Origin of the sequence: Acutalibacter muris (assembly GCF_002201475.1) — a bacterium.
Taxonomy (GTDB): Bacteria; Bacillota; Clostridia; order Oscillospirales; family Acutalibacteraceae; genus Acutalibacter; species Acutalibacter muris.
This window is the reverse complement of record NZ_CP021422.1, coordinates 2,207,416-2,319,999: the sequence shown is the minus strand read 5'-3', so window position 1 is coordinate 2,319,999 and position 112,584 is coordinate 2,207,416. Positions and strand designations below refer to the sequence as shown.

At 54.9% G+C, this 112,584-nt stretch carries 116 protein-coding genes, 2 tRNA genes, 4 pseudogenes and 1 riboswitch (2 of these 123 cut by a window edge); of the genes and pseudogenes, 92 read left to right on the top strand and 30 right to left on the bottom strand.

Translation table 11 applies throughout. The features are described 5' to 3' along the window. From ADH66_RS11915 to ADH66_RS11890, 6 genes and pseudogenes are all read left to right on the top strand, one after another. Window positions 1-507, top strand: partial view of a sugar phosphate isomerase/epimerase family protein gene (locus tag ADH66_RS11915; RefSeq protein ID WP_066540457.1) — the 3' portion only. It extends 360 nt beyond the left edge of the window; the window shows 507 of its 867 coding nt (coding positions 361-867); its start codon lies beyond the left edge, outside the window; its stop codon occupies window positions 505-507. Then, window positions 507-1,721: an MFS transporter gene (locus tag ADH66_RS11910; protein ID WP_066540460.1), complete on the top strand. Its 1,215-nt coding sequence runs from the start codon at window positions 507-509 to the stop codon at window positions 1,719-1,721. Before ADH66_RS11915 ends, ADH66_RS11910 begins: the two co-directional genes overlap by 1 nt. 262 nt (window positions 1,722-1,983) lie before the next feature. Then, the gene (locus tag ADH66_RS11905) at window positions 1,984-2,181 is read left to right on the top strand and encodes a hypothetical protein (RefSeq protein WP_066540463.1); all 198 of its coding nucleotides are present in this window, start codon (window positions 1,984-1,986) and stop codon (window positions 2,179-2,181) included. Next, a complete protein-coding gene (locus tag ADH66_RS11900; protein WP_066540464.1) occupies window positions 2,163-2,573 on the top strand; it encodes an HNH endonuclease in 411 nt (136 codons plus the stop codon). Before ADH66_RS11905 ends, ADH66_RS11900 begins: the two co-directional genes overlap by 19 nt. Window positions 2,574-2,690: 117 nt before the next feature. Then, window positions 2,691-4,034: pseudogene (locus ADH66_RS11895) on the top strand (type IV secretory system conjugative DNA transfer family protein); the annotation flags it as partial. Further along, a complete protein-coding gene (locus tag ADH66_RS11890) occupies window positions 4,015-4,299 on the top strand; it encodes a helix-turn-helix domain-containing protein (RefSeq protein WP_236757030.1) in 285 nt (94 codons plus the stop codon). The pseudogene ADH66_RS11895 and the gene ADH66_RS11890, both read left to right, overlap by 20 nt. 334 nt (window positions 4,300-4,633) lie before the next feature. Here ADH66_RS11890 and ADH66_RS11885 read toward each other — a convergent pair whose 3' ends face one another. From ADH66_RS11885 to ADH66_RS11875, 3 genes are read right to left on the bottom strand one after another with little or no spacing between them, the layout of a single operon-like run. Further along, window positions 4,634-6,514 carry a beta-L-arabinofuranosidase domain-containing protein gene (locus ADH66_RS11885; RefSeq protein WP_066540469.1) on the bottom strand — a complete coding sequence of 627 codons (1,881 nt, stop codon included), beginning with the start codon at window positions 6,512-6,514 and terminating at the stop codon, window positions 4,634-4,636. 30 nt (window positions 6,515-6,544) lie between these two features. Further along, entirely contained in the window at window positions 6,545-8,185 is a 1,641-nt protein-coding gene (locus tag ADH66_RS11880; RefSeq protein ID WP_066540476.1) for a response regulator, read from the bottom strand. 25 nt (window positions 8,186-8,210) lie between these two features. Beyond that, on the bottom strand, window positions 8,211-9,620 hold the full coding sequence (locus ADH66_RS11875; RefSeq protein ID WP_207652987.1) for a sensor histidine kinase: 1,410 nt from the start codon (window positions 9,618-9,620) through the stop codon (window positions 8,211-8,213). Window positions 9,621-10,252: 632 nt separating this feature from the next. On the opposite strand from ADH66_RS11875, the gene ADH66_RS11870 reads away from it, so the two are divergent. The 17 genes and pseudogenes from ADH66_RS11870 to ADH66_RS21505 form a co-directional block, all read left to right on the top strand. Then, window positions 10,253-12,115: an extracellular solute-binding protein gene (locus tag ADH66_RS11870; RefSeq protein WP_066540480.1), complete on the top strand. Its 1,863-nt coding sequence runs from the start codon at window positions 10,253-10,255 to the stop codon at window positions 12,113-12,115. A 106-nt stretch (window positions 12,116-12,221) separates the two neighbouring features. After that, window positions 12,222-13,148 carry an ABC transporter permease gene (locus ADH66_RS11865; protein WP_066540482.1) on the top strand — a complete coding sequence of 309 codons (927 nt, stop codon included), beginning with the start codon at window positions 12,222-12,224 and terminating at the stop codon, window positions 13,146-13,148. Window positions 13,149-13,159: 11 nt separating this feature from the next. After that, a complete protein-coding gene (locus ADH66_RS11860; RefSeq protein WP_066540485.1) occupies window positions 13,160-14,050 on the top strand; it encodes a carbohydrate ABC transporter permease in 891 nt (296 codons plus the stop codon). A 626-nt stretch (window positions 14,051-14,676) separates the two neighbouring features. Then, on the top strand, window positions 14,677-16,686 hold the full coding sequence (locus ADH66_RS11855) for a glycosylhydrolase-like jelly roll fold domain-containing protein (protein WP_207652986.1): 2,010 nt from the start codon (window positions 14,677-14,679) through the stop codon (window positions 16,684-16,686). Then, entirely contained in the window at window positions 16,679-18,718 is a 2,040-nt protein-coding gene (locus ADH66_RS11850) for a glycoside hydrolase family 127 protein (RefSeq protein ID WP_066540489.1), read from the top strand. The genes ADH66_RS11855 and ADH66_RS11850 overlap by 8 nt, the downstream gene beginning before the upstream one ends. Window positions 18,719-18,884: 166 nt before the next feature. Further along, on the top strand, window positions 18,885-19,424 hold the full coding sequence (locus ADH66_RS11840; protein ID WP_236757028.1) for an RNA polymerase sigma factor: 540 nt from the start codon (window positions 18,885-18,887) through the stop codon (window positions 19,422-19,424). Between the two features lie 479 nt (window positions 19,425-19,903). Beyond that, window positions 19,904-20,296, top strand: a complete 393-nt coding sequence (locus tag ADH66_RS11835; RefSeq protein ID WP_066540493.1) for a recombinase family protein — start codon at window positions 19,904-19,906, stop codon at window positions 20,294-20,296. After that, the gene (locus ADH66_RS20065; protein WP_157130697.1) at window positions 20,293-20,442 is read left to right on the top strand and encodes a hypothetical protein; all 150 of its coding nucleotides are present in this window, start codon (window positions 20,293-20,295) and stop codon (window positions 20,440-20,442) included. Before ADH66_RS11835 ends, ADH66_RS20065 begins: the two co-directional genes overlap by 4 nt. Before the next feature lie 71 nt (window positions 20,443-20,513). Continuing rightward, a complete protein-coding gene (locus ADH66_RS11830) occupies window positions 20,514-22,046 on the top strand; it encodes a recombinase family protein (RefSeq protein ID WP_066540494.1) in 1,533 nt (510 codons plus the stop codon). Next, window positions 22,043-22,393 carry a recombinase family protein gene (locus ADH66_RS11825; RefSeq protein ID WP_066540500.1) on the top strand — a complete coding sequence of 117 codons (351 nt, stop codon included), beginning with the start codon at window positions 22,043-22,045 and terminating at the stop codon, window positions 22,391-22,393. Before ADH66_RS11830 ends, ADH66_RS11825 begins: the two co-directional genes overlap by 4 nt. After that, window positions 22,393-23,277, top strand: a complete 885-nt coding sequence (locus tag ADH66_RS11820) for a phosphoadenosine phosphosulfate reductase family protein (RefSeq protein ID WP_084384514.1) — start codon at window positions 22,393-22,395, stop codon at window positions 23,275-23,277. The genes ADH66_RS11825 and ADH66_RS11820 overlap by 1 nt, the downstream gene beginning before the upstream one ends. A gap of 35 nt (window positions 23,278-23,312) precedes the next feature. Beyond that, on the top strand, window positions 23,313-23,606 hold the full coding sequence (locus ADH66_RS11815) for a DUF1281 family ferredoxin-like fold protein (protein ID WP_157130698.1): 294 nt from the start codon (window positions 23,313-23,315) through the stop codon (window positions 23,604-23,606). Between the two features lie 15 nt (window positions 23,607-23,621). After that, window positions 23,622-23,750 carry a DUF3849 domain-containing protein gene (locus ADH66_RS20060; protein ID WP_157130699.1) on the top strand — a complete coding sequence of 43 codons (129 nt, stop codon included), beginning with the start codon at window positions 23,622-23,624 and terminating at the stop codon, window positions 23,748-23,750. Further along, window positions 23,743-24,330 (top strand): DUF3849 domain-containing protein, encoded by a 588-nt coding sequence (locus ADH66_RS11810; RefSeq protein ID WP_084384515.1) that lies wholly within the window; start codon window positions 23,743-23,745, stop codon window positions 24,328-24,330. The genes ADH66_RS20060 and ADH66_RS11810 overlap by 8 nt, the downstream gene beginning before the upstream one ends. Window positions 24,331-24,338: 8 nt before the next feature. Next, the gene (locus ADH66_RS21055) at window positions 24,339-24,998 is read left to right on the top strand and encodes a DUF3846 domain-containing protein (protein WP_084384516.1); all 660 of its coding nucleotides are present in this window, start codon (window positions 24,339-24,341) and stop codon (window positions 24,996-24,998) included. Between the two features lie 337 nt (window positions 24,999-25,335). After that, entirely contained in the window at window positions 25,336-26,139 is an 804-nt protein-coding gene (locus ADH66_RS11790; RefSeq protein ID WP_066540506.1) for a DUF2267 domain-containing protein, read from the top strand. A 496-nt stretch (window positions 26,140-26,635) separates the two neighbouring features. After that, window positions 26,636-27,067, top strand: a pseudogene (locus tag ADH66_RS21505) (CHAP domain-containing protein); the annotation flags it as partial. Between the two features lie 3 nt (window positions 27,068-27,070). On the opposite strand, the gene ADH66_RS11780 reads toward ADH66_RS21505, so the two are convergent. Beyond that, a complete protein-coding gene (locus ADH66_RS11780) occupies window positions 27,071-27,634 on the bottom strand; it encodes a nitroreductase family protein (protein WP_207652985.1) in 564 nt (187 codons plus the stop codon). A gap of 82 nt (window positions 27,635-27,716) precedes the next feature. Here ADH66_RS11780 and ADH66_RS20055 point away from each other — a divergent pair, with 82 nt between their 5' ends. From ADH66_RS20055 to ADH66_RS11765, 4 genes are all read left to right on the top strand, one after another. Beyond that, window positions 27,717-27,869 carry a hypothetical protein gene (locus ADH66_RS20055; RefSeq protein WP_157130700.1) on the top strand — a complete coding sequence of 51 codons (153 nt, stop codon included), beginning with the start codon at window positions 27,717-27,719 and terminating at the stop codon, window positions 27,867-27,869. A gap of 90 nt (window positions 27,870-27,959) precedes the next feature. Then, window positions 27,960-28,430: a low molecular weight protein-tyrosine-phosphatase gene (locus tag ADH66_RS11775; protein WP_066540518.1), complete on the top strand. Its 471-nt coding sequence runs from the start codon at window positions 27,960-27,962 to the stop codon at window positions 28,428-28,430. A 21-nt stretch (window positions 28,431-28,451) separates the two neighbouring features. After that, complete coding sequence (locus ADH66_RS11770) at window positions 28,452-28,676, top strand: hypothetical protein (protein WP_236757026.1); 225 nt, start codon at window positions 28,452-28,454, stop codon at window positions 28,674-28,676. A gap of 120 nt (window positions 28,677-28,796) precedes the next feature. Continuing rightward, window positions 28,797-29,057 (top strand): Fic family protein, encoded by a 261-nt coding sequence (locus ADH66_RS11765; RefSeq protein WP_066540524.1) that lies wholly within the window; start codon window positions 28,797-28,799, stop codon window positions 29,055-29,057. Between the two features lie 116 nt (window positions 29,058-29,173). Here ADH66_RS11765 and ADH66_RS20675 read toward each other — a convergent pair whose 3' ends face one another. Continuing rightward, entirely contained in the window at window positions 29,174-29,344 is a 171-nt protein-coding gene (locus tag ADH66_RS20675; protein ID WP_207652984.1) for a hypothetical protein, read from the bottom strand. Between the two features lie 211 nt (window positions 29,345-29,555). Beyond that, window positions 29,556-29,681, bottom strand: a complete 126-nt coding sequence (locus ADH66_RS21335) for a hypothetical protein (protein ID WP_257789516.1) — start codon at window positions 29,679-29,681, stop codon at window positions 29,556-29,558. Window positions 29,682-30,256: 575 nt separating this feature from the next. Here ADH66_RS21335 and ADH66_RS11750 point away from each other — a divergent pair. After that, window positions 30,257-30,637, top strand: coding sequence for a hypothetical protein (locus tag ADH66_RS11750; RefSeq protein WP_157130701.1), 381 nt, complete (start codon window positions 30,257-30,259; stop codon window positions 30,635-30,637). 332 nt (window positions 30,638-30,969) lie between these two features. Then, the gene (locus ADH66_RS11740; RefSeq protein WP_066540546.1) at window positions 30,970-31,557 is read left to right on the top strand and encodes a hypothetical protein; all 588 of its coding nucleotides are present in this window, start codon (window positions 30,970-30,972) and stop codon (window positions 31,555-31,557) included. A gap of 671 nt (window positions 31,558-32,228) precedes the next feature. On the opposite strand, the gene ADH66_RS11730 is transcribed toward ADH66_RS11740, so the two are convergent. From ADH66_RS11730 to ADH66_RS11720, 3 genes are all read right to left on the bottom strand, one after another. Then, a complete protein-coding gene (locus ADH66_RS11730) occupies window positions 32,229-33,383 on the bottom strand; it encodes a tyrosine-type recombinase/integrase (RefSeq protein WP_066540555.1) in 1,155 nt (384 codons plus the stop codon). Between the two features lie 127 nt (window positions 33,384-33,510). Beyond that, window positions 33,511-33,843 (bottom strand): hypothetical protein, encoded by a 333-nt coding sequence (locus tag ADH66_RS11725; RefSeq protein ID WP_157130702.1) that lies wholly within the window; start codon window positions 33,841-33,843, stop codon window positions 33,511-33,513. 715 nt (window positions 33,844-34,558) lie between these two features. Further along, window positions 34,559-34,921 carry a GNAT family N-acetyltransferase gene (locus ADH66_RS11720; RefSeq protein ID WP_236757025.1) on the bottom strand — a complete coding sequence of 121 codons (363 nt, stop codon included), beginning with the start codon at window positions 34,919-34,921 and terminating at the stop codon, window positions 34,559-34,561. Between the two features lie 618 nt (window positions 34,922-35,539). Between ADH66_RS11720 and ADH66_RS11715 the strand changes: the two genes are divergently transcribed. Together ADH66_RS11715 and ADH66_RS11710 are read left to right on the top strand one after the other, a co-directional pair. Next, window positions 35,540-35,992, top strand: a complete 453-nt coding sequence (locus ADH66_RS11715) for a winged helix-turn-helix domain-containing protein (protein WP_084384410.1) — start codon at window positions 35,540-35,542, stop codon at window positions 35,990-35,992. A 21-nt stretch (window positions 35,993-36,013) separates the two neighbouring features. After that, window positions 36,014-36,583, top strand: a pseudogene (locus ADH66_RS11710) (IS630 family transposase); the annotation flags it as partial. A 210-nt stretch (window positions 36,584-36,793) separates the two neighbouring features. On the opposite strand, the gene ADH66_RS11705 reads toward ADH66_RS11710, so the two are convergent. Beyond that, the gene (locus ADH66_RS11705; RefSeq protein ID WP_066540566.1) at window positions 36,794-37,561 is read right to left on the bottom strand and encodes an EFR1 family ferrodoxin; all 768 of its coding nucleotides are present in this window, start codon (window positions 37,559-37,561) and stop codon (window positions 36,794-36,796) included. Window positions 37,562-37,689: 128 nt separating this feature from the next. Between ADH66_RS11705 and ADH66_RS11700 the strand changes: the two genes are divergently transcribed. From ADH66_RS11700 to ADH66_RS21800, 5 genes and pseudogenes are all read left to right on the top strand, one after another. Next, a complete protein-coding gene (locus ADH66_RS11700; protein WP_066540568.1) occupies window positions 37,690-38,118 on the top strand; it encodes an RrF2 family transcriptional regulator in 429 nt (142 codons plus the stop codon). A 609-nt stretch (window positions 38,119-38,727) separates the two neighbouring features. Then, window positions 38,728-38,812 (top strand) — tRNA-Tyr (locus ADH66_RS11695). 190 nt (window positions 38,813-39,002) lie between these two features. Continuing rightward, window positions 39,003-39,947, top strand: coding sequence for an IS66 family insertion sequence element accessory protein TnpB (gene tnpB / locus ADH66_RS11690; protein ID WP_066540571.1), 945 nt, complete (start codon window positions 39,003-39,005; stop codon window positions 39,945-39,947). Continuing rightward, window positions 39,910-41,245: pseudogene (gene tnpC / locus ADH66_RS21805) on the top strand (IS66 family transposase). Before tnpB ends, tnpC begins: the two are co-directional and overlap by 38 nt. Before the next feature lie 30 nt (window positions 41,246-41,275). Beyond that, the gene (locus ADH66_RS21800; RefSeq protein WP_084384518.1) at window positions 41,276-41,479 is read left to right on the top strand and encodes a transposase domain-containing protein; all 204 of its coding nucleotides are present in this window, start codon (window positions 41,276-41,278) and stop codon (window positions 41,477-41,479) included. Window positions 41,480-41,688: 209 nt separating this feature from the next. On the opposite strand, the gene ADH66_RS11670 is transcribed toward ADH66_RS21800, so the two are convergent. Then, a tRNA-Ala gene (locus ADH66_RS11670) sits at window positions 41,689-41,764 on the bottom strand. Window positions 41,765-41,923: 159 nt separating this feature from the next. Here ADH66_RS11670 and fba point away from each other — a divergent pair. The 31 genes from fba to ADH66_RS11515 all read left to right on the top strand — a co-directional run bounded on the left by fba (window position 41,924) and on the right by ADH66_RS11515 (window position 73,119). Further along, a complete protein-coding gene (fba, locus tag ADH66_RS11665) occupies window positions 41,924-42,787 on the top strand; it encodes a class II fructose-1,6-bisphosphate aldolase (RefSeq protein WP_066540581.1) in 864 nt (287 codons plus the stop codon). A 180-nt stretch (window positions 42,788-42,967) separates the two neighbouring features. Then, window positions 42,968-43,672: a UMP kinase gene (gene pyrH, locus ADH66_RS11660; RefSeq protein WP_066540584.1), complete on the top strand. Its 705-nt coding sequence runs from the start codon at window positions 42,968-42,970 to the stop codon at window positions 43,670-43,672. 43 nt (window positions 43,673-43,715) lie between these two features. After that, window positions 43,716-44,270: a ribosome recycling factor gene (gene frr / locus ADH66_RS11655; RefSeq protein ID WP_066542010.1), complete on the top strand. Its 555-nt coding sequence runs from the start codon at window positions 43,716-43,718 to the stop codon at window positions 44,268-44,270. Between the two features lie 10 nt (window positions 44,271-44,280). After that, a complete protein-coding gene (locus ADH66_RS11650; protein WP_066540587.1) occupies window positions 44,281-45,003 on the top strand; it encodes an isoprenyl transferase in 723 nt (240 codons plus the stop codon). Window positions 45,004-45,033: 30 nt separating this feature from the next. Further along, window positions 45,034-45,855, top strand: coding sequence for a phosphatidate cytidylyltransferase (locus ADH66_RS11645; protein ID WP_066540589.1), 822 nt, complete (start codon window positions 45,034-45,036; stop codon window positions 45,853-45,855). Between the two features lie 2 nt (window positions 45,856-45,857). Continuing rightward, window positions 45,858-46,421, top strand: coding sequence for a GNAT family N-acetyltransferase (locus ADH66_RS11640; protein WP_066540591.1), 564 nt, complete (start codon window positions 45,858-45,860; stop codon window positions 46,419-46,421). 25 nt (window positions 46,422-46,446) lie between these two features. Continuing rightward, a complete protein-coding gene (locus ADH66_RS11635) occupies window positions 46,447-47,619 on the top strand; it encodes a 1-deoxy-D-xylulose-5-phosphate reductoisomerase (RefSeq protein ID WP_066540594.1) in 1,173 nt (390 codons plus the stop codon). 22 nt (window positions 47,620-47,641) lie between these two features. After that, window positions 47,642-48,703: a M50 family metallopeptidase gene (locus ADH66_RS11630; RefSeq protein WP_066542015.1), complete on the top strand. Its 1,062-nt coding sequence runs from the start codon at window positions 47,642-47,644 to the stop codon at window positions 48,701-48,703. Window positions 48,704-48,781: 78 nt separating this feature from the next. Beyond that, window positions 48,782-49,840 carry a flavodoxin-dependent (E)-4-hydroxy-3-methylbut-2-enyl-diphosphate synthase gene (gene ispG / locus ADH66_RS11625; RefSeq protein WP_066540600.1) on the top strand — a complete coding sequence of 353 codons (1,059 nt, stop codon included), beginning with the start codon at window positions 48,782-48,784 and terminating at the stop codon, window positions 49,838-49,840. Then, entirely contained in the window at window positions 49,833-50,645 is an 813-nt protein-coding gene (locus tag ADH66_RS11620; RefSeq protein ID WP_066540601.1) for an alpha/beta fold hydrolase, read from the top strand. Before ispG ends, ADH66_RS11620 begins: the two co-directional genes overlap by 8 nt. Next, the gene (locus tag ADH66_RS11615) at window positions 50,642-51,256 is read left to right on the top strand and encodes a histidine phosphatase family protein (RefSeq protein WP_066540602.1); all 615 of its coding nucleotides are present in this window, start codon (window positions 50,642-50,644) and stop codon (window positions 51,254-51,256) included. Before ADH66_RS11620 ends, ADH66_RS11615 begins: the two co-directional genes overlap by 4 nt. Before the next feature lie 20 nt (window positions 51,257-51,276). After that, the gene (locus tag ADH66_RS11610; protein ID WP_084384519.1) at window positions 51,277-55,617 is read left to right on the top strand and encodes a PolC-type DNA polymerase III; all 4,341 of its coding nucleotides are present in this window, start codon (window positions 51,277-51,279) and stop codon (window positions 55,615-55,617) included. 26 nt (window positions 55,618-55,643) lie between these two features. Further along, window positions 55,644-56,660 (top strand): S66 family peptidase, encoded by a 1,017-nt coding sequence (locus ADH66_RS11605; RefSeq protein WP_066540604.1) that lies wholly within the window; start codon window positions 55,644-55,646, stop codon window positions 56,658-56,660. A gap of 110 nt (window positions 56,661-56,770) precedes the next feature. Continuing rightward, window positions 56,771-57,979 (top strand): ATP phosphoribosyltransferase regulatory subunit, encoded by a 1,209-nt coding sequence (gene hisZ / locus ADH66_RS11600; protein ID WP_066540611.1) that lies wholly within the window; start codon window positions 56,771-56,773, stop codon window positions 57,977-57,979. Further along, window positions 57,976-58,605 carry an ATP phosphoribosyltransferase gene (gene hisG, locus ADH66_RS11595; RefSeq protein WP_066540615.1) on the top strand — a complete coding sequence of 210 codons (630 nt, stop codon included), beginning with the start codon at window positions 57,976-57,978 and terminating at the stop codon, window positions 58,603-58,605. The genes hisZ and hisG overlap by 4 nt, the downstream gene beginning before the upstream one ends. A gap of 23 nt (window positions 58,606-58,628) precedes the next feature. After that, window positions 58,629-59,918 (top strand): histidinol dehydrogenase, encoded by a 1,290-nt coding sequence (gene hisD, locus ADH66_RS11590; RefSeq protein WP_066540618.1) that lies wholly within the window; start codon window positions 58,629-58,631, stop codon window positions 59,916-59,918. Then, window positions 59,915-60,205 (top strand): hypothetical protein, encoded by a 291-nt coding sequence (locus tag ADH66_RS11585; RefSeq protein ID WP_157130704.1) that lies wholly within the window; start codon window positions 59,915-59,917, stop codon window positions 60,203-60,205. Before hisD ends, ADH66_RS11585 begins: the two co-directional genes overlap by 4 nt. Window positions 60,206-60,216: 11 nt before the next feature. Then, window positions 60,217-61,272 (top strand): pyridoxal phosphate-dependent aminotransferase, encoded by a 1,056-nt coding sequence (locus ADH66_RS11580; protein WP_066540622.1) that lies wholly within the window; start codon window positions 60,217-60,219, stop codon window positions 61,270-61,272. Beyond that, a complete protein-coding gene (hisB, locus tag ADH66_RS11575) occupies window positions 61,269-61,844 on the top strand; it encodes an imidazoleglycerol-phosphate dehydratase HisB (RefSeq protein WP_066540623.1) in 576 nt (191 codons plus the stop codon). The genes ADH66_RS11580 and hisB overlap by 4 nt, the downstream gene beginning before the upstream one ends. A 16-nt stretch (window positions 61,845-61,860) precedes the next feature. Continuing rightward, a complete protein-coding gene (locus tag ADH66_RS11570) occupies window positions 61,861-62,922 on the top strand; it encodes a radical SAM protein (protein ID WP_066540625.1) in 1,062 nt (353 codons plus the stop codon). 4 nt (window positions 62,923-62,926) lie between these two features. Next, a complete protein-coding gene (hisA, locus tag ADH66_RS21500; protein ID WP_066540627.1) occupies window positions 62,927-64,018 on the top strand; it encodes a 1-(5-phosphoribosyl)-5-[(5-phosphoribosylamino)methylideneamino]imidazole-4-carboxamide isomerase in 1,092 nt (363 codons plus the stop codon). A gap of 1 nt (window position 64,019) precedes the next feature. Continuing rightward, entirely contained in the window at window positions 64,020-64,343 is a 324-nt protein-coding gene (gene hisE, locus ADH66_RS11560; RefSeq protein WP_066540629.1) for a phosphoribosyl-ATP diphosphatase, read from the top strand. Between the two features lie 2 nt (window positions 64,344-64,345). Further along, window positions 64,346-64,732 carry a class I SAM-dependent methyltransferase gene (locus ADH66_RS11555; protein WP_066540631.1) on the top strand — a complete coding sequence of 129 codons (387 nt, stop codon included), beginning with the start codon at window positions 64,346-64,348 and terminating at the stop codon, window positions 64,730-64,732. A gap of 2 nt (window positions 64,733-64,734) precedes the next feature. Then, window positions 64,735-65,271, top strand: coding sequence for a DUF3795 domain-containing protein (locus tag ADH66_RS20050; RefSeq protein ID WP_066540634.1), 537 nt, complete (start codon window positions 64,735-64,737; stop codon window positions 65,269-65,271). Between the two features lie 152 nt (window positions 65,272-65,423). Continuing rightward, complete coding sequence (locus ADH66_RS11545; RefSeq protein WP_066540642.1) at window positions 65,424-66,200, top strand: YdcF family protein; 777 nt, start codon at window positions 65,424-65,426, stop codon at window positions 66,198-66,200. Between the two features lie 20 nt (window positions 66,201-66,220). Then, a complete protein-coding gene (locus tag ADH66_RS11540; protein ID WP_066540645.1) occupies window positions 66,221-67,483 on the top strand; it encodes a dihydroorotase in 1,263 nt (420 codons plus the stop codon). A gap of 26 nt (window positions 67,484-67,509) precedes the next feature. Beyond that, window positions 67,510-68,454, top strand: a complete 945-nt coding sequence (gene pyrF / locus ADH66_RS11535) for an orotidine-5'-phosphate decarboxylase (RefSeq protein WP_066540648.1) — start codon at window positions 67,510-67,512, stop codon at window positions 68,452-68,454. Window positions 68,455-68,478: 24 nt separating this feature from the next. Next, window positions 68,479-70,464, top strand: a complete 1,986-nt coding sequence (ligA, locus tag ADH66_RS11530) for an NAD-dependent DNA ligase LigA (protein WP_066540651.1) — start codon at window positions 68,479-68,481, stop codon at window positions 70,462-70,464. A gap of 51 nt (window positions 70,465-70,515) precedes the next feature. After that, window positions 70,516-71,751 (top strand): galactokinase, encoded by a 1,236-nt coding sequence (locus ADH66_RS11525; RefSeq protein WP_066540653.1) that lies wholly within the window; start codon window positions 70,516-70,518, stop codon window positions 71,749-71,751. After that, on the top strand, window positions 71,751-72,218 hold the full coding sequence (locus tag ADH66_RS11520) for an NUDIX hydrolase (RefSeq protein ID WP_066540655.1): 468 nt from the start codon (window positions 71,751-71,753) through the stop codon (window positions 72,216-72,218). The genes ADH66_RS11525 and ADH66_RS11520 overlap by 1 nt, the downstream gene beginning before the upstream one ends. A 4-nt stretch (window positions 72,219-72,222) precedes the next feature. Next, the gene (locus ADH66_RS11515) at window positions 72,223-73,119 is read left to right on the top strand and encodes a 4Fe-4S dicluster domain-containing protein (protein ID WP_084384521.1); all 897 of its coding nucleotides are present in this window, start codon (window positions 72,223-72,225) and stop codon (window positions 73,117-73,119) included. Window positions 73,120-73,198: 79 nt separating this feature from the next. Here the strand turns inward: ADH66_RS11515 and ADH66_RS11510 are convergent, their stop codons facing one another. From ADH66_RS11510 to ADH66_RS11455, 12 genes are all read right to left on the bottom strand, one after another. After that, window positions 73,199-74,491, bottom strand: a complete 1,293-nt coding sequence (locus ADH66_RS11510) for a Gfo/Idh/MocA family protein (RefSeq protein WP_066540657.1) — start codon at window positions 74,489-74,491, stop codon at window positions 73,199-73,201. A 27-nt stretch (window positions 74,492-74,518) separates the two neighbouring features. Further along, the gene (locus ADH66_RS11505; protein WP_066540667.1) at window positions 74,519-75,211 is read right to left on the bottom strand and encodes a Type 1 glutamine amidotransferase-like domain-containing protein; all 693 of its coding nucleotides are present in this window, start codon (window positions 75,209-75,211) and stop codon (window positions 74,519-74,521) included. A 25-nt stretch (window positions 75,212-75,236) separates the two neighbouring features. Beyond that, window positions 75,237-75,542, bottom strand: a complete 306-nt coding sequence (locus tag ADH66_RS11500; protein ID WP_066540670.1) for a TraX family protein — start codon at window positions 75,540-75,542, stop codon at window positions 75,237-75,239. A gap of 11 nt (window positions 75,543-75,553) precedes the next feature. After that, entirely contained in the window at window positions 75,554-76,843 is a 1,290-nt protein-coding gene (gene purD, locus ADH66_RS11495) for a phosphoribosylamine--glycine ligase (RefSeq protein ID WP_066540672.1), read from the bottom strand. 22 nt (window positions 76,844-76,865) lie between these two features. Then, window positions 76,866-77,549 (bottom strand): HAD family hydrolase, encoded by a 684-nt coding sequence (locus ADH66_RS11490; RefSeq protein WP_066540675.1) that lies wholly within the window; start codon window positions 77,547-77,549, stop codon window positions 76,866-76,868. After that, window positions 77,549-78,724 carry a phosphoribosylaminoimidazolecarboxamide formyltransferase gene (locus ADH66_RS11485; protein ID WP_066540677.1) on the bottom strand — a complete coding sequence of 392 codons (1,176 nt, stop codon included), beginning with the start codon at window positions 78,722-78,724 and terminating at the stop codon, window positions 77,549-77,551. Before ADH66_RS11485 ends, ADH66_RS11490 begins: the two co-directional genes overlap by 1 nt. Window positions 78,725-78,750: 26 nt before the next feature. Next, entirely contained in the window at window positions 78,751-79,473 is a 723-nt protein-coding gene (locus ADH66_RS11480) for an IMP cyclohydrolase (protein WP_066540679.1), read from the bottom strand. After that, window positions 79,470-80,105, bottom strand: a complete 636-nt coding sequence (purN, locus tag ADH66_RS11475) for a phosphoribosylglycinamide formyltransferase (protein WP_066540681.1) — start codon at window positions 80,103-80,105, stop codon at window positions 79,470-79,472. Before purN ends, ADH66_RS11480 begins: the two co-directional genes overlap by 4 nt. Beyond that, a complete protein-coding gene (gene purM, locus ADH66_RS11470; protein WP_066540683.1) occupies window positions 80,099-81,250 on the bottom strand; it encodes a phosphoribosylformylglycinamidine cyclo-ligase in 1,152 nt (383 codons plus the stop codon). The genes purN and purM overlap by 7 nt, the downstream gene beginning before the upstream one ends. A gap of 15 nt (window positions 81,251-81,265) precedes the next feature. After that, window positions 81,266-82,495 carry an aminopeptidase gene (locus tag ADH66_RS11465; protein WP_066540686.1) on the bottom strand — a complete coding sequence of 410 codons (1,230 nt, stop codon included), beginning with the start codon at window positions 82,493-82,495 and terminating at the stop codon, window positions 81,266-81,268. Between the two features lie 42 nt (window positions 82,496-82,537). Further along, entirely contained in the window at window positions 82,538-83,035 is a 498-nt protein-coding gene (gene purE / locus ADH66_RS11460; protein ID WP_066540690.1) for a 5-(carboxyamino)imidazole ribonucleotide mutase, read from the bottom strand. Between the two features lie 100 nt (window positions 83,036-83,135). Beyond that, entirely contained in the window at window positions 83,136-83,459 is a 324-nt protein-coding gene (locus ADH66_RS11455; RefSeq protein ID WP_066540699.1) for a hypothetical protein, read from the bottom strand. A gap of 551 nt (window positions 83,460-84,010) precedes the next feature. On the opposite strand from ADH66_RS11455, the gene ADH66_RS11450 reads away from it, so the two are divergent. The 4 genes from ADH66_RS11450 (at window position 84,011) to ADH66_RS11435 (ending at window position 89,433) form a co-directional block, all read left to right on the top strand. Continuing rightward, window positions 84,011-84,970 carry an ABC transporter permease gene (locus ADH66_RS11450; RefSeq protein WP_066540701.1) on the top strand — a complete coding sequence of 320 codons (960 nt, stop codon included), beginning with the start codon at window positions 84,011-84,013 and terminating at the stop codon, window positions 84,968-84,970. Between the two features lie 30 nt (window positions 84,971-85,000). Continuing rightward, window positions 85,001-85,933 carry a carbohydrate ABC transporter permease gene (locus ADH66_RS11445; RefSeq protein ID WP_201448077.1) on the top strand — a complete coding sequence of 311 codons (933 nt, stop codon included), beginning with the start codon at window positions 85,001-85,003 and terminating at the stop codon, window positions 85,931-85,933. Between the two features lie 108 nt (window positions 85,934-86,041). After that, window positions 86,042-87,874, top strand: a complete 1,833-nt coding sequence (locus ADH66_RS11440; protein ID WP_066540704.1) for a type 2 periplasmic-binding domain-containing protein — start codon at window positions 86,042-86,044, stop codon at window positions 87,872-87,874. A 167-nt stretch (window positions 87,875-88,041) separates the two neighbouring features. Continuing rightward, window positions 88,042-89,433 carry an MATE family efflux transporter gene (locus tag ADH66_RS11435; RefSeq protein ID WP_066540706.1) on the top strand — a complete coding sequence of 464 codons (1,392 nt, stop codon included), beginning with the start codon at window positions 88,042-88,044 and terminating at the stop codon, window positions 89,431-89,433. A 143-nt stretch (window positions 89,434-89,576) separates the two neighbouring features. On the opposite strand, the gene ADH66_RS11430 is transcribed toward ADH66_RS11435, so the two are convergent. Together ADH66_RS11430 and ADH66_RS11425 are read right to left on the bottom strand one after the other, a co-directional pair. Continuing rightward, complete coding sequence (locus tag ADH66_RS11430; RefSeq protein WP_066540708.1) at window positions 89,577-90,518, bottom strand: transketolase family protein; 942 nt, start codon at window positions 90,516-90,518, stop codon at window positions 89,577-89,579. Between the two features lie 35 nt (window positions 90,519-90,553). Further along, window positions 90,554-91,393 carry a transketolase gene (locus ADH66_RS11425; protein ID WP_066540710.1) on the bottom strand — a complete coding sequence of 280 codons (840 nt, stop codon included), beginning with the start codon at window positions 91,391-91,393 and terminating at the stop codon, window positions 90,554-90,556. 143 nt (window positions 91,394-91,536) lie between these two features. Between ADH66_RS11425 and ADH66_RS11420 the strand changes: the two genes are divergently transcribed. The 11 genes from ADH66_RS11420 to ADH66_RS11370 all read left to right on the top strand — a co-directional run bounded on the left by ADH66_RS11420 (window position 91,537) and on the right by ADH66_RS11370 (window position 99,114). Further along, the gene (locus tag ADH66_RS11420) at window positions 91,537-93,270 is read left to right on the top strand and encodes a putative polysaccharide biosynthesis protein (RefSeq protein ID WP_066540713.1); all 1,734 of its coding nucleotides are present in this window, start codon (window positions 91,537-91,539) and stop codon (window positions 93,268-93,270) included. Between the two features lie 143 nt (window positions 93,271-93,413). Continuing rightward, a complete protein-coding gene (locus ADH66_RS11415; RefSeq protein ID WP_066540717.1) occupies window positions 93,414-93,689 on the top strand; it encodes an HU family DNA-binding protein in 276 nt (91 codons plus the stop codon). A gap of 81 nt (window positions 93,690-93,770) precedes the next feature. Further along, a complete protein-coding gene (locus ADH66_RS11410) occupies window positions 93,771-94,013 on the top strand; it encodes an RNA-binding S4 domain-containing protein (RefSeq protein ID WP_066540734.1) in 243 nt (80 codons plus the stop codon). A gap of 73 nt (window positions 94,014-94,086) precedes the next feature. After that, window positions 94,087-94,356 (top strand): YabP/YqfC family sporulation protein, encoded by a 270-nt coding sequence (locus ADH66_RS11405; RefSeq protein ID WP_066540737.1) that lies wholly within the window; start codon window positions 94,087-94,089, stop codon window positions 94,354-94,356. Continuing rightward, window positions 94,353-94,901 carry a spore cortex biosynthesis protein YabQ gene (yabQ, locus tag ADH66_RS11400; RefSeq protein WP_066540741.1) on the top strand — a complete coding sequence of 183 codons (549 nt, stop codon included), beginning with the start codon at window positions 94,353-94,355 and terminating at the stop codon, window positions 94,899-94,901. Before ADH66_RS11405 ends, yabQ begins: the two co-directional genes overlap by 4 nt. Before the next feature lie 52 nt (window positions 94,902-94,953). Further along, window positions 94,954-95,253 (top strand): FtsB family cell division protein, encoded by a 300-nt coding sequence (locus ADH66_RS11395; protein WP_066540744.1) that lies wholly within the window; start codon window positions 94,954-94,956, stop codon window positions 95,251-95,253. Between the two features lie 40 nt (window positions 95,254-95,293). Continuing rightward, a complete protein-coding gene (locus ADH66_RS11390; protein ID WP_066540747.1) occupies window positions 95,294-95,806 on the top strand; it encodes a S1 RNA-binding domain-containing protein in 513 nt (170 codons plus the stop codon). 138 nt (window positions 95,807-95,944) lie between these two features. Then, window positions 95,945-96,778 (top strand): fumarate hydratase, encoded by an 834-nt coding sequence (locus tag ADH66_RS11385; protein ID WP_066542028.1) that lies wholly within the window; start codon window positions 95,945-95,947, stop codon window positions 96,776-96,778. A gap of 102 nt (window positions 96,779-96,880) precedes the next feature. Continuing rightward, window positions 96,881-97,408, top strand: a complete 528-nt coding sequence (gene hpf, locus ADH66_RS11380; RefSeq protein ID WP_066540750.1) for a ribosome hibernation-promoting factor, HPF/YfiA family — start codon at window positions 96,881-96,883, stop codon at window positions 97,406-97,408. After that, complete coding sequence (locus ADH66_RS11375; protein WP_066540753.1) at window positions 97,405-98,514, top strand: THUMP domain-containing class I SAM-dependent RNA methyltransferase; 1,110 nt, start codon at window positions 97,405-97,407, stop codon at window positions 98,512-98,514. Before hpf ends, ADH66_RS11375 begins: the two co-directional genes overlap by 4 nt. 18 nt (window positions 98,515-98,532) lie before the next feature. Continuing rightward, window positions 98,533-99,114, top strand: a complete 582-nt coding sequence (locus ADH66_RS11370; protein WP_066540755.1) for a GNAT family N-acetyltransferase — start codon at window positions 98,533-98,535, stop codon at window positions 99,112-99,114. A 95-nt stretch (window positions 99,115-99,209) separates the two neighbouring features. On the opposite strand, the gene ADH66_RS11365 is transcribed toward ADH66_RS11370, so the two are convergent. Further along, the gene (locus ADH66_RS11365) at window positions 99,210-100,475 is read right to left on the bottom strand and encodes a cation:proton antiporter (protein ID WP_066540757.1); all 1,266 of its coding nucleotides are present in this window, start codon (window positions 100,473-100,475) and stop codon (window positions 99,210-99,212) included. Between the two features lie 249 nt (window positions 100,476-100,724). On the opposite strand from ADH66_RS11365, the gene ADH66_RS11360 reads away from it, so the two are divergent. The 3 genes from ADH66_RS11360 to ADH66_RS20045 are packed head-to-tail and all read left to right on the top strand — an operon-like array spanning window position 100,725 to window position 101,979. After that, window positions 100,725-101,093 carry a PadR family transcriptional regulator gene (locus ADH66_RS11360; protein ID WP_157767213.1) on the top strand — a complete coding sequence of 123 codons (369 nt, stop codon included), beginning with the start codon at window positions 100,725-100,727 and terminating at the stop codon, window positions 101,091-101,093. Next, a complete protein-coding gene (locus tag ADH66_RS11355; RefSeq protein WP_066540761.1) occupies window positions 101,090-101,503 on the top strand; it encodes an HAAS signaling domain-containing protein in 414 nt (137 codons plus the stop codon). Before ADH66_RS11360 ends, ADH66_RS11355 begins: the two co-directional genes overlap by 4 nt. A gap of 20 nt (window positions 101,504-101,523) precedes the next feature. Next, window positions 101,524-101,979: a hypothetical protein gene (locus ADH66_RS20045; protein ID WP_157130705.1), complete on the top strand. Its 456-nt coding sequence runs from the start codon at window positions 101,524-101,526 to the stop codon at window positions 101,977-101,979. A 349-nt stretch (window positions 101,980-102,328) separates the two neighbouring features. Here ADH66_RS20045 and ADH66_RS11345 read toward each other — a convergent pair whose 3' ends face one another. The 3 genes from ADH66_RS11345 to ADH66_RS11335 are packed head-to-tail and all read right to left on the bottom strand — an operon-like array spanning window position 102,329 to window position 104,698. Continuing rightward, window positions 102,329-102,958, bottom strand: a complete 630-nt coding sequence (locus tag ADH66_RS11345) for a hypothetical protein (RefSeq protein WP_066540767.1) — start codon at window positions 102,956-102,958, stop codon at window positions 102,329-102,331. A gap of 26 nt (window positions 102,959-102,984) precedes the next feature. Then, a complete protein-coding gene (locus ADH66_RS11340; protein ID WP_157130706.1) occupies window positions 102,985-103,521 on the bottom strand; it encodes a hypothetical protein in 537 nt (178 codons plus the stop codon). Then, entirely contained in the window at window positions 103,466-104,698 is a 1,233-nt protein-coding gene (locus ADH66_RS11335) for a hypothetical protein (RefSeq protein ID WP_157130707.1), read from the bottom strand. The genes ADH66_RS11340 and ADH66_RS11335 overlap by 56 nt, the downstream gene beginning before the upstream one ends. Window positions 104,699-105,271: 573 nt before the next feature. On the opposite strand from ADH66_RS11335, the gene ADH66_RS11330 reads away from it, so the two are divergent. Next, entirely contained in the window at window positions 105,272-106,309 is a 1,038-nt protein-coding gene (locus tag ADH66_RS11330) for an aldo/keto reductase (RefSeq protein WP_066540779.1), read from the top strand. An 86-nt stretch (window positions 106,310-106,395) separates the two neighbouring features. Here ADH66_RS11330 and ADH66_RS11325 read toward each other — a convergent pair whose 3' ends face one another. Further along, window positions 106,396-107,277, bottom strand: a complete 882-nt coding sequence (locus ADH66_RS11325; protein WP_066540781.1) for a LysR family transcriptional regulator — start codon at window positions 107,275-107,277, stop codon at window positions 106,396-106,398. A gap of 263 nt (window positions 107,278-107,540) precedes the next feature. Between ADH66_RS11325 and ADH66_RS21040 the strand changes: the two genes are divergently transcribed. The 6 genes from ADH66_RS21040 to ADH66_RS11300 all read left to right on the top strand — a co-directional run. After that, the gene (locus tag ADH66_RS21040; RefSeq protein ID WP_066540783.1) at window positions 107,541-107,792 is read left to right on the top strand and encodes an MATE family efflux transporter; all 252 of its coding nucleotides are present in this window, start codon (window positions 107,541-107,543) and stop codon (window positions 107,790-107,792) included. A gap of 11 nt (window positions 107,793-107,803) precedes the next feature. After that, window positions 107,804-108,247 carry an MATE family efflux transporter gene (locus ADH66_RS21035; protein WP_066540785.1) on the top strand — a complete coding sequence of 148 codons (444 nt, stop codon included), beginning with the start codon at window positions 107,804-107,806 and terminating at the stop codon, window positions 108,245-108,247. 70 nt (window positions 108,248-108,317) lie between these two features. After that, the gene (locus ADH66_RS11315) at window positions 108,318-109,205 is read left to right on the top strand and encodes an AraC family transcriptional regulator (RefSeq protein WP_066540787.1); all 888 of its coding nucleotides are present in this window, start codon (window positions 108,318-108,320) and stop codon (window positions 109,203-109,205) included. A gap of 26 nt (window positions 109,206-109,231) precedes the next feature. Further along, on the top strand, window positions 109,232-110,569 hold the full coding sequence (locus tag ADH66_RS11310; protein WP_066540789.1) for a replication-associated recombination protein A: 1,338 nt from the start codon (window positions 109,232-109,234) through the stop codon (window positions 110,567-110,569). A 189-nt stretch (window positions 110,570-110,758) separates the two neighbouring features. Continuing rightward, window positions 110,759-110,881: riboswitch (SAM riboswitch) on the top strand. Between the two features lie 77 nt (window positions 110,882-110,958). After that, window positions 110,959-112,149 carry a methionine adenosyltransferase gene (gene metK / locus ADH66_RS11305; RefSeq protein ID WP_217959728.1) on the top strand — a complete coding sequence of 397 codons (1,191 nt, stop codon included), beginning with the start codon at window positions 110,959-110,961 and terminating at the stop codon, window positions 112,147-112,149. A gap of 221 nt (window positions 112,150-112,370) precedes the next feature. Then, a protein-coding gene (locus tag ADH66_RS11300; protein ID WP_066540793.1) for a hypothetical protein crosses the window boundary here: on the top strand, window positions 112,371-112,584 show its beginning. Its footprint extends 2,375 nt past the window's final position; the window shows 214 of its 2,589 coding nt (coding positions 1-214); it begins with the start codon at window positions 112,371-112,373; the stop codon falls past the right edge of the window.

The following is a 112,584-nucleotide window of genomic DNA, read 5'->3' as shown; positions in this document are numbered from 1 at the left end:
AAGAAATGCCATGAGGCCGGTCTTTACTACCTCTTCCACAACCATTTCCATGAATTCCAGAAGTTCGATGGCAAGACGGTAGTAGACCTGGTGCTTGAGAACACCGACCCCGACTATGTGGGCTTTGAGCTTGACACCTACTGGGCAATGCGCGCGGGCGTGGATCCCTGTGACGTTCTCAGACAACAGGGAAAGCGCTGCAAGGCCATACACCAGAAGGACTACACAAAGGGCAGAGAGGGCCATATCAACCTGCTGGAACGTGCGGGCACAAAAGGCGTATCATTGGAGAGGTTCAAGGAAATATGCCAGTCTGTGAACTACGAGAAGGACTTCACAGAGATTGGCAGCGGCATTATGGACATTCAGAAAATCATTGACACTGCCATTGAGTACACAGATGCGGGATATATTCTGCTGGAGCAAGACCATGCAAGCGTACCCCAGTTGGACAGTGTGCGAAAGAGCTTTGAGAACTTCAAGCGCTTTACCGGTATAGAGTTCTGATGAACAAGAGACTTTTGGCGGCAGCGGGTTGCTTCCTGTGTGAACTGGTTGCCGTGGGCGTGGGCGCGGGAACGAACAGTCTCTATACCGCACCGGTATGTAGTGACCTTGGCATCTCCCGCACAGGATATTCCGTCTCTGTCACAGTGATCTACCTTGTGAACATGCTCATATATATGCTCTTTCCGTTGCTGATGAAGCGGGTTCCCCTGAGAGGAATTTTCGCCGTGGGTCTCCTTTGCGAGATGACAGCATTTCTGATCTACTCCCAGATAAGATCTGCCGCCACACTCTACCTGGCAGCAGCGTTCCTGGGGGCTGGGCTGGCACTCCTGGGTACAGTACCCATCACCGCCGTCATAAAGAGCTGGTACCCTGACCGGCAGGGCTCCGTCTTAGGGATAGTGCTCTCCGGCAGCGGTATAGGCGGCGCGGCGCTTATTCCTTTGGCAGGCATACTGATGAACAGCCACGGCTGGCGCGCCGCAGCCTTAGGCTCAGCAGGCTTAATGGCCATAGTTGCTACGCCATGCCTGCTTACTGTAAAGGAAAATAAGCAGGCCGGCAAACATGAAGGGCAAAAGGATGGCTGTGTAGAGCCGGAGAGGTTCCCGTTTGCCGACAGAGGATTGTTGACAGCGTTGCTCATATACGCTTTTCTGACAGGGGCCTCAATACAGCCTACATATCTTTCCATAGCTGCCCACCTCTCGGAGCATGGCATAAACACCCAGAATGCCTCAGCTGTTCTGTCCGTAATCTGTTTCTGCGCGCTGTTCGTGAAGGTGCTTCTGGGCGCTGTATCGGACCGATTCGGGCCGTACCCTGCGGCAGCCTGTTCCCATATCGGTTTTATCTTATCGGCGGTTACGCTGGTGTTCTTTACAGGCTGGTTGCCTACCTTTGAGATCCTTTTTGCCTTCGGCTCTGTACCTCTTGCGCTGATGTTGCCACTGTTATCGTCCCATTTTTTCCATAAGTCTCCGTCGCGGGTGCTCTCCTTATGCATGGCTTTTCAGACCGCCGGTATTTCTTTAGGTATTCTACTGACCGGGAAGCTGTATGACATGTTTTCCTCGTATGACCCGGCATTCCTGCTGCTGGGAGGGGTAAATTTTGCGGCGTTTATGTGGATACCACTGCGTTTCACCCTTGCGCGGTGGGTTGCCGAATCATCCATATGGCAGGCCGGAGAACCGGTCTTAACGAAATAAAAACGTATCCGAGAATCCGCGGGCCAGCTTATTGTACTAACTGGGGATTGCCTAAATTGGAGCGCTGGATATCCAGCTATGCGAAATGCCCATTAGGGTGATAAATCTTAAGCCTCCCAAGGCAAGAGAGATGACGCTGAAAATCCAACATGGCAACGGAGCCGCCGTAGTAGTCCGAGAGCGTTAACGGCGCTTACATGGCGAAGGGCGGCAGTTATTGCGTTCTAAAATCGAAAATTGATTAGGGAGGAAAGCCTCGCTTATGAAACCAACGATGGAGATTTTAGAGAAAATCAGTGAGAATTCAAGGAATCACCCAGAGGAAATCTTCACAAGGCTCTACCGTTATTTGCTGCGCCCAGATTTATACTACATTGCGTATAAGAATTTGTACGCAAACAAGGGCGCAGGCACAAAAGGCTGGATTATTTCGCTTATCTTATGGAGTACAGCTGCCTGAAAACTCTGGCGGGAAAGCACAAAACCACTGCCCGCCAAATCCGCAATAAGTTCAAGGACGGGAAGAAATGGAGTGTTCCCTACCAGACCGCAAAGGGGGAAAAGCGCTGCAAATTCGCCAATTTTATGGACTGTAAGAAAGCGAATACTTTTGATGATGTGATAATTGATTACACCCTGCGGAGCGGCAGTTACAGAAACACTTTTGACAAGAGATTGTCGGCAAAGGTCTGCGAGCTATGCGGCAAGACCAATGTACCGCTGGAAATCCATCATGTCAACAAAGTGAAGAACCTCAAAGGAAAAGAAAAATGGGAGAAAATCATGATTGCTAAACGGCGCAAAACTTTGGCCGTTTGTCGCGAATGTCACTACCATATCCATAACCCTTGAATTCGATTTTTGCAATAATGGGGAGCCGGATACATCGAGAGGTGTAAGTCCGGTTCCGAGAGAGGTCTGGGCAAACCTGCCGCAGTGATGCGGTAAGGCGGCTCTTTCCTACTCTACGATGTTTTTCGCAACTACGCTGGCATCGCCAGGGACTGTTACGGCTATCGGGTTTCCGTTATAGACCTGCGCAACCCCACCAAGAGCGACGGCTTCAACCTTTTACATCTGGTAAACAAATACGCTGATTTGTATAAGCAGGAGGGCAAGCTGGCCTACAAAGCCAGGGCCGAGAAGTACGCTAAAATCATCTCCAAGACCATCATCATGTCAGGCGGCGACAGCGCAAGCTACGGTCAGAACGCCTTCTTTTACGATGCGGCGGAGGGCCTGCTCACTTCGGCAATCCTGCTGGTGGCAGAGTTTTGTGAGCCTGCCGAGCGCCACATCGTATCCATTTTCAAAATTATACAAGAGCTGCTGGCTCCCAGCGGTGTGAAAGGCAAGACCCTGTTCCACATACTTATGGACAGCCTGCCGTCTGACCACAAGGCCCGCTGGTTTGCGGGAGCGGCGCTGTCCTCCAGCGAACAGGCCATGGCCTCCGTCATGTCCACAGCGCTGGCAAGGCTCAACAGTTTCTTAGACTCGGAAATGGAGCAAATTCTCTGCTTCGGCACGGCTGTGGATGCGGAAACATTCTGTAATGAAAAATCCGCACTATTCCTGGTGATGCCCGAGGAAGACCCCAACAAATTCTTCATGGTGTCTCTGGTGATCCAGCAGCTCTATCGTGAGATCCTCGCCATAGCAGACGAGAACGGCGGCAAGCTCAAGAACCGGGCTGTGTTCTTCGCTGACGAGTTTGGAACCCTGCCAAAGATAGAGTCGGCAGAGATGATGTTCTCGGCCAGCCGCTCCCGCCGTCTGAGCATTGTGCCGGTCATTCAATCCTTGGGGCAGCTTGAGAAGAATTACGGCAAAGAGGGTGCGGAAATTATAATTGACAATACCCAATTAACAATCTTCGGCGGCTTTGCCCCTAACAGCGAAACCGCCCAGGTCATGAGCAAATCCTTGGGCAGCAGGACAGCGCTCTCCGGCTCCGTCAGCCGGGGAAAGAACGACCCCAGCCAATCCCTACAGATGATAGAGCGCCCACTCATGACCCCCGACGAGCTGAAGTCCATGCCCAAGGGACAGTTCGTGGTGATGAAAACCGGGGTGAACCCCATGAAGGTCAAACTAAAGCTCTTCTTCAAGTGGGGCATTGAGTTCGGGAAGCCGTACCAGGTGCCGGACAAGGGCAGCAGGCCGGTGCGGTACGCCAGCAGACAGGCGCTGATGGGGGCCATCCATGAGGCATTCCCTCATCTGCGGCCCAGGAAATCCGAGCCAGCCGTCCAGCCTGTGGAGAAGCCAGCTAAAATACGAACCGAAAGGAATGAAACAGAAAATGTATAATATGGAGGGCCTATACCAGAGCGACCTGCCAAAACGCGCCATCTTAGTGTATATGTACATGTCCGACCGGGCAGGCAAGGAGGGGCAGTGCTTTCCTTCCGTGCCGACCATAGCGAGGCAGACAAAGATGTCCGAGGCCACGGTACATCGGGCGATCCGGGACTTGGAGAAGGGCGGGTTCCTCTATGTCACCGGGCGGCAGCGGCCTAACGGCGCTGATTCATCAAATCTCTACACGCTGACGAACGCCGAGCCGGGGTGGTAATAATCGAAAAAGCCGAAACCACTCACAAGGGGGCGCTCTCGGCCTTCGCTGACACCGGGAGGGCCTCATGGTGACAGGGGAATGTTAACCTACCAGTTTATGGGTAAGCAGAAAGAAAAAATAAATTGAAGGTATACTCAGAGTTTAGTTTTCAACAATGATGGATCGGTGAGTAAAGTTCGCGGCGCGGGCTTTTTCTTTTTCTGCCTATACCTAATCTGACAGTTGAAATAAATGCTGAGAACTGCGGATAAGGGTTGTATACCATGAGCACCCCAATATGCTATAACGCCTGTTTCCTATATGCCGAGCGCAATGCGGGTAAAGGAACAGCCTACTGCCTGACCCTCACCCAGATCGCAATGCGCTTATCGTAGCCTTTTCCCGCTGAAGCATAGTCTGTAAACTCCATCCACCCATTTTGCAGTGCCACCTTAAATGCCTGCTGTGCCTCGAAAGGCACCTCAGAAAGCGGCAAGGCCCGGATGGCCCCATCGGCGGTTCGTGCGAATTCTACTGGTTTGGAGAGGTCGCAGCCCGGGAATTCCTCAGAAGCCGCCAGCACCACCGGTCCCCGGACCAGCGCCAGATGGGGCGGCAGCTCCCCGCTGCCCGGGCCGAGCTGCCAGGAGCCCACCGCATCCACAGGCATGGGGAACCGCAGACAGACCTTATCTTTGTCCTCCCAGTGCCGTTCCAGCCGCAACCAGCCAGGCGAAGGGGTGACAGTTTCCCCATTGATCTGAGCCTCCGGCGCAGCGCACCATCCGGGAATACGCAGGGCCAGCTCAAAGGATTCCGGCTCATCCAGGGACAGTTCAAGCGTAATCTCTTCCCCCACCGGATAGGCGGTATCGATGCGCACTTCTAAAGACCGGCCGGAAGGCGTGGATAGCTCTAAAGTGCCGGGAAAATACAGGTTCACCGCCGCGCCCTCGCGGCTGTGCAGTGCGCTGAGCTGGGCCGCAGCCCCCAGCCCCGCCGCGCCGATGGCCGCGCAGCAGCCATAGATGGTGTTGTCCGCCATGACCATCCGGCCTCCCACCGCTTGGCCGCGAAGCCCTGCCCGCAGAGGGCTGTAGCTGTCGAAGGGCAGCCAGCCCCCCGGGGAGAGGGGGTCCCGGGGGACCTTGTTTGTGTTGACCGCGCCCAGCAGGGCGTTGTACAGGGACCGCTCTATGGCGTCGCCGAAAATTGTGTCGCCGGTAAAGCAGAGCGCCTGGCCGCACAGCTTTATCCAGGTCACGGTGACGCAGGTCTCCTGCATGATACCGGTGTAGCTGGGGTCCGCCTGGCCCAGCCGGGAGTGGTCGAAGAGCTCGTGGGTGCAGCCCGCGCTGCCGATAATAGTGATGTCCGAGTGGAGTACCCGCCGGGCAAAATTTACCACGGCCCGGGCCCATTTTTCATCTTTGGTGGCCCGGGCGTATTCCAACAGGCCCTCGAAGCAGGACATCATCTCATAGGCCTTGGTCACCGGGTACTGCCAGGGGTCCAGCCGGTCCTCCAGGGCCAGCTCAAAAATATTGGCCGACTGGATGCCGCCAAGGCCCACGATATAGCCCGCGAAATCCAGGTACTTCTGCTCGCCGGTCATGTTGTACAGACGGACCACCGGTTCCAGCAGGGAGGAGGAATTGAGTCCCTCCCAGTGGCAGCTTGCTTTGCGCAGGTCGGCCTTACCTGGGCCGAAGTGGGCCAGAAGGCAGTCGGTCTGCGCCCGGAGGGAGGCCAGCAGCTCCGCCTTCAGGCCCTCGTCCTGACAGATGTCGTAAAAGTATTCCATGCCCAGCAGCACATATTTCCGGCCCCAGATATCCCAGCCCTGGAACTCCGCCTCCCGGCTGTAGGTGGAGATCCTGCCGTCGGGCCCGGCGTTTTGAAGCATTGCCCGGGCGGCGGCTTCAAGCCGCTGGTACAGCTCCGGGTCCCGGGTGTAGGACCAGACCAGGGCTCCGCCCCGCATAAGCTTGCCCCAATATTCGCAGCGCCAGCCCAGGTCATGGTCGTCTGAGGGCCCGGTGAACTGCTCCGCGAACCGTGTCCATAGGGCGGTGTCCAAAAGTTGATTCTCTTGAATGAAGCGGACAGCCCGGTCGAAGGGGCCGGAAAACTGGCATGAGCCCGGGCCGGGAAGGAAAAGCCGGTCGGTAAATAACCGGGGGCGGTAGGCTGAGTAGCTGGCGGTAAGGCGTTCATTCTGATTGCTTGACATATTCTGACATCCATTTCATTTATTTGGGGCTTAGTTGGAAGCTCCGTTTGTGCCATTTTTCCTAAAGCAGCATCTTTCATCCTGATACTGCTTGGGGCTGACGCCTACCTGGCGTTTGAATGTCCTGCTGAAATGGGAATAGGTTTCGTAACCTATTGCCGCAGCAGTATCGGTTGGGGAGCGGCCTGCCCGAAGCAGTTCCTCCGCTTTTGCTATCTTGGACGCGACAATATAGTTAGCAAGCTGAACGTCGGTCTTTGCTTTGAAGACACGCGAAAGATAGGTGGCGTTATAGCAAAAATGGGCAGCAAGGGAAGTGATGGACAGCTTATCCTCGATATTGTTTGCAATATACTGCTTTATCTGCCCGATTAGCCAGTCCTCCTGCCCATTGAGTGCGTGGTTCAAATTTTCAAGATACGACGATGTGAGCTTTTTGCACTGGCTGCGGAGGTCCTCTACTATATCTTCTCCCATTTCCTCCATAAACTCAAGGGACTCCCCGCCCCAAGCCAATATACCGATCTGCCTCTGGAATGAGTCCGCGATCAGCGTTCCAACCACCATGTGGTATACGTACAGGCACTGGTCATGGCAGTTGCCGCTGTGCCTGTTGAATTCCTCAAATGTTTTGTCGATCCATTCCAATGCCGCCAATGCCCGGCCGGTGGCGATCAGCGTGGGGAAAGAGGGGTGGCTGTGTAAAGTAGAAGGTTCCCAGGCGGAAACGGGCCGTTCGGAATTCTCCAAACCACAGACAAGATCCTGAGAGCTTCCGATAAACCGCAGGGCCTTGCGGTTCATCTCGCGGTAGCATGTACTGAGCTCCTCTAAAGGGTGGATCTTGCTCCAGAATATCCGAATGGGGCCCTCCGTTATATTCTCCAGCGAGCAGAGGACCCAGTCCAGCCGCTCTATGGCGCGCTGAAAGGAAGAGAGGCTGGATGCAAAGGTGCCGTGGACATCCGTTAAAAACAGAAAGCAGTGCGTCTGCTGGGCATTGATAAAATCAATAATCTGTCCTCCCAGCATATCCTGGCACAGATTCAGCATGGCGTAGTGGAGCAGTTCATCCTGCGACGCGGATTCCTCCCGCTGTCCCAGGCGGATCATGATAAAATAACCTTGGCCTGTCGGCGTGAGGCATAGCCCGTGTTCATTGGCTTCCTGCAAATTCTCCCAGGGGTGTACCGCATCTTTTTCCAGCCAGTTCATGAGATAGTTCTGACGTATCAGCGGATAGGCCTGCGAGGCTAGCTTCTTGGCGTTTTCAAGAGCCTTTTTCCCCTGCAGCTCATGTTGGAGCTCGTGAAGCGCCTCGCGCACTACCTTCTCCAGATCCTCATACCGCACCGGCTTCAACAAATAGCGGAAGGCCTTTATCTGTACGGCCTGCTGAGCGTAGGAGAAATTTTGGTAGCCAGAGAGGATAATCACTTTTGTGTAGGGATATTTTTGCAAAATCGTCTCGCCCAGGGCCAATCCGTTTTCACCGGGCATCTGAATATCGGTTATCACCAGGTCGATTCGATGGCTGCTAAGACATTCCTGGGCGTTAAGGGAGTTATCCGCGGTGAACACCTCTTGGATGTCCAGGTCCTGCCAGTTGATATTTTGACTCAGCCCCTCTAAAATGATGGTTTCATCATCCACCAAAAGCATATTATACATGATTTTCACTCCCAATACATGATTTTCACTCCCATTTTTTGTCCGGGATTCGCAGACAGACTCTAGTGCCGCCGGAAGGGACCGGCTCTATGCTGATAGAGACCTGCTCCCCATGCAGAAGGCGCAGCCGCGCGTAAACATTTTGTAGCCCGTGGAAGACCCCGTCGTCATCGCTGTTTTGCAGTCGGCGTAGAATGTCTTCCCTGGTATCGCTGTCAATCCCAGAACCGTTGTCTTCCACGCTGAGCAGCACGAAATCTCCTTCACGGACTGCCTGAATATTTAGATAAGCGTTTTTTCCCGTTTTTGTAAAGGCATGGGTGATGGCATTCTCCACTAAGGACTGCAAAGAGAGGCAGGGGATTTCAAAACCCTCAAGGCCGGCCTGGATATCACAATTGAAGTCCAGACTGCCGCCCATGCGTATCTGATGGATCTTCAGATAGGGAATGATATTCTCTACCTCTTGGCCCAGAGTGAGCTCCTGCTTATCCAAATGAGCTCCTATGCGGTAAAATTGGCCAAGATATACAGCCATATCCGCCGCATTATCAAGGTCTTGGCTTTTTATCATATTATAAAGATTGAATAGACTGTTATAGAGGAAATGGGGATTGATCTGTGAGCGCAAAAAGCTCATCTGAGCATTTTTCATTTTAACGTCAGCCTGATACTTCTCCTTTACCAGAGTTTCCAGCTTTTGGGCGGTCGAGTTGAAATGCTCTGCCAGTATTTGGAATTCCCCCTTCTGTTTCTGCTCTACCCGAACGGATAAGTCCCCAAGAGCAAGCCGCTCCATAGAGGATACCAGCGTTTGGGTTGGAATATACACCTTGCGGTATCCGCGCAGGAGATAGGCGACAGTGAAAAGGGAGCCGGTCACCAAAATACCGATAAGCGCGTGCCTCATAAATATGACCGGCGCCAGTACGCTCTGTTCGTCAAAGGCCAGTCCCAAGACGCAGCGGATGTCCTCCATCTTGACGGGGACGATACGCAGGTGAGTTCCCTTGGATTCCGTAGAGTAAAAAGACGGAACGTCCTCTATGTGCTCCAGCAGCCCGTTAATACTGGGCTGTATAAGATAGCCGTCGGGGTCGAAGGAAGTCCAGGCACCCTGATAGTCCTGGAAAAAGGACGCCTGCACACCGGAATTTTTACTGAGCAAGTTGGATAGCTGGGCGGATAAAGCCTTCTCGTCGATTTCCAGGATGATTATGGGGCGGGTTTGAGTTGCGTGGACGTAACCGATGACTATGGAGAGACATCTCTCATTGGGGTCGCGGTACGAGGGGCGAAACGCCCATACAGGGTGCTTGTCTCCCAGATTTTCCAGATCGGTCAATAAGGGATAGCTGCTAAGGTGCTCCACGCCGTTCTTTGTTGAGACCGCGAGGCTCTGGGCGGGGAACACGCAGATCATATCAGCGTCCAAAAAGCTGGACAAAAATTGTTGTTTGACCCGTGAATTAAACTTGGCGAAAAAATAAAGATTGGGTTTTGAGGCTGATATTCCCGAAAGGGTAATACACTCGTCATCCAAGAGATATGCGGTCGCTGCGGTTTGAAGGGTAATGAGGTTATCAGATAGGGAGTCGGAAACGATCTTTGTGCTGCTATAATAGGAATGTGTCACCTCATCCTGCAGCAATCCCGCGCCCCAGTCCAAACACGCGGAGCAAAGAAAGGTTATGGGAACAATAGTAAGAAGAAAGCACACAAAGACAGTTCGGACAATTGTGGACTGAAAGAAAGACAGCTTTTTGCTCATAGTCACCTCCGTCAAAAACACAGCTTGATTCCACCACTATGCACAACCTGTGTGCCGGACACAGCTTGACGCCACGTATAAAGTGTAGCATACTTTTGGGGAACAGGAAAGCCTTTTTTTGCATTGTGAAAAAAGAAGTCATTTTTTGTTATGCAATATGTGGATTTTGTCATGTACAAAACCGCCGACATATGGTAATATCAAAATGTCCAAAGGCAGCAACTGCTTTCCGGAAAAGCTGAACCATGATTGCCCGAGTAACAAGCCAAAAAATTTTTATCAGGAGTTGAACAGGAATGACAAAACGAAAGATCCTGGCCGTTATCATGTGTCTGGCGCTGACAGTTTCTGCGGCCCTTTCTGGATGCGGTCAAACTGCAAGTCAAAGCTCCAGTCAAAGCCAGAGCAACAGCTCGTCCACAGCCAGCATTGAGAGCCAAGCGGAGTCCTCTGAGGTTGGCTCCCAGCCGGAAACGGACGGCACGTTGGAGAACGGAATTGTTTTTGACGACCAGGGAAGGTTCGTCAAATATGACCCGCCAATTACTCTGACGACTCACGCGGTCGTGGGTGCAAACGATATGTTCCACGATGGCTGTGACATAGAGAACAACGGCTGGACCCAGTGGCTCAAGGAAAATCTGGGTATAGAGTGGAAGATGAAGTGGGTCTCCGCGGACAGCGAGAGCAATTCCCAAAAGCTTGATCTCGCATTCGCCAGCGATGATCTGCCGGATGTCATCAAGCCCGGCGTGGGCCAGGTGGCAAAGTATGCCCAGGCTGGCAAGCTGGTCGCCATGGATGATCTGCTGGAGAACGCTCCGCCCATTGTCAAATATTACATCGAGGACGCGGAGACCCTGTCACAGGGGGCTTTCTGGAAGCCGTTTATTGTAAACGGGAAAAAATATTCTATGCCCTCCGGCACAGACTCCCTCTCCTTCTGGACGATAAACTTTATCCGTACCGACATTCTGAAAGAGCTGAATAAATCTGAGCCCAAAACCATCAGCGACCTGGATGACCTGTTTGCGGCGTACCATGAAAAGTATCCGAACGGCCGTGCCATGATGCTGGACAAGGACCTGAACGGCTGGGAGCTGATCCTTACCGCCTATGGCGCCAACACCGCCTGGACCGAGAAGGACGGCGGGCTTGTATATGGCGCTATCCAGCCGGAGATGCGCAGCGCTTTGGAAAAGCTGGCAGAATACTACTCCAAGGGTTATATCGACCCGGAATTTGTGGTAAAGGATTCCGGCAAGGCAAATGAGGATGTAATTGCAGGAAACGCGCTTATGTTCAATGGAGCCTGGCACTCGATTGCCAATCCCCTTACCCCCATGTGGAATGCGCTGCCTGACTCTTCCACAGCGGCAATCCCCTTTATCAGTGGTGATGACGGCACTTGCAGCGTGGTGAAGGATACCTGGTGGACGGCCGACAACACAGCTATTACTACAAGCTGTGAGCACCCGGAGGCCCTGTTCTATGTGTTTGGGGATAACTTGGAGTCTTATTACCGCAACGAGACAGAACTGCGGGAGACCCTGAAGAATGAGTATAACTACGAGTTCAAGTATCCGGTCACAGAGGTACGTAATCCACTCAACACAGAGGAAATCGCGGAAAAGTATCCCAACATCGGACAGCCCCGCCAGCTTTACCTTTATGACTATCCCGAAGAAGAGGAAGGCTGCGGCTTTATGAACGACTACTATACCGAACAGGGCAGATGGCTTGGGTGCGGAGCCAAGATCGTGAGTATTGGCAACGCGGACTTCGGCACCATGGCAGAGGCGTACAACACAGGAGATCGAAGCGTCCTTTCCACCGATGGCGGCAAGATGTTTGACGAGTGGAACAGTACCCATCCTAATATGGTGAAGACCTTCGCAGAGGGCATTTACCCTTATTGGGATAAGCTGATGTCCGGTGAAGGAGGCGTTCTCAAGGCCAACGGATATGCCGGCGCCTCTACCGACACGATGGTCGAAAAGCAAACCTATCTGCACAAACTGGAAATAGAAACGTTTGCACAAATTATTATGGGCACACAGCCTATCACGGCCTTTGATGAATTCGTGACCAATTGGAGCGCCAACGGTGGCGAGGATATTACCAAGGAAGTGAACGACTGGTATAATTCCAACAAATAATCTTTGGTTTACCTCCTAAATTCGACCGCACAGCAGGGGAGTCAACGGTTTTCTCAGAACTCCCCTGTGTGTGGTTTTTTAATTACGTTTAGAAAGGAAGGTCAATATGAATATCACCCAAAATCATGGACGGCAGGGATTTGCCGCGTACCTAAGACGCAGGTGGCAGCTTTATGCCATGCTGCTGATCCCGGCCTTTGTGGTGCTGCTGTTCAACTATGTGCCATTATATGGACTTACCATTGCATTCAAGGACTTTAACCCGGGAGAGGGGATTGTGGACAGCCCATGTGTCGGGCTCAAATGGTTCAAAACCGCTATGGTTATGCCAGACTTTACCTCTATCGTCTGGAACACATTTATAATCGCCGTAGGCAAGATTGTATGCGGACAAATTGCCGCCATCATTTTTGCGCTACTGCTCAACGAGGTGGCGAACCCGGTCTATAAACGGATCGTGCAGACCGTAACGTATTTCCCACATTTTTTATCCTGGGTCATTATTGGAGGGATATTTACGGATATGCTCTCGACCACCGGTATTCTCAATCAGTTTTTGGGGATATTCGGGATAAAACCAATATTCTTTCTGGGCAGCAATCAATGGTTTCAGCCCACCATGGTAATCCTGGAGACCTGGAAGGAATTTGGCTGGGGAGCGATAGTGTACCTGGCCGCCATGACGAATATCAGTCCCGACCTGTATGAGGCCGCCGCCATGGACGGAGCGGGGCGGCTGAAAAGCATCTGGCATATTACCCTGCCCGGCATAAGCTCGATTATAGTGATGCTTTGCGTACTGAATATCGGCAATATTTTGAACGCCGGATTTGACCAGATCCTAGTGATGTATAACCCGGCAGTCTACCGCACGGGAGATGTGCTGGACACCTTTATCTACCGCCAGGGCTTACTGGATGCTCAGTATTCCCTGTCCACTGCTATTGGATTGTTCAAATCGGTGATTGGCCTTGTTCTTACCCTTACGGCAAACTACCTGGCGACCCGGTTTACAAATTACCGCGTGTTTTAGGAGGGGATCGAATGAATAATAAACTTGCGAAAAGCTTCGGCGACAGGATCTTTCTGGTGGTGGATTACATAGTTTTGCTCACAGTTTCCCTGACCTGCCTGCTGCCCATGGTCCATGTTCTGGCCCTCTCTTTCAGCGACAGCGTCTCTGCAGCCAGTAATTCGGTGCTGTTTATTCCGAAGGGCTTTAATCTGGCGGCATATGATACCATGTTTTCAAACCCCATATTCCTGAACGCGTTTTTTGTCTCAATCTACCGCACCATCGTGGGAACCGCCATCAATTTGGCGGTGACCGTCATTGCCGCCTATCCTCTTTCCAAGGAAAACAATGAATTGCGGGGTAGGAAATGGATCAGCCTGTTTTTTATAATCCCCATGATGGTTTCCGGCGGGCTTATCCCAAACTACCTGCTTGTAAAAAACCTGAATATGATGGATACCCTTTGGTCACTTATCCTTCCGGGCTGTCTGCCAATTGGCAATGTGGTGCTGATGATGAATTTCTTCCGCGGAATCAACAAAAGTATCTTTGAGTCGGCGGAGATCGACGGGGCAAATGACTTTACGATCCTATTCAGAATTGCGCTGCCCCTGGCTACGGCCTCCATTGCCACTATCACCCTGTTTCAGATGGTAGGCCACTGGAACGAATGGTTTGGAGCAACCATTTATATAAATGACAGAAACAAATGGCCTCTGCAAACCCTGTTAAGGCAGATGCTGACCAACATAGATTACAGCTCCTTCGGAGCGGAGAGCCTTGGAAAGCTGCGCTTGCTGTCCGACCGATCCTTCAGAGGAGCAATGATCGTATTCGCGACGGTCCCCATCCTATGCGTTTACCCATTTATGCAAAAGCATTTTGTTTCCGGCATTGCCATAGGGTCTGTGAAGGAATAGGGCTTGGGATGTCTGCCCAATGGTGGAACCTAAAAACGGAGGTGTGCGGCTTGAATCAAATTTTAAAGGAAATTCTGGATCACAGGGAAGGGAATTTTCTCCTTCCGTTCTTTTGGCAGCATGACGGACATAGGGACGAACTGCCGGGACAGATTCAGAAAATATGGGAAAGCGGGTGCAGGGCGTTCTGCCTGGAGTCGCGTCCTTTTGAGGATTTCTGCGGCGAGGCTTGGTGGAAAAATCTTGAGGTCATTCTACGTGAAGCAAAAAAGCGCGGCATGAAGGTCTGGTTCCTGGATGATAAGCATTTTCCCACCGGATATGCAAACGGGACCACAAAAACCACCCATCCAGAATGTCGGCGCTGGTATATACGTGAGGATCATGTGGATTTGATGGGCCCGGCCAGGGATATATCTGTGCTGATACCTCCCTGCAAAGACGATGAGAGCCTGATCAGCATATGCGCGTTTCTCCGAACGGGAGACGCAGAGGAAATATCGGGAGAGCCTGTCGCCTTTTCCACCCGGCCGGATGACAGGTTTCTGTACCTGGATCTGCCCAAGGGCTGCTGGCGGCTGTTCTTTGTCTACCGAACCAGGGCAAACGACTCAGACTATATCAGTATGCTTACGGAGGAAGGGCCGCGGGCTCTGATCGAGGCGGTGTATGAACCCCACTATCAGCATTTTGGGGAGTATTTCGGTGATACCATTGCCGGCTTTTTTTCCGATGAGCCAAGCTTGGATGCTCCGTACATCGGTCCATATGGACGTGACCCTGGGTTCTACTACCGTACTGTTGGACAGCCAGGCGTCGCCTTACCCTGGGAGGACCTGATTCTGGGGAAAATGGAGAGCAGTGGGTGGAGTGAATACTGGTTGCCCGCTTTGTGGTACTCACATCGGGAGCATAGCCCAAATGTGCGCCTGGCATATATGGATGCCGTGACTGGGCTATGGAAAAGGAATTTTTCTTATCAGCTGGGCGACTGGTGCCGCTCGCACAATGTGATGTATATAGGACATATTATTGAGGATATGGGTGCCCATGGTAGATTGGGCTGCAGCGCGGGGCATTTTTTCCGAGCGCTGGCGGGACAGGATATGAGCGGCATTGACATCGTGCTGCACCAGGTCATGCCGGGCATGGGGCAATATCAGACGGCGGCGGATATATCTGAAGGCGTGGCCGACCCGGAGTTTTTCCACTATATCCTCGCCCACCTTGCGGCGTCTCAGGCAAGACAGACCGCGCGAATGAAGGGACGGGCGATGTGCGAGGTGTTCGGTGCCTTCGGATGGGCGGAGGGACTCCCGTGCATGAAGTGGCTGATTGATTTCCTGCTGGTACGCGGTGTGAACCATTTTGTTCCCCATGCCTTCACGGATTTTTTCCCGGACGAGGACTGCCCCCCGCATTTTTACGCCGGTGGAAATGACCCGCAGTTCGAAAGCTTTTCAAAACTGATGAAATACACGAACCGGGCCGCCCATCTCCTCTATGGAACGGATATGGAAGCGGCGGGAGCGATTCTCTACCATGGGGAAGCGGAGTGGATGAACGGTCAAGGCTGTATGTTTTCTGAGAAGCCGGCAAAAATCTGTTATGATGCCCATATCCCATACGACATCGTGCCTGTCGATTCTCTTCTCCGAGCAAAAGCGGAGGCCGGTAAATTCATGGTGGGCGAGAGATCATATGGCTTTTTAGCCGTACCGTCATGCAGATATCTTCCGGAACCCTTTTGGCAGGCGGCAAAGAGCCTGAAAGCCGCGGGCGTGCCAGTTTTCTTTATAGACGCGGCCCCAATGTGTCCCGAAGAATTACCGGGGGAAGTGGTAGAACTGAAAAAACTCGCCGATCATATTTTTAGCAAGCGTTTAGCACATGATTACCACGCAGGCTCAGCATTGCTGCGTATTGCCAGGTTCGACCGTGAAGATACTTCAGCCTTCGTTTTGTTCAATGAAAACCCTATGCCGATATTGGAAAGCGTTCGGTTCCCTGCGGAAGGCAAATATCTGAAGATGGATCTACTAAATGAGGTGTATGAAAAAGCGGAAACTAAAGACGGCGTCGTTGATGTGTCGCTAGAACCCGGGGAGTCCGCGCTTTTTCTTTGGGGCGGTGTAGAGGACCAGGAGATGGAGGCATTTCCAAAAGAGTGCTGTTGGAAGGAGAGAAGTGAAGTCTGCGCCCTTTGGGACATTGACCTTTATGAGCAGGGAAAAGCGGCCGGGTATTCCCCATTCCGGTGCCAATCAGAATTGATCAATATCACCGGCAGACAGGGAAACCCTCAATTTTCAGGGAAGATACGGTACCGGACAAGCTTGGACCTAAAAAAAGCGCCGCTGGGCCTGGACCTTGGCAGGGTAGGAGTATCCGCCAAGCTCAGCGTGAACGGCCATGATTTGGGCTGGCGCATCGCGGCGCCCTACCGGTGGGATATCAGCTCATACATCAAAGCCGGCAAAAACGAGATCGAGATCGTCGCGGCAAACACGCTGGCAAACCGCATACAGGATGCCTTTTCCAGAAGGATGCCGATCCCGCCCAGCGGAGTGCTGGGCCCCGTATATTTATTGCGGACTTCGGAAAAGCAATTTGAGAAGGAGGATATATATGGATAAAAAAGCCTTTAACCGCCCTATTGACATCTGCCGGGCGAAAATAGCAGACCCCTTTTGGGGCGTTGCCCAGGAAACCGTACGCCGGGAAGTAATCCCATATCTATGGGAGGCGCTGAATGACAGGATACCCAACGCGCCGCCAAGCTTTTGTGTACACAATTTCCGGGCGGCGGCCAGGATGCTGGAACGCAGCAAAACCCAGGAATTTGTATGGCCGTCTTATTCTTTCAAGGGGTTCCGGGCACTGCCTCAGGACCCGGACTCTCCGGATCCTGATAAGCATTATGGGTTCGCCTTTCAGGACTCGGATTTTTTCAAATGGGTGGAAGCAGCCTCTTACGCTTTGGCAAATCATCCCGACCGGGAACTGGAATCAAAGCTGGAGGAAGCGGTGGATATCGTCTGTGCTGCCCAGCATGAAAGCGGATATTTGAACACGTATTATATCGTAAACGGGATAGATGGAGCGTTTACATATCTCAAGGATAATCATGAACTGTATTGTTTAGGGCATTTGATAGAGAGCGCCATAGCCTTATATCAGTCCACAGGCAAGGACAAGCTGCTGAAGACCGCGTGCCGGTATGCGGCCTTCGTGCTTCAGCGCTTTGGGCCGGAGGAGGGCAAATGCAGGGGGTATCCCGGACACGAGGAGCTTGAGCTGGCGTTGGCCAAATTGTATGAGGCAACCGGGAAAAGGGAATACCTGGAATTGGGCCGGTTCTTTATTGATCAAAGAGGCACGCCCCCCAACTTTTTCCTGCTTGAGGACCGGCAGAGGGCCGAGAAAAATGGGGAGCATTATCCGCCTGATGATGTGTCCCGGTATGCCTATTATCAGGCGCATAAGCCCGTGCGGGAACAGACGGAGGCAGTGGGACACGCGGTGCGGGCAGCGTATCTTTACGCGGGCATGGCGGATATAAGCAGATTGACGTTGGATGAAAATCTTTTTGCGGCCTGCGGCCGGCTCTGGGACGATATTGTGCAAAAAAAGCTATATATTACAGGAGGCATTGGCAGCACAGCTGTGGGAGAAACCTTCTCTTTCCCCTATGACCTGCCTAATGATACAGCGTATTCAGAAACCTGCGCGGCCATTGCCCTGGCCATTTTTGCCCGGCGCATGCTGCAAATATGCCCGAAATCGGAGTATGCGGATGTGATGGAATTGGCGCTGTACAATACGGTCCTGGCCGGTATGGCTTTGGACGGAAAGAGCTTTTTCTATGTTAACCCGCTGGAGGTGGTCCCCCAGGCGTGCGGGGCTGATGCCAGGTTGGAGCATGTAAAGCCGATACGGCAAAAGTGGTTTGGCTGCGCCTGCTGCCCGCCTAATATTGCCAGAACCGTCAGTTCAATAGCCGCTTATGCTTTTACAGAAAATGAGAACACATTATTTGTGCATTTATATATAGGGAGCCAAATCACAAAACGTGTTGGAAATAAAGAACTGCAACTGAATCTGGAGAGCGAATTTCCTTGGCGCGGGTCTGCCACCGTAAGAATAAAAGCCGCCAGCCCTGTCCGCTGTACGCTTGCTTTCCGCGTTCCCGGTTGGTGTAAAAACTATACCGTCACCTTACCGGACGGCATAGAGCGGTTTGAACAGAATGGATATGTGTACGTAGTCGGCACATGGAAGGATGGAGACCAAATTAAGCTGGATTTTCCCATGGAGATTCATATGCGTACGGCAAATCCCCATGTCAGGGAGGATTATGGCCTGGCGGCCATCACACGGGGGCCGCTCTGCTATTGTATGGAGCAGGCAGACAACAGCAAGAATCTGCATTGTTACCGCTTGGATGCGGAGCGTGTGGGAGACGCAATAGAAAAAAGTGTTGAAATAGGCGGCAGACACATGGTTTTATTAGAGCTGCCCGGATACAAACAAGAGATAACGCCTGGAGGTTCGCTGTATATAAATTACACCAAGCCGCAGGAGAAGCCTGTCGGTTTGAAGTTAATTCCTTACTTCGCGTGGGCTAACCGTGGAGAAGGAGAAATGCGGGTTTGGTTGAGGGTATAGCAAGTATTGGGGGCATAAACTGCAGAAATAGAATAGGCAAGGGGCGGTCATTTGAATTGGCCGCCTTTTCCTTTTTGTGTTTATCATATTCAATTATGATATTTGTAGCGCAGAACAGAAAAGTTCTGTGCTATTTTTTCTTTCACTTTCCCAAATATGAATACCAATGGCTGGAGAGAAGTGCCTAGAAGGTGCAGCATTCGGCTCAAATTTTCTGCTCGTGCCCCACCCCTTCAATCTGATTTTGGTTCAACACATCAAAATTCAGATTGGAGAGATATCTGTGAAAGAGATCAACCTGCGGAAATATTACCCGCACTACACCCACGACATGATGGTTTCCGTTTCGGACGAGGTGGCCGAACTGCTCCAGGATTTCGTCCGCGCCGAGGATGCCCAGCGCATCCGTACATACCGCCACAAAGCGATGTACTCGCTTGAACTCATGAACGAGATCCGGGAGATTCCCTCGGACAATCTGCTCCCGGAGGAACTGCTGGAGCAGAGTCATATGAGGGAACTGCTTTACAAGGGACTGCAAACCCTGCCAGAAAAGCAGCGGTCACGGTTGATTGCTTACTACTTTATGGGAATGAGCAAAGTGGAAATTGCACTGGCAGAGGGGAGCGAGGAGACCTCGGTGAGAAAGAGTATCCACCGCGGTCTTGCAACGCTGAAAAAATTTTTTGGAAAAATCCAAGTTTGACCGCCCGGTTTTGCCCTGAAAATGTACGGAATATATAGAGGGACATTTTCCGGGGTCGCCAAGAGGCTTAAATCCACCCCGGAAACGCCCTCTGTATCTCTTGCGTACATTGACAACCGAATACACAATGTATCGGATACATTACCTCCTGACTGCAAGCCAGCGGGCCAAACGGCCCAAGGGATGGGCGGCACCCGTCCCGGCGACGACCAGCAGGAGGCTGAGAACTTCTGTCCAGCCACAGACATCGCAATGGGGGCAGCCGGGCGAGAACCGCGCGGGGTTGAAATACCATGAGAGTGTCAGCCAGCACTCGTTCGATACATTCCCAGGCCGGGGGTGCGTGACAAATACGGCCAAGGAACTAAAATCAGATTTCTATCTTTCATGATAGACGCTACGGGGATAGGTGATCTATGCCTATCCCCGCCGGTGTGTCATGAACAGAAATAGAGAAGGAAAAGAGAGGATGAGCATAAATGAGAGCATGGCTATACTGCCGGGTAACAAACGGCTGGGACGCAGATTCCAGGGATCATCTGGCACTGCAAAAAGCAGAACTGGAACGGTTCTGTGCGGAGCAAGGTCTGACTGTGGCCGGAGCCACAATGGTCACCGGCAGCGGCAAAAAGGAACTGCAAGAGCTGGTACGTAGCGGTGTAGACCAGGACGCCTACGATGTGCTGGTGGGCGTAAGTGCCACCCGGTTTGGCGGGGATATATTGAGCCTGCTCCAGATGGGCAAAGCGCTCGCCGAGCAGGGCAAGGGGCTTTGCATGGTAAGGGAGAATATCTCAACGCACCCCGACATTGTCCTGCAATCTGTTAGCGAACCATCGGAGTCTCAGGAAATGAGAGGGCTGTCATTATGAGTCAGCAGAATAACGTCAAATTCCGTCTCATGCAAAAGGCGCTCGAGTACCTTGTGGAGAAGGGTGCGATCACCAAGGAGGAATCCGACCGCACCAGTAGGTACAACGCCGAAATTCTGCGCCCCGACCGGGAGTACATTCGGTGACATTTCTGAATGGATTTTTGAGGCCGGGTGTGGTAATGTGTGGGTAACCAGACGAAGGGAGAGTGACAGAGATGCCGCAGGTGCAGAGGATAGACCCCATCATACTGCCCAGCGAAAAGGAATCTGTAGCGGCTTACTGCCGGGTGTCCACGGACTCCGCAGACCAGCTGAATTCCTATCACTCTCAGATCGCCTACTACACCAAGTTGATAAACGATAACCCCGACTGGGAATTATACGATATATATGCAGACGCCGGTATAACAGGAACAAGCATAGAAAAGCGGGACGAGTTCAAGCGTATGCTGGCCGACTGCCGAGAGGGGAAAATCAAAAGGGTGCTGGTGAAGTCCGTGTCTCGGTTTGCCAGGAATGCCACTGAGCTATTGGAGACCACGCGCGAGTTGAAGGACTTGGGCGTGGTCATCGTTTTTGAAGAGCAAGGGTTCGATACATCCCAGGTGCTGGGAGAGATGCAGCTCACCATGTTCGCTATGGCGGCGCAGGAAGAAAGCCACTCTATATCGAAAAACATGATATGGAGTTACCAAAAGCGGATGCAAAATGGCACATTTCTAGGAACGAGAGCGCCTTTTGGATATGAGCTCATTGACGGAAATCTAGTAATAGTTCCTGCCGAAGCTGACGTGGTTAGGAGAATATTTGAACTATATTTATCTGGAACCGGATTGAATCGGATAGTTTCTCTGTTGAATAGGGAAGGAGTACCGGCAAAGGGGATAGACTACTGGACTTATTCAGCAGTACGTTATGTGTTGTCAAATGAGCGGTATATTGGAAACGCACTGCTTCAAAAGAAATATACTTTGGACTCGCTTACACACAAAAGAAAGAACAACCATGGTGAGAGAACGCAGTATTTAATAGAGAATAGCCACGATGGGCTTATCCGTGAGGGTGATTATTATAAAGTGCAGGATATGCTGAATCAGCGCAACAAATTTCGAGGGTTGACTGAACACAAGTTCACGCATAAGATACTCTGCCCAGACTGCGGAAAACATTTTCGGAGAATGGTAAGCCAGGGGAAGAATTACTGGCTGTGTGTAAAGAGGGCCAGCCAATATTCTAAGTGCAGGCCATATCGGTTTGAAGAAACTATCATCGAAAGAACCGCACTTAACATGATGTGTAAGCTATATTTGTATCAAGATGCTTTAATTCAACCAATACATGCATTGCTTATTGAAATGGAACAAAGGCAGACTAATGGAGACACCAAACTCTTCGAGCTGGACCGCTCCATCGCCGCTCTAAACGACAAGTCCCTCACTCTGCAAAAGCTGAACACCAAGGGCTTCATCAGCCCAGAGGAATACCGCCTACAGAGCGAGGCCCTCGCCGCCCAGCGCAAAAAACTTACTGCCGAGCGCAATAAAAAACTGAATGGCCTGCAATCCCACTCAGCCGTCGAAAAGCTGGAGGAATTGCAGGCCATTCTTTCCAGTTGGTCGGGTGTGCCAACGGAGTTCGACATCGACCAATTTGATGAAATCGTGGAGAAGATCATCCCCACCGCTGACAACAAACTGACCTTCCGACTGCACTGCGGTCTGGAGCTTACGGAGGAAATCTCATCATGAGCAACCGCTACATTCCCTACGGATACAAGTTTGAGGCTGGACAACCTATCCCCCACCCCGATGAGAGCAAAATCGTGCAGGAGATATTCGCCCACTACAGCGCCGGAGATTCCCTCAAAGTTATTGCCGAGGACTTGACGTACCGTCAGGTAGAATACAGTCCCGGCAAGACAAGCTGGGACAAGGCCCGCATCAAGCGCATTCTGGAAAACAGCCGTTACATCGGTTCGGACGAGTATCCTGCACTGATTTCCAAGGAGCAGTTTGTCGCGGCCAATCTCAAGAAAGAGCAGACGAACACCAATGAGTACTTGGGACACTGCGGCCAGCAGTTTGGGGGAATGTGATGGAACACCTTGACCCGGAGCAGGCAGCTATCCAACGTCTCAAGATGGCGGCAGAATTGAGTGAGAAATACTACCAGGAGCCAATGACTGTCTGCTACAGCGGCGGGAAAGATTCTGAGGTATTGCTGGAGCTGTGCAGGCGGGCCGAGGTACCCTACCATGTAGTCCACAACCTGACTACTGCCGACGCCCCGGAAACGATATATCACGTCCGAAAGGTTTTCTACAGGCTGGAACTGGCAGGTATCTCCTGCACGATTAGTAAACCATTTTATAGAGGCCAGCGCACCAGTATGTGGCAGCTCATACCCCTCAAGGGAATCGCTCCGACAAGGCGAGTTCGCTACTGTTGTCAAGTTTTGAAAGAAACCAGCAATCAGCACCGATGTGCTATACTTGGTGTACGCAAGCTGGAGAGCAGTGCCAGGTCGGATTCCGCAGTGGCCGAACTTCCCGGCAGAAACCGAAGTGAGCGTATCACCTTCGATATGGACAATGGCGATACCAGGATCATCGCTCCCTGCCAGATGAAGGCCACAATAAAGATACATCCCATTGTTGACTGGACTGACGCCCAGGTATGGCAGTTCCTGCGGGATGCGAAGGTGGACATCAACCCTGTGTACGGCATGGGCTTCAATCGTGTTGGCTGTGTAGGTTGTCCGATGGCCGGGAAGAACCGCTACACAGAATTTCAGCGGTGGCCCAAATATGAAATGCTGTATCGCCGGGCCTTTGCCAGAATGGTAGAGGCCCGGCGCAGCATAGGCAAGGATGGGCCGTGGCATAGTGCGGACGAGGTGTTCAGATGGTGGATGGAGGATAAGAACCTGGACGGACAGATGGACTTCTTTGGCGGGGAGGTGGGTGAAACTGAGTCTTGATATCGTCCCCATTTCATTAAAAGAAGCCAACCAGTTTGTCACCGATCACCACCGGCACCATGGGCCGGTTACAGGCCACAAATTCTCCATACCAGGAACCTGCGCCGGTAATACGGAAACTGTCAGAAATGCACCCTGACATCGAGTTTACCCACCAGTGGGCGGAGGAACAGATGGTTGTAAACTGTGGCACAGCTAAATATAAGGCGGGAGTTCAGACAGAGTACGAGCAAGTAGAGGGATATGATGAAAGGATGGATTTCTCGGTGGAAGTCTGGTATCAGTTTGAGCACAATGGACTCCCCCAGGAGCAGGAACAGACAATGTGATCAGGAGGTCAGAAAATGTACATATACCCATACTCGCTGGAATACGCCATCAAGTATAACGAGCACGACCTATGGCGGGAAAGTTACCAAGCCAACTGCGGCTGCGCCCGAGCTATAGAGAGCGCCATAGAGCGCCATCAGTAAAAACTATGACGGTTCCCGGCTGGCAGACGACTGCGAAAAGGCCGTCCTCGGAGAGTACGGCCTCGACCGTGTGAACTGGGTGCTGGCCAATACCATCCACGAAAAAGAGCAGGATGGACGTATCTCCCGGGGGAATAAAGAGTGGGCCAAGGGTTTCAATATTCCGCAGGACACCACGCAGTATCAGTTTGTGGTGGACAGGCATCCGGGGCTTCTTAACATTTTTGTAAATGAAGTGCGCCGCGATTGGCAGGCGCTGGGATTGCTCGATAAAGGTCATTGCACCGGCAAGAACGAGGACTATACCAGCAAGGTGTTGGTATTGAAACCCACGGTACTCAAGGACGAGTACAAGACGCCAGACTTCCAGTTATTCTTGGCCGAAGGTGGGTTCGGCTGTTCGCCCACAGCCAGAGGCCGCAAGGTTTATGGGCGGTTTCTGAAAGATAGCGAAGAAACCCACTATGACCGTCAGGATTTCCTGGGTGTACTGAAGGACGAGCACCTGCCAGAATGGGCTAGGGAGAAGTTGGCGCATTTACAGGGGCAGATACAGGCGGATGGGCCTCAAATGACATAGGAGGGAATGTGTTAATTAAAATCTATCAAATCAATTCTGAGCGGGACACTGCCAGAGCCAAGTTTATGGGCTTGGGCCAGTTAAAGGATAGTGTGGATTCCAGCAGCTACGACGAGGTGTTCAGCGGTGACGTGGACTGCGGGAATCTGGAGGATGTGTTCGCCAGATTCAATACTGAGGGCCACCCTCTGCACCGAGGCCATTCGCTCTCCGTTTCAGATGTAGTGCTGACGGAAAACGGCGCGTTCTTCTGTGACACTATTGGCTTTAAGGAAATCGACTTTGACGAGAGCAAGGTCCACAAGCCGGGTGATCTTCTGCAAATTGTCTATGTGGAGCCGAACCGCCCGCCGTTCATCAGCGAGGCGGGCAATGACCTGAAGTCCCTGCAGCGGGCTGTAGACGGGCACATAGCACCAGTCTATTTGGGTGACGGCACAATCCTAATGTGCAACGATGAGGCCAAGCTGATAGGCATGGATGGGAACCGCAGGCTGGGTGATTCCACCATAGCCGGGCCATTCTTCATTGTGGGCGAGGACGGGAAGGACTTCCGCTCCCTGACGGATGAAGAAACGCAGCGGTACATGGAGCGTTTTGCAGAACCGGAACAAATCAGCCAGCAGGAGGTGGATGGCGATATGGGCTTCATTAGTTGCACATATTAAAATGGTCAAAAATGAAGTGCTGAACGCAAGCGGGGTGATGCGTATTGTCTGAATATGAAGAATATCAGCTTCGATGGATGATCGACCACGGATATTCTTTGCAAGACCTAATGAATGAGTTGGACGCATATCAACTTCAAGACCGGACAATGTCCGTATCAGAACTCTTTGGTGACTGGGAATATGAATCAGGATTTCAGTCAGAGATTTGGGCTTGCGAAGATGAATGGCTTGAGTGTGAAGGCGCAGGTAGGATGGAACAGTCAATGTAACATAAAATGACAAGGCAGTGCTTTTGTGGCACTGCCTTTCATAATATAACCGAGGGAGGACAATCATGCCAAATCCAAACACCAAAGGCATAAGCGTTCACGTTGACCGTGAGCTTCATGCCGAGATCACAGCGTATCTGCAAGAGAACAACATGAAGATGGGTGACTTTATTGCTCTGGCGGCGCAGAATCTGCTGCGGCCTCCGTCCATGGCGCTTGACCCTGAACTCCAGTCTGAGATCGACGCATATCTGGAGGATCACGACATGGCTATGGATGAATTTATTGCCATGGTCGCGGAGGATAAGTTACACCCCAAAACACCGGAAGTGGAGGTAAAAACAGTGGGCAACACAAGAACGCTGGCATTTCAAGTGCCAGAAGAACTTTTTCAACGAATCAAGGACTACTTGAAACGCAATGGTATGACCCAGAGGGCTTTCGTCATCGGCTTGATTGAGGAAGAACTCGAGCGCGATGAGGAACTGCTTAGAAAGCAGCAGGAGGACGTTCAACCAGACAAGGAAGAACAACAAGACGAGGGGCTTTCCGAGGACGGTGAGGCTCCTGTCGGCGAAGATTTCCCGGAGGAAGGGTACGAGGACAAGCCGGGAGAAGGCCCCGCTGTGGACGATTCTGAGGGCAGTTTTGAGCCGGGGGATGAGGAAGATTATGAGGAAATAGAGGATATGGAATTCCCCGAAGAAACGGAGCAGGACACGCCCGCTCCCGGATACATAGAGGGCAAGTTGGGCGCAGCGGTTGAGCTTGCGCCCAACTTCGATTATGGTCAGGATGAGTCCTTCGGTTTTCCCGAACCCGATGATGAAGAAGAAACCGAGGAATACGGCATGAACATGGCGATGTAAAGGGGGACAGCCTATGAGTGCGACAATCGGCGCGGCGCTAAAAAAGGTAGCGGTCGCGCTTCTCTTGGATAAGAAAAATTGGGAGAAAATCGCCTGCCTTTTGCTGGCGGCTTTCATGATCGTGTTCTTCCCGGCAGTGGCACTGGCGGCGGTTACCAGCATGGAGGACGTGGACTTCAACAGCCCGGAGGTGCAGACGAAAGTTATTCTCAGCTTGACCGAGGAACAGGTTGACGAGCTGACGCTGGTCGAAGATACCGTGAACGCTTTGCATACTGCCATGTCCGGCAGGACACAGGAGCAAATCAAGGCGGCAGAGGTGCTATATGTTCTGGCTTTGTCTGAGTATGCAAAGGAACCCGGCTTTGTGGCAAAACTGGCAGGCTGCTTTGCAGACGATCAGACGGATGAGCAGCTGATAGCTGAAGTCAATGCGGCTTTTAGTACCAATCTCGACCCGGAGGACTTCTCAGCCATCATGAACTACGCTAACCACCAGCTGGTAGAGGTTGCAAAATCTCAGCTTGGTAACGTAGGCGGCGAGCCATACTGGAGCTGGTATGGGTATGGCGGCCGGGTCGAGTGGTGTGCTTGCTTTGTGAGCTGGTGCGCCAATCAGTGCGGGTATATCGACCGTGGGATCATTCCGAAGTTCGCTGGCTGCGGAACAGGCGTGGACTGGTTCAAGGCCAGGTGCCAATGGCTGGACGGCAGCGCAACTCCAGCTCCGGGAAACATCATATTTTTTGACTGGCCGGATGATTACGGCGTCCTGGACGGCAACTCAGACCATGTTGGCATCGTGGAAAAGGTCGAGGGTGGAAGGGTGTACACCATAGAGGGCAATTCCTGTGACGCTTGCCAGAGGAACAGTTATCCGGTAGGCAATTACCAGATCTTGGGGTATGGGATGCCAAATTTATTCTAAGAATCACTGCCACTTCTCAAAATGCACCCGGTCATCCTCATAGCCTCCACGGGCAGGCAAATCTTTCTGCGATGCCTCCGGGTACCCAAAGGCAATAATCGAGTGCGGCACGACGCTCTCCGGTAAATCGAATAGATTGCGCTGGGCCGCGATTTTCTCCTCCTGGGGCCAGGTGCCCAGCCAGACTGAACCGATGCCCAGACCGTGGGCGGCGAGGATCATGTTTTGCGCGGCAATGGAGCAGTCGATCACCCAATATTTCGGGGCGCGCTCGAAGGTGCGGGTCATGTCGCCCAACACCAAGATGCCCAGGGCCGCGCCCTTTAGCGGCTGTGCGGCATTGCCGTTGCCATCGGCCATCTTGCAGAGAGTTTCCCTGTCGCGCACAACGAGAAAGCTCCAGGGGCGGGCATTCACCGCACTTGGGCCGGACATTCCGGCAGCGAGGATGGTGTGTAGATCATCATTGGAAATGGGCCGGGATGTGAACTGGCGCATACTGCGCCTGGTGGAAATCGCGTCAATTATGTTCATGAGAAAACCTCCCTTTTTAGGATAGTATAGCACATCATGAGGTGATGACGCAAACAAAAAAACAGACTGAAATGGCTAAATTGTCAGAACACTAATGCATATGGAGGAAAAAACTATGGAGAACACAAAGACTATGACCGTCCAACTGCCCGAAGAAACCTATCAGCGCATGAAAGCCTACCTCAAGCGCCATCAGTTCAAGCAGAAGGACTTCGTTATAAAGCTTTTGAAGGCCGCACTGGAGAGCAACTCGCCTGATTCGACCTGATTTGAGCCTGGGTGCCGGTATATGGAAATATACCTCGACTTTCTGAGCAGAATGTGGTATACTTGAAACGATTACAGGGAGGGGAACCCCATGCACAACATGTTGTTCGTCTGCCACGGCAACATCTGCCGCAGCCCTATGGCCGAGTTTGTCATGAAAGACCTTGTGGCAAAGGCTGGGTTGGAAAGCCAATTTCACATTGAGTCCGCGGCCACCAGCACCGAAGAAATTGGCAACCCGGTCCACCCACTGGCCCGCCAAAAGCTCCGGGAGCACGGAATAGACTGCTCCGGCAAAACGGCTCGGCAGCTTACACGCGCCGATGGGGAAAAGTTCGACCTGCTTATTGGCATGGACAGCGCAAACCTGCGGAATATGCGCCGTATCTGCGGAGATTCGGAAGAGAAAATTCATCTTCTGCTGGACTTCACCCAGCGGCCTGGAGATGTGGCTGACCCCTGGTATACCGGCGATTTTGACGCAACTTGGCGGGATGTACTGGAGGGGTGCCGAGGGCTTATGGAATATTTATCGCGGTTGGATCGGGCCAAAAACAAATAGGCTGGATTTTTCTCGCCGCCTATGGTAAAATATATTACAGAAACGGAGGAACTCTGGATGACTCAATCGGAGAAGATCATCGAAGAAGTGGACAGCTCCATGGCTATGGAGGGGATGCCCTTGACCGGCGAGGACAGGCGGCGCATCCGGCGCTGCCTGGAGAACCCATCAAAATTGAAGGAGACCTTGCGGGGGCTGATTCAAAAGCATACTCAGACAGAGGACGGATATGTGCAGAGATTATAGCTATGAATATCGCTGGGATCAGCGGTACTGCTATCCAAATTCCAGCGTCCTTGTCAACAAACTGAATATCAAAAGCGCGGATAGGAGGCAGAGAGGGAGATCACCTCGCTGAAACTTGCCATGGCAAAGGCTGATCCAATCAAGGGTAGCCTCGACTTTGTACATCTGCAAAACATTCACCGGTACATTTTTGAAGATATTTATAGCTGGGCAGGAGAGCTTCGGCAGGTGGATATCTCCAAAGGAAATCAGTTCTGCCTTTGCCAGCATCTCCAGACATATGGGGAAAGAGTGTTTTCTGAATTGCGGGCAGGACAATTCCTAATCGGTGCAGCGAAAGGCAATGAATTTTTTCTTGGACTTGGATTGGAAGCCGCATAAATATTGGCTTTTTTGGCTCCACGGTTGTCTGAAGTGGAACTGCTTTTAGAGCCATTTTATCGAAAAACGACTCTGTTTTGTGCTATAGGTCACGGCTTTTTGAAAACGGTAATCAATCAGTAAAAAGCGAAAATTCCATAGCCGTCAAATGCGGAGTCATGGAAAAAGATACTGTAATGATAAGTTGGATGCGCCGCCATAAAATCCTGCAAGACAGGGTTGAGCGAGGTAGAATCTCCAATTTCTTTATCAATTTCGGGATAACTTGTGCATTTTTCAATTTGCATTTCGAAATGAGCTGCTTGAACCTGCTGTCAATATGCTCTATGTAATACACAATACCCAATACGTTAGCCACAACCACCACTTTCTTTGCATAGCAGAAATACCCGCTGATATACGGCCGCTTCATGACGGGATTGCTGGCAGCATATTACGCCATAAAAGTGGTTCGGCAAACATCGGAATTAAAGAATGGATTTTGGAATAGTCCACAGCCTAATGCGCTTTTACCTGGGCAACTTTGGAATTGTTTTCTGCGATATAGCTTTCAGTCATGGTCGTATCAAACACCAGTATATCTGCAAGTGCGTTATCCCTTTTCCCATAGATTGGTTTTTCCATGACCACCAGGCACACAAAAGTTTCCCGAATGTATTCGTAGAAATCCAGTTTGAAACGCGTAAGTTTGGATGTGCCCAGCACTTTTTCAAACTCACAGTAATACCGCATCTGTTATGGTTCATATTGCTTTAGTGTGGTAGCTTGCACTTGAACATAAGATTTCCACACAGAAAAATATTTAAATTTGACTGTACTTGTAAAAGAAATTTCTTGACAAAATACAATCTCGTGTACTATAATTAAAATTGAAAATTTCTCTTGCGATGTCCCGGAAACCGCAGAGGGCATCCGCAGAATGGGAAGTGCTTGTATTTATCAAAATGCCAAAAAGTCAACTGAATTATTACTAATTCCAATTTAGCTTTTTCATTATTTAGTATATATATTAATATATTTTATGTTTGGGGTTGGCCAAAGACAGTAGGCAAAATTTTAAGTCCTACCGAGGCTGTTATGTTATTGTGTCCAACTACCAGTTGGACATTTTTATTGTTCACTAATGCAGTATTAAGAATAAACCGATTCACACAAGGCTGTTGGGTGAGTACTATTGATTATAGGGGAGTAGAGTGTTTATGCCATCAAAAAAGCCTATACCATGGTCATTACGCCAGCTTTGTGTGAAGGTCGCACTAATGTCAATAACAGTTTTTATAGGCTTGTTGTGTGGCTATCATGATTCATACAACTCATTTTACATAGCAGTTTTGGTGCAGGCAGCAAATAATGCCTATGATTCATTTGGCCTGTTAAACGGGTATAATAGATTCATCACTATTCTGCAATTCCTTTCTTTTTTGGGAGCTATTGCATCTATAGTGATTGCTATACTGTCATTTGCAGGGGTGCTGACAGGTTCTCCTGTGCAGGCATATATTGTAATCGGCATGTTGAGCGTTCCGATCCTGCATTTTTTAATTGAAATCTTTGTGATGATTATCACAGAGAAATATTGATTGCGAAGGGATTGCTATGATTTTGAGTGTGATAGGCTATATTCTTATTATGGTAGCGTTGACATCGATTGGTGTTGCGTTGCGCTGTAAAATGCTTAAAAAGCAACACGTGTATCGAAGATTTACGATTCCCACCGATGTCACTGCTTGCGTGGACAGTTCCCTAAAAAGGGATTTGCGATTAGAGGGGTCTAGTAGCATGGTGTCCGCCCAAATTTTGTCTAGAAGAGGTTCGTGGCGGGTTGCATTAGACCAGATAATGTTGTCATCTGACTTTGAAGAGATGAAAACTGAAGAGTATCAAAAGAAACTTTGATGGGTAAGGTAGCTTTATGAATCAATGTGAAATCTTGGATATCTTTAGGGATGAAACTATCTGTCAGTACCTAGACGTCATCAGTCAGATTCATATGTTAACCAAGCATTATCTTCTGATTGCTGAAGAGTTATCTGAAGAGGGTGTTGCGTTTTTACAGCCATTAAAAGAACACCGGGATGCTTATGATCATTTGATGCGGGTGTTCTATTTACCGACCAGATTTAGTTCATCTGATAGTGATATCTCGGGTGGCTTTAATTGCAAAGACTATATTACAAAAAATGTCGAAAAAGCGGTGGGCCATGAATATCGAGCCTTTTTCGACACGGCTGATTGGCTTACGTTTATTTGTAGACGAGCAATTCGGAAAGAACTATCGATGAGATCAGTCCGACAGGCATATATCGACAACTACGGTGATAAGAAGTTTCAGTTGGTAAGAGATAAAATCAATAATGTTCCTTTTGAGATTGCAAAATACCGTACTGAAAAAGATATTGGTAAAGGAAGTTCCCCACTTACAGATGTTCAAAGTTATAAAAACACAATTGATATGTTATTAGAAATTTACCAGCAAGTTATGGAAATCACGTTTATTTGAATAGCCTATTGATTTTACAACCCTTTGAGATAAAATTGAATGGCCTGTTGACTTCTGAACCCACACGGGTTGGACATTAGCAGGCTGTTTTCATTTTCTCAGATTTTATGCGGGGTTCGAGCATCGAATTTTTACTGCGCTAATTTGGACACAAAAACTTAAATGTTTCAAAATGGGAGCCCAAAAAAAGAAAGCCGTGAGATACGAACCCCTATGTCCCATTTGAAATTGCCTGGAGGAAGGGAATCATCAAAAAAGTTTTCTCAGTTGGCGCTAAATTTTTGAGCAGCCGTGAGGATTAGTAGGTGGCATCTTTTAAGTCAGAGTTACTTTGACGGTTTTTCAAAAGGCCGCAAAGCCGCATAAATACTGGGCTTTTTGCCCTCTAAATAGCGTTTGGCATCTTTTAAGCATGGTAAGGCCATTGACAAAGCCTTGCATGAAATATGCGGGGCTTTTGTTATATTTATCCAAATAGTCTTGGCGGTCAAGTTTAGTGAGAAACTGCATACCAAAGTGGATATTGCAGATAAAATCTAATTCGGCTTTTTGTGTTGGCTTTGCCTGGGATTCCTCGCTTTCTGTCTTGACCCACACCGTGACCCACACGCGGAAACGGCTGGATACTTCTGGGTAGGAAGTTCCAGCCGTTTTTCTCGTTTGACCTGCTTTTACATGACCTTGTCCATAAAATTTCCCATCTTTTCGGCGGCTTGTTCTTGCTTTTGGCGTGTGGCGTGGGTGTAGGTTCTCAGTGTGAACCCGGCATCGTAGTGGCCCAGCATTGACGATACTGTTTTCACGTCTACACCGTTTTGTAGTGCGGCAGTCGCGAATGTGTGACGGAGGGCGTGAAAATTTATATAACTTAATCCAGCTGACTTTAATATCCGCTTGTGGAGCGTTACGATGGAGTCCGGGTAATACATCTCGCCAGTTCGGGTGGAGGGAAACATATAGGGGTTGTCCGGGTGCTTGAGGTGTTCGTGCTGGAGTAGCTCCACGGCCTTTTGCGGGATTGACACTAGTCTGACCGAAGTTTCCGTCTTGGGTCGGGTGATGACGATGTTGCCGTTCTCGTCGCGGGTGGCTTGTTTGCTTACTGAGATTGTCTGGTTTACAACGTCTAAATCTGACCAGAGGAGGGCAACTAACTCGCCTTTCCGTAGCCCACTCACCAACTCAAGGTAAAACATAGGGAGGACGTGGCGGCGGTCGGCTTCGTCAAGGTAGGCTTTCATGTCCTCGGCTGGTAGGAATTTCATCTCCTTTTTCTCCAGCTTGGGGGCGATGCAATCCTCTGTGGGATTGCGCTGAATCAGGCGTTCTTTGACCGCTCGGTCCAGGGCGTTGTGGAGCATAAGGTGGATGCCACGCACAGTGGAGGCGCTCAGACCGGGGGATTTTTCTTTCTGAACTTCTCGTAGCCTGCCATTTTCTCTGAGGTCTTGATATAATTTTTGAAGATCACGCCCGGTCAATTTGTTTAGCTTGAAGTCACCGATTCTTGGGTTTACATGGAGTTCGATGCTCCGGCGGTAATATTCGGCGGTGGAAGCTCGGACATTGGGCTTGGCGTAGAGGGTGTACCAATTGGTGAGCCATGAACCTACCGTGTAGTCATCGGAGCGGGACACGTTCAAATCTTTTGTATCCTCGAGTGCTGATGCCAGTTTTTCTTTGACTTCTGCTTGGGTTTTCCCCAGCACGTTTTTGATGATACGCTTGCCGGTAGCTGGGTCGTAGCCTACTGTATAGCGGCCTTCCCATCGACCGTCTTTGCGCTTGCGTATATTGCCCTCGCCGTTTGCTCTTTTCTTTGCCATATATCGGCCCCCTTTCTCAGCACACCACAATACCACACCCTACTGAGAAAGTCCACTGACATTTTTCTTACTTTTTCGGTTTACTCAAAACCGTATTCTTTGTTTAGCGGCGCAAATTTTGAGGGGGTTAGTCGTCGCAATATCCAGCTAAAATATCTTCAAGTTTCACTTTGCCACGAGTGCGGCGTACATTATTGATGGCCTCGCGGCGCATTTCCTCTATCTGCTCTGGAGTATACTCCGCAAGCTCAGCCAGTACCCGCATCACCATCTCAAGTTGTACGGCATAGCGGAAAAGTCCCTTTGAGATAGCTTTCGCGTTATCCTCTGACAATTTCAAAACGGACTCAGCCAGTTTGTCGCCAAGGATGTCATTATCCTGCAAAGCATTGTTGGCCATGAGGCTTTCAAGCGCTTGGGTAACCAGCTTGTTCCGGGAGGAAAAGCCCTGTTCTTTCATAAATCTATCCGCCCGCTTGACCAGATCTCTGTCCAAATACAGGCTTATCCGCTGTATATTTTCTGAATCCATAGAGCACCTCCCAAAATGCAATACACCAACTTGTGACACCTAAAAATCCCCTGGTATTCAGCCATTCCTGCCTATTCGTGACCCCAGATATTACACCAAATCCCTGATGGTGACCCCAGCCTGACACCTATCTTACCGCATCCTTCAAATCCCGGAAAAGCCCGTAGTTTCTAGCCCTCCCGCCCGGCTCTGCCGGACGGTGTGAACTGCAAAGGCGCCGGTATGGCGCCTTGCTTTCTCCTGCTTGTTTTTAGACCGGTTTTCTGGAGCCATTTTTGACTGGATTATCTTCCGTTTCAATGCATATCTTTGCAACAAGTTTGCGCCGTTGTTCGCGGAAAGTTTGTGCGGTTGCTGGAGGCGAGGCCGGTGCCCCTCACAAATCGCCACAAACGCCCTCACGCCGCGTTTATAGGCGTTTGCCGTGTCCTATCTCTACTTCCGGCCTAAACTGCCCAACACGGCCCTCACAGGGCCGACAGCGCTTTGACACAGGGATAGCACAGTTCCTTTCACTCCCGACATCACCACGCAAGCTGAAATAGGGCAGTAAATTCTTTTCAGACTCACTGCTTATACGTGCGGCCGTGACGAAACGGCGGCAATTCAAGTTTCAAATATTTGTAGGTCAATAAACAGGAATTTATAAACTTCGCTGGCCAACAATTACAGTATAGTTTTCCGCATCATATGAAACTCCTGTTTCTCTGAAACCATTTTTGTGCCAAAAATGTTCTGCTTGAGGATTTCCCTTTACCCAACCAAGACGGACATTCGCCATCTCAATACGGGACAGATAAGCACACAGGTCATTGATGATTTTGCTCCCTATTCCAGTATTCTGTATGGACACATCCGTCATAAAAAATCCAATAAAGCCTGTTGATTCCTCCGGGTAGGCCATGATAAAATCCATCACAGCAATCAGCTTATTTCCATCATAAAATCCCAGATAATACTTATCGCACATTTCCTTGTTGGGTGGGAGTGCATTCATATCATCCATAATGCTCTGTTCTGATACAAACGGTGGACAGTATTGATAGTATAAACTGTCTTTATAGCATAATTTGTATACTTCCGCTACATCATCGGTACACATCTTCCGAATAAGGTATTGGTTTGAAAATAACGAAACGTCCATTTTCCTAATCTTTCCTTTCCAAACATTCAAACTTCGATTTGCCAACCTGCCATTATTATATCACGGCTACCAAAAATTGCAACTGAATCTATAGGCGTGATTTGCACTTGACAATTCCCCTTTGTATATGGCATACTTAACGTGACTTCGACAGAATGGCAGAGAACGAATTATGCTATGCTCTGTACTATAGGGAAATCATTAAGACCCACACGCGGAAATAAAGGAAAACGGCTGGATACCTCCGGAAAGGAAGTTCCAGCCGTTTTGCTTGCTTGACTTGTTTTCACATGACCTTGTCCATAAAATTTCCCATCTTATCTGCGGCTTGTTTCTGCTTGTTTTTCGATCATGTTTTCTCCGCACTCTCTGACCGGATTATCTTTCATTTCAGTGCATATTCCTGCAGCAGATTGGCGCGGTTATTATTCCTGAAAAACGACCTAGAAAAAAGCAGTAGAAAGTGGTAAAATAGGGAGTATGGAATACATAGATTTACGAAAACTGAAAAGTGGAGAGCTCAAGCAGATACGCCGGCAGGTCGTACGCCTCAAAAAGATGGGGAAAACCGGGAAAGAAATAGAGGAATTAACCGGAGTACGGCAGTGTCGCGCCAGCGAAATATGGACGGCATATAAGCGAGAGGGAGACAAAGCGCTGGAACCGAAGAAACACGGATTCCAGAAGGGGACGCATCTGCTTCTGACACCGGAGGAGCAGGCGGAAATACGGGAAACGATTGTTACCCGCCGCCCAGAGGAATTCGGCATTCCTGGGAGTCTGTGGACGCTGAAGAAAGTGTGTGCATACGTCTGGAAAAGGTATCGGAAAAAGATCTCGGACGGCAGTGTGTCGGATTATATGCGGCGCTGGGGCTTGACGTGCCAGCGTCCGGTCAAGCGTGCCCGGAAACAGAATCCTTCCCGTATCTAAAGGTGGCGGGAGGAAGAATATCCGGCCATCGACCAGCGGGCCAAGGCAGAAAATGCCGTGATTTACTGGGGAGACGAGACTGGAATCGACAACTGCTCGAACTGTGAGCGCGGGTTTGCACCCAAAGGACAGCCTCCTGTTCTGTCGGTGGAAACGAAAAGAGAGAGGCTGAATATGCTTTCCGCCCTGAGCAGGCAGGGGGACGTTCGCTTTATGATGTACGAGGATTCCATGAACCAGCAGCGCCTGATCCAATTTATGGACCGGTTGATTCGGACCTCCAACCAAAAGGTTTTCCTGATTTTGGACAACTTAAAGGTGCACCACGGGAAGAAAGCCGCAGCCTGGCTGGACAAGCATCGGGATAAAATCGAGCTGTTCTTTCTGCCGCCCTATGCTCCCGAGAGCAATCCGGACGAATATCTCAATCACGCGCTGAAACTTTCGGTCCATTCTGGCGACTTACCTCGGACCATATACGATATCCGCCATAAAACTACTTCCTTCATGCGAACATTACAACATTCTCCTGATAAGGTCTCCGCTTTCTTTCAACATAATCAGATTTCCTATATTCTTGTTCGGGGGTAATACTCACGGAGAATTTGTGCTGCTGCCGGGGGTGAAACCAGACGCCCCTCACAAATCGCCACAAATGCCCTCACACGGCGTTTTGGGCCGGTGGCCGATAACTTTTTCGACCGCCGGCCCAAATCGCCCAACACACCCCTCACGCGGGCCGACAGCGCTTCTTGGCTGTGCACCTTGTATCCCTTGCTTTATTGACTTTCCTGCCAAGAATTACAAGAACAGCTCATTGCCCTTTCTCTCGCTGCAAGCTTTCTTGATTGCCAGCGCCGCCGCGGAAACCATTGCACCGTTTACTTTTCGGGCGGATCTCGGGCATTTCACAACACAGCGCATACAGGAAATACACTTCTTTCCGTCCGCAGTTTTGAGGTTGTTGGGGTTGATCGCTTGAGCAGGACAGCTTTTTGCGCAAAGGCCGCAACCTATGCAGTTCTTGTCAGCCTTTGGCACCAGTCCGGCCCCTCCTGCCTTTTTATAGGGGCGGTTCCCCGGCAGTTCAGGCGCGGATGCTGTCAGTTTGCCTGTGGTCAGCTGTTCAAAGATCGTTTCTACAAATCCCTGCAATTCCTCTATGTCCTTTTCATCGGGCCTGCCAGTGGCATACTGGTGCATAATGGAGTGCTCCGCCACGGCTGAAACAGCGGCAACGGTCTGAAAACCGCAATTCTCCGCAATATCTTTCAGCTCAACAAGGGTATCCTCATAGGCCCGGTTTCCGTACACGCAGACAATGATACACTTTGCACCGTTTCCCTTGAGCTTTCCAAGCCGCTGCGCAGCAAGTCCCGGAACCCGTCCGCCATAGGACGGTACTGCAATCAGCGCAACGTCCTCCTGCTCGATGGCAATGTCCGAGATGGCTAAATTTCCATCGGATAAGTCCACGCGAGTTACCGTACCGGTCCACTTCTCTGTGAGGATATCGGCGACCTTCTGGGTCCCTCCTGTGGGGCTGAAAACGATTTGTACCAGCTTCATAACGAGCCTCCTGTAATTTTTAATTTTACACCTTAATTACTATATCAGCCGAGAGGTGTCATGTCAAGCTTTACACCTCACTTTTTTTGTGGTATAATGGCCAGGCGGATAAAAGGAGGAGCGTTGCCATGCATATCAGCACAAAGTGTTCTATTGCAATCCATTGTCTCATCTTTATCAATGAATACGGAGAAACACAGAAGGTTACCAGCAACCTGCTCTCGCTTTCCACAGGAAGCAATCCCGTTACCATCCGGAATATTATCAGCGGTCTGAAAAAAGAGGGGATACTCTCTGTCAAGCTCGGAACAGGCGGCGCAACGCTCAGCTGTCCCTTGGAGGACATCACGCTCTACCGCATATGCAACGCATTGGAGCCGGATTTTTTGAACAAGCTGATCGGGATCCACGCCGCGCCGTCCCCTCTCTGTCCGATTGGAAAAAATATTCACAGCGTTTTAGATGCTTCTTATGATGGGATTCGTGACGCTTTGCAAGTCAGCCTGCAAAGCGTCTCCATGAAAGAAATTGTAGATAATTATCACAAGTTAACATGATAATGTTTATATGCAAACCATGAAATAATGGGAACAGTAACAAGTAGAATTAATATCCTCCATAGGAAATATAGATAGCGACACGCCGGTTGACCTTGGAGATGGTTTTGGTTTAAGAAATCAAAACAGACCTTTTCATGCTCTTTTTGCTTTTTCGATTTTTGTCATGTTATGCCCGTTGAGAAGGGAACACTATTCTTCGCCTCCATGCTTGCGTCCAAAATTTTGGGAGACGCTGAAGTTTTTCTTCGGCCTGATGAACGCCCGGAGGATGCTCTTATTACAAGCTCGCTATTCTTTGTTAAGCGGCGCAAATTTTGAGCGTATTTGTCGGAGCCGGTTTGTGGGTTTGCCTGCTATGTTTTGGCTGACCCACACCCCGACCCACACGCGGAAAAACTGTGTGGAAATAATTGAGGAGATAGGGCTGGAACCCGTCTGTATGTGTTGCTGGAAAGGGCCGAAAACTGCCGAAAATCACCCAATGAACGCTCCCCACACTGTTTGTAATCAGCAGGTCAGGGGTTCGAGTCCGTTCACCAGCTCCAGCGGGACGGGCCCGGTTCCCAAAAACCGGGCGCATCGCTTGTATACAATTTCATAATTTATGGGGGAGTTCCCGAGTGGCCAAAGGGGGCAGACTGTAAATCTGTTGTCGACGACTTCAGTGGTTCGAATCCACTCTCCACCACCATCCTGTGGATATAAAAAAGATATTCGCTCAAAAAACCGCGCCATGGCGCGGTTTTTTGATGCCTGGAAGCCTGGATTTGAAAAGTCAAAAACGTAGATGAAAGTAAGCGAAAAATAGATACGAACCTACGCAAGAAAAGAAGAAGGCGGTATAATGAAGGAGGGATGAAGAAAAACGGAGGATATAAGGAATGGGAACAGAGCACAAATGCCAGTGGTGTGGGAAAGAGTTTGAGCCGACCTGCCACAAGAGCCGCCAGAAGTTCTGTAGCGCGGAGTGCAGAATAAAATACCATAACGCCAAGAGGTATTATGGGGGCAAAGTGGACGTCTGTCCGGAATGCGGAGCCCCCGTGGAGCAGAGCGGAGAGCGCGGCCGTTGGAGGCGTTTTTGCAGCGACCGCTGCCGCCAGGAGTACCATAGAAAGCAGAGGCAGGAAAAGCAGCATGAGCAGGGACGAGGGAAACAGGTCTGCCCCAATTGCGGGGTAGAATTTGAACTGGACTGGAACTGCAAGACCCGGCGTTTTTGCAGCGACGAGTGCCGGAAAGAGTGGTGGAAGGAATATCGCAAGGCAAACCCGTCCAGGGAGCCGGGAATGCGCAGATGCGCGTTTTGCGGAAAAGAGTTCACCAGCGAAAGGTGGCATGGCGGGGAGTACTGCAGCCGGGAGTGTTATTTGCAGGCCATGGCACAGACGAGGGAGGATAGGGTCTGCGGCTGGTGCGGAGAGGGATTCAGCACGTTTGTCAAGTCAGAGCAGAAATACTGCAGCCGGGAATGCGCGGCAGCAGCCCGGCATGACCCTGGCCACAAACGGGGCATGAGGCGCATCCGGTACACCAACGCGGAGGATTGGAAGGAACAGCTGCATGAGGCCAGCAAAAAATCCCCACCCCCAAGACGGGGGAAAAGGGTATGGCTGGTGTGCGGGGAAACCAGCATGTATACGGGGCTGGACGGGCTGCTGGGGATCATCCGGTATCAACTGAATCACAGCCCCTATGACGGAAACCTCTACGTTTTCCGGGATTTCAGTGGCACAATGATAAAATATCTGGAGTGGGACGGAGCGGGTTTCTGCCTGAGCAAGCGCCGTGGCAGGAAATCGTCAGCGAGAAGGACAAAGAAATAGCCCAGTTACGCAAGCAGGTGGATTGGTTCAAAGGGCAGTTCAAGTGACTTGGGACGACAGGCCCAACGTCATTTGCAGCTCCAAACAATTTGGGCCGTCCAGCGAAAAGAGCGTAGAACTGGAGGAACAGACCTCGCTGTTCAATGAGCCGGAAACGCTGGCAGACCCTAAGGCAGCAGAGCCCGATTTAGAGCAGATCGTATACAAGAGGAAAAAGCAGGCTGGGAAACGGGAACTGGACTTTTCTAAGCTGCCAACAGAGCAAATTGTTCACGAGCTGCCAGAGGGAGAACAGGTTTGTCCGGTATGCGGCGGGAAGATGCATGCCTGCGGCCACGAGGTTGTTCGGAGGGAACTGCGGTATGTTCCGGCGCAGTACAAGATAGTGGAACATGTTCAGACGGCCTACAGCTGCCGGAACTGTGAGAAAAACGCGTTAGCCACGCCCATGAAAAAGAGCGAAGTCCCAGCGGGGCTCCTCCCTGGCAGCGGGATCGTTTCGCCCAGCTTGCTTGCGCACATTTTGAACAACAAATATGCGCTGGCATTGCCGTTGTACCGGCAGGAACAGGAATTTCAGCGGATCGGTGTGCCGGCAGACAATGGCAAACTGGGTGATCGCCACCCACGAGAGATGGTTTGAGGATTTCTTCCAGCGTTTGCGCAGGGAAGTGATTTCTAACGAGATACTCCACGCGGACGAGACCACACTGACCGTGCTGCGGGAGGATGGCAGAAAAGCCACACAAAAAAGCTATGTGTGGGTCTACCGGACCTCTGGGGACAGTGAAAGGCCGGTGGTTCTGTATGACTACCAGCCCAGCCGGGCCGGGGAGCACGCCAAGGCTTTCTTGACGGGTTTCTCAGGATTCCTCCACACCGATGGGTATGAGGCCTACCATTGTAAGCTGCCGCCGGACATAACCGCGGTTGGGTGTTGGGCCCACATGAGGAGAAAATTCACAGATACTCTCAAAACTCTGCCCAAAGACGCGAGGGAAAAGCATCCGGCACAGACTGGATTGCGTTACTGCAACAAATTGTTTGAGCTGGAAGCTGGATACACGGAGAAAAGGCTCTCTTTCCAGGAGCGGTTCCAGGCAAGGAAAGAGTATTCTTTCCCCATAGCAGAGGAATTCTTTGCCTGGGCCAAAAATGAATATGACCGCAACCCCGTGCCAAAGTCTGCCTATGGCGCGGCGCTGACCTATGCTGTGAAACAGAAAGAGTGGCTGATGCACGTGTTCCTGGACGGTCGCTTGGAATTATCCAACAACCGTGCGGAGCGGGCTGAATAGTAACCTTGCGGTTACTATCGGCCCTTTGCCGTGGGCCGGAAGAACTGGCTGTTTTCCAACACGCCCAGAGGGGCCAACGCCAGTGCAGTCGCTTATTCTATTGTGGAGACTGCTAAAGCTAACGGCCTGCGGCCTTTCCGGTACTTCCAGTTCTTATTGGAACGGCTGCCGGTAGGAACCTCTGCTGACGATTGCGCGCCTTGGAATGATGCGGCACAAGACTTGTGCCGATAACCAGTTGGCCAATTTAATGCATTAATTCTTTCAAAGAGTGGCTCCTTATGGGAACCGCTCTTGCTTTTTTCCTTTTTTACGAGGGTTCGTATCTATTTTTCGCTTACTTTCATCTACGTTTTTGACTTTTCAAATCCAGGCTTCCGAGATGCAAAAAACCGCGTGGTTACGCGGTTTTTTGCCCAAATATCTTTTTGGTTTTCTTAGGATGGTGGACCCGAAGGGGATCGAACCCTCGACCTCCGCGTTGCGAACGCGGCGCTCTCCCAGCTGAGCCACGAGCCCATACAGCTTTTTTAGTTTACCACACTTCGCGCAGATTGTAAAGGGGGTTTTTCAGATTTTTTTGCAGTTTTTAGGTTGCTTTTTCCAGTGCGCTCGGCTATAATATAGAAAAGACGTGCCGGGGAACCGGCGTGAATTCAAAATCGGAGGGAAATCGCTATGTTAGTTTCTGCAAAGGAAATGCTTACCAAAGCCAAGGCCGGAAAGTATGCCGTGGGCCAGTTCAACATCAACAACCTGGAGTGGACCAAGGCTGTGCTGCTCACCGCCCAGGAGTGCAATTCTCCTGTTATTTTAGGTGTGTCCGAGGGCGCGGGCAAGTACATGTGCGGCTATAACACTGTCGTCGGTATGGTGAAGGGAATGCTTGAGACCCTTAATATCACCGTGCCCGTGGCCCTGCACCTGGATCACGGCAGCTATGAGGGCGCTTTGAAGGCTATGGAGGACGGTTTCTCCTCCGTTATGTTCGACGGCTCCCACTATGCCATTGAAGAGAATATTGAGAAGACCAAGGAGATCATCCGCATCGCCGGGGAGAAGGGCATCTCCGTCGAGGCCGAGGTAGGCGCTATCGGCGGCGAGGAGGACGGCGTCGTGGGCGGCGGCGAGGTGGCCGACCCCGCCGAGTGCAAGCAGATAGCCGACCTGGGTGTCACCATGCTGGCTGCGGGCATCGGCAATATCCACGGCGTGTACCCCGAGAACTGGACTGGCCTGAACTTCGACGTTCTTGCCCAGATCCAGGAGAAGACCGGCACCATGCCTCTGGTGCTCCACGGCGGCACCGGCATACCTGAGGAGATGGTGAAGAAGGCCATCAGCCTTGGCGTTTCCAAGGTGAACGTGAATACCGAGTGCCAGCTGAGCTTCGCCGCCGCCACCCGCAAGTACATTGAGGAGGGCAAGGACAAGCAGGGCAAGGGCTTCGACCCCCGCAAGCTGCTGGCTCCCGGCACCGAGGCCATCAAGGCCACTGTCAAGGAGAAGATGGAGCTGTTCGGCTCTGTGGGCAAGGCGTAAACGTGATAACTAATAAATAGGCGGCACTTTTGTGCCGCCTGTTTTGTTATGGGCGCAAAAAATAAAGCTTTACAAAGGAGGATTTTTCATGTACAATTAGGCTATGTATATGCGCAGGGCGGGCCGCCGGGATGCAGCCGGCCCGGAAATAATCATATTCAAGAAACGGAGTGTGAGACTATGACGCCAAAATACAAGAGGGTGCTTCTGAAGCTCAGCGGGGAGGCCCTGGCCGGGTCCCAGGGCCACGGCATCGACTTCGATACGGTTATGGACATATGCAGGCCGGTTAAGACCCTGCGCGATATGGGCTGTGAGGTGGCCATCGTGGTGGGCGGCGGCAACTTCTGGCGGGGACGCAGCAGCGGCAAGATGGACCGCACCCGGGCCGACCACATGGGTATGCTGGCAACGGTCATAAACGCCCTTGGCGTGGCCGACGGCCTTGAGCAGCTGGGCCTTTCTGTACGGGTTCAGACCGCCATCGCCATGCAGGAGGTGGCGGAGCCCTATATCCGCAACAGGGCTGTCCGGCACCTGGAGAAGGGCCGGGTGATAGTCTTCGGCTGCGGCACCGGCAACCCCTTCTTCTCCACGGACACGGGGGCGGCGCTCCGCGCGGCGGAGATAGAGGCCGACATTATCCTTAAGGCCACCATGGTGGACGGCGTTTACGACAGCGACCCCAAGAAGAACCCGGAGGCAAAGCGTTACGAGGAGCTGACCTTTATGGAGGTTCTGAACCAGAACCTGGGGGTCATGGACATGACAGCCGCCTCCTTCTGCAAGGACAGGGGCATCCCCTGGCTGGTGTTCAGCATTGAGGACCCGGAGAACATCGTGCGGGCGGTAAGCGGCGAAGCGGTAGGCACACTGGTGAAATAAAAAATATTAACTTCAATATCAGGAGGGAAAGAAAATGGCAGAGATGAAGGACGTTTTTGAAAAAGCCGAGAGCAAAATGAAGAAGGCCGTGGGCCATCTCCAGGAGGAGTATGCCGCCATACGCGCCGGGCGCGCAAACCCGGCGGTGCTGGACAGGATAATGGTGAACTACTATGACACCCCCACGCCCATAAACCAGCTGGCGGCGGTGGCGGTCACAGAGGCGCGCGTCCTGACCATACAGCCCTGGGATACCTCGGTGCTAAGGGGCATTGAGAAGGCCATACAGACCTCTGACCTGGGGGTGAACCCCCAGAACGACGGGAAGATGATCCGTCTCACCTTCCCGCCGCTGAACGAAGAGCGCCGACGGGATTTGGTCAAGGAGACCAGCAAGCTGGCGGAGGAGGCAAAGGTCGCGGTGCGCTCTATCCGCCGGGACGGCATGGAGAAGCTGAAGGACATGAAAAAGAAGTCCGAGATAACCGAGGATGACCTGAAGCAGGCGGAGAAGAAGACCCAGGAGCTGACGGATAAGTATATAAAGAACATTGACGCCTGCGCCGCAGACAAAGAGAAAGAAATTCTGGAGATCTGAGGAGAACCTTATGCCTGAGAAGGATATATCCGCGCAGTACGTGCCCGCCCATGTGGGCATAATAATGGACGGCAACGGCCGCTGGGCCAAAAAGCACCTTCAGCCCCGTTCCATGGGGCATAGGGCCGGGGCCCAGAACTTTCGGACCATAACCCGATACGCATCGAAGATAGGAATCAAATTCCTGACGGTGTACGCCTTTTCCACAGAGAACTGGTCTCGGCCTGCCGACGAAGTGGGGGCGCTGATGGGCCTTTTCAAGGACTACCTGCGGGAGGCCCTAAGGGACTTTATGGACGAGAATATCCGGGTGCGGTTTATCGGGGACGTGAGCGCCTTCTCGCCGGACCTTAGGGAGCTTATCGCGGAGGTGGAAAAGGCCTCGGCCCCAAAGACCGGCATGGTGCTGAATCTTGCCATGAACTACGGTGGGCGGGCGGAGATTCTGCGCGCCGTCCAGTGCTTTGCCGGGGAGGTGCAGGCGGGCAGACGCAGCCCGGAGGACCTGACGGAGGAGCTGTTTGACGGATACCTCTACACCGCGGGACAGCCCGCCCCGGACCTTATAATACGGCCCAGCGGGGAGCAGCGCATCTCCAACTTTCTTTTATGGCAGTGCGCCTATGCGGAGTTCGTCTATTTCGACCTCCTCTGGCCGGACTTCAAAACCGGGGACCTGGACCGTGCCATAGCCATTTACAACTCCCGCCAGCGGCGCTTCGGCGGGGTGTGAACTATTCACAAAGGAAAGGTGAACTTCATCATGGTACAGCGAGTTTTATCCGGTATCGTGCTGACGGTTTTTATGGCCGCCATAGTAGTTTTTGACAGGATATTTCCCTTGGCGCTGAATATTGCCGTTGCCGTGATATCTGTGGCGGCGGTCCATGAGCTGGCCAGCGCCCTTGGGCTGCAAAAGAAGCTGTTTTTGCTGCTGCCCTCTATGGCGGCAGCGGCGGCGGTGCCCTTTTGCAATGAGGAGTTCCAGTTCCTCACCTACTGTCTCTATACACTTATAGTCTTTTCGGCGCTTATCGTCTATCACCATGAGACCACCTTCAAGGAGGTGGCCGTGCTGTACAGCATGGTGGTGATAATACCCTGTGCTCTGCACACGCTGGTGTCTTTAAGAGAGCTGAACCGTGGGCACGGTATGTTCTACGTGCTCATAGCGGTGCTCTCCGCCTGGGTGGCGGATGTGGGCGCCTACTTTGCGGGGACGCTGTTCGGAAAGCATAAGCTCTGCCCGGAGATAAGTCCCAAGAAGACCATCGAGGGGCTTATCGGCGGCACGGTGGTGGACGTTCTGGTGATGCTGCTGTGCGGGGTGTGGTTCTCGGCGGTGTTCTATCGGGGCGCTGTGGAGGTCAACTATCTGGCCCTGTTCCTTATAGGCTTTTTCGGCTCGTTTATATCCGTTTTGGGAGACCTGAGCTTTTCCATTATAAAGCGCAGCTGCCATATAAAGGATTTCGGACAGGTGATACCGGGTCATGGCGGGGTGCTGGACAGGTTTGACAGCGTCATATTCGCGGTGCCTTTTGTATATTTATTGGTAACGTTCCTGCCACTGGCGGGGGTGTGAAAATGAATATAAGCATAAAACCCCTGATGCCGGGTATGTCGGGGGAGTTTTTCCGCTACTTTGAGGAGAGCGCCTTCCCGCCCGGGGACCCCAGGGCCAACTGCTACTGCCTTGAGAGCCATCTTATTGACGAGGCCCGCTATACTGAGGTATTCGACCGAAGGATGGCGGCGAAGGAGCTGATAGACTCCGGCAGGATGACCGGCTATCTGCTCTTTGACGGAGATAGGCCTGTAGGCTGGTGCAACGCGGGGGATAAGAGCGCTTATGAGACCGTCTGCGGGGATGATAGCTTCTTTTCGGAGGACTGCGGGCCCGGGGTTATCAGTATAATGTACTGTATGGATATAGCCGAGGGGTATCAGGGTAAGGGGCTTGCGACGATGGCTTTAGAGCGGCTGCTGTCCGACGCGAGATCAAAGGGATATCGTTACGTCGAGGGATATCCTTTTACAAAGCGTGACTACCCCTGGCAGTATCACGGCACGGTGGGGCTATATGAGCGGCTTGGATTTGTGCTTTTTGCCCAGCGGCAGGGATACTATATCTACAGGAAGGAACTATAAGAGACGTAAAAGAGGAGCGTGAAGAATGAAGACGCTGTCGATTTTAGGCTCTACTGGCTCTATCGGCACCCAGGCGCTGAAGGTGGTGCGGAAACTGAACCGGGACGGGTGCGCCATGTTCCGAATAGCGGCGCTGGCGGCTCATCATAACGTGGAGCTGCTGGAGGAGCAGGCCAGGGAATTCCGCCCGGAGATTGTGGCGGTATACGACTCCGAGGCTGCGGCGGACCTGCGGGTGCGGCTGAGAGATATGAGTGTGCGGGTGCTGAAGGGCATGGAGGGCCTTTGCGAGGCTGCGGCCCTGGAGGGCGCGGAGGTCACGCTGAATTCCGTGGTGGGAATGGTGGGTCTGCGGCCCACTCTGGCGGCAATAAAGGCGAAAAAGACCATAGCCCTTGCCAATAAGGAGACCCTGGTGGCGGGGGGCGCGCTGGTAATGGGGCTGGCCAGGGAAAAGGGCGTGGATATTTTGCCGGTGGACAGCGAGCACTCGGCCATATTCCAGTGCTTACAGGGGAATAATAAAAAGGAGCTGCGGCGCATACTGCTGACGGCCTCCGGCGGGCCCTTCTTTGGCAGGACCAGGGAGGAGCTGGAGGGCGTAACTCCTCAGCAGGCCCTCAACCACCCCAACTGGTCCATGGGGGCGAAGGTGACTATTGACTCGGCCACCATGATGAACAAGGGCCTGGAGGTGATGGAGGCCAGCTGGCTGTTCGACGTGCCCCCGGAGAAAATACAGGTGGTGGTTCACCGGGAGAGCATAGTGCACTCCATGGTGGAGTATTCGGACCGCTCGGTGATAGCGCAGATGGGGGCGCCGGATATGTGCCTGCCGATACAGTACGCCCTGACCTACCCCCGGCGTCTGCCCTCCCCGGTGGAGGAGCTGGACCTGTTTAAAGTTCAGTCCCTGCACTTCTACCCGCCGGACCTTAACGCTTTTCCCTGCCTGGATATAGCGATAAGGGCGCTGAAAAGGGGCGGTCTTGCCCCGGCGGCGGTGAACGGCGCAAACGAGGAGGCCGTGGGGGCGTTCCTTGAGGGGAAACTGCCCTTTATGAGGATACCCGAGCTCTGTGCCAGGGCAATGGAGCGCCAGCCTGACTGCCCTGCGGACAGCGTAGAGGCGGTTCTGGGGGCGGATATGGCCGCCCGTGAATTTGTGAGATCGGTAATTTCCCAAGAGAAGATATAGTTTAGGAGATGGTACATTGCAGGTGTTTTATACGGTTCTGCTTATTATTATCGGCGTGCTGCTCTTTGGCTTTGTGGTGTTCTTCCACGAGCTGGGGCATTTCCTTATGGCTAAGCTCTCGGGCATCCGGGTAAACGAGTTTGCCCTGGGCATGGGACCGAAGCTCTTCAGCTTTCAGAGAGGGGAGACTCTATACGCCCTGCGGCTTTTCCCCATAGGCGGCTTCTGTGCCATGGAGGGAGAGGACGAGGAGAGCAGCGACGAGCGGGCCTTTGGCAACAAGCCGGTGTGGAGAAGGCTCCTGGTGGTGGTTGCCGGAGGAGTTTTCAATATCATATTGGGCTTTATCATGATGCTGATGGTGCTGGCCCCCCAGGACGTTTTTTCCACCACCACCTTCTCAAAGTTCACCGAAGAGTCGGCCACCCAAGCGGCGGGGGCCCGGGTGGGTGACAGGATAGTGGAGGTGGGCGGCTACGCAGTGTATACGGACCGGGACCTGTCCTTTGCGCTGGCCCTGGCCGACCCAAAGGCCGTGCGCATGACGGTGGAGCGGGACGGAGCGCGAGTGGAGCTTCAGGAGTTTGCCATGCGCACCCAGCTTCTGGAGGACGGCAGCGAGGTGCCCGCCCTGGACTTTTATGTGCTGCCGGAGTCCCGCAGCATTTCCTGTGTGCTGCGCCGTGCCGCTACCGATACCCTTTCCACGGCCCGCATGGTGATAGAGAGCCTTAAAGGCCTGCTGACAGGACGGTTCGGGCTCAATGAGATAGCCGGGCCGGTGGGCACGGCCCAGGCCATATCCCAGGCGGCGGGCGCGGGCCTGAGCCAGGGCTTCGGCAAGGCGGTGAGCAATATTGTCATGATGATGATAATGATAACGGTGAACCTGGGCATAATCAATCTCCTGCCTCTTCCGGCCCTGGACGGCGGGCGGCTGCTGTTCCTCATATGGGAGGGCGTGACCCGCAGGCCGGTGCCCGCGAAATATGAGGGGTATGTACACGCGGCGGGCTTTATGCTGCTCATAGGCCTGATGGCGCTTATCACCTTCCACGATATATGGCGCATTGTCACAGGATAGAGAAAAACCGGTACAGCAAGGTCCCGCTCCCAGGGGGTGGGGCCTTGTATTTGTGAATTCGCTGAAAGGAAGTATAAAATGAACAGGAAAATCACCCGGCAGGTCAAGGCCGGTAACGTATTTATAGGCGGCGGGGCCCCAATACCGGTCCAGTCCATGCTCAGCACCCGGTCCACGGATATCCCCGGCAGCGTGGCCCAGGCCAGGGCACTGGAAAAGGCCGGGTGCCAGATTCTGCGCATAGCGATACCCGACATGGCGGCGGTGCGGGAGCTGATACCAGCCGTAAAGCGGGCGGTGCAGATCCCGGTGGTGGCGGATATCCACTTCGACTATAAGCTGGCCCTGGAGTCGGCGGCGGCGGGCATTGATAAGATACGCATAAACCCAGGCAACATCGGGGAGGACGGCCGGGTGAAGGCCGTGGCGGACGCTTGCCGCCAGAGGAACATACCCATACGCATAGGGGTAAACGACGGCTCTTTGGAGAAGAATATCCTGGCAAAATACGGCCATCCCACCCCCGAGGCCCTGTGTGAGAGCGCGCTGTATCACGCGTCATTACTTGAGAAGTTCGACTTTACGGACATAGTTCTCTCCATGAAAGCTTCTTCGGTGGATTTTGCCGTCAGGGCTTATCAGCAGGCCTCCGAGCGCTGTGATTACCCTTTGCACCTGGGCATAACCCATGCGGGCACGGCGCGTATGGGTATGGTAAAGTCCTCTATAGGCATCGGGAGCCTGTTGCAGCAGGGCATAGGCGACACCCTGCGGGTGTCTCTGGCGGCGGACCCCGTGGAGGAGGTCAAGGCGGGGATAGATATTTTGAAGGCCCTGGGGCTCCGGGGGGGAGTGAAGCTCATAGCCTGTCCCACCTGCGGGCGCACGCGCATAGACCTGATACCCCTTGCGAACCGGGTGGAGCAGGCCCTCTCCGCCTGCCAGAAGGACCTGACCGTGGCGGTGATGGGCTGCGCGGTCAACGGCCCGGGGGAGGCCAGGGAGGCCGACGTGGGCATTGCCGGAGGCAAGGGCGAGGGCCTGATATTCAGAAAGGGGAAGATACTTCGTAAAGTGCCGGAGAACCGGCTTTTAGAGGAGCTTTTGCTGGAGATAGGAGAGGCTGTAGATGGTTGAGAAAATATTTCATACCTCGTTTGGAGACATACGTTACTGGGTAAACGCAGCGGGTGAAGCCAGGCCTTGGCTGGTATTTCTGCCGGGGCTTACGGCAGACCACAGGCTTTTCGACAAGCAGATCGAGTATTTTGAGGGTAAGTATAACTGCCTTGTATGGGACGCTCCCGCCCACGGCGGCTCCCGGCCCTTCAGGCTGGAGTTTTACATGGACCAGCTGACCGAATATCTCCACAGCATTTTTGAACGCGAGGGAGTGGACAGGCCGGCGCTTATAGGGCAGTCCCTGGGCGGGTATATCGCCCAGGCGTACATAAGGCGTTTTTCCGGCACGGTTAGGGGCTTCGTTTCGATAGATTCCGCGCCCCTTAGCCGTGATTATTTTGCGGGAGTGGAGTTGGCGCTTTTGAAGCACGCCTATTGGATATACCGGCCTATCCCCTGGGAGCTGCTGGTTAAGCTGGGCGCTACAGGCACTGCACAGTCGGAGTATGGGCGGGGGCTTATGGAGGGTATGATGCGTGTGTATTCACCAAAGGAATACTGTGAACTGGCTGCCCACGGATATAAGCTCTTGAGTCTTGCGGTGGAGGCCCACGGGAACCGTGAGCCGGACTGCCCGGTGCTGCTGCTCTGCGGCAAGAAGGACGGAGCGGGCTCGTCTAAGCGATATAATAGGGCGTGGACGAAGAAGACCGGCTTCCGGCTGGTGTGGCTGGAGGGCGCGGGACATAACTCTAACACGGACGCGCCCGAGAGAGTAAATGAGCTTATAGAAATATTTATAAAGGAGAACAGCCGATGAAGCGCATAATCACCCTCCAACACTGTCAGTCAGAGCAGCATATAAACGGCATGATGGGCGGCTGGAATGATTGGGAGCTGACGAAGCTGGGCTTTGAGCAGGCCCGCCGCATTGGGGAGCGGCTGGGGGCGGAGCTTAAGGGGCAGTCCGTAAAGATATACTCCTCGGACCTGAAAAGGGCAGCGCATACCGCCGCGCCTTTAGCTGAAAGATTGGGAGTTGAGGTGGAGTACAGAAAAGAACTGCGGGAGAAAAACTTCGGCCCGGCAGTTATGGGGAAGAGCCAGGAATGGTACAGGGAGCACTGCGATAATTTTGGCGACAATATAGATGAGCGCTGTATGCCCGGAGCCGAGACCAAAAGGGAGATTTACGAGCGCCTTATGCCGCTCTGCGAGGAGATGCTCGGGCGGCCCGAGGACACGTTGGTTCTGGTGTCCCACGGCGGGGCCCTCAGCGTGTGGAACGTGGTCTGGCTGGGCCTGCCGCCGGAGGTCATGAATACCTGCGGCATCTTCGGCAAGGCTGGGACCGTGGGGGAGTTCAATATATATGAGGGCTGGGAGCGAAGGATAGTACGTGCGGGAGATCTGTCATACATCAGGGACTGAGCGGCAGGGGGGAGGCTAATTTGAGCAGTATAGGAGCGTTTTTTCAAAAGGAGATAAACGGTGTGACCTTTCCCCGGCCGCTTTTGGAGGGGGAGATAGAGAGCCTTGCTATTGACCGGGAGGATCGGTCCGTGCAGTTGGCGGTAAGGTTTCCCGGGTTTGTGGAGTACGGCGAGCTGCAGCGCTTTGGTGGGCAGGTGGCCGGGAGAGCTTATAGGCGGGTGACAGTGCGGCCGAGCTTTCCGGCTGAAGCCTTCGACCCGGAGCAGCTGGAGTCCTTTGCCGCTGCCCTGAAGGAGCGGGACGCGACTCTTAACGGCAGTCTTCGGGGAGCCCAGGCGGCCTTCGAAGGCGGTAAGCTCACTGTTACCCTGGCCCACGGCGGCTATGAGCTGCTTGCCGCCCGGGGCACGGCGGAGAAGCTGGCGGGGCTTATCGGGGACTGGTTTGATATCGGCTGCACAGTGGAGTTTGCTGGCAAGCTCACGGTAAACGAGGGCGACGGCTCCCTTCTCGAGCGGGTGCACAATCAGGAGGTCAAGCGCCAGCGGGAGGCCGTAATCCGGGAGATGGAGGCCTATGAGGAGTCCATGGCCAGGGAGACAGCAAAAAGAAAGATAGAGGTGCGCGAGGGGGATTACCTTCTTCCGCAGATAATCCCGGAGACGGCCCGGCCCCTGCTGGGGCAGGTCCCAAAGGGCAAGCCTATACCGCTGCGTGACTTGAGCCTGGATTTGGGCAGCGCGGTGGTATGGGGGGAGATATTCGACATAGAGAGCAAGGAGACCAGGGATAAGACCAAGAAGATATACTCTATAGACATAACGGACTATACCGGCTCTACCACAATAAAAATCATACAGGACGCGGGGCAGTGCAAAGAGCTGGACAAGCTGAGTAAGGGCAGGTCAATACTTGTGCGCGGCAGCCTTGAGTATGACAAATACGACCGGGAGAACGTACTGCGCCCTAGGGCCATCGCCACGGTGGACCAGGTGGAGATAGTGGATAACGCCCCCAGCGATAAGAAGCGGGTGGAGCTGCACCTGCACACCAGTATGTCTGAAATGGACGGGATAACCCCGGCGGGGGAACTGATAAAGCAGGCCCATAAGTGGGGCCAGCGAGCCATAGCCATCACCGACCACGGCGTGGCCCAGGCCTTCCCGGACGCTATGAACGCCCAGGAGGCCATAAACAAGGAGGACCCTGATTTCAAGGTCATCTACGGCACGGAGGCGTACTTTGTAAACGACCTGGTGCCTGCCGCCGTTGGGGAGAGCGCCAGGGACCTCTCGGGGGAGTTTATCTGCTTTGACCTTGAGACCACGGGGCTTTCGGCAAAGAAGGAGCGTATAACGGAGATAGGCGCGGTGCGTGTGAAAAACGGCAAGCTCCTTGACCATTTTGACACCTTTGTGGACCCGGAGAAGCCCATACCGCCGAAGATAACCGAGCTGACAGGCATCACCAATGAGATGGTGGCCGGGGCACCCAAGGAGGCCGAAGCGCTCCGGATGTTCTATGAGTTCTGCGGAGAGGACCCGGTGCTGGTGGCCCATAACGCCGGGTTCGACACCTCCTTCCTGCGGGCGGCAGGGGAGCGCAGCGGCGCTGTTTTCCACTACCCATACATAGACACCGTGCCCATGTGCCGCTCGCTTTTAAAGGACATAAAGGACTGCAAGCTGGACACTGTGGCCAAGTACCTAAAGCTGGGTGACTTCAACCACCACAGGGCCGACGACGACGCGGCCATGCTGGGGGAGATATTCATAAATCTGGTCGAAAGGCTAAAGGACAGCCAGAACGCAGGGACGGTTAGGGACATCAACACGGCCCTGGCCGGCGGCGACCCCAAGAAGCTGAAGACTTATCATCAGATAATTCTTGTAAAGAACAATACCGGGCTTAAAAACCTGTACCGGCTGATATCCGCCGCCCATCTGGAGTTTTTCAGCCGCCGCCCTCGGATACCAAAGAGCCTTTTGAACAAGTATCGGGAGGGTCTGATAATCGGCAGCGCCTGCGAGGCCGGGGAGCTTTTCCGAGCTATGGTGCAGGGGGACAGCTTCGAGGAGCTGTGCAGGAGAGCGGAGTATTACGACTATCTGGAGATACAGCCCATCGGCAACAATATGTTCATGGTTAGAAACGGCGAGACCGACGAGGAGGGCCTCAGAGAGTACAACCGTACCATCGTGAAAATTGGGGAGAAGCTTAATAAGCCAGTGGTTGCCACCGGGGACGTGCACTTTAAGGACCCAAAGGACGCGGACTACCGCCGGGTGATAATGAAGGGCTTTGCCGACGCGGACCAGCAGGCCCCGCTGTATATGCGCACCACGGCGGAGATGCTAAAGGAGTTCGAGTACCTGGGTAAAGAGAAGGCCTTTGAGGTGGTGGTCACAAACCCGAACCTTATCGCCGATATGTGCGACAGCATAAGGCCGGTGCCCATGGGCAATTTCCCGCCGTTTATCGAGGGCGCTCAGGAGCAGCTGGTGGACATCACCTGGCGCAGGGCCAAGGAGCGGTACGGAGACCCGCTGCCGGAGATAGTTGAAAAGCGGCTTAATAAGGAACTGGGCTCCATAATCAAGCACGGCTTCTCCGTGCTGTATATGACTGCCCAAAAGCTGGTGGCCGACAGCGAGGCCCACGGCTATCTGGTGGGCTCCAGAGGTTCGGTGGGCTCCTCCTTTGTGGCCAGTATGTCGGGTATCTCCGAGGTGAACCCACTTGAGCCTCACTATATCTGCCCCAAGTGCAAGCACAGCGAGTTCATAACCGACGGAAGCTTCGACTCGGGCTTTGACCTGCCGCCCAAAAACTGTCCGATCTGCGGGGAGCCCATGGACCGGGACGGCCATACCATACCCTTCGAGACCTTCCTGGGCTTCGACGGGGACAAGGTCCCCGATATCGACCTGAACTTCTCCGGCGAGCAACAGAGCAGTTCCCACCGCTATACAGAGGAGCTCTTTGGAAGGGACAACGTGTTCAAGGCGGGGACCATCTCCGGCGTGCAGGAAAAGACGGCCTACGGCTATGTAAAGAGCTACGCCGAGGAGCGGGGCAAAACACTGCACAAGGCCGAGGAGAAGCGGCTGGCCCTGGGCTGCACGGGGGTGAAGCGCACCACCGGCCAGCACCCCGGGGGCATGATAGTCATACCCCGGGGCATGGAGGTCTACGACTTCTGTCCCATACAGCACCCGGCCAACAAGCAGGACTCGCCCAATATCACCACCCACTTCGACTTCCACTCCATACACGACAACGTGTGCAAGCTGGACGAGCTGGGCCACGATGTGCCCACCATCTATCACTATCTGGAGGAGTATACCGGCATACCCGTGATGAAGGTCAGTATGAGCGACCCGGAGGTCATGAGCCTGTTTAGTTCTCCGGCGGCCCTGGGAGTTACCCCGGAGGACCTGGACGGAGTGAAGACAGGAACCCTGTCCCTGCCGGAGCTGGGGACAAACTTTGTGCGGGGAATGCTTGAAGAATGTGAGCCCACCCGGTTCTCGGATTTCCTGCAGATATCCGGCCTGTCCCATGGTACGGCGGTATGGCTGGGAAACGCGCAGGAGCTTATTAAGAACGGAACCTGCACCATTTCTGAGGTTATAGGTACACGTGATAATATTATGGTGTACCTGCTCAACAAGGGACTTGAGCCAAAGATGGCCTTTAAAATTATGGAGATAGTCCGCAAGGGCAAGGCCGGGAAGCTGCTTACGGAGGAACATATAGCCGCCATGAAGGACCACGACGTGCCACAGTGGTACATTGACTCCTGTTTCAAGATACAGTATATGTTCCCAAAGGCCCACGCCGCGGCATATATGATAGCGGCCCTGCGCCTGGGATGGTACAAGGTGCATAAGCCCATAGAGTTCTACGCCGCGTATTTCACCGTGCGCAGCGAGGACTTTGACGGCGCCACGGCCCTGGGGGGGCGGGACGCGGTGCTGCGCCGTATGCGGGACATCGACCAGAAGATAAAGAACCGGGAGGCCAGCGCCAAGGAGGAGGGCGAGTTTGAAACCCTACAGATAATCAATGAGATGATGGCGAGGGGCATAGAACTGTTGGGAGTAGACTTATACAAATCCTCGGCAAAGCGTTTCGTTGTTGAGGACGGCAAAATACGACTGCCCTTCTCCAGCCTGAAGGGCGTTGGCGATGCGGCGGCGCTGAGTCTGGAGGACGCGAAAAATTCTGGCGGCGAGTACATTTCTATTGACGATCTGCAAGATAGGGCCAAGGTGTCCAGCTCGGTGATAGACACCCTCAAAGAGGTGGGCGCGCTGCGGGGCCTGCCGGAGAGCAGCCAGACGAGTTTGTTTTAAAATATTAAAATATAGGAGTGAGCATTATGAAAGAACTGATAAAACCCCAACGTATCCACCCGGGTGACACCGTCGCCACGATCTCCATATCCGGCGGCAGAGCAGGCGACAAGGATATGCTCTGGCGCTATGAGCTGGGCAAGCGGCGGCTTCAGGAGGTCTTCGGCCTGAAGGTGGTGGAAACGCCCCACGCCCTGGCCGGGAACGAGTACATCTATCAGCACCCGGAGTTAAGGGCGGCGGATCTGCACTGGGCGCTGGAAAACCCGGAGGTCAAAGCCATCATCACGAACATGGGCGGGGACGATTCCTACCGGCTGTTCCCTTACTTGGACTACGGCCTTATACGTTCCCATCCTAAGATATTCATGGGTTTCTCCGATATCACAACTTCATGTTGTATATTTGCCCATGCCGGGGTCATGAGCTACTACGGCCCCAGTCTCCTGACTCCCATAGCCCAGCCGGGCAGGCTGGATGAATACACTGAGAGCGCCATGAGGAAAGCGCTCTTTTCCGGGGAGATAATAGGCCGTGTGGAGCCCTGCCCGAAATATACGCCCATCGAGTGGCAGGACAAGCCGGAAGAAGATATAGTCTGGCAGGAGAACCCGGGTTACAAGCTTATCCAGGGCAGGGGAAAGGTACAGGGCAGGCTCATTGGAGGCTGCTGGGGCCCGTTACAGCAGATAATGGGCACAAATATCTTCCCCGATAGAGAGCTCTGGGAGGGGAGCATAATTTTTATGGAGAATATCTCGCCCTATAACAGCGCACTTGCCGCCCTGCACGGCTGGCGGGCCCTGGCGGCCAGCGGGGCGCTGGACGTTTGCGCGGGGATCATCACACCGGCAATGAGCGAGAAGGAGGACCAGATGCTCCTAAAAGTGCTGAGGCAGGAGGTGCACAGGGAGGACCTGCCGGTGCTGGAGGGTGTGGACTTTGGACACCGTACCCCCATGACTGTGCTGCCTATTGGGGCCCTGGCGGAGTTGGACTGTGCTTCCGCAAGTTTCACTATATTGGAGAGCGGTGTGTGCTGAACATATAAATAATTTGCCATATTATCACATTAACGCGATAAATCGCTTGACAATACATGCCTAATGGTTTATTATATTATCACAATAAATTGAGAGGGAGTCCCGCTCAGATGAAAAATTACAGCAAGCTTACCCCAGAGGGGGTGCATGATGTACTCTTTGACCAGTGCCGTGCCCATAGGGAGGCCCAGCGGCGGCTGACAGCTATTTTCGCAAGACGGGGCTATAGAGAGGTGATTACTCCCGGACTGGAGTATTATGACGTGTTCAGCCTTCAGGGCGCGGCCCTGCCACAGCAGGAGATGTATAAATCCACTGACAGCGGCGGAAGGCTTCTGGTCTTTCGGCCGGATTCCACCCTGCCCATAGCCCGCATGGCTGCGGCAAGGCTCCAGAGCCGGCGGCGGCCTATCCGCCTTTATTACTGCCAGAGCGTCTATCGTGCCTATCCTGAGCTCTCCGGCCGCAGCCACGAAGCCCCACAGATGGGAGTGGAGCTGCTGGGGGCGGCGGGGCTCAGAGCGGACCTGGAGGTTATGGCCGCGGCCGCGGAGGCTATGGGGGCGGTGGGCGGCGATTATCGCATCGAACTGGGCCACGCGGGCCTGTTCCGGCATTTGGTCCAGCGGCTGGAGCTGCCGCCGGAGAGTCGGGAGGAGATACGGGCCACCATCGAGACAAAAAACTATGGGGCCCTGGGAGGGCTCTTGGATCCTTTAGGGGACAGCCCGGAGGCTAAGGCCCTGCGGCGACTGCCAAGGCTCTTTGGCGGGGAGGAGGCTTTGGCCGAGGCCGAGAGTTGGCGGCTTGACGGCGGGGCGGCGGAGGCCCTGCACTATCTACGCACCCTGTACACGGCCCTAGGGGAAATGGGCCTGGGCCGGCGGCTGATGGTGGACCTGGGGCTGGTGCAGCGCAACGACTACTATACCGGCGTGGTGTTTTCCGGGTATGTCCAGGGACATGGGGGCCCGGTGCTCACCGGCGGCAGATATGACAACCTCTGCGGGCGGTTCGGCCCGGATATGCCCGCCATGGGCTTCGCCATGGACATGGACGCGGCCGCCGCCCTTTTGGAGCCCGGTATGTTCCAGGAGAGGGCGGCCCAAGTGCTGGTCCACGGCGAGCCGGGCTTTGAGCCCCAGGCCCAGCGGGAGCTTATGCGGCGCACAGCCGGCGGACAGGTCTGCGAGGGCTCTGTCTGGGAAACTCTGGAGGAGGCTCTGGAGTACGCAAGGAGCGAGGGCCTCCCCACCGTAGTGGCGGTGGGGAGGAGCGTCAGGACCATAGAGATTGCTGACATGGGAGGGAGAGTATGAAGCCGCTGCGCATAGCATTGACAAAGGGCAGGCTTGAGAGCTCCACGGCAAAGCTTATGGAGAAGGCCGGGCTGGACTGCTCCGCCCTCCATGATAAGGGACGCAGGCTGATACTGCCCGTGGGGGACAGCCTTGAAGCTGTGCTGGCAAAGGCCGGGGACGTGATAACCTACCTGGAGCACGGAGTCTGCGACCTGGGGGTAGTGGGCAAGGACGTGATAATGGAGAGGGGCGGCCAGTTCTTTGAGATACTGGACCTAAAGTTCGGCAAATGCGGCTTTGCCCTGGCTGCGCCTAAGGGGGCTGATTTCTACGGCGGCTATGGCGGCAAGACCATCGCCACAAAATACCCCAATGTGGCAAGGCGGTTTTTCCAGGGGAAGAACATGGACGTGCGGGTCATAAAGATAGAGGGATCTGTGGAGCTTGCGCCCCTTTTGGGCCTTGCGGACGGTATTGTGGACCTGGTGGAGACCGGCGCGACCCTTAGGGAGAACGGCCTTATGGTAGTCGAGCCTGTGGCCGAGGTCTCTGCGCGGCTGATAGTCAACGCGGCCAGCCTGAAGCTGCGCAAGGGGGAGATAGAGGATTTGGCTGCGCGTCTGGAGGCCCGGCTGGATAAGTAAACCAAAAGAGGGAGGAAGGTACTATGATAAAGATAGTAAACGCCACGGAGCGGGAGCGGCGGGCTTTTATAGAGGAACTGAAGCTCCGTGTGGGCAGGACGGACCCGGAGACAGAACAGAAGGTGGCAAGAATTATAGAGGACGTGCGCACCGGCGGCGACGAGGCTGTAAAAGCATACTCAGAGAAATTCGACGGCTGGACCCCGGACAGGCTGGAGCTGAGCCGGGAGGAGATGGAGGAACTTTCTGCCCGGTGCAGCGGGGAATTTTTAGAGGCCCTGAAGCGGGCGGCGGCGAACATATACGACTTCCACAGCCGCCAGAAGCAGCAGAGCCGCATAGACCCCCAGCCAAACGGCGTTATCATGGGCCAGCGGGTCCGTGGGCTGCACAGGGTGGGGGTATATGTCCCCGGCGGCACGGCGGGGTATCCCTCGTCCGTGCTAATGAACGTGATACCCGCCAAGGTGGCGGGGGTCGGGGAGATAGTCATGGCGACCCCCCCGGGGCGGGCCGGACATCCTGACCCCAATATAATAGCCGCGGCCCTGGTGGCCGGAGTGGACCGGGTGTTCCTTATGGGCGGGGCCCAGGCGGTGGCGGCGTTGGCATACGGCACCGAGAGCATACCCAAGGTGGACAAGATAGTGGGCCCAGGCAATATCTTTGTGGCAACGGCAAAAAAGCAGCTTTACGGCGTAGTTGACATAGACATGATAGCCGGGCCCAGCGAGATACTGATAATCGCCGACAGTTCGGCGGACCCGGAGTATCTGGCGGCGGACCTGATGAGCCAGGCCGAGCATGACCCCATGGCCTCCGCTATTCTCATAACCGACGACAGGAAACTGGCGGAGAGCACGGTTTCCGCCTTGTACAGACAGCTTGAGACGCTGGCCCGCCGGGATATCATCGAGAGGGCCCTGGACGGCTACGGAGCGGTGATAGTCTGTGAGAACATGAAGGAAGCCGTGGAGTTTGCAAACCAGCTGGCCCCGGAGCATCTTGAAGTCTGCTGCCGGGACCCCTTTGAGTATCTGGGCAGACTGGACAACGCCGGGTCGGTTTTCCTGGGGAATTACTCCCCGGAGCCTTTGGGGGACTACTTTGCCGGAGCCAACCATGTGCTGCCCACCGGCGGCACGGCCCGATTCTTCTCGCCGCTGTCGGTGGATGACTTTATCAAGAAATCCAGCTTCATCTATTATACTAAGGACGCGCTTATGGGGGCGGCGGGGGATATCATCGAGCTTGCCGAGACAGAGGAGCTGACCGCTCACGCTAACTCTATCCGCGTGCGGTTGGAGGAATGATGGACACCCTTGAGGAGGTCTACGGCGCGCTGACCGGCCAGGGGCGCTTGGAGTGGATAGGCGAGAAGAAATCAGCCGCCGTGCTGTACTTCAGCCGGGGGCGAAAACAGTATAAGGTGTATTTCGACGACAGCAACGTGGAGATATCGGTAAAAAAGCGCCTGTTCGGCAACGAGTATTGGGACAGCATCGGCCAGCGCAGGTACATCAGCCCGGAGGACAGCCTGGACGATGTGTTTGAGACGGTCATGTGGTGCGTGAAGGAATACGGCTGGAGGGGCAGATAGGGGAGCAGATTATGTATGAACTAAATGAAAAGCTGCGGGCTCTCAGCCCGTATGCCCCGGTGGACGGGCCGGGCTGCGTCCGCCTTGACGCAAACGAGTCCTTTTTACCTCTGCCGGGGGAAATCATAGCCGCGGCAAAGGCGGCCATAGATGAGATGAAATTCAACCGCTACCCGGACCCGGCGGCGGCGGAGCTCTGCCGGGCCTTCGGGGAGTATTATAACGTGGACCCGGGACATGTGGTGGCGTCAAACGGCTCTGACGAGCTTATATCGGTGATTTTTTCGGGCTTCTTAATGGGCGGAGAGGCCTTCGCCACTTTGGAGCCGGACTTCTCCATGTACGCCCAGGGGGGGCATCTGGCCGAGGGGCGGCATATAGCACTTGAGAAGCCCGGCTGGGCAATAGACGTGGACCAGGTGATAGATACCTGTAACAGGGAGGAGGTGCGCCTGCTCATTTTCAGCAACCCCTGCAACCCTACCTCCCTGGTGCTACGCCGGGAGCAGACGCGCCGTCTGGTGCGCGGGGTCAAGGGGCTGGTGGTGCTGGACGAGGCCTATATGGACTTTTCAAGGGAGAGTCTGCTGGGTGAAGAGGAGGATTTTGACAACCTCATTATTCTTCGCACCTGTTCAAAGGCAATGGGCATGGCGGCCCTTCGGTTGGGTTTTGCGGTGGCAAGGCCGGAGCTTGCGAATGCCATACGGGCAGCAAAGTCGCCGTACAACGTGAACAGCCTGTCCCAGGTCCTGGGAACTGCTGTGCTCAGCAGGCCGGAGCTTCTCAGGGAGGCGCTAGGGAGGATAATGATATCCCGCAAGGCGTTACTGGGCGGCTTGGCGGAGATAGGCGCGAAGCACCCGGGGCGGTTCCTCCTGCTGCCAGGAGAGACCAACTTTGCGGCCCTGGACATGGAGGACGGCAGGGAGGTACAGCAGGAGCTCCTTAAAAGGGGTGTGGCTGTGCGGTACACCGGGGGGCTCCTGCGGGTGACCTGCGGGGCTCCGGAGGAGAACCGGGCGTTCCTTACAAAATTTGCTGAAATACTGGAGGAGACCAGATGAGGACGGCAGAGATACACCGCAAGACCCACGAGACCGACATAGAGCTCCGGCTGTCCCTGGACGGCGGGAGCCGGGACATTTCCACCGGCGTCGGCTTCTTTGACCATATGCTGACGGCACTCTGCGTACACGGCGGGCTGGGACTGGAGCTCAGGGCCCGGGGGGACCTGGAGGTGGACTGTCACCATACGGTGGAGGACGTTGGCATCGTGCTGGGGCAGGCCTTGAAGGAGGCCCTTGGGGACCGCTCCGGCATAAAGCGCTATGGCCACGCCTTTATACCCATGGACGAGGCCCTGGGCTTCTGCGCCCTGGACATCAGCGGACGGCCCTTTCTGGTCTTTGAGGGGGACTTCCCTCAGGCGGTCACGGGAGCCTTCGACTGCTGCATGACCGAGGAGTTCTTCCGGGCCGTGGCTATGAACGCGGAGATAACCCTGCACCTGCGGTGCGGATACGGCAAAAATTCCCACCATATGATAGAAGCAATGTTCAAAGCCTTCGCCCACGCCCTTAAAGACGCGGCGGAGGTTACCGAAGGGGGGGTGCTGTCCTCCAAAGGGGTATTATAAATTAGGGGATACTTTTATGCAATATGAGAATATATCGGCGGTCCTGGATATGCTGGGCTGCCCAAACCGCTGCCGCCACTGCTTTGTGGGCTGGCGGCCAAACCCAAAGCTGACGGAGAGCGACCTGCGCTTTGTAGCGGAGGCGTTCCGGCCCTATGCCAAGACCCTTACCGTCTACGACTGGAACCGGGAGCCGGACTTCGGGGGCGACTATAAGGAGAAGTGGGAGCTCTGCAAGGAGCTGTCCTCGCCTGATAGGCCGCCGGAGCGCTTCGAGCTCGCCAGCGTCTGGCGGCTGGCCCGGGACGGGGAGTACGCTCCCTGGCTCAAGGGCTTGGGGGTAAAATATGTACAGCTGACCCTGTTCGGCGGGGAGGAGCTGACCGACTCTTTTACCGGGCGCAGGGGCGCGTATCAGGACATACTAAAGGCCATAGACGTGCTGCTTGAAAACGGCATTGCCCCGAGGATACAGGCCTTTGTCAATAAGCAGACCGTACAGGAGCTCTATAAGGTGGAGGAGCTTATTGACAGACTGGAGCTTGAAAAGCGCTGTGAGGGTATAGGCATACCCTTTGCGTGCTTTGTGCACCAGGGTTCCTGTGACGGCGAGGGGGAGAAGCTCTATCCCATATGGGTCACAAGTGACGATTTAAAGAAGATACCCGACAAGCTGGCGAAGTATACCCTAAAGCACTTCAATAAGCGCACGATACAGGAGGTCTTCGGGCGCGAGGAGCGGGAACTCTATAGAGAGCTGATAGAGGACGATACCACGGAGAGCCTTGGCAGTACCGCTCCGGCGGTGCTGTATATAGACGGTGAATTTAATGTTACGCCCAACATCGGCGTACCTTCGGAGCCGTGGCTTTTGGGCAATCTAAAGACCGACGGCGCGGAGAAGATACTGGACCGGCTAAAAGGGGACAAAAGCCCCGCCCAGTATGTGCGGGCCACAGTGCCGCTGAAGGAGCTTGTAAGGGACTGCGGCGACCCTGAGAGCAAAAGGCTCTTTGGCCGGGAGGACTATATAGAATACCTGCTGAACCGCTATTGCCGGCGGGAGGCACAGGAGTGATGTTATGATTATTTTACCTGCCATAGACATACATGAGGGCAGATGTGTCCGGCTTTTCCAGGGGGATTATTCGACGGCTGAAGTAGTGGCCGGGGACCCCCGTGAGACGGCGGAGAGCTTTCGGGAACAGGGGGCGCACTGGCTGCATATGGTGGACCTGGACGGCGCAAAGGCCGGGAGGCCCATAAACCACGAGCTGATACTGAACACCGCCGAGACCGCCGGTATGCACGTGGAGGTGGGGGGCGGCATACGCAGTATGCGCACCGTGGAGGACTACCTGATGGGTGGCGCGTCCAGGGTGATACTGGGCTCGGCGGCACTGGGGGACCCGGAGTTTGTGAAGGAGGCTGTGTGCGCCTATGGCAAGCGGATAGCCGTTGGCATAGACGCTATTGACGGCATTGCCGCCGCAGAGGGCTGGACGAAAAAGAGCGGCATGGACTATATTGAAGTGGCCAAGCGCATGGAGGGCATAGGCGTGCAGTATATAATCTGCACCGACATCCATAAGGACGGCACCCAGTCCGGCCCGAACCTGGAGATGCTCGATAAGCTGAACCGGGCGGTAAGCTGCAATATTATTGCCAGCGGCGGAGTGAGCAGTCTTTTGGACATCATCAACCTCTACGATCTGGGGCTGTACGGCGCTATAGCGGGCAAGGCGCTGTATGCCGGGACACTGGATTTAAAGGCGGCGGTCCGGGTCTGTCACAAGTTTTCCGGGAGGAGGGCAAAAACCCAGGCGGCGGTTAACGACGAGCTGGAGCGGTTCTTTGTGAAGTCCAGCCTTGTGCCTGCCATCGTACAGGAGGCGGATACCAACGAGGTGCTGATGCTTGCCTATATGAACAGCGAGGCCCTGGAAAAGACCATCGACACCGGCTATACATGGTTTTACAGCCGCAGCCGCGCGGCCCTGTGGAACAAGGGGGAGACCTCCGGCAACACCCAGAAGGTGGTGAGCGTTACTGCCGACTGCGATAACGACACGCTGCTGGTGAGGGTAAAGTCCAATGGTCCTGCCTGTCACACAGGCAACAGGACGTGCTTTTTTAAGGAGCTTTTAGGTGAGAAGAAGGAGGAGGAAAAATAGAATGGACGCTATGGAAAGCCTGTATCAGGTGGTGCTGGACCGCAAGGTTTCCGCGCAGGAGGGCTCCTACACCGGCTATCTGTTCCAACAGGGGCTTGACAAGATACTTAAAAAATGCGCCGAGGAGTGCGGCGAGGTCATTATAGCCGCAAAAAACGGCAGGAAAGAGGACACCATAGGGGAGATAAGCGACCTTCTCTACCACCTGACAGTGCTCATGGCCAACGAGGGTATCGCCTGGGAGCAGGTAAAAGCCGAGCTCCAGCGCCGGGCCCAAAAACAGGGGAACCTTAAAAAGTTCCACCAGGTGGATAAGGACACTTGAGTATGGTATGGCAGATTGGTCCGCTCCCCTGGAGCTATGAGCAAAAAGTCAGCGATTTCCTGAAGCCGGGGATAAAGCGGCTTGACATACGCGGGGATACGCCGGAATTTGAGGACGGCAGCTTCGATCTGGTGACGGCGTACCAGACAGAGTATGACCTGGGCGAGGTCGTCAGGGCGCTTCGCAAAAACGGCTTCTTCGTCACCCAGCAGATAGGCGGCAGGAACCGGCCGGATAATCCGGGATATAATTTAGAGAATGAGGGCCCGAAGCTCAAAGCGGCGGGTTTTCGCCTGATGTACAGCCATCAGGGGTACTATCACGACGAAAACGGCGTGTTACAGCACAGGTTTATTATGATAGGGAAACTAGTATATAAGGAAGAATAATTGTGACTGAATTTGACAAATTGTATTTATCTGTCGATACATACTGCGGTCTATGCTGCGCGGAGTGTGAATTTAAGGAAACTATGAACTGCGGCGGCTGCATAGCCACCGGCGGCAAGCCCTTCCACGGTTCCTGCAACCTGGCGGACTGCGCTATAAGCCGGGGCAGAAAATTCTGCGGCGAGTGTGAGGATTTTGCCTGTGAGCTGCTGAAAAGCTACTCCAATGACCCGGAGCACGGCGACACCCCGCCCGGCGCGCGCATAGAGAACTGCTCAAAAGTCAAGGCCGCGCTGGTGAAGGTCGCCCGGGAGGGCGTAGACCCCATGGGGGTATGCGGCAACGACTGCGACGACTGTCCCTATACCCAGTGGTGCGGCGGCTGCCGGAGCCAGTATCCCCACTGCTCCTTCGGCACTCTATATGAGGATAAGCGGTGCCCAAATGTGACCTGCGCCGGAGGAAGGGGCGTATACGCCTGTAAGGACTGCCCGGAAAGGGAAGCCTGCGAAAGGGGCTTTTTTGGCAGGGATAAGTAATATAGCGATAAAATGACCCCGCGGCAGCCGGGGCCATTTTGCATATCCGGGGCGATTTGGAAAAAAGTCCGGGAACCGCAAAAGAATAGTTTACCTTCGGCGGAAAATGATGTATAATATAAGAGAGTGGGTAATTAAGAAAGGCTGAAGATATGAAAAGACACTGGAAATGGCTGAAAGCGGCGTTTATTATTCTCTGCGCCCTAGGAATATTGTGGTTCTGTATGCCCGTGCTGCACGGCGGCTTCGCAGAGGGCTCCATGTTCGGCATCGCCGTATGCGGGCTGGGTATGGGCATAGCTATGAAGTATAAGGGCATGGTGGAAAAGGGCGGCTGGAGAAGGGCAATGGCCAGGACTGCCGCAGTGCTCTATGCCCTGGGCCTCTGCTGGGCGGGGTATTTAACGGTGCTGATAGTCTCATACCAGGCGGTGACGCCTCCCTCTGGAAGAAATGTCATCGTACTGGGGGCCCAGGTCTACAGCGCGGAGCGCATGGGGGTGAGCCTCAGCAACCGGGTGGACCGAGCCTATGAGTACCTGAAGGAGAACCCAGAGTCCAAATGCATAGTCACAGGCGGGCAGGGAAGCAACGAACCCTGCCCCGAGTCCCTGACCTCTAGAAACGCCCTTATCCGCCGGGGCCTTGAGCCGGAGCGGGTCTTTGCTGAGGACAAGTCCCGGAACACCAGGGAGAACCTGGAGTACGCCATGGAGACGGCCAGGGAGAACGGCCTTGATACAAATGTGGTGGTGGTCAGCCAGAGCTTCCACTTGTACCGGGCAGTGCGCCTTGCTGAAAGCGCGGGGTTCACGGCCAGCGGCCTGGCGGCGGAGACAGACCCCATCATCTATCCCAGCTACTATGGCCGCGAGCTTCTGTCGCTGACAAAATGGTATATAGAAGAACTGATATTACACCGGGGCTAGGGCCCGGAAAGGAGCGCTGTGTGGGAATACTGTTGAAGGGACCGAGGGTTATCGACCCTTCCCAGGGACTGGATTTTATTGGGGACCTCCTGATTGAAGGTGAGAGAATAGCCGCCCTGGGGGAGGGCCTGGACCCGGAGGGCTGTGAGGTGGTCGACTGCCGGGGGCTCATAGCCGCGCCGGGATTTGTTGATATGCACGTCCACCTGCGGGACCCGGGACAGACCCATAAGGAGGACGTGTACTCCGCCTGCCGTGCGGCGGCGGCAGGGGGCGTTACCAGCCTGTTGGCCATGCCGAACACAACGCCGCCCATGGACAGCCCGGAGCTGGTGGCGGATCTTTTGGAACGCGCCGGGAGGGCCTGCGCCAACGTATACACAGCCGCCTGTGTCACAAAGGGTATGCTGGGCCGGGAGTGCACGGATATGGCGGCGCTGAAAGCGGCGGGGGCTGTCGCCGTCAGCGACGACGGTAAGCCGGTACAGAGCTCTCTGTGCCTGCTGGAGGGCCTTGCGAAGGCCGAAAAGCTGGGGTTGGTGTTCACAGCCCACTGCGAGGATTTAGATCTGGCGGAGGGCGGGCTCATGAACCTGGGCCCTGTTTCGGAGAGACTTGGCGTTCCGGGCATACCCCCCGCCGCCGAGGACTGCGGGGTGGCAAGGGAGATAGCCGCCGCGGCCAGCATAGGCGCGCCGGTGCATATCTGCCACGTGAGCACAAGGGGCTCGGTGGAGCTTATCAGGGACGCGAAGCGCCGGGGCGTGCGGGTGACGGCGGAGACCTGCCCCCACTACCTGCTGCTGACGGACAGCGCCCTGGAGGCCCGGGACGCGGACTGCCGCATGAACCCGCCCCTGGGCAGCGAAGAGGACCGTCAGGCGCTTATACGGGCCCTTTCCGACGGCACTCTTGACGCAATCTCTACCGACCATGCCCCACATACGCCGGAGGAGAAGGCAGACTTTGGAAAAGCCCCCAACGGCTCCATCGGTATGGAGACCTCCTTTGCCGCCGTGTGGACGGCCTTGCGTGGTAAACTGGAGCTTAGAGAGGTCATAGCCCTCATGAGCAACAACCCGGCAAGGATACTGGGCATACCCGCCGGTACATTAAAGCCCGGGGCGAGGGCGGACATAGTGCTTTTTGACCCGGAGGAGACTTGGACCGTGGACCCGGATAAGTTACACGGCAGGAGCAAAAACACACCTTTTAAGGGTATGGAGCTTACCGGCAGGGTGCGGATCACTTATCTAAAGGGTAAAAAAGTCTTTGAACTGTAAATAATAAGCTAAAGGGAGCGATATACATGTCAATGGACAGACTGTTGGAGAATATCATGCGCAAGCAAAACCCCACTGTGGCCGGGCTCGACCCCAAGCTGAGCTTTATCCCCGGGCATATCAAGGAGAAGTGCTTTGAGGAGCACGGCAAGAATCTTGAGGGTGCGGCGGCAGCGCTGCTGGAGTTTAATAAGGGGCTTATTGACGCGCTCTGTGATGTCGTGCCCGCCGTAAAGCCCCAGGCGGCCTACTACGAGCAGTACGGCTGGCAGGGTATGCGGGCCCTTGCTGAGACCATAGCCTACGCGAAGTCCAAGGGCCTGTTTGTCATCGTGGACGGCAAGCGCAACGATATCGGCGCCACTATGGAGGCCTATGCCGCCGCCCATCTTGGCACGACCGACGTAGAGGGCGAGACCTTCGAGGCCTTTGGCGCGGACGCTCTGACGGTGAACGGCTACCTGGGCAGCGACGGCATAGAGCCCCTTTTGAAGGTCTGCTCCGCTCATGACAAGGCCATCTTCGTGCTGGCAAAGACCTCAAACCCCTCCTCCGGCGAGCTTCAGGATCAGATGCTCCATGCCATGTACGAGCCGGTATACAGGGCCATGGGCAATATGTGCCAGCAATGGGGCCTGAAGCTCCCGGGCAAATACGGCTACAGCGGCGTGGGTGCGGTGGTGGGGGCCACGTACCCAAAGCAGCTTAAAGAGATGCGCAAAGCTCTCCCCAACACCTTCTTCCTGGTGCCGGGCTATGGGGCCCAGGGGGGCGCCGCCGACGACGTGGCCCCGGGCTTTGATAAGCACGGCTGCGGGGCGATTGTCAACTCCTCCCGGGGGATAATGTGCGCCTGGCAGAAGGAGGGCTGCGACCCCAAGGACTATGCCGGGGCCGCAAGGCGCGAAGCCGTGCGTATGCGCGACGAGATAATGGCAAGGCTTGGGGGTATCAGCCTGCCGGCAACGTAAGAAAAATACGGAACGAGGTAGTTTATGGACAAGACATCAGTGGAGCGGGAGCTTTCTGAGCTCCGGGAGCAGATACGCTATCACGGCAGGAAATACTATACCGAGGACGACCCGGAGATAAGCGACTTTGACTACGACAAGCTTTACCGCCGCCTTGAGGAGCTGGAGGCCCAGTATCCGGAACTGGTGACCGAGGACTCTCCCACCCGCCAGGTGGGCGGGAAGGTGTACAATACCTTTGCCGAGGTGGTGCATGAGGTGCCTATGGAGAGCCTGCACGACTCCTTCTCAGAGGAGGAGCTGCGGGACTTCGACCGCCGGGTGCGGGAGGCGGTGGACGGGCCGGAATATATAGTAGAGCCCAAGTTCGACGGCCTTTCCGTGGCCCTGGAATATGTGGACGGGACGTTTACCCGGGGTTCCACCAGGGGGGACGGCCATACCGGCGAGGACGTTACGGAGAATATCCGCACCATCAAGACCGTGCCGAAGAGGCTAGAGAGCCCAATACCATTTTTAGAGGTGCGCGGCGAGGTGTATCTGTCCGATTCGGGCTTTGAGAAGCTGTGCGAGCGCCAGGAGCTTTTAGAGGAAAAGCCTTTTAAAAATCCCCGCAACGCCGCCGCCGGATCCCTGCGCCAAAAGGACCCGAAGATCACGGCAGGACGCGGGCTGGATATTTTCGTATTCAATGTCCAGCAGATAAGGGGCGAGGAGTTCACCTGCCACGATCAAGCCCTGGAGCGGCTGCGGGAGCTGGGTTTTCCAGTGCCGCCAAGCTATTTTAAGTCCGGGGATATGGAGGAGATACTCCGCTTTATACGAGAGATAGGAGAGAAGCGCGGTGAGTATGACTTTCCTATAGACGGGGCCGTGGTGAAGGTGAACTCGTTCTCCCAGAGGGAGGAACTGGGCAGTACGGCCAAGTTCCCCCGCTGGGCGGAGGCTTTCAAATACCCGCCGGAGGAAAAGGAGACGACGCTGCTGGATATTGAGATAAATGTGGGACGCACCGGAGTGCTGACGCCCACCGGGGTGTTTGAGCCGGTGACCCTGGCCGGTACAACAGTCAGCCGCGCCACGCTCCATAACCAGGATTTTATAACAGAAAAGGACGTGCGCGTGGGGTCGAGGGTAATCCTGCGCAAAGCCGGTGAGATAATCCCCGAGGTGGTGTCGGTGGTGGAGAACCCGGAGGGCACGGAGCCCTTCCTGCTGCCGGAGGTATGCCCCTCCTGCGGCGAGCCGGTCTCCCGTCACGAGGGGGAGGCGGCCACCCGCTGCACTAACCCCCAATGTCCGGCCCAGCTCCTTCGGCACCTTATCCACTTCGCCGGTAGAGACGCAATGGACATCGACGGTCTGGGCCCGGCCATACTTGAGCAACTGACCCGGGAGGGGCTTATAAGCTCCCCGGCGGACCTGTACACTCTTACTGCCAGGCAGCTGGCGGAGCTGGAGCGCATGGGCAAAAAGAGCGCCGAAAACCTGGTGAACGCCATAGAAAAATCAAAGCGGAACGACCTTTACCGGCTGGTCTATGCCCTGGGCATACCCCATATCGGGGCCAAGGCCGCACAGCTTTTATGCGGCAGTTTCCCAAGCATGGAGCGGGTCATGGCCGCAACTGTCCCGGAGCTTTCTGAGATAAACGGCTTCGGCGGGGTGATGGCCGAGGAGATAGTGGACTTCTTCTCCCGCGAAAGCGCCCGGGAGCTGGTGGACCGCCTGGCCGCGCTGGGAGTGAATATGCGGGCCGAGGAAAAGGAACAGGCGGGCTCCCTGTTTGAGGGCAAGACCTTTGTGCTAACCGGGACGCTGCCCACCCTCAGCCGCAAAGCGGCTTCGGATATTATCCAGCGCAACGGCGGCAAAGTGACCGGCTCGGTCTCCAAAAAAACTTCATATGTACTGGCGGGCGAAGATCCCGGCAGCAAGCTCCTGAAGGCAGACAGCCTGGGAGTCCCGGTGCTCAGCGAGGAGGAGCTTATGGCTATGCTGAACGGATAAAGTTTTTCAGGCCATAATTATAAATAATCAAACCAAAGTGAGGGTAAATTTATGACAACCAATCTGAAAGACCTATACGGCGGACAGTGGCAGGAGCAGGCGGAGCGCTATCAGAAGATACGCGCAGGCTTTGAGGAGACCTTTGGCAGCTCTGAAGGCGCAAGCTTCTACAGTGCCCCGGGGCGCACGGAGATCGGCGGCAATCACACCGACCATAATCACGGCAGGGTGCTGGCGGCGTCCATAGACCTGGATATCGTAGGCATGGCGCGGAGGACGGAGGACGGCATAGCCCGCCTGCGCTCTGTGGAATACCCACGCATGGACGAGGTGGATTTAAGCGACCTGGAGCCCAGAGAGGAGACAAGCGGTTCTCAGGCCATAATCCGGGGCATCTGCGCCCGGTGTAAGGAGCTGGGCTATAATATCGGCGGCTTTGAGTGCTATACTCAGACAAGGGTGCTAAAGGGCTCCGGCCTTTCCAGCTCGGCGGCCTTTGAGATACTGGTGGTGACCGTTGTGAGCCATCTGTATAACGACGGCAATATAGACCCAATAGCCGCCGCCAAGATTGCCCAGTACGCCGAGAACGTCTACTTCGGAAAGCCCTCGGGCCTTCTGGACCAAATGGCCAGCTCCATGGGCAGCGTCACTGCAATGGACTTTGCCGACCCTGAGAAGCCACAGGTGGAGAACGTCTCCTTTGACCTGAACGCCTATAAGCACGCCATGTGCGTTGTGGACACCGGCGGCAACCATGCGGACCTTACCGCCGATTATGCGTCCATCCCCCAGGAGATGAAGGCAGTGGCGAAGTTCTTTGGCAAGGAGTTCCTGCGGGAGGTGGACGAAGCGGAGTTCTACGATAAGCTGGGCGAGGTGCGCAAGGCCGTTGGAGACCGCCCGGCCCTTCGTGCCATGCACTTCTTTGACGACGACAGGCTGGCCCATGAGGAGGCCCAGGCCCTGCGGGACAAGGACTTTGAGAAGTTCCTGGAGAGGGTAAAGGCCTCCGGAAAGTCCTCCATCCAGCGGCTCCAAAACGTGTTCGCTCCAGCCAGCCCCATCGAGCAGGGGATAACCCTGGCCCTTTCTGTGTCGGAACGGCTGCTGAACGGCCGGGGGGCCTGCCGGGTACACGGCGGCGGCTTTGCGGGAACGATCCAGGCCTATGTGCCCTTCGATATACTTGACAGCTACCGCGAGGGTATGGAGAAGGTCTTTGGCAAGGGCAGCTGCTATGTGCTGTCCGTGCGCGGCTGCGGCGGTGTGGAGGTAAAGGAGTAATGACGGGATATATCAAATTTCTGCGTGACTACGTGGGCCACCAGCCCATACAGATGGTGGGCGCAGGAGTCTTTGTGGAGAACGAGCGGGGCGAGCTGCTTTTAGGGCTCCGCATTGACAACCACTGCTGGGGAACGGCCGGCGGCGCTGTTGAGCTTGGGGAGACCGTGGAGGAGGGCGCAAAGCGCGAGATGTTCGAGGAGACCGGCCTCATAGCAGAGGAGTTGGAGCTTCTGGGAGTCTTCTCCGGCGAGGACACCCACTACACCTATCCCAACGGCGACGAGGTGTACGTAATCGATGTGAAGTTTGTGTGCAGGAAATTTCACGGTACGCTGAAGCCACAGGAGAGCGAGGTCAGTGAGCTGAGGTTCTTCCCCATAGCGGAGCTGCCGGAAAATATCTCGCCTATGGAGATAATATCCGTGAATAAATATCTGCAAATGCGAAAAAATTTTAGGAGCTGAGAATATGCTGAATGAGACGAGGAAACCCGGCATACCGGCCGAGGAGATAACCCGAGTAAAGGGACTTGGCTTCCTCTGGGACAAGACAACCCCCGACTGCTTTAACGGCCGTGTGATAACCCGCAACGGCAAAATGACCGCCAAGGAGCTTGCTGCGGTTGCCGAGGCCGCAGAGAAGTTTGGAAACGGCCAAGTGGCGCTGACGGTGCGCCTTACGGCGGAGATACAGAAGGTGCCCTTTGAGAACATCGAGCCCCTGCGAGAGTTCTTAAAGGAGCGCGGTCTTGAGACCGGCGGCACGGGGGCCAAGGTGCGCCCGGTGGTGTCCTGCAAGGGGACCACCTGTCAGTACGGCCTTATCGACACCTTTGCCCTGTCGGAGGCCATCCACAAGAGGTTCTATGAGGGCTGGCACGACGTGAAGCTGCCGCATAAGTTCAAGATAGCCGTGGGCGGCTGCCCCAATAACTGCGTAAAGCCGGACCTTAACGACCTGGGCATAGTGGGCCAGCGAGTGCCGGTGATAGACCTGGAGAAGTGCCGGGGCTGCAAGGTCTGCCAGATAGAGAAGAACTGTCCAATACACGTGCCCAAGGTGGTGGACGGTAAAGTGCTCATAGACGATGCTCAGTGCAACCACTGTGGACGCTGCATTAACAAATGTCCCTTCAAGGCCTTTGAGGAGTATGTGCCTGGATATAAGGTATATATTGGTGGGCGCTGGGGCAAGAAGGTGGCAAGGGGAAAATTCCTCGGTAAGCTGCTTACCAGCCCCGAGGAGGTCCTGGACGTGATAGAAAAAGCCATCACTCTGTTCCAGGACAAGGGACAGCAGGGAGAGCGCTTCGCGGACACGGTGGAGCGGCTTGGCTTTGAGGAAGTGGAAAAGCAGCTGCTGTAAAAAGTATTCAGTTGAGATAAGCAGAAACCAGGCGCCCGGGGGAGACCCTGTGCGCCTGGTTTATTTACGCTGGATAATTTTATATACCCCTATTACGGAACTCCTCCAAATCCACCAGCTTTCCGCCGTTCAGCCGGGACTCCTCCGCTGCCAGGGCCACATAGTGGCTCTCCATGGAGTGTTCCAGGGTGGTGGTGCGTTCGGTGGGCTCCGCGCCATCGATAAGCATGTTAAGGAAGTCCTCGACAATGCCGCTGTCGCCGCCGCCGTGGCCTTTAAGGTCAGCGGACATGGCCTTCAGGTCCATGACCTCCTCGCCCTTGCCGAAGACCCGCACGCGGAGGACGTTGGACTTCATGTCGGCTTCTATCTCGCCCATGGTGCCCATGGCCTTGAAATAGCGGTAGCAGTCCTCTGTAAAGGCGCACATGGTGAATTGGATAGTGGTGCCGTCCTCCATCAGCAGATTTGTCTGCTGATGGTCCACCACGTTGTTGTCACAGTGGTACACGCAGCGGCCATAGGGACCGTTGCGCAGCGCTTCATAGGTGGACTCGACAGTGTTTTCCACGCTGAGCACGGAGCTTATCCAGTTGCCGCCCTGCATAAGCCCGGTCTTCTCGCCGGTGAGATATATCTTCTCCGCGTCAAAGATACACTCATCCTTGATTTTGCAGCCCCCCAGGCAGTAGTCGGTGGAGCCCTCCGGTGCGCGCTCCTTTTTGAACAGGTGTATGCCGCCGACGGACGACACGGACTTGCACTTTTTGCCCACAAGCCATGTGAGTATGTCCATATCGTGACAGGACTTCTGCAAAATCATTGGACTGGTTTCATCAGAATTGCGCCAGTTGCCCCGCACAAAAGAGTGGGCCTGGTGCCAGTAGCCCACGTTCTCGTTGGCGCAGATAGAGACCACCTCGCCGATTTTGCCGCTGCCGATGATGTCCTTTAAGGTATTATAGAAGTTGGTGTACCGCAGGACGTGGCAGAGTATGATATGCTGGTCCGGGTGCTTTTTCGAGACCTCTAGTATCTCCCGACACTTCTCTATATCGGGGGAGATGGGCTTCTCCATGAGCACATGATACCCAAGTTCCAGGGCGGGTATGGCATGGCCCACGTGCTGGCGGTCCATGGTGGACACCACGCATACGTCGGCAAGCCGTCCCTTTTCAAACATCTCCTCGGCGCTCGCAAAGCAGTTTTCCTCGGGAATATTATAGAGCTCCCGGGCCTTTTTGACCTTGTTCGGGTTGAGGTCGGCCACGGCAACCACCTTCATGCGGTCCGGGAAGAGTTTCTGCATGGAGGCGTAGGTGCTGCCCCGATCGCCGAAGCCAGCGATGGCGAAGGTTATAGGTGCGTTCATAATATGTATCATCCTTTCCAGATGCTTTTAGTCGATAGGCCGGAACACCTCCACGCCAAACCGCGGCGGGTATGTCCAGTCAATGGTATGGCGGGCCTCACGGTCCTCCAGCAGCTGGAAGCCGCCGGAGCTGACAGCCAAAGCCTGGTTGAAATGCAGCAGAATATGGGGGAGAGGAAGTCGTTTAGCTGTCAAGCCGGGCTTCAGGTCGCAGTGGCAGTCGATGTACGCTGGTATAAGCCCCAGAGAGGAGGTCTCCTCGCTCTCTGCACCGCCAAAGCAGCCCATGATATTGGGAGTGGCAATCACACTGCCCGCGCTGACACCCACGTAGACCTTATTGGAGAACACGAACTTTTGGATCAACTCGTTGAAATGCGTTTGCTTGATGAGCTTTAAAAGGTGCTCGCACCACCCGCCGGTGAAGAACATCACGTCAAAGTCCAGAACCTCCTTATCGCTTAAAGAGCCGTCCAGCTCATAGGCGGTGATATGCTCAGGAAGAAAGCTAAGCTTTTCCAACTCCCATTGGAGTATATCCGCCAGTTGCCGTGATTCCTCGTCACAGGCTGCGGCAGGGACGAACAACACCCGGGCCTGGGAAAAGGGCTTGCCCACCATCTGGGCGAAACGCTCCACTATGGGCGCGAGGGGCCGTTTTAGGTCAAAGGGGTCAAAAAATCCCGAATCGGTCAATAGTACGTTCTGCCAGGCGCTCATGGGCCTCATTCCCTTTCCAAGTCTGTTATGGCATTGCATTGTCCCAGTTTATCTCAAGGGGACCTATCCACTGGCTCAGCCCATAGAACAGAAGCAGGCGCAGAAGGAACTTACCCCGGCTCTTAGTGTATGTACACCCCTGAGCGATGCCGAAAGCGTAGAGTGGAAAGGCAATGCGCCCAAGTGCCTCCATGGCATGAAGCAGCCAGAAGGAGACAGTCAGGCTCATACCCAGATTTTCAACGAGTAATTGCTGGGTAAGGAATGTCTTGGACGCATGGTCCAGTGTCATTGAAACAATGGCAATTATTTTAACGATTTGCCATGTCATACCGCTCCTCCTTATTCCGAGGAAAAGCAAGCCCTTCCGATATCCTTACGATAAAACGCCCCCTCAAAGGACACCTTTTCCACCGCCTTATAGGCTTTATCCAGCGCCTCCCTGAGGTCTACGCCCTTGGCGGTAATGCCCAGCACGCGCCCGCCGGAGGTGTAGTATTTTCCGTTCTCAAGCTTCGTACCCGCGTGTATGACCGTCGCGCCCTCAAGCTGGCCGTTCCCGTCCAGGCCGGTGATAAGCTTGCCCTTTTCGTAGCTGCCCGGATAGCCGCCGCTTGCAATTATCACGCAGGCGCAGGCGTCCTCCGACCACTTGATGTCCAGCTCGCTAAGCTTTTCATCGGCCACGGCCTTAATAATGTCCGCCAGGTCCGTTTCAAGCCTGGGGAGCACCACCTGGGTCTCGGGATCTCCAAAGCGGGAGTTGTACTCTATCACCTTGGGGCCGTCGGGGGTCAGCATAAGGCCGAAGTAAAGACAGCCCTTGAACCTGCGGCCCTCGGCGTTCATGGCGTTCATGGTGGGCAGGAAGATAGTGTCCATGCAGACCTTGGCGATCTCGTCGGTATAGAAGGGGCTGGGGCTGATGGTGCCCATGCCGCCGGTGTTGGGGCCCATATCGTTGTCATAAGCCCGCTTATGGTCCATGGAGCTTACCATCGGGCACATGGCGTGGCCGTCCGTAAAGGCCAGCACGGTGACCTCGGGTCCGGTGAGGAACTCCTCCACCACTACCCGGTCCCCGGAGGAGCCGAATTTCTTTTCCTCCATCAGGGAATGCAGGGCTTCGGCGGCCTCCTGCTCGTTCTGGGCGACGAAGACCCCCTTGCCCACAGCCAAGCCGTCGGCCTTGATGACCGCCGGGTACTTGTCCTGCTTCTTTATGTATGCCAGCGCTTCAGAAGGAGAGGTGAACACCTCGTAACTGGCGGTAGGTATCCCATACTTTTTCATAAGGTTCTTGGAGAACACCTTGCTGCTCTCTATCTCGGCTGCCTTCTGATTGGGTCCGAAGCAGGTGAAGCCGCCCGCCTCGAGATAGTCCACCATACCGGCCCCCAGAGGGTCGTCCGGGGCCACGAACACTAAGTCCACTTTCTTTTCTCTTGCCAGGGCCAGCATACCCTCCTTGTCCATAGCGTCCACCTTGCAGCACTCCGCGTCCGCCGAGATGCCGCCGTTGCCGGGGGCGCAGTAGAGCTTACCCACCCGGGGGCTCTCTTTGAGCTTGCGGATGATGGTATGCTCCCTGCCGCCGCTGCCGACGACAAGTATGTCGAGCAATATATCCATTTTTACCAGTCCTTTCCAAAGGTTAAAGAAATTTGAGCAGTTCGCTGAGGGAGGTGACGGTAACCTCTGCCCCGGAGTTTGCTGCCCCGGGCCTTGTGATATGGGCCGTGTGCCACCCGGCATTTTTCGCGCCCCCGATGTCCGCTATGGGGTTATCGCCCACCATCCAAATAAGGGAGGGGAAATTGGCGGCGCGCTCGGCGATGCGGAATATCCTCTCGTGGGGCTTGCAGGCCCCAACGGTGCCGGAATTGACTATTCCTGAGAAGAACTGTCTGAGCCCCAGCCCCTCGAACAGACTCTCCCATTCGGGAAAGTTGTTGGTGAGGATGTAATTCTTATACCCCTTAAAGGCGCATACCGCCAGGACAGCCGCCGCATCGGGCCGCACATGGTACAGGCTCTTGTCCAGAACGATATCCCGCACCCGCCGGGCGGCGGCTTCGGACTCCGGCTTTGGGACCCCAAAGCTATCAAACGCCGCCGAAAACTTATGGAACAGCACCCCCCAGAAGGCTTCCCCCACAAGGCTGCCGTCGCCGTCCGGGTGCCAGGGAAAGCCGCTTTTCAGGAAAGGGCGCAGCTTTTCCTCGGTTACCCCATACCGTTCCGCCAGCGGCCCCAGGGCCATCATAAGACAGGAGCGCCAGCTAGGCTCCCCGGTGGTAAGGGTCCCGTCAAAGTCCCAGAATATGGCCCGGCGCATCAGTGGTGGAACAGCCGGAGACCCGTAAAGGCCATGGCTATGCCGTACCTGTCGCAGACCTCTATGACGTTGTCGTCACGGATGGAGCCGCCGGGCTGGGCAATGAACTGTACGCCTGACTTATGTGCCCGCTCGATATTGTCGCCGAAGGGGAAGAAGGCGTCGCTGCCCAGGGCCACGCCGGTCATGCCGTCCAGCCACTGGCGGCGCTGCTCCCGGGTGAAGGGCTGGGGCTTCTCCGTAAAGAAGTTCTCCCACTGGCCATCGGCCAAAACGTCCATGTAGTCGTCGGAGATGTATACATCGATGGTGTTGTCCCGGTCGGGCCTGCGGAGGCCGGGTTTAAAGGGCAGCTCAAGCACCCGGGGGGACTGGCGCAGATACCAGTTATCGGCCTTATTGCCCGCAAGGCGTGTGCAGTGTACCCGGCTCTGCTGGCCCGCGCCCACGCCGATGGCCTGACCGTTCTTTACGTAGCATACAGAGTTGGATTGAGTATACTTTAGTGTAATCAGCGATACGATAAGGTCACGCTTTGCTTCGTCCGTCAGGTTTTTGTTGGCGGTGGGAAGGTCCTCAAGAAGGCTCGCGTCTATTTTCAGCTCGTTCCTGCCCTGCTCGAAGGTGACCCCGAACACGTCCTTATGCTCGATAGGGGCGGGCACATAGCTCTCGTCTATCTGCACCACATTGTAATTGCCCTTGCGCTTGGTCTTGAGGATAGCCAAAGCCTCGTCGGTATAACCGGGGGCGATAATGCCGTCTGAAACCTCTCGGGCCAGCAGTGTGGCCGTCTCCTTGTCGCACACGTCGGACAAGGCGGCCCAGTCGCCATAGGAGGACATACGGTCCGCACCACGGGCGGCGGCATAGGCGCTGGCAATGGGGGAGAGCTCCAAGTCGTCCACGAAGTATATTTTCTTTAGGGTGTCGGAAAGCGGCACATACACCGCGGCCCCGGCGGGGCTCACGTGCTTGAAAGAAGCGGCGGCGGGCAGGCCGGTAGCCATTTTAAGCTCCCGCACCAGCTGCCAGCTGTTGAAGGCGTCCAGGAAGTTTATATAGCCGGGGCGGCCGTTGAGCACCTGCAAAGGCAGCTCGCCCTCTTTCATGAATATCCTGGAGGGGACCTGATTAGGGTTGCAGCCATATTTAAGTGAAATTTCCTTAGCCATAGGGCACGACCTTTCTTGAATATTTTTTATTTGTTTTTGTTGACTATCCTGGTCTCTGCTTCGCCGCTTTCAAGGTCAATATATCTGACAAACAGAGATACCTTATTGTCCGGGTTCAGGCTCTCCCAAAGGCCGTCCGTGAAGCTGTCGATGTCCCCGGAGAGGGAGACCGGTTTGGGCTCGCCCACAAAGGAGGGCACCGGGTCGCCGTCGCACTTGTAGGTATGAATAAAGTGTCCCAGCCCCGGCATGGGCTCATAGGCGAAGAACTGGCGCTGGGCGGCGGCGGGATCGCCGTCGGTGCTCTTTAAGATGGACAGCCAGTAGCCGCCGCTTTTATAGTCGATGATGCCGGAGATCCTGGGGGTGTAAAGCGGCGGGTCCGGCTCGAAGGTGCGGGTGAGCAGAGCCCGGACAAAATAGCCGGGAGCTATACAATCTGGGGACGAGCAGATAAGGTTATAGATGGTGTCGGTCTGGTCGCCGTTGGTGACTATCAGCCCGCCGTCAAAGGTGCGCACAGGGTAGTAAATCACCAAGGAGGGGTCCGTAAGCAGCGCCGGGTCGTGGGCCTGGGTGCGCATATTTTCCCCCTCTGCCACAAATACCCGGTTGCGGCTGTTTACGCTGCGGCCCATGATAAAGTAGGCGGTCACAAGGCTCTTGCCGTCCTCGCTTTGGCCGATGACGATGCCCCGGCCGGGATAGGTGTTTCCCTTTAGGTCGTCAAAAATATTGATAGGTTTCATTTTATCTCTCCTTTGATATGCACTATTCCGTCCTGAACGCTGAGCCGTCCCTGGCAGTACAGCTCCACGGCTCTTGGCAGCAGCTGCCATTCGGCCTCCTCCATGACCCGCTTTTGCAGTATTTCAGGTGTGTCGCCCTCCTTGACCTCCACGGCTTTTTGCAGGATGATGGGCCCGCCGTCGCATACCTCGTTGGCAAAGTGCACCGTGGCCCCGGTGAGCTTTGCGCCCCGCTGCAATACGGCCTCGTGTACGTGCAGTCCATAGTAGCCCTTGCCGCCGAAGGCCGGCAGCAGAGCCGGGTGCACGTTCATTACGCGGTTTGGGAAAGCCTGTACAAAGCTGTCGCTGGTAATGGTCAAAAAGCCCGAGAGCACCACCAGCTCCACGTCCCGCTCCCTGAGGGCTGTAATAAGCGCCTGACTGTAGGTCTCCACGTCCGGGTATTCCTTACGGCTCAGGGTGACGGCCTCAATACCGGCTCTTTGGGCGCGCTCCAGAGCAAACACTCCGGGCTTGCTGGATATGACGGTGACTATCTTACCGCCGCCCAGCTTTCCAGCTGCTTGTGCGTCTATCAGCTGCTGCAAATTGGTGCCGCCGCCGGAGACCAGCACGCCTATCCTTACCATAGCAGCACCCCCTCGTCCCCGGACACCACTTCGCCCAGAAGGACCGCGTCCTCGCCCGAACCCTTCAGAGCCTCCAGAGCCTTGTCCGCTGTTTCGGGGGAGACGGCCATACAGAGCCCAACGCCCATATTAAAGGTATTGAACATATCGTGCTCCGGGATATCGCCGGCCTTCTGTATCAGGTTGAAGATGGGCAGCACCGGCACGGCGGCCTTCTCTATCTTGGCGGTAAGTCCGGGAGTGAGCATACGGGGGATATTCTCATAGAACCCGCCGCCGGTGATGTGGCTTATGGCCTTTACCTCCGCGCTCTCGATAGCTGCCAGGGCAGACTTCACGTATATGCGCGTGGGTGTCAGCAGGGCCTCGCCAAGGGTGCAGCCCAGCTCGTCGTAATGCCTGTTTACTATCTCGGTGTCGTTTTTCAGCATCTTTGCCACGGACACCGCAAGGCCCATGGCCGCGCCCACCAGGGATTCCCCGCTGTCCTCCATTCTGCCTATTCCGAAAACCTTTCGCACCAGGGAGAACCCGTTGGAGTGCACACCCGAGGATTTTACCCCAATGAGCACGTCCCCGGGGGCAAGCCTGCTGCCGTCTATCATTTTGGGCCTGTCCACAACGCCCACGGTGAACCCGGCGATGTCGTAGTCGTCCAAGGGCATCATGCCCGGGTGCTCGGCGGTCTCGCCGCCGATAAGAGCGCAGCCTGCCTGTACGCAGCCCTCGGCCACGCCGGAGACTATCTCCGCGATCTTCTCGGGATAGTTCTTTCCGCAGGCTATGTAGTCCAGAAAGAACAGGGGCCTTGCCCCGCAGCATACTATGTCGTTGACGCACATGGCAACCGCGTCTATGCCGATGGTGTCGTGCTTGTCGAGAAGCATGGCTATTTTCAGCTTCGTGCCAACGCCGTCGGTGCCGGATACAAGAACAGGCTCCTCCATGCCGGCGAGCTCGGGCCTAAACAGCCCGCCGAAGCCGCCTATGCCGGACACCACGCCGGGTATTGCCGTGCGGGCAACGTGCTTTTTCATCAGCTCCACCGATTCATACCCGGCGGTCACGTCTACCCCCGCAGCGGCGTAGCTGGCGCTATGGCTTTTCAGATGGCTTTCCTGGGGCTTAGTCAAATTGCTTTCCATATTATTTCCCCCCAATCATATGGCCCAGTTGCCGTCCCTAAAGATAGCAACGTCCCTGCCGTCCCGGGTATGGCCGGTGATGTTGAGCTCCTTGCAGCCTATCATAAAGTCCACGTGTATCATGGAGTCGTTGACCCCGGCCTCTTTTATCTCATCATCGCTCATGTTTTCAAAACCGTTAAGGGTCTCGTTAAAGCCCCGGCCCAGGGCCACATGGCAGGCGGCGTTCTCGTCGAAGAGAGTGTTATAGAACAGTACGCCGGAGTTGGAGATGGGGGAGTCTGCGGGCACCAGGGCCAGCTCGCCCAGCATACACGCGCCCTCGTCCATCTTTATCATGCGCTCCAAAAGCTCCTGGTGTTCATCGGCGTGAACGGCCACAGCCTTGCCGTCCTTAAAGTCGACGGAGAAGCTGTTTATCAGCACCCCCTGATAGGAGAGGGGAAGGGTGGCTATCAGCCTTCCCTCGCACTTGCCGCGCAGGGGAGAGGTGAAGACCTCCTCGCTGGGCATATTGGGATTGAACTCCACGCCGTTTTGAAGTGCCTCGCAGCCCCCCACCCAGCGGGAGCCGGGTATCAGCCAGCAGGTGAAGTCCGTGCCGTTGGGGGCGGTATAGTGCAGGTGCTCTAAGTCCAGGCTGTTGAGTTTTTCGCATTTCTCCCGAAGGCGTTTATTATGTGCGCTCCATTCGGCCACAGGGTCGTTGTCCTCGGTGACCCGCACGGCGCTGAGTATCTCGGCCCAGAGCCTTTCAACGGCAGTGCTGGTGCGCTCGCCGGGGAAGACCTTTTTGGCCCACTTTGGGGAGGGCACGGCAACTATCGTCCACTGGTGCTTGCTCTCGATGGCGTCGCTGTAGGGCTTCAGGACCTTGCCCCGGGCCATGTTGGACTTCTGCATTTTCTCCACGTTCACGCCCTTCATGCCGTCCGGGTCCATAGAGGCGATCATAATACGGGCCGGAAGGTTGTCCACCATATGCTGCATCTTAGCCTTCTCCCATTCCTCCACTTTCGACAGCTCGGTTATGGTTTGGTGCCTATAGTGAAGTTTGGTCACGGCCTGGTCAATCCAGTCTACGCGCACCCATTTCGCCCCGGCGCGGTAAGCCTCCTCCACCACCATCTCGGCGAACTCATGCTCCCCGACGCTGGCGCTGACAATACAGCCCTGGCCCTTCTGGAGGTTCGCGCCCTTCTGTACGGCCAGCTTGGCGTATTTCCTCATGATAGTTTTTTTCATGTATAACGGTACGTCCTTTCTAAAAAATATGTGGCGGTTGTTTTACCATTTCCTGTCTTGCAAAGCCCCGTCTTTTTCGGCGGCGGCCCGACCCATCGCGTCCTTGAGCTCTTGGAGCTTTCCGGCAAGCTCGGAGTCCTCCACGGCCAGTATCTGCGCGGCTAAAAGGGCGGCGTTGTCCGCGCCGTCGATGGCCACTGTGGCTACGGGGATACCCGAGGGCATCTGCACCGTTGAAAGCAGGGCGTCCAGGCCGTCCAGGGTGGAGGACTTTATGGGTATGCCTATCACCGGCAGGGTGGTATGAGCGGCAAGGGCCCCGGCAAGATGGGCGGCCTTGCCGGCGGCGGCGATAATAACGCCGAAGCCATTGGACCGGGCGCCTTTTGAAAACTCCGCGGCGGCGGCAGGGGTGCGGTGCGCGGAAAAGATATGGGCCTCGACGGGTATGCCAAGGGAGTCAAGGCGCTTTTTGGCCGGGGCGACGGCGGGAATATCGCTGTCGCTGCCCATGATTATGGCCACTCTTTTTGCTGGCATATTGGCACTTCCTTTCATAATTTGAAAATTGTAGCATTTTTGTAACTGTCCAAACCTAACATTTTGTGCTATTATATGTGTCGTTCAAAAGGACGGCCGTTCAAAAGGCCCAGTCGGTGCCCTGGGACATACGCAGATAGACGTTTTTTGCCCCAAGGACCTCACGCATGAGCCCCACGGCGGCCTGACCAAAATCCTCCACGGCATCTGCGGTGGTGGTGCCGTAGATGGCGGTGTGTACCATGACGGTGGGACCGTCGTCCTTACCGGCGTACCACATACGCATATTATCCTGGAAGCAGAGCATCAGCCGGCTCTCGCTCTTGCCGGGTATCCTTGCGATGGCTTCTCCCAGAGCCTCCTTCAGACGGAGCTCCTGTTCGGAGGTAATCTCACAGCTGGCTTTTACATCGATAAATGGCATAGGTCTCGTCCTCTCTTTGCTGTATTTTTATAGTATGGGTCTGCCAAACAATGCCAGTATACCCTAAAACGGCCCAAATAGCAAGTGAATTGCGGCGATTTGGTAAAATCTACCTAACCCTGTCCGCGCGACAGCGGGCGGCCCGGGGTGTGGGCAAAAAGCCAAAAATCACAGAAAATTCCTCGTAGTTTCGGCTATGTTTTTTTGGACCTCATGGCAAGTTTCACAATTTTTTAATAAAAATTTTAAAATGCGCTTGCATTTTAATAAGCGATATGTTATTATAACTACGGAAGATTGCTATATACTCGCGTGTTTTTGTTATATTGCATGATTCCGGAGAGGTTTCTCTCCTTGTGTCCTACCAACTACTTTGCATAGGGAGGGAGAGCTAAGGATCTTTCAGTAAGTACGGACCGATTTTTTTGGGGGGCATGCCCCCACAATCAAAAATGGCTTTCCCTGCGGGAAAGCCATTTTTGATTGTGGGGGCATGCCCCCACAATCAAAAATGGCTTTCCCTGCGGGAAAGCCAATGGGAGTGATGAGCATTGACTAATCCAAGCACAGCCTCGACCCCGAGAAAGAAGCCAGGCTTTTTTAAACGGGCCATCGAGCAATGGGACCTGCAGCTGCTGGTTATCCCCGGCATCCTGTTACTGTTCGTATTCAGCTACATACCGATATACGGCCTGGTAATGGCTTTCCAGGAGTACCGTATGGGCGAGTTCCCCGGCCAGAGCGAGTGGGTGGGCTTTAAACAGTTCATAGCGCTGTTTACCGATAAGAACCTGCCCCTTGTGCTGCGCAACACTCTGGCCATCAGCGGCCTGAAGCTTACGATCGGCTTTGTATGCCCCATCGTCTTCGCCGTGTTCCTCAACGAGATGCACCGGGACGGCATCAAGAAGGTCATCCAGACCATCAGCTATCTGCCCCACTTCATTTCCTGGACCGTGTGCGCCACCCTGCTGTTCGACTTCCTGAAGGCCGACGGCGGCGCCGTTAACGAGCTGCTGATGGCTCTGCACCTTATACAAGAGCCTATTGACTTCTTCGGACGGGGCGACCTGTTCTGGGGATTGGCCCTTGTCTCCGACACCTGGAAGGAGCTGGGCTGGAACTCCATCATCTTTATCTCCGCTATGGCCGGCGTGGACGCGGAGATGTATGAGGCCGCCGACATCGACGGCGCCACCCGCGCCCAGAAGATGTGGCATATCACCATCAAGGCCATTAAGCCCACCATCGTTCTTCTGTTTATCATGAACGTCGGCGGCATTTTGAACCAGAACTTCGACCAGATCATGATGCTCACCAAGCAGTTGGGCAACCCCATGCTGAAGGACACCGCGAACGTTATCGACACCTACATCTTCCAGGTAGGTATCTCGCAGAACCGCGCCTCCTTCGGTACTGCGGCGGGCTTGGTCAAGTCCCTGATAAACTTTGTGCTGCTGATTATGGCTAACACCATCGCCGACAAGGCCGGTGAAAACGCACTGTTCTGATATTAACAGAAGAAAGGAGGCAATGCCTTTATGACAGGTGTAAAAGAAAACCACAAGATGAAATCCAAAAAGGTTTTCAGCGACTATGTTATCATTATAGCCATGTGGGTCATCATGGTCACGGTATTCGTTACCACGCTGTATCCCTTCCTGAACTCCTTGGCCTTATCCCTAAATAAAGCGGACAACACAGTGCTGGGCGGCATCACCATATACCCCCGTGTTCCCACCCTTGCAAACTATAGGCAGGTGTTTACCAACCCCACCATTTGGAGGGCATACGGCATAACCTTCGCCCGCACCTTTATCGGCGCGGCAGGCGGCCTGGTAATTACCGGCGCGCTGGCTTTCGGACTGTCCCGCAAGAACCTGGCGGGCAGGAAGTTCTATACCTTCTTCTGCCTGATACCTATGTACTTCGGCGGCGGCCTGATCCCCACCTATTTCCTTATCCGTAACCTGGGCCTGACCAACACCTTCTGGGTGTACATCATCCCCAATCTGGTGAATATCTGGAACATGATCCTTATGCGCTCCTACTTCCAGTCCGTCCCGGACGCCCTGGAGGAGTCGGCGCGTATTGACGGCGCCAACTACCTTACCATCTTCTTCAAGATATACTGGCCTGTCTCTACCCCCATTATCGCCACCATCGCCCTGTACTTCGGCGTGTTCCACTGGAACGACTGGTTCATGCCCAACATCTACGTCACCAAACAGGAGCTCAAGCCCATGACCTCGGTGCTGCTAAGCATTATAAGCGAGGCCTCGTTCTTAGAGAAGATGATGCAGTCTGGCGCAAGCGCCGCCGCTATGGGCAACGTGGCTAAGGGCAAGGAGACCAACGTGCGCTCTATCACCATGGCCACCATGATCACCTCTATCCTGCCCATCGTTATTATTTATCCCTTCTTACAGCGCTTCTTCCTGAAGGGCATCATGATAGGCTCCATCAAGGGCTGATTTTTATAGGCGTTCCTACTTACCTTGTCATTCCAGGCGGCGGGCGGCTTATTATTCGTCCCGCCGGCCTGAATGAAATAAAATTTGTCTATAGGAGGACGAAAAACAATGAGCAAGAGAATTTTGGCCCTGCTGCTGGCTCTGGCTATGATCGTAGGCGTTTTCGCGGCCTGCGGCGATAGCGGCAACAACAGCTCCAGCGGCGGCAACAGCTCTACCGGCTCTACCGCCAGCACCGAGGGCGGCGATAGCAGCACCGAGGGCGGAGACGACTCCGAGCCCAGCAATGTTTCTCAGGGGCCCGACCCCACCGACGAGTTCTATGCCTTTACCTGCTACTGGTACTATGACTGGGCGGGCATCAAGGATTGGGGCGTTGACGCCGCCTCCAAGTATTGGGGCGAGAAGTTTAACGTGGACGTGGAGTTCTCCAAGCCCGACGCTGACCCCGACTCCAAGTTGAACATCATGCTGACCGGCGGCGACCTGCCCGACTCCATGATTCTGGACCGCGGCCGTGTGCTGAACAGCGCTGCCCGTGCCGGCGCCCTGGTGGAGATCGAGCAGTTCATGTATGATGGCTGCACCTTCAAGGAGGACATCTCTGAGGTTTCCAGGGAACTGCAGAAGGTCGACGGCAAGCTGTACGGCGTCCCCAACTGGGCCCGCGGCTCTGAGGCAGTGGCCACCGGCGGCAACTATGGCTGGATCATCAACACTCAGACCTATGAGGATGTTGGGTCTCCTCCGCTGAACACCATGCAGGACCTGCACGACTACTGCGTGAAGGTCAAGGAGGCCAATCTGAACTCCTACACCGGCCAGAGCATCATCCCCTTCGCCACCACGAACACCAACAACGGCTTCTATATCTATCAGCAGTTCTACCGCTCCATGGGCGCCCGCAACCTGGTGGAGCAGTACTTCACTCAGGAGAACGGCAAGCTGGAGATCTGCGTGCGCGAGCCCATGTTCGTTGAGGCTCTGAAGACCGCAAACCAGTGGTTCAACGAGGGCCTGTGGTCCGCTGAGGAGTTCACCGACGACGGTACCATGTGGGAGGAGAAGATGACCAACGGCCGTCCCGCCCTGATGTGGTATGACTTCTCTCAGGACGACTCCAACAACTTCCGCCGCGTTACCCGCGAGAACTCCAACGGCGAGGTTTCTTACGAGGTTCTGGGCGATCCAAACAGCGAGATCACCAAGGACTTCCCCATGTTCCCCAAGGCTAGCGAGGACGTCAAGGTCTGCTACGGCGACGAGAACGGCGTTATTGGCTGGAACGTCAACGTTATCACCACCGCTGCCGAGCGTCCCCAGCGTATATTCGACCTGTTTGCCTATTGGGTTTCCGAGCAGGGCTCTAAGGAGATTCTGTACGGTCCGGAGGGCGGCCTCTGGGACGGCACCGACGAGAACGGTATTCCGAAGCTGACCAAGCCCTATGCTGACATCACCTCTGACGAGATGAACGCTGCCGGCGCATGGATCTGGACTCAGCCCGCCAACTCCGACTACATCGATGCTATCAAGTTTGCTGTTAACGAGCAGCAGCCCGCTGATAAGCGTAACTGGGTTGTCTCTCTGCAGGCCGACCTGTTCTCCCAGAGCAAGGAGAATCCCCATGAGGGCACCAAGTTCATCACCGACCAGAACACCGGCCTGACCAACGTGCTCGATCCTCAGGAGGACCTGGGCATCAAGCTGAAGGCTGTTCAGGATGAGCTGCAGGTACGCCTGCCCCAGATCCTGATGGCTAAGGACGAGGCCGAGTTCAACAAGCTGCTGGAGGAGGCTGTCAAGACCTGCGAGGATAACAATATCGACGATATCCTGGCTGCCTGGCAGGCTCAGTACGATAAGAACATCGAGGTCCAGGGCTTCGACGGCTATGATCCCGCCTACATCGGCGAGGTCTATGGCATGGACCTGTCCTAATCGGATTTGTAAGCGCATAACCGGGTGACCCCGGTGTAACAGAGAAGGGTCCGGGCCGAAAGGTCCGGACTCTTTTATGTTTTTTGTCAAAATCACTTGCATGGAGCGGGGTATAAGTAGTATAATAAATTCTTAGAGCGATTTAATTAGAAGGGTAGGCTTCATAAATGAAATTCAGTCTAAGGCCCCGCTCGCGCCGGGGTACATACGAAATCAACATGACCGAGGGCCCTCTTTTGGGCAAGCTGGTGCGCTTCTCCCTGCCCCTGGCGCTTTCGGGGGTGTTGCAGCTATTGTTCAATGCCGCCGACGTGGTGGTGGTGGGGCGCTTTGCCGGGAACCAGGCCCTGGCCGCCGTGGGCTCTACCAGCGCCTTAAACAACCTTATTGTCAATCTCTTCATCGGCCTTTCCATTGGCGTGAATGTGCTGGTGGCCCGGTACTATGGCGCGGGCCAGGCCCGGGACCTGTACGAAACGGTGCACACCTCCATACTCACTGCGGCCATCAGCGGGGTGGTGCTCATTTTTCTGGGCATGGGGCTGTCGCGGCCGCTGCTACAGATGATGGAGACCCCTGCGGACGTTATTGACCACTCGGTGCTGTATATGCGCATAATCTTTGCCGGTATGCCCGCCAGTATGCTCTACAACTTTGGCGCGGCGGTCCTTCGGGCGGTGGGGGACACCCAGCGGCCCCTATACTTCCTGCTGACAGCAGGGGTGATAAACGTGGTGCTGAACCTCTTTTTCGTTATCGTCCTGCATATGGGCGTGGCGGGGGTGGCGACGGCCACTGTCATATCTCAGTGCGTGTCCGCCGCGCTGGTGATTCTCTGTCTGGTCCACAGCGAGGGTGTGTACCATCTGGACATCAAGCGGCTCCGTATTTATAAGCGCAAACTAAAGGAGATAGCCCGCATCGGCATCCCGGCGGGGATACAGGGCTCCATGTTCTCCATCTCCAACGTGCTGATACAGTCCACCATAAACTCCTTCGGCTCCGTGGCCATGGCCGGCAGCACGGCGGCGGGGAATATAGAGGGCTTCGTCTGGACGGCCATGGACGCCTTTACCCAGGCCACCCAGAGCTTTGTGGGACAGAATTACGGCGCGAAGAAGATAGATCGGGTGAACAAGGTGATCTGGCAGTGTATGATCCTGGTGACAGGCGTGGGCCTAGTGCTGGGCGTGGGGGCATATCTGGCGGCGAACCCGCTGCTGGGCATCTATTCCTCCGACCCGGCGGTGATAGAGTACGGCAAAGCGCGTATGCTGGCTATCAGCGTGCCGTACTTTACCTGCGGCGCGATGGGTATCTTTGTGGGCGGTATGCGCGGGCTGGGGTCTTCGATGGTGCCCATGATAAATACTGTGTTCAGTGTGTGTGTGCTGCGCGTGGTGTGGATCTATACGGTATTCGCCCTTTGGCCTCAGTGGGAGGTGCTGTTTATCTCCTACCCGGTGACTTGGGTTATAGCCTCCCTTATCGGCGGCATATGCTACGCAGTGATAAAAAGGCGCGCCGTAGCCAGGTTAAACGTCCGCGAAGCGGGGTAAAAGTTTAGTCAACCTTTTCAAAGGTTGCAGGGTGTGGGGCGGAGCCCCACGACCTTGCCGAAGGCCATAAATATAATAGAGACAGAATATCCCCCGGGAAACCGGGGGATAAACTATTTAGCATATCTTTTCAGGTCAACCAGTCACTTCAAAATTTTCTTCACCGTTTCTTCAATGCCCTCGGCGCAGAGCCCAAATTCCTTGAGCAAATCTACAGCCGGGCCAGAGTGTCCAAACACATCCTTGACGCCCATGCGGGTCAGGGGGGCGGGGCAGTTCTCACACAGGCAGGCGGCCACAGCCTCGCCCAGCCCGCCGATGATGTTGTGCTCCTCCACAGTGACGATATGCCCGGTCTCCTTCGCGGCCTTTATGACCAGCTCCTGGTCCAGGGGCTTTACCGTGTGCATATCGATAAGCCGGGCGTTTATGCCCTGGGCTGCCAGAGAATCCACGGCCTTTATTGCCTCGCCCACCATCAGCCCGGTGGCAATAACGGTGATATCAGAGCCCTCCCGCAGGGTGATACCCTTGCCAATCTCAAAGCTGTAGTCGTCGTTATTATTGCAGCTCTCCACCGCCAGACGGCCCAGCCGGAGGTACACCGGGCCCTTATACTCCACGGCGGCCTTTACGGCGGCTTTCATTTCGTAGTGGTCGGCAGGGTTTAGCACCACCATGCCGGGGATACTGCGCATAAGGGCGATATCCTCGCAGCACTGATGGGTGGCCCCGTCCTCGCCCACGGAGATGCCTGCGTGAGAGCCCACTATCTTCACGTTAAGATGAGGATAGCCCACGGAGTTTCGCACCTGCTCAAAGGCACGCCCCGCCGAGAACATGGCGAAGGAGGTGGCAAAGGGTATCTTTCCGCAGGAGGCGAGCCCAGCCGCTACGCCCACCATATTGCCCTCGGCTATGCCGCACTCAATAAATCTATCAGGGTACGCCTTGCCAAAATTTTCCACCTTAGTGGCGTCTGCCAGGTCAGCCACCAGCACAACAATATCCTGGTTGTCTCTGCCCAGTTCCACCAGGGTCTCGCCGAAGCTCTCCCTGGTAGCCTTTTTAACTATCTCAGCCATATGCAAACAGCCTTCCTTTCATGTTTAATTAAATCTTAAGCCAATGCTGCAATGGCCGAATTCAGCTCGTCCATGGCCTTCTGGTACTGCTCTGCATTTGGGGCCTTGCCGTGCCAGCCAGCTTGGTTCTCCATAAAGCTGACGCCCTTGCCCTTGGTGGTCCTGGCTATAATGGCAAAGGGCTTGCAGGAGCATTCCCTGGCGGCGTTAAACGCAGTCTCAAGGCTCTCAAAGTCGTGGCCGTCGGCAACAGCGACCTCGCAGCCAAAGGAGCGCAGCTTTTCGTCGATGGGCTCGAGGCCCGCCACCTTCTCCACGTCGCCGTCTATCTGTAAGCCGTTATGATCCAGAATCAGGCAGAGATTGTCAAGCTTATGGTGGGCGGCAAACATTATGGCCTCCCAGACCTGTCCCTCCTGTATCTCACCGTCGCCCAGGAGACAGTAGACCTTATAGCCCTTTCCGTCCATCTTGGCGGCCAGGGCCATGCCTACGGCGGCGGAAATGCCTTGGCCCAGGGAGCCGGTGCTCATGTCCACGCCGGGGGTGCCCTTCATGTCCGGGTGCCCCTGCAGCATTGCGCCGATGTGCCGCAGCTTTTTCAGCTCGTCAGGGGAGAAGTACCCGCGCAGAGCCAGAGCGGCGTACAGCCCCGGGGCACAGTGGCCCTTTGAGAGCACGAAGCGGTCCCTCTCCGGGCACTTAGGGTCCTGAGGGTCGATATTCAGCTTTTCAAAATAAAGATAGGTAAAAATGTCGGCAGAGGAGAGGGAACCTCCCGGATGGCCGGACTTGGCGTTATATACGCCCTCAATGATGCCAGCGCGGACCTTGGCTGCCTTAAGCGCAAGGGACTGTCTTTTTTCTGCGTCCATAAGTCCAATCCTTTCTTTCGTTCAGATTTTATCATGATTATACATGATTTGAACCTAAAATGCAATATACATTAGAGACGAGCTTTGTAACAGATTTTTAAACAGTTTAGCCGCCTTTTTAGACGGTACATGGAGATGGTCCCTTGAAAAAGCAGAGCTTCCTCTATGGCGCGTTCATCCTCACCGCCGGGATGGCCGTTGTAAAAGTTATCGGCGCGGTGTTCAAGATACCCCTTCAGCACTTCATCGGTGAATACGGCATGGGCCTTTTCAATGTGGCCTACAATTTCTACGGCCCCATTTTCAGCCTTGCCACGGCGGGCTTCCCAGTGGCGGTGTCAAGGCTTGTTAGCGAGAACGCCTCTTTGGGGCGCTGGAATCATGTGCGCCAGGTAAAGTCCGTGGCCGGGCCGCTGTTTCTGGGCTTCGGCATACTTGGGGCGGTGGGCATGACCCTGTTCGCTCCGGTGTACTGCGAGAGGATAATCGGAACGGAGCACGCTATCTTTCCCATGCTGGCCCTGGTCCCGGCCATACTCTTTGCCTGCTGGGGGGCTGCTTACCGGGGCTATTACGAGGGCCTGCGCAATATGGGTCCCACAGCTGTCTCGGAGGTAATCGAGGCGGCCATCAAGCTATGCCTGGGGCTGGGCCTTGCATACTTTGTGATGCGCCGGGGCATGGCTGAGTATCAGGAGAGCGGCACGGTCTTCGGACTGCTGGCCGGCGGGGAGGACCAGGCGGGGCTGCTGACCCTGGCCCTGGCGGCGGCGGGGGCGGTGCTGGGAGTGACGGCGGGTTCCTTTGGGGCGGCGCTGTACCTGTCCATACGCTGGAGGCTGAAGGGGGACGGGGTGGGTCTTCGGGCAAGGAGGCAGGCCCCGCCCGCCGGCAGGTGGAGGGACACGGCCAAGGCCCTTTTGAAAATTACCGGCCCGGTGGCGGCGGGCTCCATCGCAATGAACGCGGCGGGGCTGATAGACGCCACTTTTTTGCAGAGCCGTATCGCCCATATCATTGAGACCGCTCCGGGACGGCTCCTGGCTGCCTATGAGGGCATGATACCGGCCATGTACCTGGAACACCACGAAACTGTTCCGACCTTCCTGTACGGCTGCTATACCCTTGCAATGACCCTGTACCTGCTGGTCCCGGCGCTGACCCAGGCCATCGGCATGAGCGCCCTGCCCGCGGTCACCGAAGCCTGGGCCCGGAGGGACCGCCCCCAGCTGAAGGAGCGTATGGAGTCCGTACTAAGCGTAACAGCCTTGGTTTGTGCCCCCGCAGGCTTGGGGCTTACGGCCTTGGCCGAGCCCATAGCCTCCCTGCTGTACGGCGGCGGGTCAGCGCCTATTGTGGCGGGGGTGCTGCTTACTCTTGGTCCCGCGTCCCTGTTCGCGGCTATGAATACTCCGGTATCGAGTATGCTCCAGGCCGCCGGGAGGGCCGACCTGCCGGTGAAGCTGCTGGCGGTGGCCATGGCTCTGAAAATTGGGGTAAACTGGTACCTTTGTGCAATTCCCGAGATAAACCTCCGGGGGGCAGGGATGGGTACCCTGGCGTGCTATCTCTTCCTGGCGGCCGCTCAGCTGTATTGCCTGCGTAAAGTGACAGGTGTAAAGCTCAGCTTTAAACGGCTGTTTTTAAAGCCCCTAATCTGCGGGGCCCTATGTGGCTGCGGGGCCTGGGGGGCATATCGGGGTATGGCCGCGCTGGGGCTGGGAAACGGCGCGGCAGTGGGGGCGGCCATAGTGTGCGGGGGAATTATTTACATATTTGGACTGCTTTTGACCCGAGGAATTCCGAAAAAGGACCTGATTATGCTGCCCAAGGGACAAAAAATTGCGAAAACCCTTGAAAAACGAGGGTGGATGTGATATTATTGCTACTGTCGCAGGATTTGAGCACAATAAAGAGTGCCGTATAGTAAATGCGCCTGAAAAGAGGCAGGGCGTCTCTTTTGAACTGCGTTACTATAAAAACAGCGCGCAGAACATTACTCTGGGAGGTAACAATTAATATGAACAAGACAGAATTGGTTGCGGAAGTGTCTGAAAAGGCAGGGCTGACAAAGCGGGATGCCGAGGCAGCCGTAAAGGCGATAGTCGACAGTGTTACTGAGGCTCTTGCAAAGGGCGACAAGGTCCAGCTGGTGGGCTTTGGCACCTTTGAGGTGCGCGAGCACGCCGCCCGCACCGGCCGTAACCCCCGCACAGGCGGCACCATGGAGATCCCCGCCTCTAAGGCCCCTGCTTTTAAAGCGGGCCAGGCCCTGAAGGACGCTGTGAACAAGTGAGCGGCGAAGAATAAGCGCCGTTTTGGGTCTGCATATCCGGCAGGCCCATTTTTATTATGTAAAATTCCGGGAGGGGACAAAATGAGACTGGACAAGTATTTAAAGATTTCCCGTCTGATAAAGCGGCGCACAGTGGCCAACGAGGCCTGCGACGCCGGGCGGGTGCTGGTCAACGGCAAGGAGGCCCGGGCCTCCTACAACGTAAAGGAGGGGGACGTGCTGGAGATACACCTGGGCGAGCGCGTGCTGCGGGCACGGGTCCTTTCAGTAGCGGAGTATGCAAAGAAAGAGGAGGCCTCCGGGCTTTACACTCTGCTGGAGTGAAGCGTAAGCCGCGGCAGGAATAATATCGGGCTGTACCCGCATATAAATGCTCCATGGAAGGGGAGTTGGATATATGCCGGAGCAGCAGATAAAAAAGCATGACCTGAGCATAATGGGGCGGGAGAAGTTGACCGCCACAGGCATTAAGAGGGTGGACTTTTTCAGCGACGAGCTCATCACCGCCCAGACCGACCTGGGCCAGCTCAATATAAAAGGGGAGGGCCTGCACATAGACAGCCTGAACTCCGACACCGGGGATATGCTGGTCAAGGGCAGGATAGGGGCCGTCTCGTATACCGAGAGCAGCCCGGCGCTGTCGTTCTTCGGAAGGCTGTTTAAATGACCGGCCTGACCCTGCCTGCGGCGTGTCTATGCCTGATGACCGGCGCCCTGCTGGGCGGGCTGTTCCTTTTCTTTAAGCTTTTGCGTGGGCTGCTCTATGGCGGCAGGCTTTGTGCTGCGGCGCTGGATATAATTTTCTGCCTGGTGTGGGCGCTTACCGCTTTCCTCTGCGCGTTGGTGGTGGACAAAGGCCGTCTTAGAATGTTTCAGGTGGTTATGCAGGTACTGGGAGCCTGGGGAACGGTGGTGGCCCTGGACCCCTTTATAAACGGCGTGACTAATATTGTACGCCGCTTTGGCAGATGGCTTGGCAAAGGGCTAAGCCGGCCTGCAAGTTTTCTGCGAAAGCGCTGGCGGATAAAGCGGGCTGATATGAAAGCAAAGCGCGACGAAAGGCGAAAAGCTGCCCAAAGTAGAAAAAAGCCGGGCAGAGGGAAGGTCCCGGGCGGGAAAGGCACGCCCAGATATAGAAAGGTCCCGGTAAAATCCAAAAGATATGCCCTAAAAAAGAAAAAAACAAAAAACCCCCTTGAAAAACTTACGTAAACCGGTGTATAATGTGATTAACACAAATTGCCGTGGAAGGGAGGGGCTGCCAATGGACGGCGATACGCCAAAAAGGAAGATCCCCGGCGGCCTTATCCTAAAGCTGGCAATTTTCTGCCTGACAGCCGTAGTTGTGCTTTCCTTGGTGGAGCATCAGGTGCAGCTTGTGGAAAAGCAGGAGCAGCTCCGCGTATTGCAGGGTCAGCTGGAGCAGCAGGATATGCGGAACAAGGAGCTCCGTGCCGCAATGGACGGCGAGGAGGGCCTGCGCAGCTATGCCGAGAAGCGCGCCAGGGAGGACCTTGACTATGTAAGGCCCAACGAGCGGGTGTTTGTGGACGGCGGAGAGTAATCGGAAAGACAGGATAATTCGAGGAGGATAACGGGACAAAATGGGGCTTGAGGTTGGAGAGATCTACGAAGGAAAAGTCACTGGCATAACAAAGTTCGGAGCGTTCGTCAGCCTTGAGGAGGGGCAGACCGGGATGGTGCACATCTCAGAGATTGCCCCGACTTTTGTAAACGAAATAAGGGACTTCGTTTCTGAAGGGCAGACTGTGAAGGTGAAGGTGCTGTCGATCAGTGAAGAGGGCAAGATAAGCCTCTCCATAAAAAAAGCGCTGCCGCCGGAGGAGCAGCATAAGCCCCGCAGGCCGGGCCCGGCAGGGAAAAGGCCCGGAGGACCGCGCCCGCCAAGACCACCAAGGCCGGAGCCGCAGCAAGGCCCGGGACGGCCCGGAGACTTTGAGTGGCAGAGCCGCCGCAACGACAGCGGAAGCTTTGAGGACATGATGTCCCGGTTCAAGCAGACCAGCGACGAGAAGATGTCCGACTTAAAGCGCGGAAATGAGCCGCGAAGGGGCTATTCGCGCCGCGGACAGCGCGGCGGCGGTGGCGGCAACTGATAGTTAACGCACTTCAAAAGAGGTATACCTCTTTTGAACCAGGCGGCAAAGCCGCCCAGCTTTAGAAGCGCGTTTACTATAACATACATAATCTTATGCCCCGCCGGGATTTGGCGGGGCTTTCTGTTGGAGGTAGCCATGAGAGAGATAAAATCGGAAGCTATTACAGAGGCCATAGCAAGACTTTGTGTGCAGGCAAACCGTGCGCTGCCGGCGAGCCTGGAGGACTGTATAAGGAACGCCAACGAGACAAGACCTGTCTCCCGCCCGGTTATGGAGGACCTGTGCCGCAATCTTGACGCCGCAAGGGAGCTGGGCCTTCCCATCTGCCAGGACACGGGGATGGCCGTGGTGTTCGCCCAGGTGGGCCAGGAGGTGCATATTGACGGGGACTTTACCGAAGCTGTAAACCGGGGCGTCCGCCGGGGATATGTAGAGGGACTGCTGCGCTGCTCGGTGGTAGCCGACCCTCTGCGCCGGGGGAACACAGGGGACAATACCCCCGCTGTCCTCCATGTCAGCCTTGTGCCCGGGGACAAGCTCACTCTGACCGTCGCCCCAAAGGGCTTTGGCAGCGAGAACATGAGCCGGCTGAAAATGTTTACTCCTGCCGCCAGCCGGGAGGATATCATCGGCTTTGTGGCAGGGACCGTAAAGGAGGCCGGGGGGAACCCCTGCCCGCCGGTGGTGCTGGGGGTGGGTATCGGAGGGGACTTTGAGCTCTGCGCGAAGCTTGCCAAAGAGGCCCTCTGCCGGGAGGTGTCTGTCCGCAATTCAGACCCCTACTATGCCGATCTCGAGAAGGAGATGCTGGACGCGGTCAATGCCACAGGGGTGGGCCCCCAGGGCTTTGGAGGGGCCGTGACCGCACTGGCGGTGAATATCGAGACCTATCCCACGCATATAGCTGGGCTGCCGGTGGCGGTCAACGTGGGCTGCCATGTAACCAGGCACAAATCTGTTACGATTTAATAAAATTTTTCTTGCACTTTTATGTAAAATGTGCTATTCTATAGTCAGACGGGGAGCAAAATATGTAATATCGCTCTCGCATATACGAAGGAGGAAAGAGTTATGAAGATCAATATCATCGGGCGTAAAGTAAACCTTCGCAACAACTTTAAGGAGCTGGCCGAGAAGAAGCTTGCCAAGTTTGACCGCATTTTCGACCAGGACGCCGAAGCCACCGTCACCGTCACTGTGGAGCGCAACCGGCAGACTGTTGAGATCACCATCCGTCAGCGGGGGGCGATCTTCCGCGCGGAGAATACCGCCATGGATATGAACGAGGCCCTGGACCACTGCGTGTCCGCTTTGGGCCGCCAGATGCGCCGCAATAAGACCCGCCTTGAGAAGGCCAAGAAGGTGGACCCGGGCATGGAGTTTGCCGATTCCTATTACGACGAGCCCGAAGAGGAGCTCCAGGTGGTGCGCACAAAGCGCTTCGCTGTGAAGGTCATGGGCCCGGAGGAGGCCATAATGCAGATGAATATGCTGGACCACGAGTTCTTCATGTTCCGGGATGACGTCTCCGGCGAGATAAATGTGGTCTACCGCCGTAAAAACGGCGACTACGGCCTGCTGGTGCCAGACGAGAAATGACGTATTCCGCAACCTGCCTGCTGGGCGTTGAGGGCCTGCTGGCCCAGGAGCTGCGGGACATGGGGTGTGAGGAGGTCCGGGCGGAGAACGGCCGGGTGATATTCTCGGGCGGCTGGGATATTCTGGCCCGGGTGAACCTCTGCAGCCGGTTTGCGGAGCGGGTGGGCCTCCTCATGGGCGATTTCCACGCCGAAAGCTTTGAGGAACTGTTCCAGGGGGTCAAGGCCCTGCCCTGGGAGGAATACCTGGGCAGGGAGGACGGATTTCCTGTGTCCGGCAGCAGCCTTAACAGCCGGCTGCACAGCGTACCCGACTGCCAGGCCATAATCAAAAAGGCCGTGGTGGAGAGCTTGAAGCGGAGCTACCGCCAGGACTGGTTTACTGAGGACGGCCCCACCCACCGGATAAGGTTCCGCATAATGAAGGACCAGGTGAGCGTGACGATAGATACCAGCGGGGCAGGACTCCATAAGCGGGGCTACAGGCCCGTGTCCAACGCGGCGCCCATCAAGGAGACCCTGGCCGCCGCGCTGCTCAGGCTCTCGCGGCTGAGAGCGGACGGCACCTTTTACGACCCCTTCTGCGGGTCGGGCACCCTGCTTATAGAAGCCGCTACCATGGCTCAGAATATTGCCCCCGGCATAGGGCGGCGGTTCCAGGCCGAGGTCTGGGAACAGACTCCCGGCGGAGTATGGGACCATGAGCGCGACCGCGCCAGAGACATGGAGCGCCGGGACACGAGCTTTACCGCCACCGGCTATGATATTGACCCCGCCGCGGTGGAGTTGGCCCGGGAGAACGCCAGAAGAGCCGGTGTGAAGGTCCGCGCCGATGTGCGGGACATTAAGGACTTTGCCGAGGCCACGGCCTATGGCTGTGTGGTCTGCAATCCGCCCTATGGCCAGCGGCTCAGCGACCAGAGGGCGGCAAGGGATATCTACCGGCAGCTGGGCCGGGTGTTCGTCCCGGAAAAGGGATGGAGCTATGGAATAATAACGCCGGAGGAGGACTTTGAAGCCCTGTTCGGCCGCAAGGCTGACAAGCGGCGCAAGCTGTATAACGGCATGATACGCTGTCAGTTCTATCAATATTTTAAGGCAATATAAGGGATAAGAGGGTTATAAATGAAGCTTTTTGGACGGCTTAGGGGCGGTATCGAGACCCAGCGGCTGTTCCTGCGCCGGTGGGAGCATAAGGATTTCAAGGCCTATATACCAATCGTCTCCGACCCGGAGGTGATGACTCCTGCCGGGTGCCAGCCTGCCGGTACACTGGAGGCCGCTTCGGCGATGTTTGCCCGGGACCTGCATAATGATCTGTGCTATGCCATTGTGCTGCGGGAAACGGAGGAGGTCATCGGGCGCATTAAGCTCCAGAGCGACCTTCGGCGGTTCCACGTGAACAGTCTTTCCGTGGGCTATGAGCTGCGTCGGGACCTGTGGGGCAGGGGCTACATGACCGAAGCCCTTGCCGCCATGGTGACATTTGCCTTTGAGAAGAAGAAGGTGGACGTGCTGGCGGCCAGCCACTATGCGGAAAACGAGCGTTCCCGCCGGGTCATTGAGAAGTGCGGCTTTAAGCTGGAGGGCGTGGTGCCCTGGGCGTGTAAGCGCTTTGACGGGAAAATATGCGACGACGTCTGCTACTCGATCCTTAGGGAGGACTATATAAACGGCCTGGGGACGAATTTGCAGGACCAGCTCTGAGATATCTGCACATGAAGCTGAGCATTTTTATAAAACTGTCTGCATAAAAAGCGCACCCTGCGAGTGGGGTGCGCTTTTTATATCTGACATATGGCTTATTTTAAGGAAACAGTGGCGGCGTTGCCGGTCTTCGGCTTGATATCGCCTGCCGCTGTAAGGGCCATCTTAGTCAAAGTCGGGCCAATAAGCTCATACACCAGCACGCCGAACAGGACGATACTTCGTATGGTAGAGCCTATCTCGCCCAGCGCCCCCACCTGGGAGGCCATACCCAGGGCCACGCCGGCCTGGGGCAGCAGAGTGATACCCAGATACTTTTGTATCTCCGGGGAGCAGCCTGCCAGTTTGCTGCTGAACATGGCCCCGAAGTATTTGCCCAGGGAGCGGGAGAGGATATACGCGAGACCGATGCCCACGATAGCCAGATCGGTAAACACGTCCAGGTGCAGCTCCGCGCCGCTTAACACGAAGAACAGGGTTAGAAGTGGCGCGGACCACTTGTCTGCCCGGCCCATCAGGTCCTCGGAGCTCTCGCAGGTGTTGCAGAACACAGTGCCCAGCATCATGCACACCAGCAGGGAGGAGAACTTCACGTGCACGGAGCCTATCTCAAAGGAGAGCATGGACATGGCCACCGCGAGGATAATAAACCCGGCGATCATGGCCACGCGGTTGCGGTTGGACATGAACCAGCGCTCCATAAAGGTGAGCACCCACCCCAGCAGGGCCCCCAGGGCCAGAGAGATCACGATCTCAAGAAGGGGCTCGAATATGATGGAGGCTAAGTTGGCGCTGCTGGTCTCCATGGCCTGGGCCGCGCCAAAGGATATGGCGAAGATCACCAGGCCCACCGCGTCGTCCAGGGCCACTACAGGCAGCAGGATATCGGTGACAGGGCCCTTCGCCTTATACTGCCGGACCACCATCAGTGTGGCGGCGGGGGCGGTAGCGGCGGCGATGGCCCCAAGGGTTATGGCAGCGGACACAGGGAGCTTGTCCCCAAGGAATATGTGCAATACCAGCAGGGCGGCGTCCACCAGGATAGTGGCGGCCAGGGCCTGGAAAACGCCCACGATTACAGCGGCCCGGCCGGTGGTGCGAAGGGCGGAGAGCCTGAATTCGCTGCCAATAGCAAAGGCTATAAAGCCCAGGGCCACATCACAGATGGGCTGTAGGGAATCCACAAGCTCGAAGCTGTTGAAGCCCACCCCGGGCACGCCCAGCCGCCCGAGGAGGCACGGGCCCAGAAGAACGCCGGCAAGGAGGTAGGAGGTGACGTCCGGCAGATGGAAGCGCTTGAACAGGCGGGTCATCATTAGCCCGGCCACCAGCGCCACAGAAATACATAGGAGCATGATCATATTGAAAGACCCTCTTTCGTATGTAGATAGGTCCAGCGGAACGCTGGGCAAAACCTTATCTATTTTACACTTGACGGGAGGGTTTGTCAACCAGGGGCCTTTAAATTATTTACTCACTAAGTGTCATAATATATATATAAGAAAAGGTGAATTCCCAAAAATTATGCTTTACAAAGTAGAAATAATGTGATATAATCGGAAATGTACGGTAGGAAATATATCTTATTTATTATGAATGTGAGGGTATCAATGGCACTAGAAAAAGCAAACAGTATGGTGGCGCAGCTGAAAAGAGGAACTTTAGCCATGCTTGTCCTTTACCTTCTTCAGAACGAGGATATGTACGGCTATCAGATTGCGCAGACCTTGGATGAGCGCAGCGAAGGTAAGCTTCGGCTGATTGAGAATTCGCTTTATGGGACTGTGTACCGGCTTCAGCGGGAGGGTTATATTTCCAGCAAGAAGGAGGAAAATGTCGCCCGGGCGAGAGTGTTCTATCATTTGGAGCCCTCCGGAGAGGTCTATTTGGCAAAGTTGATTAAGGAATACGAGTCCATCTCAGAGGGGATACGGCTTGTAATAGGCAATCCGGCGTTTTCTCAGGAGGAGATTCAATGACAGAAGAGATAAATAAGTATTTAGAATCTGTACGGCGCCAGCTAAAAAAGGCCGGCGACCGTGACGGAGAGTATTTTGCGGTCCTCCGGCAGGAGGTCGATACTTATTGCGCCGAGCATCCTCTGGCAACCGCAGAGGATCTGCTTACATATTTTGGATCCCCTTCTTCACAGGCGGAGGAATTTTTGAGAAATGCGCCGAAGGGGTTTACCCAGCAGAAATTGGCGCTCCGCAGACGGTTTTTCGCTTTTACAAAGGTTGTTCTTGCCGTTCTGGCGGCTGCGATTATCCTTTTACTGAGCGTGCTTGTCATTGATACCTGGTCATATACTCACGGGAGCGTAACTGAATCGTCGGCTATGGAAGGACATTATGAAGGCAGTGAAAGTGCATTAGAAGCATTTTATTAAGTGGAGGAATGTGTGAAAATATGAAAAAATGTCTTGCTTTTTTAGCCGTTGCTGTTCTCGTGGCTTGTTTTTGCGTTTTTCCAGTTTCCGCGCAAGGGTCGCAAGATGTTCTCGTTTCCAGAACTGAAGATGTTTTGGATAATGGAGATTCGGTTGTTATAGAATTATACGAAAGTGCTGCACAGCTTCGTACAGGTAAGAATGGGTATAAAACCTTGACCTATTACAACTCTGGCGGCTCTGCTATTTGGGCAGTAACAGTGAACGGTTCTTTCACCTATAATTACGGCGTTTCCTCTACAGCGACCGGTGCCTCTGCCGTCGTAGAGATATTTAATAGTAACGCGACGTATATAAGCAAAAACGCCTACACTTCTGGAAACACCGCAACGGCCACGTGTACGGTAAGATATAATACCGTTTCCACAACACGCAGCGTCAGCGTTTCCTGCGACAAGTACGGGAATCTGTATTAAAGAATTTACTTTCATGTGATAAATAAAAGCCAGAGAACAAGCTTGTTCTCTGGCTTTTATAATTGACTTTTATTTTAAGAGATTTTTGTCTTCGCTCCACTCATCAGGATTATATGTATGCCCGTCGCCGGGTTCTTGCTGTATAGAGATATCTATCCCCACAGCCTTTACCCCTTCACATGAGCCTGTCTCATGGTCAAAGAAAAATGCGTCCCCGCCCTCCGCGAAAAAGATGCTGCCGCAGGGGTCGAAAGCGAAAGGCACCGCGTGTCTGAACCGGTCGCGGAGGGGCTCCTGGCCGAATACCCCGGCCCGAAAAACCGTGTCTATGCCGCAGTCGAGCCGGCCCTCAGCAAATAAGCGGGGCCAGGGCCTGCACGTATTCCAGCCTGCCGTCCCCGAATCTGTAGGCCGGGTCTATGGCCGGGCCCCCCAGGTAAATATCTCTCAGCCAGCCGGGCAGGGGACGGTAGTCACGCTCGAAGCTCTCTACCTCCTTGAGGGAAAGAGGGGCTGCCGGGGCGCGGAATACGTCGGGCACGGCGAGGGCCGCGTTGAATTCCTCGATGGCGTTATCATAACCATGGCCAAAATGCTCTCTATACTGCTCCACCCCGCCGGCATGGTTATAGGAGGCAATATGTGACTTACGAAGGATAAACTGTGCCGAGCATTGGGGGGATTTGTCATCATAGTTGAAGTCATAGATATGGTGGCAGTCATAATCCCTCAGCCTGCCATTGGTCGGGTCGCCTGTGATTGCGTGCAGGCGGTTTCTGTCCGTGCTCCGGCTGCCGGACATATTGATTGTATTGCAAGAGCTGCACGCGAAGTGTTCGGCCCTGAACTCCGGCGAAGGGGCATAGCCGGCCCCTAGGCGTGCCGCCGCGTTAGGAGAGGGGTGGTCAATATACGGCGGGTCCGGATAGGCGTTGGGCCAGCCCACGAAACCAGGCTCAATTAGTGCGTTTTCACTCATGATTTGCTCCTTTCTGATCTGCGGCGTTATAGGCTAAGGGTTTGCTTATGATAGGTGGAATTATAATCGTCCAGCATTTTCTGGAAGTCCTTGATGAAGTCGAAGATGGAGATGAAGTCGCTGTTGCTCTGGGCCTCGTCGCTGATGATGGCACTTTTATCTGCGGCTGTGGCTTCAAGGTAATAGCCAAGTATCTGCGGGGTGGTGAAACGGACCGTCACGCTGTTGGAGGTCGAAGTAGCGGTGGAGTTGCTGTGGGAGGAGGACGAGGACGAGGAGGAGCTGCCACCGAAGATAAAGAAACCGCCGCCCTTGGAGGAGTGCTCCTCCACGCTTTGGGCGAAGGAGTCGGACACGGACGTGGCCGAGGTGAAGCGGAGGGTGACGTCCCGGGCTATGACGAAGGCCGTGGGGTAGCAGGGGAATACACAGCTGTTCATCTCGTTGAACCGCTCGTCAGAAAACGCCGTGTACTCTTTGCTGGGAGCAATCCGCAGGCTTGAGGTGTTATACATATCTGTCTGCTGGCTGAGGGCCTGGCTGAGCCTCCTGGTGGGACTCACTGCTGCTATAGCCTCCAAAGAAGAAGGAAACGCCGTAGGAGGAGTTGGAGGCTGAAGCGGAGCTGGAGGACTGCTGGTTCACCTGCGAGAACTTGGAGGTGATTATCAGCTGCGTAAAGCCCTCCGGGATCTGGTTTGGCGCCACGCTGCCGGAGCTGTCCCCCTGCATGGCTGTGGAAAGGGCTATCTGCTGCTGCAGTTGGGCTATCTCCGCCTTTACGCTGTCCAGCTGGGCCTGCAGAGGCAGCAGCATGGACTTATACTGCTGTAGGTTTTTGCTCTCAAAGTAGGTCATAGCCGCGGTGGAGGCGGTTTCTGACGCCGCGTTTAATTTGCTCTGTGCGTTCAGGCAGGAGACGGCGCTTTCGCCCAGCTTTGAGAGCAGGTCGGAGACCTTGCCCACGTCTATGCCGAAGATGCGGGCGACTGCCGATGGGGGTATGCTTTCGGCCTTTTTATCGCTGGTGGAATCCAGGACACTGATAAAGGTCTTCAGCATATCTGTCGTGACCTTTGTATATGCTTGTGTCAGGTTGTTCATGGCGGTCTTATAGGCGTTCTCCGCGTTTGTGTACGCGTCATGGAGGGCCTTTACCGTTTCATCGTCCGGGATAACGGACAAGAGGGAGTTGACCTGTGTGGTCAGGCTGCTCTGCTGGGCGGTGAGGACGGACAACTTTTGGGACAGGGCGGCGGGGCTCTCCAGCAGGTCCATGGGGGTGAAGGAGCTGTCCAGCAGCTTAAACCAGTTCTCGGGGTAGAGGGTCACGGGATAGACAGTGCCGCCGTCCGGGTTGCGCTTTTCCACGTTGGACAGCGCCTCCTGGGCCTCGGCCACCTCCCGGCCGGCCCCGCTGCTCAGTATGCCGGTGATGACCTCCATATCTCCCGGCGAAAAAACGTTCAGCACCTTTCCGAGTTTTTCCTCTACAAGCAGCATCTGAGGCTCGGCTTCTGTCTCGTACCATTCCAGATATTCGTTCTGGATAGACCTGTTGTCTTCCACAGTGCCGCCACGGTACTTATTGGCCAGCCTCCTTTTCTCCTCCAGCTGCATCTTGGCCCAGTCCTGCTTGGCCTTCACATAATCGCTGTACAGCTTGTAAAAAACCTGCTGAAGGCTCAGCCCTGTGGAGGGGGTGCCGTCGTCAAAGGTATAGGGGTAGGGCGTCATCAACACTTTACGCAGCTTGGTTTTTGCGTCAAACAGCTTGTCCGCAAAGCTCGTTTGCGCTTCGCCGGCGTCTCCATTGTCCTATAGGGGATTGATAGGGGCGGGGGGGGGGGCCGCGTTATCTGGCGATGGCGTGGGCTCATTTGGGATATTCTCGTTCATAATTGTGACCTCCTGTTTAAGTGTTTTTCAGGTAGAGTTGATTGCTCAAGCCCTGTGGCTTGGTACGTTATGCTGACTTTACCATAGCTTTGCCGCGAAAATTGCAGAAGTTTGTCGAATAATGTATTAATAAGCGTGCCCTCTTCGCTTAAATTCTCCTGGCGTAATCCCGGTATCTTCAAAGAATATCCGATAAAAATATGTTCTGTTCACAAAACCCAGCTCGTTCATCACCTCAGAGATATATGAATATCCATAGCTTTTGGGCATGACACATAATACGCGATAAGTATTGGACATTAAATGAAAAATGACTTATAATAAAGGTGTTCTCGGGTTTCCCTTGAGAACACCTTTTTGAAATGCAATGGGAACATGAAGAAAATTCAAGGACATCACTAGGAGGAGAACAGCATGAAGTACACTAAATTAGGCAATTCTGACCTGAACGTGTCCCGCATCTGCATGGGGTGCATGGGCTTTGGAGACGCAAAAAGCGGCCAGCACAGTTGGACGTTGGAGGAAGAGCACTCCCGGGAAATCATCAAGCGGGGTTTAGAACTGGGAGTTAATTTTTTCGATACCGCCATTAGCTACCAAAGCGGCACCAGCGAGCAGTACGTGGGCCGTGCCCTGAGGGACTTCGCCAAGCGGGAGGAGGTGGTGGTCGCAACCAAATTTATTCCCCGTACCCCGGAGGAGATCGCGTGCGGCGTTACCGGGCAGCAGCACATTGATAAGCTGCTGGATACAAGCCTTCGCAACTTGGGCATGGACTACGTTGACCTATATATCTATCATATGTGGGACTATAATACGCCCATCTACGATATCATGGAGGGCCTGAATAACGCCGTCAAGGCGGGCAAGGTGCGGTATATTGGTATTTCAAACGCCTACGCCTACCAGCTTGCCAAGGCTAATGCCCTTGCGGAGCAGAACGGCTTTGTCAAGTTCGTGTCCACCCAGGGACACTACAATCTCATCTTTCGGGAGGAGGAGAGGGAGATGGCCAAGCTATGCGCCGAGGACAACATCGCCATGACTCCCTACAGCGCATTGGCTGGCGGAAGGCTCTCAAAGCGTCCCGGAGAGACCTCCAAGCGCCTGGAGGAGGACAGTTATGCCAAAGGCAAATATGACGGCACAGCGGAGCAAGACGGCAAAATTATTGCCAGAGTGGCGGAACTCGCCGGCAAGCACGGGGTGAGCATGACGGAAATTTCTCTGGCGTGGCTGCTGAGAAAGACGACGTCCCCGGTAGTGGGGGCCACCAAGCTGCACCACATCGAGGGCGCGGCAAGGGCCGTTGACCTGGCGCTGTCTCCCCAGGAGCTGGCCTACCTGGAGGAGCTCTACGTCCTCCACAAGCCGGTGGGCGTGATGGCGCAGAATACAGCGGCGTCCGCCAATGAAAAGCACGTCTGGTCAACGGGAAATCAAAAGATTTAAGAAGGAATTTATATGGAAAAACTATGTAAGAACGATTCTGATTGGACTGTTGGTAACCGGCGGTTTGAACCCATTCATTTATAACCTTATACGTTCAGATGTTCTTGCAGGCAAGCCAGAAATTTTTCCGCAGGCTTTGAAAGTATCTGGAACTTCTTCCAGATGATATTGCAGGGAGCTTCCGGCGCGCCGGTAAGGGGCCGGTAGCAAAGGCCGTTTCCCGCCGTATTGGCCAGTTTATCATAGCATATGGCATAGCCAAGTCCCTCCTCCACCAGCAAAGTGGCGTTGTAGACAAGAGTATAAGTCGCAGTGATATTCAGCTTTGCCGGGTCGCAGCTGAGCCAGGACAGCCCGCTGCCGCCCTCCCGCAGCTCTGAAATGGAGACGATGAGGGGCTGCTTGTGCAGGTCGGCGGGGGAGATGACCTCCTTTTGCGCCAAAGGGGAATCCTCCCGCATAAGCACCGCAAAGCGATTCTTTTCCGGCAGGGTCAGGGTGTTGAACTGAACAGGGCTTGTTTTGCCGTAGACCATGCCGAAGTCAAGGAGGCCCTTGTCCAGCCGCTCCGTGACAAACTCGAAGTTCCCGCTGGCGATATGAAAATTTATGCCCGGATATTTTTCCTTGACCCGCCGGGCGGTGCGGGCCAGCACCCGGTTCAGCTCGGATTCCCCGGCGCCGATGTACACGTCGCCGGCGGTATGCTCGTCGGCCCTGGCAATCTCGTCCTCGGTCTGCCGCAGGAGCTGCACCATTTCCACCGCCCGCTTGCGCAGGATCATGCCCTCCTCCGTGAGAGTGATGCCCCGGTTGCTGCGGACAAAAAGCTGTCTGCCCAGCTCGTCCTCTAAGTCCTTCAGCTGGCGGGACAGGGTGGGCTGGGACAGGTGAAGATAGTCTGCCGCGCTGGTGAAACTCTGCTCCCGTGCCACGGCCAGAAAGTATTGCAGGACGCGAAATTCCATAGCAATTCCCCTTTTTGGAGAAATTATAGCATGAGGTATCTATACCCGTCAAGTATGGGTACAACTCTAAGCTGCATAATTATTATGGCTATGCCTTTAGCAGTAAAAAGGCAAGGCAACAACGCCGAAGAATCCGCAGGGGCTTCTGCTCCGGCTGGCCTGCCGAGTGGACATACTTCACTGCTTCTTTGTGACAATCGGAACTTCCCTTTAAAGATAGATTGCGTTATAATAGAGCCAGAAAACACGAGCGGAGGTTTGAGATGGAAAAAAGTAAACGCTTATTTACTAAGAAGGACCTTCTAGCCCTGATCATCCCCCTTATAATTGAGAGCGCCCTCTCCCTGGTAGTGGGCATGATAGACTCGGTGATGGTGTCCAGCGCGGGAGAAGCGGCGGTGTCTGGAGTCTCTCTTATCGACACGGTTATGGTGCTGATCTTTTACATATTCTCCGCCATGGCGGCAGGCGGCGCGGTGGTGGCGGGGCGGTACAGCTGGCAATTGTTACGGTAATCGCCCGGTGCGTGGGGGCGGGCGAGTATGAGCAGGCAAAATACTATAACCGTAGGCTGATACTGCTCACTATGCTGGCAAATCTGGGGCTTGGCACATTTATGTACCTGGGACTGCCGCTGATTTTGAACCTCTATACCCTCAGTGCCGAGACCGCAGCCTTAATTGGCTCCATGTTTCTGTGGCACACCATCGGCGCGGCAACTCTTTGGCCGCTGCCCTTTGTGCAGACAACGTCGTTGAGGGCGGCCGGGGACGTGAAGTATCCTATGATTATGTCTATCGTTTCCATGTGGGTGTTCCGCTTCGGTGGGGCCTACCTGCTGTGCTATGGGTTGAATTTGGGCGCGGTGGGCATCTGGATATCTATGGCTATGCTGGACTGGGGGCTTAGGGCCGTAATTTACGCTTTGCGTTGGCGGAGCGGCAAATGGCGGAGCATGAAAGTCATATGAAAGACGCGGGGATATTCCGTGCTTGCTTTTCTTTCCACCTTGGCTTATAATAGAGGAAAGAGGTGGGCACATGGAACTGACCAGCCAGAAACGCGAAGTGAAGCTGCACGGCACCTACGGCTTCCCAGTATATGTGGGGCGCAAGCTGATTTCCGCATATCCCACCGGCTCCTTTCCCTGGCACTGGCACGACGAGGTGGAATTTACCCTGGCGGCTGCCGGGCGTATGGAGTACCGAGTCAACGACAGCCGGTACCTGCTGTCCGCCGGGGAGGGGCTCTTCTGTAACTCAGGCGCGCTGCATTCCGGCAGTATGCGGGAGACGGACTGCGACTATATTTCCATAACCGTGCACCCTCGGCTGCTCTCGGGGTTCGAGGGTAGCCTGGTGGGCGCGAAGTACGTGGCCCCGCTGGTGGAGAGCCAGGGGCTTTCGTCCATTTTGCTCACCAGAAGGGAGCCCTGGCAGGCTATAGTCCTTGAGTATCTGAATAAGATTTACGAGCTGTGCAGCCATCGGCCCGAGGGATATGAACTGCTGGTGCAGACACATTTTATGCAGATATGGGTCGAACTATCTGCACATTGTGCTGCGCAGGCAGGCGGCGGCCAGAGCGAGGACCCGGAGAAGCTGCGGCGCCTCAGAGAGATACTCACGTTTCTGCATGAACATTATGCAGATAAGATCACCCTTGAGGATATAGCGGCCCATGTGGGTCTGTGCAAGAGCGAATGCTGCCGGTTCTTCAAGCGCCAGATGGGCACGCCGCTGTTCGACTATTTGCTGGACTACCGGGTGGGCAAAAGCCTGATAAACTTGAAGGAGGGTTCATCGGTGTCCGAAGCCGCCGAAGCTGCCGGATTTAACGACCCATCATACTATGCCAAGGTTTTCCGCGCCCATACGGGGCGCTCTCCCAGCCAGTACCGCAAGGAGATAGGCGACAGATCTGCATAAATTATCATATAGAAAGGCATTTGCATATGGACCAGCAGACCACTTTTTTTGAAGCGGACCCGGCGGATACTCCGCTGGCCACCCGAATGCGTCCCAGAAACCTGGAGGAGTTTGCGGGCCAGCGGCACCTTTTGGGTGAGGGCAAGGTGCTGCGCCAGCTTATCGACAGGGACAGGGTGCCGTCAATGGTGTTTTGGGGCCCGCCGGGGGTGGGGAAGACCACCCTTGCCAGAATAATCGCCCGGCGCACCCAGTCTAATTTCATAAATTTCAGTGCGGTCACCAGCGGCATCAAGGAGATAAAAGAGGTCATGAACGAGGCAGACCGTACCAGGCTGCTGGGCGAGCGGACTATTCTCTTTGTGGACGAGATACACCGCTTTAACAAAGCCCAGCAGGACGCTTTCCTGCCCTTTGTGGAGAAGGGCAGCATCGTGCTTATCGGGGCCACTACCGAGAACCCCTCCTTTGAGGTGAACTCGGCCCTTCTCTCAAGGTGCAAGGTGTTCGTTTTGCAGGCCCTGAGTATCGAGGACCTGGTTGCCCTTATGACCAGGACTCTCACCGACCCCAGGGGCTTCGGCGGGCAAAATGTGCAGATAAGCGAGGATATGCTGGGGATGATAGCGGGTTTTGCCAACGGTGACGCCCGCACTGCTCTGGGAACACTGGAGATGGTGGTCCTCAACGCCCAGCGGCAGGACGGCAAGATAACCGTCACACAGGAGATATTGGAGCAGTGCATAAACAAGAAGTCGCTGCTATATGATAAGAACGGCGAAGAGCACTATAACCTTATCTCGGCCCTGCACAAGTCCATGCGCAACAGCGACCCCCAGGCAGCGGTGTACTGGCTGGCGCGTATGCTGGAGGCCGGGGAGGACCCCCTCTACGTGGCCCGGAGACTTGTGCGCTTTGCCAGCGAGGACATTGGCCTGGCGGACAGCCGGGCCCTGGAGATAGCCGTGGCGGCGTATCAGGCCAGCCACTTTATCGGTATGCCCGAGTGCAATGTGAACCTTACCCACGCGGTGATCTATATGTCCCTGGCCCCCAAGTCCAACGCTGCGGAGGCCGCATACATGGCTGCGGCCGCCGACGCGCAGAAAATGCTGGCGGAGCCCGTGCCGCTTATTATCCGCAACGCGCCCACCCGGCTTATGAAGGACCTGGACTATGGCAAGGGCTATCAGTACGCCCATGATTATGCAGATAAGCTGACCACCATGCAGTGCCTGCCGGACTCCTTAAAGGACCGCAGGTACTACGTCCCCACCGATCAGGGAAATGAGGCGCGGTTCGGGGAGCGACTCAGGCAGATAGAGGAGTGGAAACGCCGCAGGAGAGAGGAGGAGAAAAAGTAAGATGACAGGCCATGACATAGAGAGCGTCGCAGAGAAATACTATTCCTGCTTCTGCGGAGTACGGCACGGCGTACATACTTGAGGAATAGGGCATGAAAAAAATTTAAGCTCCCCGGCCGCAAAATACCCACAAGACTATTGACAAACGCAGAAAACCGTGATATAGTATATCGCAGAAAACAGAATAAATCCTTATCAAGAGCGGCGGAGGGACAGGCCCTGTGATGCCCGGCAACCTGTAGCGTGAAAGCTGCAAGGTGCTAATTCCTGCGGAATCAAGAGTTACCTTTGTAACTCTCCGAAAGATGAGGCGTAATAAGGACCCTCGCTTTCGAGAGTCCTATTTTATTTGCCCAAAGGGTTTATCCTGACAAATACTGAAAGGGGAAATAATAATGAAACTGTTCACCTCTGAATCCGTCACCGAGGGCCATCCCGACAAGGTCTGCGACCAGATTTCCGACGCTGTGCTGGACGCCATCATCAGTCAGGACCCCAATGCCCACGTGGCCTGCGAGACCACTGCCACCACCGGCGTGGTCCATGTGATGGGGGAGATATCCACAAACTGCTATGTAGACATTGCCGGCATAGCCCGGGAGGTAATTAAGGAGATAGGCTATGACAACCCCGAGTGCGGCTTTGACGGCAACACCTGCGGCGTGCTCACCTCCATTGACTCCCAGTCACCGGATATTGCCATGGGCGTCAACGAGTCTCAGGAGGCCAAGAATGGCGAGACCGACGAGAACAGCCTTATCGGCGCGGGGGACCAGGGCATGATGTTCGGCTATGCCTGTGACGAGACCCCGGAGCTCATGCCCGCCGCCATCTCCTTCTCCCATAAGCTGGCAAGGCAGCTTGCCCAGGTGCGTAAAGACGGCACCCTTAAATATCTGCGCCCCGATGGCAAGACCCAGGTGACCGTGGAGTACGGAGAGGACGGCGCTGTCAAGCGCATCGAGGCCATAGTGGTCTCCACCCAGCACGACCCGGACGTGAAGCTGGATAAGCTGAAGAAGGACATGATAAAGTACGTGATAAAGCCGGTTATCCCCTCCGAGCTGGTGGACAAGGAGACCAAGATATACATTAACCCCACCGGCCGCTTTGTAGTGGGCGGCCCTGTGGGCGACAGCGGACTTACCGGGCGCAAGATAATCGTGGACACCTACGGCGGCTATGGCCGTCACGGCGGCGGCTGCTTCTCCGGCAAGGACCCCACCAAGGTGGACCGCTCCGCCGCATATGCCGCCCGCTGGGTGGCGAAGAATATCGTTGCCACGGGCCTTGCCAAGAGGGCAGAGGTGGAGCTGGCCTACGCCATCGGCGTTGCCCGTCCGGTGTCCGTGATGGTGGACACCTTCGGCACCGGCTCCGTCAGTGACGAGGCCCTCTCCGAGGCCGTGCAGAAGGTCTTTGACCTTCGGCCCACTGCTATCATCAAGGAGCTGGACCTGCGCCGTCCTATTTATAAGAAGCTCGCCGCCTACGGCCATATGGGCCGCGAGGACCTGGGCGTGACCTGGGAGCAGACCAACCGCACAGAGGCCCTGCGCGAGGCCGTTGAGAACGCGTAGAGCTGATATAGTAAACGCACTTGAAAATCGGTAAATACTGATTTTCAAGCTTGGCGGTTATGCCGCCTGATTCAAAAGAGGTATTTACCTCTTTTGAACTGCGTTAACTTATAATACAGACCATAAGGGAGCCGGAGTTTTCCGGCCCCCTTATTTTTTTCGCCTGGGAGACGATATTATTTATATACTAAACAATATATAGGAAACGGAGGGCCGTCGCCATGGAGGGGGTCAACAGCGTCAGCAGGGAACAGATAAGGGATATAGCCAGATACCAGCAGAAGGCCGAAAAGCAGGAGGGTGGCGTCCAGGCAAAGCAGGCTGCGGCGGGAGAGGCCGCGTCAATAGATTTGAAGCAGCCGGTGGGTCAGGCCGAAGCAAAAATGCTGGCGGCACGCCAGACCCTTCGGGCCAATGAGGCCGTCTTGAGAGAGA

Bases quoted from the DNA above. Each gene is read 5' to 3' on its own strand.
- ADH66_RS11910 (WP_066540460.1), top strand. From the start codon at position 507: ATGAACAAGAGACTTTTGGCGGCAGCGGGTTGCTTCCTGTGTGAACTG.
- ADH66_RS11905 (WP_066540463.1), top strand. From the start codon at position 1,984: ATGAAACCAACGATGGAGATTTTAGAGAAAATCAGTGAGAATTCAAGG.
- ADH66_RS11900 (WP_066540464.1), top strand. From the start codon at position 2,163: ATGGAGTACAGCTGCCTGAAAACTCTGGCGGGAAAGCACAAAACCACT.
- ADH66_RS11890 (WP_236757030.1), top strand. From the start codon at position 4,015: ATGAAACAGAAAATGTATAATATGGAGGGCCTATACCAGAGCGACCTG.
- ADH66_RS11885 (WP_066540469.1), bottom strand. From the start codon at position 6,514: ATGTCAAGCAATCAGAATGAACGCCTTACCGCCAGCTACTCAGCCTAC.
- ADH66_RS11880 (WP_066540476.1), bottom strand. From the start codon at position 8,185: ATGTATAATATGCTTTTGGTGGATGATGAAACCATCATTTTAGAGGGG.
- ADH66_RS11870 (WP_066540480.1), top strand. From the start codon at position 10,253: ATGACAAAACGAAAGATCCTGGCCGTTATCATGTGTCTGGCGCTGACA.
- ADH66_RS11865 (WP_066540482.1), top strand. From the start codon at position 12,222: ATGAATATCACCCAAAATCATGGACGGCAGGGATTTGCCGCGTACCTA.
- ADH66_RS11860 (WP_066540485.1), top strand. From the start codon at position 13,160: ATGAATAATAAACTTGCGAAAAGCTTCGGCGACAGGATCTTTCTGGTG.
- ADH66_RS11855 (WP_207652986.1), top strand. From the start codon at position 14,677: ATGCTTACGGAGGAAGGGCCGCGGGCTCTGATCGAGGCGGTGTATGAA.
- ADH66_RS11850 (WP_066540489.1), top strand. From the start codon at position 16,679: ATGGATAAAAAAGCCTTTAACCGCCCTATTGACATCTGCCGGGCGAAA.
- ADH66_RS11840 (WP_236757028.1), top strand. From the start codon at position 18,885: ATGGCTGGAGAGAAGTGCCTAGAAGGTGCAGCATTCGGCTCAAATTTT.
- ADH66_RS11835 (WP_066540493.1), top strand. From the start codon at position 19,904: ATGAGAGCATGGCTATACTGCCGGGTAACAAACGGCTGGGACGCAGAT.
- ADH66_RS20065 (WP_157130697.1), top strand. From the start codon at position 20,293: ATGAGTCAGCAGAATAACGTCAAATTCCGTCTCATGCAAAAGGCGCTC.
- ADH66_RS11830 (WP_066540494.1), top strand. From the start codon at position 20,514: ATGCCGCAGGTGCAGAGGATAGACCCCATCATACTGCCCAGCGAAAAG.
- ADH66_RS11825 (WP_066540500.1), top strand. From the start codon at position 22,043: ATGAGCAACCGCTACATTCCCTACGGATACAAGTTTGAGGCTGGACAA.
- ADH66_RS11820 (WP_084384514.1), top strand. From the start codon at position 22,393: ATGGAACACCTTGACCCGGAGCAGGCAGCTATCCAACGTCTCAAGATG.
- ADH66_RS20060 (WP_157130699.1), top strand. From the start codon at position 23,622: ATGTACATATACCCATACTCGCTGGAATACGCCATCAAGTATAACGAG.
- ADH66_RS11790 (WP_066540506.1), top strand. From the start codon at position 25,336: ATGCCAAATCCAAACACCAAAGGCATAAGCGTTCACGTTGACCGTGAG.
- ADH66_RS20055 (WP_157130700.1), top strand. From the start codon at position 27,717: ATGGAGAACACAAAGACTATGACCGTCCAACTGCCCGAAGAAACCTAT.
- ADH66_RS11775 (WP_066540518.1), top strand. From the start codon at position 27,960: ATGCACAACATGTTGTTCGTCTGCCACGGCAACATCTGCCGCAGCCCT.
- ADH66_RS11770 (WP_236757026.1), top strand. From the start codon at position 28,452: ATGGTAAAATATATTACAGAAACGGAGGAACTCTGGATGACTCAATCG.
- ADH66_RS11765 (WP_066540524.1), top strand. From the start codon at position 28,797: ATGGCAAAGGCTGATCCAATCAAGGGTAGCCTCGACTTTGTACATCTG.
- ADH66_RS20675 (WP_207652984.1), bottom strand. From the start codon at position 29,344: ATGCAAATTGAAAAATGCACAAGTTATCCCGAAATTGATAAAGAAATT.
- ADH66_RS21335 (WP_257789516.1), bottom strand. From the start codon at position 29,681: ATGGAAAAACCAATCTATGGGAAAAGGGATAACGCACTTGCAGATATA.
- ADH66_RS11750 (WP_157130701.1), top strand. From the start codon at position 30,257: ATGCCATCAAAAAAGCCTATACCATGGTCATTACGCCAGCTTTGTGTG.
- ADH66_RS11740 (WP_066540546.1), top strand. From the start codon at position 30,970: ATGAATCAATGTGAAATCTTGGATATCTTTAGGGATGAAACTATCTGT.
- ADH66_RS11730 (WP_066540555.1), bottom strand. From the start codon at position 33,383: ATGGCAAAGAAAAGAGCAAACGGCGAGGGCAATATACGCAAGCGCAAA.
- ADH66_RS11725 (WP_157130702.1), bottom strand. From the start codon at position 33,843: ATGAAAGAACAGGGCTTTTCCTCCCGGAACAAGCTGGTTACCCAAGCG.
- ADH66_RS11720 (WP_236757025.1), bottom strand. From the start codon at position 34,921: ATGGATGATATGAATGCACTCCCACCCAACAAGGAAATGTGCGATAAG.
- ADH66_RS11715 (WP_084384410.1), top strand. From the start codon at position 35,540: ATGGAATACATAGATTTACGAAAACTGAAAAGTGGAGAGCTCAAGCAG.
- ADH66_RS11705 (WP_066540566.1), bottom strand. From the start codon at position 37,561: ATGAAGCTGGTACAAATCGTTTTCAGCCCCACAGGAGGGACCCAGAAG.
- ADH66_RS11700 (WP_066540568.1), top strand. From the start codon at position 37,690: ATGCATATCAGCACAAAGTGTTCTATTGCAATCCATTGTCTCATCTTT.
- tnpB (WP_066540571.1), top strand. From the start codon at position 39,003: ATGGGAACAGAGCACAAATGCCAGTGGTGTGGGAAAGAGTTTGAGCCG.
- fba (WP_066540581.1), top strand. From the start codon at position 41,924: ATGTTAGTTTCTGCAAAGGAAATGCTTACCAAAGCCAAGGCCGGAAAG.
- pyrH (WP_066540584.1), top strand. From the start codon at position 42,968: ATGACGCCAAAATACAAGAGGGTGCTTCTGAAGCTCAGCGGGGAGGCC.
- frr (WP_066542010.1), top strand. From the start codon at position 43,716: ATGAAGGACGTTTTTGAAAAAGCCGAGAGCAAAATGAAGAAGGCCGTG.
- ADH66_RS11650 (WP_066540587.1), top strand. From the start codon at position 44,281: ATGCCTGAGAAGGATATATCCGCGCAGTACGTGCCCGCCCATGTGGGC.
- ADH66_RS11645 (WP_066540589.1), top strand. From the start codon at position 45,034: ATGGTACAGCGAGTTTTATCCGGTATCGTGCTGACGGTTTTTATGGCC.
- ADH66_RS11640 (WP_066540591.1), top strand. From the start codon at position 45,858: ATGAATATAAGCATAAAACCCCTGATGCCGGGTATGTCGGGGGAGTTT.
- ADH66_RS11635 (WP_066540594.1), top strand. From the start codon at position 46,447: ATGAAGACGCTGTCGATTTTAGGCTCTACTGGCTCTATCGGCACCCAG.
- ispG (WP_066540600.1), top strand. From the start codon at position 48,782: ATGAACAGGAAAATCACCCGGCAGGTCAAGGCCGGTAACGTATTTATA.
- ADH66_RS11620 (WP_066540601.1), top strand. From the start codon at position 49,833: ATGGTTGAGAAAATATTTCATACCTCGTTTGGAGACATACGTTACTGG.
- ADH66_RS11615 (WP_066540602.1), top strand. From the start codon at position 50,642: ATGAAGCGCATAATCACCCTCCAACACTGTCAGTCAGAGCAGCATATA.
- ADH66_RS11605 (WP_066540604.1), top strand. From the start codon at position 55,644: ATGAAAGAACTGATAAAACCCCAACGTATCCACCCGGGTGACACCGTC.
- hisZ (WP_066540611.1), top strand. From the start codon at position 56,771: ATGAAAAATTACAGCAAGCTTACCCCAGAGGGGGTGCATGATGTACTC.
- hisG (WP_066540615.1), top strand. From the start codon at position 57,976: ATGAAGCCGCTGCGCATAGCATTGACAAAGGGCAGGCTTGAGAGCTCC.
- hisD (WP_066540618.1), top strand. From the start codon at position 58,629: ATGATAAAGATAGTAAACGCCACGGAGCGGGAGCGGCGGGCTTTTATA.
- ADH66_RS11585 (WP_157130704.1), top strand. From the start codon at position 59,915: ATGATGGACACCCTTGAGGAGGTCTACGGCGCGCTGACCGGCCAGGGG.
- ADH66_RS11580 (WP_066540622.1), top strand. From the start codon at position 60,217: ATGTATGAACTAAATGAAAAGCTGCGGGCTCTCAGCCCGTATGCCCCG.
- hisB (WP_066540623.1), top strand. From the start codon at position 61,269: ATGAGGACGGCAGAGATACACCGCAAGACCCACGAGACCGACATAGAG.
- ADH66_RS11570 (WP_066540625.1), top strand. From the start codon at position 61,861: ATGCAATATGAGAATATATCGGCGGTCCTGGATATGCTGGGCTGCCCA.
- hisA (WP_066540627.1), top strand. From the start codon at position 62,927: ATGATTATTTTACCTGCCATAGACATACATGAGGGCAGATGTGTCCGG.
- hisE (WP_066540629.1), top strand. From the start codon at position 64,020: ATGGACGCTATGGAAAGCCTGTATCAGGTGGTGCTGGACCGCAAGGTT.
- ADH66_RS11555 (WP_066540631.1), top strand. From the start codon at position 64,346: ATGGTATGGCAGATTGGTCCGCTCCCCTGGAGCTATGAGCAAAAAGTC.
- ADH66_RS11545 (WP_066540642.1), top strand. From the start codon at position 65,424: ATGAAAAGACACTGGAAATGGCTGAAAGCGGCGTTTATTATTCTCTGC.
- pyrF (WP_066540648.1), top strand. From the start codon at position 67,510: ATGTCAATGGACAGACTGTTGGAGAATATCATGCGCAAGCAAAACCCC.
- ligA (WP_066540651.1), top strand. From the start codon at position 68,479: ATGGACAAGACATCAGTGGAGCGGGAGCTTTCTGAGCTCCGGGAGCAG.
- ADH66_RS11525 (WP_066540653.1), top strand. From the start codon at position 70,516: ATGACAACCAATCTGAAAGACCTATACGGCGGACAGTGGCAGGAGCAG.
- ADH66_RS11520 (WP_066540655.1), top strand. From the start codon at position 71,751: ATGACGGGATATATCAAATTTCTGCGTGACTACGTGGGCCACCAGCCC.
- ADH66_RS11515 (WP_084384521.1), top strand. From the start codon at position 72,223: ATGCTGAATGAGACGAGGAAACCCGGCATACCGGCCGAGGAGATAACC.
- ADH66_RS11510 (WP_066540657.1), bottom strand. From the start codon at position 74,491: ATGAACGCACCTATAACCTTCGCCATCGCTGGCTTCGGCGATCGGGGC.
- ADH66_RS11505 (WP_066540667.1), bottom strand. From the start codon at position 75,211: ATGAGCGCCTGGCAGAACGTACTATTGACCGATTCGGGATTTTTTGAC.
- ADH66_RS11500 (WP_066540670.1), bottom strand. From the start codon at position 75,542: ATGACATGGCAAATCGTTAAAATAATTGCCATTGTTTCAATGACACTG.
- purD (WP_066540672.1), bottom strand. From the start codon at position 76,843: ATGGATATATTGCTCGACATACTTGTCGTCGGCAGCGGCGGCAGGGAG.
- ADH66_RS11490 (WP_066540675.1), bottom strand. From the start codon at position 77,549: ATGCGCCGGGCCATATTCTGGGACTTTGACGGGACCCTTACCACCGGG.
- ADH66_RS11485 (WP_066540677.1), bottom strand. From the start codon at position 78,724: ATGGCTAAGGAAATTTCACTTAAATATGGCTGCAACCCTAATCAGGTC.
- ADH66_RS11480 (WP_066540679.1), bottom strand. From the start codon at position 79,473: ATGAAACCTATCAATATTTTTGACGACCTAAAGGGAAACACCTATCCC.
- purN (WP_066540681.1), bottom strand. From the start codon at position 80,105: ATGGTAAGGATAGGCGTGCTGGTCTCCGGCGGCGGCACCAATTTGCAG.
- purM (WP_066540683.1), bottom strand. From the start codon at position 81,250: ATGGAAAGCAATTTGACTAAGCCCCAGGAAAGCCATCTGAAAAGCCAT.
- ADH66_RS11465 (WP_066540686.1), bottom strand. From the start codon at position 82,495: ATGAAAAAAACTATCATGAGGAAATACGCCAAGCTGGCCGTACAGAAG.
- purE (WP_066540690.1), bottom strand. From the start codon at position 83,035: ATGCCAGCAAAAAGAGTGGCCATAATCATGGGCAGCGACAGCGATATT.
- ADH66_RS11455 (WP_066540699.1), bottom strand. From the start codon at position 83,459: ATGCCATTTATCGATGTAAAAGCCAGCTGTGAGATTACCTCCGAACAG.
- ADH66_RS11445 (WP_201448077.1), top strand. From the start codon at position 85,001: ATGACAGGTGTAAAAGAAAACCACAAGATGAAATCCAAAAAGGTTTTC.
- ADH66_RS11440 (WP_066540704.1), top strand. From the start codon at position 86,042: ATGAGCAAGAGAATTTTGGCCCTGCTGCTGGCTCTGGCTATGATCGTA.
- ADH66_RS11435 (WP_066540706.1), top strand. From the start codon at position 88,042: ATGAAATTCAGTCTAAGGCCCCGCTCGCGCCGGGGTACATACGAAATC.
- ADH66_RS11430 (WP_066540708.1), bottom strand. From the start codon at position 90,518: ATGGCTGAGATAGTTAAAAAGGCTACCAGGGAGAGCTTCGGCGAGACC.
- ADH66_RS11425 (WP_066540710.1), bottom strand. From the start codon at position 91,393: ATGGACGCAGAAAAAAGACAGTCCCTTGCGCTTAAGGCAGCCAAGGTC.
- ADH66_RS11415 (WP_066540717.1), top strand. From the start codon at position 93,414: ATGAACAAGACAGAATTGGTTGCGGAAGTGTCTGAAAAGGCAGGGCTG.
- ADH66_RS11410 (WP_066540734.1), top strand. From the start codon at position 93,771: ATGAGACTGGACAAGTATTTAAAGATTTCCCGTCTGATAAAGCGGCGC.
- ADH66_RS11405 (WP_066540737.1), top strand. From the start codon at position 94,087: ATGCCGGAGCAGCAGATAAAAAAGCATGACCTGAGCATAATGGGGCGG.
- yabQ (WP_066540741.1), top strand. From the start codon at position 94,353: ATGACCGGCCTGACCCTGCCTGCGGCGTGTCTATGCCTGATGACCGGC.
- ADH66_RS11395 (WP_066540744.1), top strand. From the start codon at position 94,954: ATGGACGGCGATACGCCAAAAAGGAAGATCCCCGGCGGCCTTATCCTA.
- ADH66_RS11390 (WP_066540747.1), top strand. From the start codon at position 95,294: ATGGGGCTTGAGGTTGGAGAGATCTACGAAGGAAAAGTCACTGGCATA.
- ADH66_RS11385 (WP_066542028.1), top strand. From the start codon at position 95,945: ATGAGAGAGATAAAATCGGAAGCTATTACAGAGGCCATAGCAAGACTT.
- hpf (WP_066540750.1), top strand. From the start codon at position 96,881: ATGAAGATCAATATCATCGGGCGTAAAGTAAACCTTCGCAACAACTTT.
- ADH66_RS11375 (WP_066540753.1), top strand. From the start codon at position 97,405: ATGACGTATTCCGCAACCTGCCTGCTGGGCGTTGAGGGCCTGCTGGCC.
- ADH66_RS11370 (WP_066540755.1), top strand. From the start codon at position 98,533: ATGAAGCTTTTTGGACGGCTTAGGGGCGGTATCGAGACCCAGCGGCTG.
- ADH66_RS11365 (WP_066540757.1), bottom strand. From the start codon at position 100,475: ATGATCATGCTCCTATGTATTTCTGTGGCGCTGGTGGCCGGGCTAATG.
- ADH66_RS11360 (WP_157767213.1), top strand. From the start codon at position 100,725: ATGGCACTAGAAAAAGCAAACAGTATGGTGGCGCAGCTGAAAAGAGGA.
- ADH66_RS11355 (WP_066540761.1), top strand. From the start codon at position 101,090: ATGACAGAAGAGATAAATAAGTATTTAGAATCTGTACGGCGCCAGCTA.
- ADH66_RS20045 (WP_157130705.1), top strand. From the start codon at position 101,524: ATGAAAAAATGTCTTGCTTTTTTAGCCGTTGCTGTTCTCGTGGCTTGT.
- ADH66_RS11345 (WP_066540767.1), bottom strand. From the start codon at position 102,958: ATGAGTGAAAACGCACTAATTGAGCCTGGTTTCGTGGGCTGGCCCAAC.
- ADH66_RS11330 (WP_066540779.1), top strand. From the start codon at position 105,272: ATGAAGTACACTAAATTAGGCAATTCTGACCTGAACGTGTCCCGCATC.
- ADH66_RS11325 (WP_066540781.1), bottom strand. From the start codon at position 107,277: ATGGAATTTCGCGTCCTGCAATACTTTCTGGCCGTGGCACGGGAGCAG.
- ADH66_RS21040 (WP_066540783.1), top strand. From the start codon at position 107,541: ATGGAAAAAAGTAAACGCTTATTTACTAAGAAGGACCTTCTAGCCCTG.
- ADH66_RS11315 (WP_066540787.1), top strand. From the start codon at position 108,318: ATGGAACTGACCAGCCAGAAACGCGAAGTGAAGCTGCACGGCACCTAC.
- ADH66_RS11310 (WP_066540789.1), top strand. From the start codon at position 109,232: ATGGACCAGCAGACCACTTTTTTTGAAGCGGACCCGGCGGATACTCCG.